This window comes from Aquabacterium sp. (assembly GCF_049274795.1).
Taxonomy (GTDB): Bacteria; Pseudomonadota; Gammaproteobacteria; order Burkholderiales; family Burkholderiaceae_C; genus Aquabacterium.
The window spans coordinates 1-91,180 of the sequence record NZ_JBASTH010000097.1 but is presented as its reverse complement, the minus strand read 5'-3'; the positions used below and the strand labels follow the sequence as shown (position 1 = coordinate 91,180).

At 65.1% G+C, this 91,180-nt stretch carries 105 protein-coding genes, 1 tRNA gene, 1 pseudogene and 1 riboswitch; of the genes and pseudogenes, 41 read left to right on the top strand and 66 right to left on the bottom strand.

From position 1 onward, the window contains the following. Nucleotides 1–265 precede the first annotated feature (265 nt). Together clpA and clpS are read right to left on the bottom strand one after the other, a co-directional pair. Entirely contained in the window at nt 266–2,587 is a 2,322-nt protein-coding gene (gene clpA, locus WAQ08_RS16445; RefSeq protein ID WP_422192997.1) for an ATP-dependent Clp protease ATP-binding subunit ClpA, read from the bottom strand. Further along, entirely contained in the window at nt 2,584–2,940 is a 357-nt protein-coding gene (gene clpS / locus WAQ08_RS16440; protein ID WP_422192995.1) for an ATP-dependent Clp protease adapter ClpS, read from the bottom strand. Before clpS ends, clpA begins: the two co-directional genes overlap by 4 nt. Nucleotides 2,941–3,274: 334 nt before the next feature. Between clpS and WAQ08_RS16435 the strand changes: the two are divergent. From WAQ08_RS16435 to WAQ08_RS16400, 8 genes and pseudogenes are all read left to right on the top strand, one after another. Continuing rightward, a pseudogene (locus WAQ08_RS16435) lies at nt 3,275–3,469 on the top strand (cold-shock protein); the annotation flags it as partial. A gap of 289 nt (nt 3,470–3,758) precedes the next feature. Further along, nucleotides 3,759–4,178 carry an HIT family protein gene (locus tag WAQ08_RS16430; protein ID WP_422192993.1) on the top strand — a complete coding sequence of 140 codons (420 nt, stop codon included), beginning with the start codon at nt 3,759–3,761 and terminating at the stop codon, nt 4,176–4,178. Between the two features lie 32 nt (nt 4,179–4,210). Then, nucleotides 4,211–7,141: a monovalent cation/H+ antiporter subunit A gene (locus WAQ08_RS16425; RefSeq protein ID WP_422192999.1), complete on the top strand. Its 2,931-nt coding sequence runs from the start codon at nt 4,211–4,213 to the stop codon at nt 7,139–7,141. Further along, entirely contained in the window at nt 7,141–7,485 is a 345-nt protein-coding gene (locus tag WAQ08_RS16420; protein WP_422192991.1) for a Na+/H+ antiporter subunit C, read from the top strand. The genes WAQ08_RS16425 and WAQ08_RS16420 overlap by 1 nt, the downstream gene beginning before the upstream one ends. Beyond that, nucleotides 7,482–9,200 carry a monovalent cation/H+ antiporter subunit D gene (locus WAQ08_RS16415; RefSeq protein ID WP_422192990.1) on the top strand — a complete coding sequence of 573 codons (1,719 nt, stop codon included), beginning with the start codon at nt 7,482–7,484 and terminating at the stop codon, nt 9,198–9,200. Before WAQ08_RS16420 ends, WAQ08_RS16415 begins: the two co-directional genes overlap by 4 nt. Further along, a complete protein-coding gene (locus WAQ08_RS16410; protein ID WP_422192989.1) occupies nt 9,197–9,715 on the top strand; it encodes a Na+/H+ antiporter subunit E in 519 nt (172 codons plus the stop codon). Before WAQ08_RS16415 ends, WAQ08_RS16410 begins: the two co-directional genes overlap by 4 nt. Further along, complete coding sequence (locus tag WAQ08_RS16405; RefSeq protein WP_422192988.1) at nt 9,712–9,990, top strand: K+/H+ antiporter subunit F; 279 nt, start codon at nt 9,712–9,714, stop codon at nt 9,988–9,990. The genes WAQ08_RS16410 and WAQ08_RS16405 overlap by 4 nt, the downstream gene beginning before the upstream one ends. Next, nucleotides 9,987–10,388, top strand: a complete 402-nt coding sequence (locus WAQ08_RS16400; protein ID WP_422192986.1) for a Na+/H+ antiporter subunit G — start codon at nt 9,987–9,989, stop codon at nt 10,386–10,388. Before WAQ08_RS16405 ends, WAQ08_RS16400 begins: the two co-directional genes overlap by 4 nt. A 21-nt stretch (nt 10,389–10,409) precedes the next feature. Here the strand turns inward: WAQ08_RS16400 and WAQ08_RS16395 are convergent, their stop codons facing one another. Beyond that, nucleotides 10,410–11,663 carry a nucleoside recognition domain-containing protein gene (locus tag WAQ08_RS16395; protein WP_422192985.1) on the bottom strand — a complete coding sequence of 418 codons (1,254 nt, stop codon included), beginning with the start codon at nt 11,661–11,663 and terminating at the stop codon, nt 10,410–10,412. Between the two features lie 54 nt (nt 11,664–11,717). Further along, complete coding sequence (locus WAQ08_RS16390; RefSeq protein WP_422192983.1) at nt 11,718–12,008, bottom strand: zf-TFIIB domain-containing protein; 291 nt, start codon at nt 12,006–12,008, stop codon at nt 11,718–11,720. Nucleotides 12,009–12,185: 177 nt separating this feature from the next. Here WAQ08_RS16390 and WAQ08_RS16385 point away from each other — a divergent pair, with 177 nt between their 5' ends. From WAQ08_RS16385 to WAQ08_RS16365, 5 genes are all read left to right on the top strand, one after another. After that, on the top strand, nt 12,186–14,159 hold the full coding sequence (locus tag WAQ08_RS16385) for an LTA synthase family protein (protein ID WP_422192981.1): 1,974 nt from the start codon (nt 12,186–12,188) through the stop codon (nt 14,157–14,159). A gap of 139 nt (nt 14,160–14,298) precedes the next feature. After that, nucleotides 14,299–14,454, top strand: coding sequence for a hypothetical protein (locus WAQ08_RS16380; RefSeq protein WP_422192980.1), 156 nt, complete (start codon nt 14,299–14,301; stop codon nt 14,452–14,454). 361 nt (nt 14,455–14,815) lie between these two features. Beyond that, on the top strand, nt 14,816–15,079 hold the full coding sequence (infA, locus tag WAQ08_RS16375; protein WP_422192978.1) for a translation initiation factor IF-1: 264 nt from the start codon (nt 14,816–14,818) through the stop codon (nt 15,077–15,079). A gap of 86 nt (nt 15,080–15,165) precedes the next feature. Continuing rightward, nucleotides 15,166–15,489, top strand: a complete 324-nt coding sequence (locus WAQ08_RS16370; RefSeq protein ID WP_422192977.1) for an RNA recognition motif domain-containing protein — start codon at nt 15,166–15,168, stop codon at nt 15,487–15,489. A 51-nt stretch (nt 15,490–15,540) separates the two neighbouring features. Continuing rightward, the gene (locus WAQ08_RS16365) at nt 15,541–15,747 is read left to right on the top strand and encodes a hypothetical protein (RefSeq protein WP_422192975.1); all 207 of its coding nucleotides are present in this window, start codon (nt 15,541–15,543) and stop codon (nt 15,745–15,747) included. Nucleotides 15,748–15,800: 53 nt separating this feature from the next. On the opposite strand, the gene icd is transcribed toward WAQ08_RS16365, so the two are convergent. From icd to hemN, 3 genes are all read right to left on the bottom strand, one after another. After that, complete coding sequence (icd, locus tag WAQ08_RS16360; protein WP_422192973.1) at nt 15,801–17,054, bottom strand: NADP-dependent isocitrate dehydrogenase; 1,254 nt, start codon at nt 17,052–17,054, stop codon at nt 15,801–15,803. Between the two features lie 172 nt (nt 17,055–17,226). Further along, nucleotides 17,227–17,946 (bottom strand): sulfite exporter TauE/SafE family protein, encoded by a 720-nt coding sequence (locus WAQ08_RS16355; protein WP_422192971.1) that lies wholly within the window; start codon nt 17,944–17,946, stop codon nt 17,227–17,229. Nucleotides 17,947–17,982: 36 nt separating this feature from the next. Then, nucleotides 17,983–19,416: an oxygen-independent coproporphyrinogen III oxidase gene (gene hemN, locus WAQ08_RS16350; protein ID WP_422192969.1), complete on the bottom strand. Its 1,434-nt coding sequence runs from the start codon at nt 19,414–19,416 to the stop codon at nt 17,983–17,985. Nucleotides 19,417–19,637: 221 nt separating this feature from the next. Here hemN and fnr point away from each other — a divergent pair, with 221 nt between their 5' ends. After that, nucleotides 19,638–20,354: a fumarate/nitrate reduction transcriptional regulator Fnr gene (gene fnr, locus WAQ08_RS16345; protein ID WP_422192967.1), complete on the top strand. Its 717-nt coding sequence runs from the start codon at nt 19,638–19,640 to the stop codon at nt 20,352–20,354. On the opposite strand, the gene WAQ08_RS16340 is transcribed toward fnr, so the two are convergent. The 9 genes from WAQ08_RS16340 to WAQ08_RS16300 form a co-directional block, all read right to left on the bottom strand. After that, nucleotides 20,335–20,595: a hypothetical protein gene (locus tag WAQ08_RS16340; protein ID WP_422192965.1), complete on the bottom strand. Its 261-nt coding sequence runs from the start codon at nt 20,593–20,595 to the stop codon at nt 20,335–20,337. The genes fnr and WAQ08_RS16340 overlap by 20 nt on opposite strands. A gap of 145 nt (nt 20,596–20,740) precedes the next feature. Beyond that, complete coding sequence (locus WAQ08_RS16335) at nt 20,741–21,010, bottom strand: nitrogen fixation protein FixH (RefSeq protein ID WP_422192963.1); 270 nt, start codon at nt 21,008–21,010, stop codon at nt 20,741–20,743. A 29-nt stretch (nt 21,011–21,039) separates the two neighbouring features. After that, entirely contained in the window at nt 21,040–22,500 is a 1,461-nt protein-coding gene (gene ccoG, locus WAQ08_RS16330) for a cytochrome c oxidase accessory protein CcoG (RefSeq protein WP_422192961.1), read from the bottom strand. 17 nt (nt 22,501–22,517) lie between these two features. After that, nucleotides 22,518–23,480 carry a cytochrome-c oxidase, cbb3-type subunit III gene (ccoP, locus tag WAQ08_RS16325; protein ID WP_422192960.1) on the bottom strand — a complete coding sequence of 321 codons (963 nt, stop codon included), beginning with the start codon at nt 23,478–23,480 and terminating at the stop codon, nt 22,518–22,520. Between the two features lie 20 nt (nt 23,481–23,500). Beyond that, on the bottom strand, nt 23,501–23,638 hold the full coding sequence (locus WAQ08_RS16320; RefSeq protein WP_422192958.1) for a cbb3-type cytochrome oxidase subunit 3: 138 nt from the start codon (nt 23,636–23,638) through the stop codon (nt 23,501–23,503). Between the two features lie 19 nt (nt 23,639–23,657). Further along, nucleotides 23,658–24,287, bottom strand: a complete 630-nt coding sequence (gene ccoO / locus WAQ08_RS16315) for a cytochrome-c oxidase, cbb3-type subunit II (protein WP_422192956.1) — start codon at nt 24,285–24,287, stop codon at nt 23,658–23,660. 15 nt (nt 24,288–24,302) lie between these two features. After that, a complete protein-coding gene (gene ccoN / locus WAQ08_RS16310; RefSeq protein ID WP_422192955.1) occupies nt 24,303–25,733 on the bottom strand; it encodes a cytochrome-c oxidase, cbb3-type subunit I in 1,431 nt (476 codons plus the stop codon). 63 nt (nt 25,734–25,796) lie between these two features. Beyond that, entirely contained in the window at nt 25,797–25,958 is a 162-nt protein-coding gene (gene ccoS / locus WAQ08_RS16305) for a cbb3-type cytochrome oxidase assembly protein CcoS (RefSeq protein WP_422192953.1), read from the bottom strand. A 56-nt stretch (nt 25,959–26,014) separates the two neighbouring features. Further along, the gene (locus WAQ08_RS16300) at nt 26,015–28,399 is read right to left on the bottom strand and encodes a heavy metal translocating P-type ATPase (protein WP_422192952.1); all 2,385 of its coding nucleotides are present in this window, start codon (nt 28,397–28,399) and stop codon (nt 26,015–26,017) included. A 56-nt stretch (nt 28,400–28,455) separates the two neighbouring features. Between WAQ08_RS16300 and WAQ08_RS16295 the strand changes: the two genes are divergently transcribed. Continuing rightward, nucleotides 28,456–28,974: a DUF192 domain-containing protein gene (locus tag WAQ08_RS16295; protein ID WP_422192951.1), complete on the top strand. Its 519-nt coding sequence runs from the start codon at nt 28,456–28,458 to the stop codon at nt 28,972–28,974. A gap of 42 nt (nt 28,975–29,016) precedes the next feature. On the opposite strand, the gene WAQ08_RS16290 is transcribed toward WAQ08_RS16295, so the two are convergent. After that, nucleotides 29,017–29,955, bottom strand: coding sequence for a patatin-like phospholipase family protein (locus WAQ08_RS16290; protein WP_422192949.1), 939 nt, complete (start codon nt 29,953–29,955; stop codon nt 29,017–29,019). A gap of 155 nt (nt 29,956–30,110) precedes the next feature. Here WAQ08_RS16290 and WAQ08_RS16285 point away from each other — a divergent pair, with 155 nt between their 5' ends. The 12 genes from WAQ08_RS16285 to WAQ08_RS16230 all read left to right on the top strand — a co-directional run bounded on the left by WAQ08_RS16285 (nt 30,111) and on the right by WAQ08_RS16230 (nt 42,214). Then, nucleotides 30,111–30,887, top strand: coding sequence for a sulfite exporter TauE/SafE family protein (locus WAQ08_RS16285; protein ID WP_422192947.1), 777 nt, complete (start codon nt 30,111–30,113; stop codon nt 30,885–30,887). Between the two features lie 96 nt (nt 30,888–30,983). Next, the gene (locus tag WAQ08_RS16280) at nt 30,984–32,693 is read left to right on the top strand and encodes a nitrite/sulfite reductase (protein WP_422192945.1); all 1,710 of its coding nucleotides are present in this window, start codon (nt 30,984–30,986) and stop codon (nt 32,691–32,693) included. A 27-nt stretch (nt 32,694–32,720) separates the two neighbouring features. Then, nucleotides 32,721–33,227: a DUF934 domain-containing protein gene (locus tag WAQ08_RS16275; protein ID WP_422192943.1), complete on the top strand. Its 507-nt coding sequence runs from the start codon at nt 32,721–32,723 to the stop codon at nt 33,225–33,227. Nucleotides 33,228–33,351: 124 nt separating this feature from the next. Next, nucleotides 33,352–34,227 carry a phosphoadenylyl-sulfate reductase gene (locus WAQ08_RS16270; protein WP_422192941.1) on the top strand — a complete coding sequence of 292 codons (876 nt, stop codon included), beginning with the start codon at nt 33,352–33,354 and terminating at the stop codon, nt 34,225–34,227. Nucleotides 34,228–34,236: 9 nt separating this feature from the next. Continuing rightward, nucleotides 34,237–35,196 (top strand): sulfate adenylyltransferase subunit CysD, encoded by a 960-nt coding sequence (gene cysD / locus WAQ08_RS16265; protein WP_422192940.1) that lies wholly within the window; start codon nt 34,237–34,239, stop codon nt 35,194–35,196. Next, entirely contained in the window at nt 35,196–36,536 is a 1,341-nt protein-coding gene (locus WAQ08_RS16260) for a sulfate adenylyltransferase subunit 1 (RefSeq protein WP_422192939.1), read from the top strand. The genes cysD and WAQ08_RS16260 overlap by 1 nt, the downstream gene beginning before the upstream one ends. A 25-nt stretch (nt 36,537–36,561) precedes the next feature. Further along, nucleotides 36,562–37,386 carry a uroporphyrinogen-III C-methyltransferase gene (gene cobA / locus WAQ08_RS16255; RefSeq protein ID WP_422192937.1) on the top strand — a complete coding sequence of 275 codons (825 nt, stop codon included), beginning with the start codon at nt 36,562–36,564 and terminating at the stop codon, nt 37,384–37,386. 63 nt (nt 37,387–37,449) lie between these two features. Further along, nucleotides 37,450–37,773: a ferredoxin FdxA gene (fdxA, locus tag WAQ08_RS16250; protein ID WP_422192935.1), complete on the top strand. Its 324-nt coding sequence runs from the start codon at nt 37,450–37,452 to the stop codon at nt 37,771–37,773. A gap of 34 nt (nt 37,774–37,807) precedes the next feature. Then, on the top strand, nt 37,808–38,923 hold the full coding sequence (locus tag WAQ08_RS16245) for an NAD(P)/FAD-dependent oxidoreductase (RefSeq protein WP_422192934.1): 1,116 nt from the start codon (nt 37,808–37,810) through the stop codon (nt 38,921–38,923). 49 nt (nt 38,924–38,972) lie between these two features. Further along, a riboswitch (TPP riboswitch) is annotated at nt 38,973–39,083 on the top strand. Nucleotides 39,084–39,199: 116 nt separating this feature from the next. Beyond that, nucleotides 39,200–41,452, top strand: coding sequence for a TonB-dependent siderophore receptor (locus tag WAQ08_RS16240; RefSeq protein ID WP_422192933.1), 2,253 nt, complete (start codon nt 39,200–39,202; stop codon nt 41,450–41,452). Between the two features lie 132 nt (nt 41,453–41,584). Continuing rightward, nucleotides 41,585–41,660 (top strand) — tRNA-Asn (locus WAQ08_RS16235). A 215-nt stretch (nt 41,661–41,875) separates the two neighbouring features. After that, the gene (locus tag WAQ08_RS16230) at nt 41,876–42,214 is read left to right on the top strand and encodes a hypothetical protein (protein ID WP_422192931.1); all 339 of its coding nucleotides are present in this window, start codon (nt 41,876–41,878) and stop codon (nt 42,212–42,214) included. Here the strand turns inward: WAQ08_RS16230 and WAQ08_RS16225 are convergent. The 47 genes from WAQ08_RS16225 to WAQ08_RS15995 all read right to left on the bottom strand — a co-directional run bounded on the left by WAQ08_RS16225 (nt 42,202) and on the right by WAQ08_RS15995 (nt 83,248). Beyond that, entirely contained in the window at nt 42,202–50,523 is an 8,322-nt protein-coding gene (locus tag WAQ08_RS16225; RefSeq protein WP_422192929.1) for an LPD38 domain-containing protein, read from the bottom strand. The two genes, WAQ08_RS16230 and WAQ08_RS16225, sit on opposite strands and share 13 nt — an antisense overlap. Then, the gene (locus WAQ08_RS16220) at nt 50,523–51,680 is read right to left on the bottom strand and encodes a hypothetical protein (RefSeq protein ID WP_422192928.1); all 1,158 of its coding nucleotides are present in this window, start codon (nt 51,678–51,680) and stop codon (nt 50,523–50,525) included. Before WAQ08_RS16220 ends, WAQ08_RS16225 begins: the two co-directional genes overlap by 1 nt. After that, nucleotides 51,677–52,807 (bottom strand): hypothetical protein, encoded by a 1,131-nt coding sequence (locus WAQ08_RS16215; RefSeq protein WP_422192926.1) that lies wholly within the window; start codon nt 52,805–52,807, stop codon nt 51,677–51,679. The genes WAQ08_RS16220 and WAQ08_RS16215 overlap by 4 nt, the downstream gene beginning before the upstream one ends. After that, on the bottom strand, nt 52,788–53,438 hold the full coding sequence (locus WAQ08_RS16210) for a GNAT family N-acetyltransferase (protein ID WP_422192924.1): 651 nt from the start codon (nt 53,436–53,438) through the stop codon (nt 52,788–52,790). The genes WAQ08_RS16215 and WAQ08_RS16210 overlap by 20 nt, the downstream gene beginning before the upstream one ends. A 52-nt stretch (nt 53,439–53,490) precedes the next feature. Then, nucleotides 53,491–54,132 carry a hypothetical protein gene (locus tag WAQ08_RS16205; RefSeq protein WP_422192923.1) on the bottom strand — a complete coding sequence of 214 codons (642 nt, stop codon included), beginning with the start codon at nt 54,130–54,132 and terminating at the stop codon, nt 53,491–53,493. Next, nucleotides 54,129–55,838, bottom strand: coding sequence for a hypothetical protein (locus WAQ08_RS16200; RefSeq protein WP_422192921.1), 1,710 nt, complete (start codon nt 55,836–55,838; stop codon nt 54,129–54,131). Before WAQ08_RS16200 ends, WAQ08_RS16205 begins: the two co-directional genes overlap by 4 nt. Further along, entirely contained in the window at nt 55,835–57,370 is a 1,536-nt protein-coding gene (locus tag WAQ08_RS16195) for a hypothetical protein (protein ID WP_422192920.1), read from the bottom strand. Before WAQ08_RS16195 ends, WAQ08_RS16200 begins: the two co-directional genes overlap by 4 nt. A gap of 151 nt (nt 57,371–57,521) precedes the next feature. Then, entirely contained in the window at nt 57,522–59,018 is a 1,497-nt protein-coding gene (locus tag WAQ08_RS16190) for an SGNH/GDSL hydrolase family protein (protein ID WP_422192918.1), read from the bottom strand. Nucleotides 59,019–59,020: 2 nt separating this feature from the next. Continuing rightward, a complete protein-coding gene (locus WAQ08_RS16185) occupies nt 59,021–59,335 on the bottom strand; it encodes a hypothetical protein (RefSeq protein WP_422192917.1) in 315 nt (104 codons plus the stop codon). Between the two features lie 14 nt (nt 59,336–59,349). After that, a complete protein-coding gene (locus WAQ08_RS16180) occupies nt 59,350–59,958 on the bottom strand; it encodes a hypothetical protein (RefSeq protein WP_422192915.1) in 609 nt (202 codons plus the stop codon). Then, nucleotides 59,955–60,734, bottom strand: coding sequence for a DUF6682 family protein (locus tag WAQ08_RS16175; protein ID WP_422192913.1), 780 nt, complete (start codon nt 60,732–60,734; stop codon nt 59,955–59,957). Before WAQ08_RS16175 ends, WAQ08_RS16180 begins: the two co-directional genes overlap by 4 nt. Continuing rightward, a complete protein-coding gene (locus WAQ08_RS16170) occupies nt 60,734–61,432 on the bottom strand; it encodes a hypothetical protein (RefSeq protein WP_422192912.1) in 699 nt (232 codons plus the stop codon). Before WAQ08_RS16170 ends, WAQ08_RS16175 begins: the two co-directional genes overlap by 1 nt. Nucleotides 61,433–61,495: 63 nt before the next feature. Beyond that, on the bottom strand, nt 61,496–61,945 hold the full coding sequence (locus WAQ08_RS16165; protein ID WP_422192910.1) for a hypothetical protein: 450 nt from the start codon (nt 61,943–61,945) through the stop codon (nt 61,496–61,498). A 57-nt stretch (nt 61,946–62,002) separates the two neighbouring features. Next, complete coding sequence (locus WAQ08_RS16160) at nt 62,003–63,304, bottom strand: DUF4043 family protein (RefSeq protein WP_422192908.1); 1,302 nt, start codon at nt 63,302–63,304, stop codon at nt 62,003–62,005. 23 nt (nt 63,305–63,327) lie between these two features. Next, nucleotides 63,328–64,440 (bottom strand): hypothetical protein, encoded by a 1,113-nt coding sequence (locus WAQ08_RS16155; RefSeq protein ID WP_422192906.1) that lies wholly within the window; start codon nt 64,438–64,440, stop codon nt 63,328–63,330. Between the two features lie 111 nt (nt 64,441–64,551). Further along, the gene (locus WAQ08_RS16150; RefSeq protein WP_422192905.1) at nt 64,552–66,621 is read right to left on the bottom strand and encodes a hypothetical protein; all 2,070 of its coding nucleotides are present in this window, start codon (nt 66,619–66,621) and stop codon (nt 64,552–64,554) included. Next, nucleotides 66,621–68,117 (bottom strand): terminase large subunit domain-containing protein, encoded by a 1,497-nt coding sequence (locus WAQ08_RS16145; RefSeq protein WP_422192904.1) that lies wholly within the window; start codon nt 68,115–68,117, stop codon nt 66,621–66,623. The genes WAQ08_RS16150 and WAQ08_RS16145 overlap by 1 nt, the downstream gene beginning before the upstream one ends. Beyond that, nucleotides 68,074–68,751, bottom strand: coding sequence for a hypothetical protein (locus WAQ08_RS16140; RefSeq protein WP_422192903.1), 678 nt, complete (start codon nt 68,749–68,751; stop codon nt 68,074–68,076). Before WAQ08_RS16140 ends, WAQ08_RS16145 begins: the two co-directional genes overlap by 44 nt. Beyond that, the gene (locus WAQ08_RS16135) at nt 68,748–68,903 is read right to left on the bottom strand and encodes a hypothetical protein (RefSeq protein ID WP_422192901.1); all 156 of its coding nucleotides are present in this window, start codon (nt 68,901–68,903) and stop codon (nt 68,748–68,750) included. Before WAQ08_RS16135 ends, WAQ08_RS16140 begins: the two co-directional genes overlap by 4 nt. Then, complete coding sequence (locus WAQ08_RS16130) at nt 68,900–69,454, bottom strand: hypothetical protein (RefSeq protein WP_422192900.1); 555 nt, start codon at nt 69,452–69,454, stop codon at nt 68,900–68,902. Before WAQ08_RS16130 ends, WAQ08_RS16135 begins: the two co-directional genes overlap by 4 nt. Further along, nucleotides 69,454–69,930: a TIGR02594 family protein gene (locus WAQ08_RS16125; RefSeq protein ID WP_422192899.1), complete on the bottom strand. Its 477-nt coding sequence runs from the start codon at nt 69,928–69,930 to the stop codon at nt 69,454–69,456. Before WAQ08_RS16125 ends, WAQ08_RS16130 begins: the two co-directional genes overlap by 1 nt. Further along, the gene (locus WAQ08_RS16120) at nt 69,927–70,292 is read right to left on the bottom strand and encodes a phage holin family protein (RefSeq protein ID WP_422192897.1); all 366 of its coding nucleotides are present in this window, start codon (nt 70,290–70,292) and stop codon (nt 69,927–69,929) included. The genes WAQ08_RS16125 and WAQ08_RS16120 overlap by 4 nt, the downstream gene beginning before the upstream one ends. A 261-nt stretch (nt 70,293–70,553) precedes the next feature. Next, nucleotides 70,554–70,766, bottom strand: a complete 213-nt coding sequence (locus WAQ08_RS16115; RefSeq protein ID WP_422192896.1) for a hypothetical protein — start codon at nt 70,764–70,766, stop codon at nt 70,554–70,556. Continuing rightward, nucleotides 70,754–71,131 (bottom strand): hypothetical protein, encoded by a 378-nt coding sequence (locus WAQ08_RS16110; protein ID WP_422192894.1) that lies wholly within the window; start codon nt 71,129–71,131, stop codon nt 70,754–70,756. Before WAQ08_RS16110 ends, WAQ08_RS16115 begins: the two co-directional genes overlap by 13 nt. Further along, on the bottom strand, nt 71,125–71,439 hold the full coding sequence (locus WAQ08_RS16105; protein ID WP_422192893.1) for a hypothetical protein: 315 nt from the start codon (nt 71,437–71,439) through the stop codon (nt 71,125–71,127). Before WAQ08_RS16105 ends, WAQ08_RS16110 begins: the two co-directional genes overlap by 7 nt. Continuing rightward, on the bottom strand, nt 71,436–71,894 hold the full coding sequence (locus WAQ08_RS16100; protein WP_422192891.1) for a crAss001_48 related protein: 459 nt from the start codon (nt 71,892–71,894) through the stop codon (nt 71,436–71,438). Before WAQ08_RS16100 ends, WAQ08_RS16105 begins: the two co-directional genes overlap by 4 nt. A 253-nt stretch (nt 71,895–72,147) precedes the next feature. Beyond that, entirely contained in the window at nt 72,148–72,735 is a 588-nt protein-coding gene (locus tag WAQ08_RS16095) for a hypothetical protein (protein WP_422192890.1), read from the bottom strand. Then, nucleotides 72,732–73,223, bottom strand: a complete 492-nt coding sequence (locus WAQ08_RS16090) for a hypothetical protein (protein WP_422192888.1) — start codon at nt 73,221–73,223, stop codon at nt 72,732–72,734. Before WAQ08_RS16090 ends, WAQ08_RS16095 begins: the two co-directional genes overlap by 4 nt. A gap of 4 nt (nt 73,224–73,227) precedes the next feature. Beyond that, on the bottom strand, nt 73,228–73,488 hold the full coding sequence (locus WAQ08_RS16085; RefSeq protein ID WP_422192886.1) for a hypothetical protein: 261 nt from the start codon (nt 73,486–73,488) through the stop codon (nt 73,228–73,230). Beyond that, complete coding sequence (locus WAQ08_RS16080) at nt 73,485–73,952, bottom strand: RusA family crossover junction endodeoxyribonuclease (protein WP_422192885.1); 468 nt, start codon at nt 73,950–73,952, stop codon at nt 73,485–73,487. Before WAQ08_RS16080 ends, WAQ08_RS16085 begins: the two co-directional genes overlap by 4 nt. Further along, a complete protein-coding gene (locus WAQ08_RS16075) occupies nt 73,952–74,173 on the bottom strand; it encodes a hypothetical protein (protein WP_422192883.1) in 222 nt (73 codons plus the stop codon). The genes WAQ08_RS16080 and WAQ08_RS16075 overlap by 1 nt, the downstream gene beginning before the upstream one ends. Continuing rightward, nucleotides 74,170–74,700, bottom strand: coding sequence for a hypothetical protein (locus tag WAQ08_RS16070; RefSeq protein ID WP_422192882.1), 531 nt, complete (start codon nt 74,698–74,700; stop codon nt 74,170–74,172). The genes WAQ08_RS16075 and WAQ08_RS16070 overlap by 4 nt, the downstream gene beginning before the upstream one ends. Beyond that, complete coding sequence (locus WAQ08_RS16065; RefSeq protein WP_422192881.1) at nt 74,666–75,739, bottom strand: YdaU family protein; 1,074 nt, start codon at nt 75,737–75,739, stop codon at nt 74,666–74,668. Before WAQ08_RS16065 ends, WAQ08_RS16070 begins: the two co-directional genes overlap by 35 nt. After that, complete coding sequence (locus WAQ08_RS16060) at nt 75,736–76,968, bottom strand: phosphoadenosine phosphosulfate reductase family protein (protein WP_422192879.1); 1,233 nt, start codon at nt 76,966–76,968, stop codon at nt 75,736–75,738. Before WAQ08_RS16060 ends, WAQ08_RS16065 begins: the two co-directional genes overlap by 4 nt. After that, a complete protein-coding gene (locus WAQ08_RS16055) occupies nt 76,965–77,711 on the bottom strand; it encodes a hypothetical protein (protein ID WP_422192877.1) in 747 nt (248 codons plus the stop codon). Before WAQ08_RS16055 ends, WAQ08_RS16060 begins: the two co-directional genes overlap by 4 nt. Next, on the bottom strand, nt 77,708–78,073 hold the full coding sequence (locus tag WAQ08_RS16050; RefSeq protein WP_422192875.1) for a hypothetical protein: 366 nt from the start codon (nt 78,071–78,073) through the stop codon (nt 77,708–77,710). Before WAQ08_RS16050 ends, WAQ08_RS16055 begins: the two co-directional genes overlap by 4 nt. Nucleotides 78,074–78,159: 86 nt before the next feature. Next, complete coding sequence (locus tag WAQ08_RS16045; protein ID WP_422192873.1) at nt 78,160–78,351, bottom strand: hypothetical protein; 192 nt, start codon at nt 78,349–78,351, stop codon at nt 78,160–78,162. Further along, the gene (locus WAQ08_RS16040) at nt 78,348–78,866 is read right to left on the bottom strand and encodes an XF1762 family protein (protein WP_422192871.1); all 519 of its coding nucleotides are present in this window, start codon (nt 78,864–78,866) and stop codon (nt 78,348–78,350) included. The genes WAQ08_RS16045 and WAQ08_RS16040 overlap by 4 nt, the downstream gene beginning before the upstream one ends. Then, nucleotides 78,863–80,296 (bottom strand): hypothetical protein, encoded by a 1,434-nt coding sequence (locus WAQ08_RS16035; protein WP_422192870.1) that lies wholly within the window; start codon nt 80,294–80,296, stop codon nt 78,863–78,865. Before WAQ08_RS16035 ends, WAQ08_RS16040 begins: the two co-directional genes overlap by 4 nt. 19 nt (nt 80,297–80,315) lie before the next feature. Then, nucleotides 80,316–80,534: a hypothetical protein gene (locus WAQ08_RS16030; protein WP_422192868.1), complete on the bottom strand. Its 219-nt coding sequence runs from the start codon at nt 80,532–80,534 to the stop codon at nt 80,316–80,318. Beyond that, complete coding sequence (locus tag WAQ08_RS16025; RefSeq protein WP_422192867.1) at nt 80,531–80,680, bottom strand: hypothetical protein; 150 nt, start codon at nt 80,678–80,680, stop codon at nt 80,531–80,533. The genes WAQ08_RS16030 and WAQ08_RS16025 overlap by 4 nt, the downstream gene beginning before the upstream one ends. Continuing rightward, entirely contained in the window at nt 80,677–81,291 is a 615-nt protein-coding gene (locus WAQ08_RS16020; protein ID WP_422192866.1) for a hypothetical protein, read from the bottom strand. The genes WAQ08_RS16025 and WAQ08_RS16020 overlap by 4 nt, the downstream gene beginning before the upstream one ends. Nucleotides 81,292–81,460: 169 nt before the next feature. Further along, the gene (locus WAQ08_RS16015; RefSeq protein ID WP_422192865.1) at nt 81,461–81,907 is read right to left on the bottom strand and encodes a hypothetical protein; all 447 of its coding nucleotides are present in this window, start codon (nt 81,905–81,907) and stop codon (nt 81,461–81,463) included. Next, nucleotides 81,904–82,413, bottom strand: a complete 510-nt coding sequence (locus tag WAQ08_RS16010) for a hypothetical protein (protein WP_422192864.1) — start codon at nt 82,411–82,413, stop codon at nt 81,904–81,906. Before WAQ08_RS16010 ends, WAQ08_RS16015 begins: the two co-directional genes overlap by 4 nt. After that, nucleotides 82,410–82,604, bottom strand: coding sequence for a hypothetical protein (locus WAQ08_RS16005; RefSeq protein WP_422192863.1), 195 nt, complete (start codon nt 82,602–82,604; stop codon nt 82,410–82,412). Before WAQ08_RS16005 ends, WAQ08_RS16010 begins: the two co-directional genes overlap by 4 nt. Continuing rightward, entirely contained in the window at nt 82,601–82,891 is a 291-nt protein-coding gene (locus WAQ08_RS16000; RefSeq protein ID WP_422192862.1) for a hypothetical protein, read from the bottom strand. The genes WAQ08_RS16005 and WAQ08_RS16000 overlap by 4 nt, the downstream gene beginning before the upstream one ends. A 9-nt stretch (nt 82,892–82,900) precedes the next feature. After that, nucleotides 82,901–83,248: a hypothetical protein gene (locus WAQ08_RS15995; protein WP_422192861.1), complete on the bottom strand. Its 348-nt coding sequence runs from the start codon at nt 83,246–83,248 to the stop codon at nt 82,901–82,903. Here WAQ08_RS15995 and WAQ08_RS15990 point away from each other — a divergent pair. Continuing rightward, on the top strand, nt 83,247–83,438 hold the full coding sequence (locus WAQ08_RS15990) for a hypothetical protein (protein ID WP_422192859.1): 192 nt from the start codon (nt 83,247–83,249) through the stop codon (nt 83,436–83,438). The two genes, WAQ08_RS15995 and WAQ08_RS15990, sit on opposite strands and share 2 nt — an antisense overlap. A 72-nt stretch (nt 83,439–83,510) precedes the next feature. Beyond that, entirely contained in the window at nt 83,511–83,858 is a 348-nt protein-coding gene (locus tag WAQ08_RS15985; RefSeq protein ID WP_422192857.1) for a hypothetical protein, read from the top strand. Between the two features lie 348 nt (nt 83,859–84,206). On the opposite strand, the gene WAQ08_RS15980 is transcribed toward WAQ08_RS15985, so the two are convergent. After that, on the bottom strand, nt 84,207–84,413 hold the full coding sequence (locus WAQ08_RS15980; protein WP_422192855.1) for a hypothetical protein: 207 nt from the start codon (nt 84,411–84,413) through the stop codon (nt 84,207–84,209). Continuing rightward, on the bottom strand, nt 84,410–84,721 hold the full coding sequence (locus WAQ08_RS15975) for a hypothetical protein (RefSeq protein WP_422192854.1): 312 nt from the start codon (nt 84,719–84,721) through the stop codon (nt 84,410–84,412). The genes WAQ08_RS15980 and WAQ08_RS15975 overlap by 4 nt, the downstream gene beginning before the upstream one ends. On the opposite strand from WAQ08_RS15975, the gene WAQ08_RS15970 reads away from it, so the two are divergent. The 12 genes from WAQ08_RS15970 to WAQ08_RS15915 all read left to right on the top strand — a co-directional run. Then, nucleotides 84,720–85,568 (top strand): S24 family peptidase, encoded by an 849-nt coding sequence (locus WAQ08_RS15970; RefSeq protein ID WP_422192852.1) that lies wholly within the window; start codon nt 84,720–84,722, stop codon nt 85,566–85,568. The two genes, WAQ08_RS15975 and WAQ08_RS15970, sit on opposite strands and share 2 nt — an antisense overlap. A gap of 568 nt (nt 85,569–86,136) precedes the next feature. After that, on the top strand, nt 86,137–86,436 hold the full coding sequence (locus WAQ08_RS15965) for a hypothetical protein (protein WP_422192851.1): 300 nt from the start codon (nt 86,137–86,139) through the stop codon (nt 86,434–86,436). A 68-nt stretch (nt 86,437–86,504) separates the two neighbouring features. Then, nucleotides 86,505–86,807 carry a hypothetical protein gene (locus WAQ08_RS15960; protein WP_422192849.1) on the top strand — a complete coding sequence of 101 codons (303 nt, stop codon included), beginning with the start codon at nt 86,505–86,507 and terminating at the stop codon, nt 86,805–86,807. Beyond that, nucleotides 86,807–87,094, top strand: a complete 288-nt coding sequence (locus WAQ08_RS15955; RefSeq protein WP_422192847.1) for a hypothetical protein — start codon at nt 86,807–86,809, stop codon at nt 87,092–87,094. The genes WAQ08_RS15960 and WAQ08_RS15955 overlap by 1 nt, the downstream gene beginning before the upstream one ends. A gap of 77 nt (nt 87,095–87,171) precedes the next feature. Beyond that, nucleotides 87,172–87,327, top strand: coding sequence for a hypothetical protein (locus WAQ08_RS15950; protein ID WP_422192846.1), 156 nt, complete (start codon nt 87,172–87,174; stop codon nt 87,325–87,327). Beyond that, a complete protein-coding gene (locus WAQ08_RS15945) occupies nt 87,324–87,554 on the top strand; it encodes a hypothetical protein (protein ID WP_422192844.1) in 231 nt (76 codons plus the stop codon). Before WAQ08_RS15950 ends, WAQ08_RS15945 begins: the two co-directional genes overlap by 4 nt. A gap of 10 nt (nt 87,555–87,564) precedes the next feature. Beyond that, a complete protein-coding gene (locus WAQ08_RS15940; RefSeq protein ID WP_422192843.1) occupies nt 87,565–87,789 on the top strand; it encodes a hypothetical protein in 225 nt (74 codons plus the stop codon). Then, on the top strand, nt 87,786–88,028 hold the full coding sequence (locus tag WAQ08_RS15935) for a hypothetical protein (protein ID WP_422192841.1): 243 nt from the start codon (nt 87,786–87,788) through the stop codon (nt 88,026–88,028). The genes WAQ08_RS15940 and WAQ08_RS15935 overlap by 4 nt, the downstream gene beginning before the upstream one ends. Beyond that, on the top strand, nt 88,025–88,840 hold the full coding sequence (locus tag WAQ08_RS15930) for a PD-(D/E)XK nuclease family protein (protein WP_422192839.1): 816 nt from the start codon (nt 88,025–88,027) through the stop codon (nt 88,838–88,840). Before WAQ08_RS15935 ends, WAQ08_RS15930 begins: the two co-directional genes overlap by 4 nt. Before the next feature lie 113 nt (nt 88,841–88,953). Beyond that, nucleotides 88,954–90,240 carry a hypothetical protein gene (locus WAQ08_RS15925; protein WP_422192838.1) on the top strand — a complete coding sequence of 429 codons (1,287 nt, stop codon included), beginning with the start codon at nt 88,954–88,956 and terminating at the stop codon, nt 90,238–90,240. Nucleotides 90,241–90,375: 135 nt separating this feature from the next. Continuing rightward, a complete protein-coding gene (locus WAQ08_RS15920; protein ID WP_422192837.1) occupies nt 90,376–90,810 on the top strand; it encodes a hypothetical protein in 435 nt (144 codons plus the stop codon). A 143-nt stretch (nt 90,811–90,953) separates the two neighbouring features. After that, on the top strand, nt 90,954–91,180 hold a 227-nt coding region (locus tag WAQ08_RS15915; RefSeq protein ID WP_422192835.1), incomplete at its 3' end, for a hypothetical protein.

Below are 91,180 nucleotides of genomic sequence, written 5' to 3'. Positions count from 1 at the left end.
GCATTGATCACTTTGTCGCCGCATACAACACCGAGTGCCAACCGTTCAGGTGGACTGCTGCCGCTCACTCAATCTTGGCTAAGCTGCACCGACTTTGCTCACGTATCAGCGGGACAGGACACTAGCCGATCTTCAAGATGGCCGGACTGGACGCTCACGGGCGACAGGGTCTAAGCGGCAAACAAAGCTGCACACAAAAAAAAGCAGGCTGTGAAGCCTGCCTTTTGCATCGCTCGGTGAGCGTCAAGCACCCGCCCGAAGACGGTCACTCCGTCGTCGCGGCCTCGGCCTTGGGCTTGTCGCTGCGGCGCGCCTGGATGTCCAGCTTGACCTCTTCCTCGCCCTTGGCATTGGTGACAACGTCCACCGTCAGGCGGCCGCCATCGACCAGATCGCCGAAGAGCAGTTCGTCGGCCAGCGCACGACGGATCGTGTCCTGGATCAGGCGCTGCATCGGGCGGGCGCCCATCAGCGGATCGAAGCCACGCTTGGCCAGGTAACGGCGCAGCGCATCGGTGAAGGTGACATCCACCTTCTTCTCGGCCAGTTGGCCTTCGAGTTGCAGCAGGAACTTGTCCACCACGCGCAGGATGACCTCTTCGTCCAGCGGCTTGAAGCCCACGATGGCGTCCAGACGGTTGCGAAACTCCGGCGTGAACATGCGCTTGATGTCGCCCATCTCGTCACCCTGCTCTCGCGAGTTGGTGAAGCCGATGGTGGACTTCTGCAGTGTTTCGGCGCCCGCGTTCGTCGTCATGATGATCATGACGTTGCGGAAGTCGGCCTTGCGCCCGTTGTTGTCCGTCAGCGTGCCGTGATCCATCACCTGCAGCAGGATGTTGAACACATCTGGGTGCGCCTTCTCGATCTCGTCGAGCAGCAGCACCGCATGCGGCTTCTTGGTGATGGCCTCCGTCAGCAGGCCACCTTGGTCGAAGCCCACATAGCCCGGAGGCGCGCCGATCAGACGGCTCACCGCATGGCGCTCCATGTACTCGGACATGTCGAAGCGGATCAGGTCGATGCCCAGCACATAGGCCAGCTGCTTGGCGACTTCGGTCTTGCCCACGCCGGTGGGGCCGCTGAACAGGAAGGCGCCGATCGGCTTGTCCGGCTTGCCCAGGCCCGAGCGGGCCATCTTGATGGCGGCCGACAGGGCGTCGATGGCGTTGTCCTGACCGAACACCACGCTCTTGAGGTCGCGGTCCAGCGTCTTGAGCTTGCTGCGATCATCACTGGACACACTGGTGGCCGGCACACGGGCGATCTTGGAGACGATGTCCTCGACCTCGGCGCGGGTGATGGTCTTCTTCTGCTTGCTCTTGGGCAGGATGCGCTGCGCGGCGCCGGCTTCATCGATCACGTCGATGGCCTTGTCGGGCAGATGGCGGTCATTGATGTACTTGGCCGACAGCTCCGCAGCCGCCTGCAGGGCGCCCAGCGCGTACTTCACGCTGTGGTGCTCTTCGAAGCGCGACTTCAGGCCCTTCAGGATCTCGATGGTCTGCTCGACGGAAGGCTCCACCACCTCGACCTTCTGGAAGCGCCGCGACAGGGCCGCATCCTTCTCGAAGATGCCGCGGTACTCGGTGAAGGTGGTCGCGCCGATGCACTTGAGCTGACCCGAGCTGAGCGCGGGCTTGAGCAGGTTGGATGCGTCGAGCGTCCCACCCGAGGCCGCACCGGCGCCGATCAGCGTGTGGATCTCGTCGATGAACAGCACGGCGTTGGGCTGCTCCTTGAGCTGCTTGATCACTGCCTTCAGGCGCTGCTCGAAATCACCGCGGTACTTGGTGCCGGCCAGCAGCGCGCCCATGTCGAGGGCGTAGACCTCGGCATCGGCCAGCACTTCGGGCACTTCGTTCTGCGTGATGCGCCAGGCCAGGCCCTCGGCGATAGCCGTCTTGCCCACGCCGGCTTCACCCACCAGCAGCGGGTTGTTCTTGCGGCGGCGGCACAGCACCTGGATCACGCGCTCGACCTCGTGCTCGCGACCGATCAGCGGATCGATCTTGCCTTCACGGGCGGCCTGGTTCAGGTTCTGGGTGTACTGCTCCAGCGGAGAGGCCTTGCTTTCGCCCTCTTCCTTGTCGGTTTCCGACTGGCTGGCATCCGACGACGCGGCCTTGCCCTGGCTTTCCGGCGGATCAACCTTGCGGATGCCGTGAGCGATGAAGTTCACCACGTCCAGGCGCGTCACGCCCTGCTGGTGCAGGTAATACACCGCGTGCGAGTCCTTCTCGCCGAAGATGGCGACCAGCACGTTCGCACCGGTGACTTCCTTCTTGCCGCTGCCGGAGGACTGCACGTGCATGATCGCGCGCTGGATCACCCGCTGGAAGCCCAGCGTGGGTTGGGTATCGACCTCATCGGTGCCACCAACCGTGGGGGTGTTATCGCGGACGAACTGGTCAAGGCTCTTGCGCAGTTCGTCGAGATTGGCTGCGCAAGCCTTCAATACTTCAGACGCAGACGGGTTGTCGATCAGCGCCAGCAGCAGATGTTCCACGGTGATGAACTCGTGGCGCTGCTGTCGGGCCTCGACAAAGGCCATGTGCAAACTCACTTCCAACTCTTGCGCGATCATGCTGTCTCCAGAATGCACTGCAGGGGGTGCCCGGCTCGCCGGGCGGCGGCAAGAACGAGTTCGACCTTGGTGGCCGCGACATCCTTGGTATAGACACCGCACACACCACGACCTTCGTGGTGGATTTTGAGCATGATCTGAGTGGCCGACTCGATGTCGTGGCGAAACAGATCCTGCAGGACGTAGACCACAAACTCCATCGGGGTGAAGTCGTCATTGAGCATCACGACCTGATAAAGCTTGGGAGGCTCGAGTTGCAGTTCCTCTTTCTCAACCACAACCGAGCCCGCGCCTTCACCGTCCGGATCCTTTGGAGGCTCCGACGAAGCATGGGTATGTAACGACCAGGTCATGAAATGATTCTAAGAGAGCATTCTGCGTCCTGCTTATCCATGTTGGAGTGACCTACCCGAAAACAAGGGGGTAAATTTCCCGGATCTGGCCGGCCTTTTCAACGCATCGACCCGTCAACCTTGGCAGGGCTCCAAAACGGCCGTGATGGGATGCCCGAAAAGCCTGATCGCGGTGCGCCTCGAAAATGGCGCAAACCCTGCCCACATGCGCCTAATTCAATCGTTTGTCACCCCCCTAGAACCGCTCATGGATTGGACAAGTTCTGTCACAACTGCGCCTTGACATGGGTGTCCGCGATGACCAGAATTGAGTCAAATTTACAGGAGGACAGGTATGGCCACAGGCACTGTCAAATGGTTCAACGACGCCAAAGGGTTTGGCTTCATCGAGCCTGATGTAGGTGGGGGCGATGTCTTCGCCCATTTCTCTGCCATCCAGATGGATGGTTTCCGAACCTTGAAGCAAGGTTCCAAGGTCAGGTACGACCTGACCGTCGGCCCGAAGGGCTCATTGGCGCAGAACATCCAGCCCATTTCGGCTGATGACACGTCCAGCGAGACTGGCGACGCCATGGAAGACCTGCACTTCAGAGATGTTCGAACCGGAGCCGGAGGCCGCTCACTGTCTCACTGACATCCATCTCACGAGCCCACTCTCCTGACCGATAGTCTCAACCCCAAGCCCGGCTTCGTCCGGGCTTTTGTGTTTGGAGGCGCCTTTTGAGTGTACTTTCCTGACCTGGATGGCCGATTGCGGCACATCCACGATTATCATCGTCCAAATCCATTCAGAACCAATACATCCATCCGCAACTGCCATGGCCTACGACAGCAACAACATCTTCGCCAAGATTCTGCGGGGTGAACTGCCCTGCATCTCTGTCTACGAGGACGATGCGACGCTGGCCTTCATGGACATCATGCCCCAGGCGGATGGCCATGTGCTCGTGATCCCCAAGGAGGGAGCCGAGACCTTGCTGGATCTGTCGCCCGAAGCCGCGGCAGCCACGGTGCGCACCACCCAGAAACTGGCCCGCGCGGTCAAGCAGGCCATGGGCGCCGAGGGGATCTTCGTGTGTCAGCTCAATGGCGCGGCGGCCGGGCAGACGGTGCCGCACTGCCATTTTCACGTCATTCCGCGTTCCGGTGGGGAAGCTATGCGCATCCACGCCAGCGCACGCGCGGATAACGACAAACTGCGCGGCTTCGCTGAAGCCATCAAGAAGGCCTTGGCCTGATCCGGGATCCATCATGACCGCCGCCCATGCCACTGCCACTGCTGACACTCGTCGCCCTGCCCTTCCTGGGTAGTCTGATCGCGGCCCTGCTGCCCGCGAACGCCCGAAATGCTGAATCGAGCCTTGCTGGCTTGATCGCTCTGGTCTGCGCCGTACAGGCCGCCCTGTACTTTCCGGAGATTGCCGCCGGCGGTGTGATCCGCCAGGACATCGAATGGCTGCCGTCCCTCGGGCTGAATTTCAGCCTGCGGATGGATGGCTTCGCGTGGATGTTCTCCATCCTGGTGCTGGGCATTGGCGCGCTGGTGATGCTCTATGCGCGCTATTACATGTCACCGGCCGATCCGGTGCCGCGCTTCTTCGCCTTCCTGCTGGCCTTCATGGGGGCCATGAGCGGGGTCGTGCTGTCGGGCAACCTGATCCAGATCGCGCTGTTCTGGGAGCTGACCAGCCTGTTCTCCTTCCTGCTGATCGGCTACTGGCATCACCGGCGCGATGCCCGCCGGGGCGCACGCATGGCCCTGACGGTGACCGGCGCGGGCGGCCTGTGCCTGCTGGCCGGGCTGCTGGTGCTGGGCCAGATCGTGGGCAGCTACGAGCTGGATACCGTGCTGGCTGCCGGCGCCAAGGTGCGCTCGCACCCGCTGTACACGACAGCGCTGGTGCTGATCCTGCTGGGCGCCCTGAGCAAGAGCGCGCAATTTCCCTTCCACTTCTGGCTGCCTCACGCCATGTCCGCGCCAACCCCGGTGTCGGCCTACCTGCACTCGGCCACCATGGTCAAGGCCGGGGTGTTCCTGCTGGCGCGGTTGTGGCCCGTGCTGTCGGGCACGGACGAGTGGTTCTGGATCGTCACCTGCACGGGGCTCATCACCCTGCTGCTGGGGGGCTTCTGCGCCATCTTCCAGAACGACCTGAAAGGGGTGCTGGCCTACTCCACCATCTCGCACCTGGGCCTGATCACCACGCTGCTGGGCCTGAACAGCCCGATGGCAGCCGTGGCGGCCGTGTTCCACATCATCAACCACGCCACGTTCAAGGCTTCCTTGTTCATGGCGGTGGGGATCGTAGACCACGAAACCGGCACGCGCGACATGCAGCGCCTGAGCGGCCTGCGACGGTACATGCCCGTCACCGCCACCTTGACGATGGTGGCCGGCGCGGCCATGGCCGGTGTGCCCCTGCTCAACGGCTTCATCTCCAAGGAGATGTTCTTCTCCGAAGCCGTGTTCGTGACGGCCGCGCCCTGGTTCGACTACCTGCTGCCGGCCGGGGCCGTGCTGGGCGGGGCGTTCAGCGTGGCGTACTCGCTGCGCTTCACGGTGGATGTGTTCTTCGGCTCGGACGCCTGCAACGATCTGCCGCGCAAACCCCATGAGCCGCCGCACTGGATGCGCGTACCCGTGGAGCTGCTGGTGCTGGCCTGCCTGCTGGTGGGCACCCTGCCGCAATGGTCGATCAGCGCCGTGCTGAACACGGCCGCCACGCCCGTGGTCGGCGGCAAGCTGCCGGTCTTCGATCTGGCCGTGTGGCACGGCTTCAATGTGCCGCTGCAAATGAGCCTGGTGGCCATGGCCGGCGGTATCGCGCTGTACTGGGTGCTTCGCAAGCCCATCGCCAGCGGGCGGATCGCCCGCACCCCGCTGCTAGGCCTTGTCAACGGCAAGCGCGTGTTCCGCGGCTTGATGGCCCTGGTCTCCTGGGGCGCGCTGCACGCGGTGCGCCTGTTCGGCACCCGCAGGCTGCAGCCGCAGATGGTGCTGCTGATGTTGGTCACGCTGCTGGCGGTCTTGCTGCCTTTCTGGCTGCGGGCGACACCGCCTGGCGCCTGGTGGGTGGGTGATCGGCAACCGCTCACCTTCTCTCCAACGTTCGCGCTGCTATGGGCGGTGGGCATTGCCGCTGCCTTCGGGGCGGCTTGGCAGGCCAAGTACCACCGGCTGACCGCGCTGGCGCTGATGAGCGTGGCCGGCCTGGTCACGGTGATCAACTTTGCCTGGTTCTCGGCCCCCGACCTGGCCTTGACGCAGTTGTCCGTGGAGGCTGTCACGACGGTGCTCTTCATGCTGGGCCTGCGCTGGCTGCCCAAACGGTTGGAAGAGCATCTGGACCGACAGAGCCTGGGCAAGCGCATCAAGGCCCGCGTGCGCCGCACGCGTGACCTGCTGATCGCCATGGCCGCTGGCGTGGGCATGACGGTGCTGTCCTACTCCGTGATGACGCGCTCGTTCCCGCACAGCATCTCGCCCTTCTTCCTGGAGCGCGCCATCCCTGAAGGCGGCGGCGCGAACGTGGTCAACGTGATACTGGTGGATTTCCGCGGCTTCGACACGCTGGGCGAGATCACCGTGCTGGGCGCCGTGGCGCTCACGGTGTACGCCCTGCTGCGGCGCTTCCGGCCCGCGCGTGAAAGCGTGAACCTGCCGCCCCAACAGCAGGCCGTGCCGGCCGACCTCAACACCGACCTGGTCAACGCGCAGACCGCCGACGACACCGCCCACGGCTACCTGCTGGTGCCTGCCGTGCTAATGCGCCTGCTGCTGCCGGTCGCGGCCGTGATCGCGGTGTATTTCTTCATGCGGGGGCACAACGAGCCTGGCGGCGGCTTCGTGGCCGGGCTGGTGCTGTCCACGGCGTTCATCATCCAGTACATCGTGTCCGGCACGCAGTGGGTGGAAGCCCATATGCACCTGGCGCCCCCCCGCTGGATCGCGGCCGGCCTGCTGATTGCCGCGAGCACCGGCCTGGGGTCGCTGTGGTTCGGCTACCCTTTCCTGACCACGCACACGGCACATCTGACGCTGCCGGTGCTCGGCGAGCTCTACGTGGCCAGTGCTCTGTTGTACGACATCGGCGTGTTCACCCTGGTGGTCGGCTCGACGCTGCTCATCCTCACCGCGCTGAGCCACCAGTCGGTGCGGGGACGCCGCAAGCCGGCCCGTGACATGGAAGGAGACCGCTGATGGAAATCGTGCTGGCCATCGCGATCGGCGCCTTGACGAGCTGCGGCGTATGGCTGCTGCTGCGCCCCCGTACCTACCAGGTGATCATGGGTCTGTCCCTGCTGAGCTATGGCGTGAACCTGTTCATCTTCAGCATGGGCCGCCTGGCTGTCGACAGCGAGCCCATCATCGTCAAGGGCGTGCCCGCCAACTTGCTGCGCTACACCGACCCGATGCCCCAGGCCCTGGTGCTCACGGCCATCGTGATCGGCTTCGCCATGACGGCGCTGTTCCTGGTGCTGCTGCTGGCCCAACGGGGCTTCTTCGGCAATGACCATGTCGATGGCGTAGGAGACGCTGAATGAACGCCACGATCCATGCGTTCACGCAGAGCCTGATGCCCCACCTGGTGGTGGTGCCCATCCTGCTGCCTCTGCTCACGGCCTGCCTGCTGCTGCTGCTGGGTGACCGGCGCCATCGTCGCAAGACGGGCCTTGCCGCGCTGGCCACCGTGACCAACCTGGTTGTGGCTTGGCTGCTGCTGCGCTGGGTGCGCCAGGGCGACCAGCCCAGCGCCTATGGGGTCTACCTGCCATCGAACTGGGAGGCGCCCTTCGGCATCGTACTGGTGCTCGATCGCCTGTCGGCGCTGATGCTGCTGGTGACGGGCGTGGTGGCCCTGGCCGCGCTGCTGTTCTCCGTGGCACGCTGGCACAAGGCCGGCGCGCACTTCTATGTGTTGATGCAGATCCAGATCATGGGCATCAACGGTGCATTCCTCACCGGGGATCTGTTCAACCTGTTCGTGTTCTTCGAGGTGATGCTGGCTGCGTCCTACGGCCTGCTGCTGCACGGCTCAGGGCCATCGCGGGTGAAATCAGGGCTGCACTACCTGACGATCAACCTGGCGGCGTCCTCGCTGTTCCTGGTAGGGGCGGCCTTGATCTACGGGGTGACGGGCACGCTGAACATGGCGGATCTGGCGGCCAAGATCCCACGGGTGGCCGCCGCCGACCGGCCGTTGCTGCATGCGGGCTGCGCCATCCTGGCCGTGGCCTTTCTGGCCAAGGCGGCGATGTGGCCGCTGAACTTCTGGCTGGTGCCGGCCTACTCCAGCGCCGGTGCACCATCAGCCGCAGTGTTCGCCCTGCTGACCAAGGTCGGGATCTACGTGTTGCTGCGCCAGTCGACCCTGCTGTTCTCTCCGGCAGCTGGGCCCTCCGCCGGGTTCGGCAGCGCCTGGCTGCTGTGGGGAGGGATGGCCACGCTGGCCTTCGGAGCCCTGGGCATGATGGCATCACAGCGACCGACCAGGCTGGTGGGTTTCGCGGTGATCGTCTCATCAGGCACGTTGATGGCGATGGTGGGCCTGAACCGCCCCGAGGTCACCGCGGGGGCGCTGTACTACCTGCCGGTGTCCACCTTCGCCGTGGCCTGCTTCTTCCTGCTGGCCGAGTTGATGGACCGCTCGCGCAACCCCGACCCGGATGCGCAAAGAGCCCCGGAGGACGAAGAAGACCACCTGCCCTTCGCACTGGCGGAGCAGGAACTGCTGGACGACGACACCAACCTGGACGAGGACGAAGAAGCACTGATCGGTCGGCCCATTCCCGCTGCCACCGCCATGCTGGGTCTGGGCTTCATCATCTGCACCTTGCTGGTGGCGGGGCTGCCCCCCCTGTCGGGCTTTATCGGCAAGTTCGCCATGCTGTCCGCCCTGCTGGGTGAGCCGTCACAGCACGTACCCTTGGCCAACTGGATCCTGATGGGCATCGTGGTGGGCTCCGGCCTGCTGGCCCTGGTGGCGCTGTCTCGCGTCGGGATACGGTTCTTCTGGACACCGGTGGAGCGCTCCGCCCCCGTGTTGCGCACCGTCGAGGCGCTGCCCATCGTCATCCTGATCACCATCTGCGTGGCCTTCACCGTGCGGGCGGAGGCCGCCATGAGCTATGCGCGCGCCACCGTGGCATCCCTGTACCAGCCCGCCGCCTACATCCGAGCCGTGCTGTCCGAGAAGCCTCTGCCCACGCCCACCAATGCCAACCGGCTCAAGCAGAGCGTCTCCAGGAGACAGCCATGAGGATGATCGTCAAGCGACTGTTCCCCGCGCCGCTGCTGTCCCTGGCCCTGGTCGGGCTGTGGCTGGTGCTCAACCGCTCCTACAGCGCCGGTGACTGGTTGATGGCCATCGTGCTGGGGCTGAGCGCACCGGCCCTGACGCGCTCGCTGCGGCCGAACACGGTGCATTTCCGCAAGCCTTGGGTGGCCCTCAAGCTGTTCTTCCGCGTCGGTGGTGATGTGGTCGGCTCCAACCTGCGTGTGCTCAAGGGCACGCTGGCCAGCGGCGAAAAACTGCCCGAAGGCACGTTCATCGTGGTGCCGCTGGATCTGAACGACCCCAATGGGCTGGCCGTGCTGGCCGCGATCATGTGCGTCATCCCCGGCACGATCTGGTCGGAGATGGCGCTGGACCGCAGCGCCCTGCTGATCCATGTATTCGACCTGGAAGACGAGCAAGCCGAAATCGCCCTGATCAAATCGCGCTACGAGCGCCCATTGATCGAGATCTTCCAATCCGGGAGGAGCGTCCCATGAGCCCCTTGCTCTTCAGTGCCATCGTGTTCACCATGGCCTGCTACATCCTGGCGATGTCCCTGGCGCTGGTGCGCATGGTGCGCGGCCCCTCGGCGCAAGACCGCGTGCTGGCCATGGACCTGATCTGGACCATCGGCATGCTGGCCCTGCTGGTGCTGGCCATCCGCTACCGCAACGCGGTGTACTTCGAAGCCGCGCTGCTGATCGCGCTGTTCGGCTTTGTCAGTTCGGCCTCGATGGCCAAGTTCCTGCTGCGCGGCGAGGTGATCGAATGAACGGCTCCGGCGTGTCCTTGTGGATCGAGATCCCGGTGGCGGTGCTGCTGATGCTCAGCGGCATCTTCACGCTGTCGGCGGCCATCGGGCTGGTGCGTTTTCGCACCTTCTTCCAACGCATGCACCCGCCGGCGCTGGCTTTCAGCTTCTCCGCCTGGTGCGTGACACTGGCCTCGATCCTGTACTTCTCGGCGCAGGATCACAAGCTCTCGCTGCACGCGTGGCTGATCATCATCTTCCTGTCGATCACGGTGCCCGTCACGACCATCCTGCTGGCGCGCACCGAGTTGTTCCGCAAGCGCACGGGCGGGCAACGCGACCTGGTGCCACCAGCCTTGAGTCGCCAGATGGAAGCCCGTCGCAACGCTGCGCCAGCACAGGCCAACACGCCCGATTGAGCCCGAGCGGGCACGGCCCCTTCAGCGCAACATGGCGTAGCCGATGGCGATCGCCGTGACCAGCCCGGCCGTGTCGGCCAGCAACGCACAGGCCAGCGCATGGCGCGCATGCTTGATGCCCACGCTGCCGAAGTACACGGCCATCACGTAGAAGGTGGTCTCGGAAGAACCTTGCATGATGGCGGCGAGACGCCCGGCGAAGGATTCCACCCCATGGGTCTGCATGACATCGATCATGAGCCCCCGGGCGCCAGCACCCGACAGGATCCGCATCAAGCCCACAGGTAGGGCCGGCAGGAAGGCTGTGTCCAGCCCCACGGCCGACACCACCGAGCCGATGCCCGCCATCAGCGCGTCCATGCACCCGGCCGCGCGGAACACGCCGATGGCCACCAGGATGGCGATCAGGTACGGCACGATGTGGATGGCCACGCCGAAGCCTTCTTTCGCCCCATCGATGAAGGCGTCGTACACATTGATGCGCTTGAACGCCCCCGCCAGCAGGAACAGCATCACGATGCCCAGGATCACCATGGCGCCTGTGGCACCGGCGATGCGCGACGCCTGCTCAGCCGGCAGCCGCGCCAGTGCCGTCACGATGGCGACCAGCACGCCCGCCACGGCCAGCATTGGCAAGGCAAAGCGTGCGCGCCACAGCGGCAGGCGCTGGCAAACAGCCACAGCCATCACGCCCACCAGCAGCGACACGAAGGTGACGAGCAAGGTCGGCAGGAAGATGTCGGCCGCGTTGAAGCTTGCGCCCAGGCCCTGCTTGACGGCAATGCTCTGACGGATGGCGATCACCGAGGTGGGGATCAGGGTCAGGCCCGCAGTGTTCATCACCACGAACATGATCTGGGCGTTGCTGGCCGTGTCGGGCTGGCGTGTGTTGAGCGTCTGCAGCTCGCGCATGGCCGTGAGGCCCAGCGGCGTGGCGGCGTTGTCCAGGCCCAGCATGTTGGCCGAGATGTTCATGGTCATGGCGCCCTGCGCAGGGTGACCATTGGGCACCTCGGGGAACAGCCGGCGCAGCAGCGGCGCGGCCAAGCGCGCCAGGGTTTCGACCATGCCGGCACGCTCTCCCACCCGCATCAGGCCCAGCCACAGCGCCATCACGCCGGCCAGGCCCAGGGAGATCTCGAAGCCCGAGCGGGCCCCGTCGAACAGGGCCGTGAGCAGCCCTTGGAACACACCCTCGTCACCCATCAGGGTGCGCACGAGGGCCGTGGCACCTGCCACGGTGAAAAATCCGATCCAGACCCAGTTCAACGCCATGGACAGCGATGGTAGTGGGTCAGGCGCCCGATTTTCAGGCGCCTCAGACGCTCATCAATCGAAGATGTCGCTCAGCCAGGACTTGCGGCGGTAGTTGCCGTACTGCTTCTTGCCGTAGTCGGAGTCTTCGAATTGAGGGCGGCCACGGTAATCCGGCGGAGGGGCGCGGTGCTGTGCCGGTGCCGCTGCGGCGGCTGGCGCCTCGGAGCGCGCACTCAGCTGGATCAGCTTGTCGAGTTCGCCACGGTCAAGCCAGACGCCGCGGCAACTGGGGCAGTAGTCGATCTCGACCCCCTGTCGGTCTGACATCAGGAGCATGGCGTCGGGGCAAACGGGGCATTTCATGGGGTGATCTCCGGATCATTTTCTGAATTAAATATGAATACAAGAGTGCCTGCAAAGTTCCCTCCGCGCAAGTGATTCACCCCCGTTCAGGTCACAGCAAGCCCCCGGAAGCACTGCGTCAACCACCACCAGAAAGCCGGCGTTAGACCTCCAACTTCGAAGTTCTCTGCACCATTCATGCACACCTCTGCCTCCGGTCTGGGCGCGGCACGCCTTCCCCTGTTCATCGCCCTGCTGTGGATCGCGGTGTTCACGCTCCTGCGGGCTGGCCTGCTGGCGCTTGTCGGCCCGCAGTCGGTCCCACCGGCCTTGTGGCCAGGCATCTTCCTCAAAGGCTGGATGTTCGACCTGGCGGTGGTAAGCATCACCTGCGTGCCCGTGCTGCTGTACGAAGCCTTGCTGCCCAACCGCTGGCGGCAGCATGGCCTGCACCGCGGCCTGCGCTGGATCTGGGTGTGGTTCTCGGTGCTGGTGATGCTGTTCGGCGCGGGCTCTGAGATCACCTTCTGGCTGGAGTTCGCCACACGCTTCAACTTCATCGCGGTCGACTACCTGATCTACACGCAGGAGGTGATCGGCAACATCCGCCAGTCCTACCCTGTACCGGCGATCGTGGCCGCCTTGAGCGCCCTGGCGGCCTTGTTGACCGTACTGTTGAGGCGGCATGTTCAGTGGGCCAATGCCTTGACGCTGTCCGGGCTGCAACGCCTGGCACTGGCACTGGCGGCCGTAGCACTGCCGGCCCTGAGCCTCACGCTGACCAATGTCGACCAGATGCAAGGCTCGGGCAACGCCTACGCGGAGGAGTTGAGCGGCAACGGCCTGTACTCGCTGGCCGCGGCCATGCGCCGCAATGAGCTGGACTACGACAAGTTCTACCGCACCCTGCCACAGGCGCAGGCCGACGCCATCCTCAAGGGGCTGGATGTGGAGCGGCAACCCTTGAGCCAGGCCGTCAAGACGGACGATGAGGATCCCGCCTCCGCCCCCCTGCCCTTCAAGCGCCGTCCCCGCAACGTGGTGCTGATCTCGGTGGAGAGCCTGTCGGCCTCCTTCATGGACACCTTCGGCGGCACCAAGCACCTGATGCCCCGGCTGGACGCCCTGGCGCATGAAGGCCTGCTGTTCAAGCACATGTACGCCACCGGCACCCGCACGGTGCGCGGTCTGGAATCCCTGTCGCTGGGCACGCCGCCCGCGCCTGGGCAGGCCATCGTCCGGCGCCCCAACAATGAGCATCTTGCCACGCTGGGCGAGATCCTCAAGCCGCAAGGGGTGGAGAGCTTCTTCTTCTACGGCGGCTACGGCTACTTCGACAACATGAACGCCTACTTCGATGCGAATGGCTACCAGGTCATCGATCGGACGGACATTCCCAAACAGGACGTGATCTTCGAGAACGTCTGGGGTGTAGCCGACGAGGTGATGTTCCAGCACGTCATCAAGACGCTGGGCACCGAGGCTGACAAGGACAGACCGTTCTTCGCACACGTGATGACCACGTCCAACCACCGCCCTTACACCTACCCGCAGGGGCGCATCGACATCCCCTCGCCGGGCGGGCGTGATGGCGCTGTGAAGTACACCGACTACGCCATCGGCAAGTTCATCGACGACGCGAAGCAGCAGCCCTGGTTCAAGGACACCCTGTTCATCATCATCGCGGACCACTGCGCCTCGGTGGCGGGCAAGACGAAACTTCCGGTGGATGGCTACCACATCCCACTGATCCTGTACGCGCCGGACCTTGTGCAGCCCGGCGTCTTCGAGCCCGTGGTGAGCCAGCTGGATCTGGCACCCACCATCGTGGAGCTGATGGGCAAGAACGGCGTCAACCTCTTCTTCGGCCGCCCCTTCTTCGAGCCCGGCCCGCCCCTGCAGCGCGCATTCATCAGCAACTACCAGGAGCTGGGTTACCTGCGCAACAACGTGTTGACGGTGCTGCTGCCCAAGCAGCGGGTAGAGGCCTACAAGGTCGATCCGCTCACCCTGGAGACCACCCCGACGGCCGTGGACGAGACCCTGGCCAACGAAGCCATCGCCTATTACCAGACCGCCTCGCGGGCGTTCAAGCAAGGGGCCTTGCGCATCGACACGCAGGGTGCCTGGCTGCACAACGTGCGGCGCGGGCCAAGCCAGTCCGCCAGGTAAATCAACACGCCAGGTTTGCTGGACGAACGAACTGCTTCATTGCACTCAGAGACCATCGGATCAACAGTCCGCTGCTCTACGCACACGTGCACAGCGATGAAGATGGTAAGGTGAGCCATCTTCATTCGGAAAGCACGCCATGGCCAAACCCAACTATCAGTTCGAGAAGCGCCAGCGTGAGCTGCAGAAGAAGCAGAAGAAGGTTGAAAAAGCTCAGCGCAAGGCACAGGCAGAGTCGACAGAGCCCTCCAGGCCCGCAGACTTGCCCATCGACAACGAGACACCACCCGCGTGACATAGGCTTGCCGCCAACGTTTTCACAGGCGAAGCCGTAACGGCGTGAATCCGGCATGGCTTGAAACGCCGAGCACTGTTATAGTGTGGTCAACTGCTGCAGCTTTGCTTACCTCCGCAGCATTTGTCGACATGCCCGTCGCCCCAGTGACCGGCATCTATCCTCAGGGGTGGCTTTGTGAAGCCCCCCGCTTCCAGGCAAGCGTTGTCTGGCTCTGCGAACGCCCAAGTTCGCCCCTCCCCACCGCATCAAGCTGGTCGCTGCAGGCCTTGCCCTTCCGTGTCCATCGCGACCGCGGGCTCGATAGCGTGTGGCCCGTCCGGCTGCTTGTCGGCCTTCTCACTCCAAACAGATCGGCTTCATGGCCAAAGAAGAACTCATCGAAATGCGCGGCGAAGTCGCCGAAGTGCTGCCTGACTCACGTTTCCGCGTGACGCTGGACAACGGTCATTCACTGATTGCCTACACCGGCGGGAAGATGCGAAAACACCGCATCAGGATCCTGGCAGGAGACAAGGTGTCGCTGGAGCTGTCGCCCTACGACCTGAACAAGGGGCGCATCACCTTCCGCCATCTCGAACCACGCAGTGGCGGAGCACCGGCGGCCCCCCGGCGCAAGTTCTGACACACCGCCCGCAGCGCCACAGCCTTATAGTTTTCTCAACGCCGCGACCATGCGTCTTCAAGCGGCATCTCTCGAAAGGGTCCTCCATGGACAACAAACTCTACGTCGGTAACCTGTCCTACGCTACGCGCGACGAAGACCTCCAGCAGCAGTTCTCGCAATACGGCCAAGTGGCCTCCGCCAAGGTCATGATGGACCGCGACAGCGGCCGCTCCAAGGGCTTCGGCTTCGTTGAAATGGTGTCGGCCAGCGACGCCCAGAACGCCATTCAAGGCGCCAACGGCCAAACCGTCGATGGTCGCGCCCTGGTGGTCAACATCGCCCGTCCCCGTGAAGAGCGTCCCGGCGGCTTCGGCGGTAGCGGCGGCGGTTACCGCAGCGGCAACGGCGGCGGCCGCGGTCGCTACTGATCGCTCCGGAGCCTTCTCCCCGCTTCGGCGGGCAACCCATCCAGCAGTGCGATGAAAACTCAGAACAGTCTTTCAGATCTGCGTGAATCGCTTCAAGCCACGGCAGATGCGCTGTACAAGCGCCGGGCCTGTGACGTCCCGGAAAGCTACATCGAGGACTACGTGGCGCTGGATTGGTTGAAATGGGACGGTGGCGGACTGAAACTCACCGTCACCGGCCAGAACATCTGCCGACAGGCGACAAAAAACCCCAGGTGAATCAACACGCTGGGGTTGCTTGATGGATGACCGGCAGCGAGCCGGCCAATGCATCACATGTTGTCGATCATGACCTGACCGAAGCCCGAGCACGACACTTGGGTGGCACCGTCCATCAGACGGGCGAAGTCGTACGTGACTTTCTTGCTCTGGATGGCCTTGTCCATCGAGCTGATGATCAGATCGGCGGCTTCCAGCCAGCCCATGTGGCGCAGCATCATTTCGGCCGACAGGATCTCGGAACCGGGGTTCACATAGTCCTTGCCAGCGTACTTGGGCGCGGTGCCGTGGGTGGCTTCGAACATGGCGATCGAATCCGACAGGTTCGCGCCGGGGGCGATGCCGATGCCGCCGACCTGGGCAGCCAAGGCGTCAGACACGTAGTCGCCGTTGAGGTTCAGCGTGGCGATCACGCTGTACTCGGCCGGGCGCAGCAGGATCTGCTGCAGGAAGGCGTCGGCGATGGAGTCCTTGACGATGATGTCCTTGCCGGTGCGCGGGTTCTTGAACTTGGCCCACGGACCGCCGTCGATCAGTTCGGCGCCGAACTCCTTCTGAGCCAGGGCATAGGCCCAGTCACGGAAGCCACCTTCGGTGTACTTCATGATGTTGCCCTTGTGCACGATGGTCACGCTGGGCTTGTCATTGTCGATGGCGTACTGGATGGCCTTGCGCACCAGGCGCTCGGTGCCTTCGCGCGACACGGGCTTGATGCCGATGCCGGAGGTGGCGGGGAAGCGGATCTTCTTGACGCCGAACTCGTTCTGCAGGAAGGCGATCAGCTTCTTGGCCTTGTCGCTTTCGGCTTCGAACTCGATGCCGGCGTAGATATCTTCCGAGTTCTCGCGGAAGATGACCATGTCGGTCTTTTCCGGTTCCTTCACGGGCGAAGGCACGCCCTTGAAGTAACGCACGGGGCGCAGGCAGACGTAGAGGTCCAACTCCTGGCGCAGGGCCACGTTCAGCGAACGGATGCCGCCGCCGACGGGCGTGGTCAGGGGGCCCTTGATGGAGACAACATAGTCCTTCAGGACAGTCAGGGTCTCTTCGGGCAGCCAGACGTCAGGGCCGTAAACGCGGGTGGACTTTTCACCGGCGTAGATTTCCATCCAGTGGATCTTGCGCTGACCGCCGTAAGCCTTTGCCACCGCAGCATCGACCACCTTGATCATCACGGGAGTGATGTCGAAACCGGTGCCGTCGCCTTCAATGTACGGAATGATGGGGTTGTGAGGAACATTGAGCGAGAAGTCCGGGTTGACCGAAATCTTCTGCCCACCTTCGGGCACTTTGATGTGCTGATACATGGTTGTGGTCTCCGCGTTTGGCGATTCCGTGAACAACATGGCCATGGTGTCGGCCGTGCTTCCCTATTCTATGCGACCCCCTCTGTCCATCACATGAGTGAAGGGCGCAAATGCATCTTAATTGGGCGGACACAAGGCCTGCATGCCACACAGGCCTACCCTGCCCTGGGGTTCATGCGCACCAGGCAAGCCATTGCTCATGCAGGCGGTGTGCCAGGCCCCACGCGGCGGCCGCACTGAGCAGGCCACCGGCCAGGCGCACGGCCCAGCGAGGGTCGGCCAGCCAGGGCCAGCGGGCGGACAGGCTGGCGGGCCAGCGCCACCCCTTGAGCCGGGCAGGCAGCCACCACAGCACCACGGTGCCCGGCAGGGAGAAGACGGCCATCACCAGGGCGCCCTGGGCGGGTGTGGGCGCCAGGGCGGCCGTCATCACGGCGCCGTAGAGCAGGCCGCAGGGCAAGGCGGCCCAGGCCATGCCCAAGGCCACTGGCCGCCAGGTTTGGCGCCCCGAGGCATGCCCCCCTGAGGGCCCGGTGGGAACGCCCCAGCCCCAGGCCTGCACGCGCCGGTACAGCGCCGTTCCATGCGCCTGCACGGCGGTTGGCATCGCACCGCTGGCGACCATAAACAGGCCCAGCAGGAAGGCAGCGGCCAGCACCATCACCCAGATCGGCTGCAAGGCGGTGGCCCAGCGCGACCAGGCCGCTACCAGGCTCATGGCCCCCGCGGCCACGCCGCCCAGAACGGCATAGCCCAGCGTGCGCCCCAGCACGGCGCGTCCGGAAACACCATGAGGCATCACGACGGCGCAGGGTGCAGCGCACATGGTCACGCAGTGAGGCAGGCCGGCCAGCCCCATCAGGAAAGCAGTGATCAGAAGGCTGTAGAGCATGGGCGGGCGCGCTGGGCCTTCACGACCCAGGCGACATCAGATGATGCGGGAGAAGCGCTCCATCGCCTGGTCGGCCTGGAGGTGGCGATCAAACACCATCGCGATCGCCCGCACGAAATACCACCCCATGGGTGTGACGCGGACACCGTCGGGCTCCATCTCGACCAGCCCCTTCTCGACGAGCGGGCCCAGCTGTTCGATCTCACGACAGAAATACTGCCTGAAATCAATCAGATAGGCCAGTTCGATGGACTCGATGTCCACCCTGCCCTGGCACATGATGGCCATGATCACGGCCCTGCGCACCAGGTCGTCACGGCTGAGGGTAAGGCCGCGCACCACGGGGAATTCGCCGCTGCCGAGAGCGTCGTAGTACTCCTCCAGCGTCTTGGCGTTCTGGCTGTAATGCGCCCCCACCCGGCCGATGGCCGACACCCCCAGGCCGATGAGGTCGCTGTCCGGGTGCGTGCTGTAGCCCTGGAAGTTGCGGTGCAGGCGCCCCTGGCGGCGCGCCACGGCCAGCGGATCGGTCGGCAGCGCGAAGTGGTCCATGCCGATGTAGTCATAACCGGCCGCGCGGAACTGGCGGATGGCCCGCGAGAGCATGGCCACCTTGTCGGCACCGGCCGGCAGCAACTTGGCATCGATGCGGCGTTGCGGCTTGAAGCGCTGCGGCAGGTGGGCGTAGGCATAGAGGGCCACGCGGTCGGGCTTGAGCGCGCTGACCTGCACCAGCGTGCGGTCGAAGCCCTGCGGTGTCTGCTTGGGCAGGCCGTAGATCAGGTCCATGTTGATGGACTCGAAGCCCGACGCCCGGGCCGCCTGCATCAGGCGCGCCACCGACTCGAAGGACTGCACCCGGTGCACGGCCTGCTGCACCTCGGGGTCGAAATCCTGGATGCCTAGGCTGAGCCGGTTGAAGCCCATGGACGCCAGGCGTGCAATGCGGGCCTCGTCCACCGTGCGGGGGTCGACCTCGATGCCGTATTCACCGCCCGGCACGAAACGGAAGGCCTCGCGCAACCAGCCCAGCAGTTGCTCGATCTGCTCGTCGCTCAGGAAGGTGGGCGTGCCGCCGCCCAGGTGCAACTGGGACACCGCCTGCCCCCGGCCCAACTGGGCCACGTGCAGTTCGATCTCCAGGCGCAGCGCATCAAGGTAATCCAGCGCCTTTTCATGGTGGCGGGTGACGACCTTGTTGCAGGCGCAGTAGTAGCACACCGATTCGCAGAACGGGATGTGCACGTAAATGGACAAGGGGGCGATGCCACCGCCCACGGCCCCAGCCCCTTCGGCGCGCTGCGTGAGCGCCAGCCGGTACTGTTCGGGCCCGAAGGCCTCCACGAATCGGTCGGCCGTGGGGTAGGAGGTGTAACGAGGCCCGTTCACGTTCAATTGCCCGAGCACCTCCTGGTCCACCAGGGGTAAGGGCTGAAGAAATCCGGACGGAGCGAAGGCAAGCGCGTTCATGCGACCGAATGTGCCAAACCATTGGCGCGCGTCTTTGATCTGGCGCAAGCCGCCTGCGCGCGCAGCCGCAACAATGCGCAAAGACTTGATCCAATCCCCTTCCTTTGTCCAAGGCCCCCACCATGACCACCTCGGAGTGCACTGCTACCATGCCGGAACAGGGCGTTGCCACACGTGTGCAGCCCGTTCATGCCGTCAAGGACACAGGACATTCCAGACCCATGAAATACGACACATTCAAGGTTGCCTGCTCCAGTTGCAATTTGCGCGAACTCTGCCTGCCCGTGGGCTTGAACCAGCCCCAGTTGATCCAGCTGGATGAACTGGTCGCCAGCCGCAAATCGGTCAAGCGCGGTGAAGCGCTCTTCCATGCCGGTGAGCCGTTCAAGGCGGTGTATGCCGTGCGCACAGGTTTCTTCAAGACCTGCGTGTCTTCTGAAGATGGCCGCGATCAGGTCACGGGCTTCCAGATGGCAGGTGAGCTGCTGGGCCTCGATGGCATCAGCACCGACCACCATGCCTGCGATGCCGTGGCGCTGGAGGATTCGCAGGTCTGCGTGATTCCCTATTCGCAGCTGGAAGAGCTGTCGCGCGAGTTCAGCGACCTGCAGCACCAGTTCCACAAGATCATGAGCCGCGAGATCGTGCGCGACCACGGTGTGATGCTGCTGTTGGGCAGCATGCGCGCCGAAGAGCGTCTGGCGGCCTTCCTGCTGAACCTCACGCAGCGCCTGCATGCGCGGGGTTTCTCGTCATCGGCGCTGGTGCTGCGCATGACGCGTGAAGAGATCGGCAGCTACCTGGGCCTCAAGCTCGAGACCGTGAGCCGCACCTTCTCGAAGTTCCAGGATGAAGGGCTGCTGGAAGTGAAGCAGCGCGACATCCGCATCCTGGATGCCGAAGGCCTGCGCGCGCTGGTCAATACCTCGCGCTGCTGACCTGGCGGGCGGGTACCTGGGAAGGTGTCCGCGACAACCACAGGCTGATGGCCGATGCCGCAGCCACCATGCCCCAAAACACCATGAAGGCCATGGTGTAGGTGGCCATGGGTGACGGCTCCCAGCCGCTCATCTGCAAGGCGCTGGGATCCACCCAGGCGAACACCACCATCTCGATCAGACCGGCCACCAGAAAGGCCGGCCACAGGATCTGGGCGGCGTGAAGTGCGCGTGGTGTCATGGCTGTCATCTCCTTAAACAAGGCTCAGCACAGCATGCATGTTCAACGCTTTGGGCGCGTTGCGCGCTAGTGAGAACCCTTGGCGATGCGAGGTTTCCGCAGTTTCATGCAGAAGCCCGCCAGCTCAGGGCGGCGGTTCGCCATTTCAATGCTCAGCCGGCTGCATGGCCGTGTCGGCGGCGCGGTTGCGCCCCTGCACTGCTGGTGCGTGGCCCGGCTTGCTCGCGTCCTTGGCCATCTGCGTGGTGTCCAGCACCGGATCGACGTTGCGCACGGCAATGGCGACCATGTTGAGCGAGGCCACCACAACAATCAGCGGCCCGCCCACCACCAGCCAGACGATGGGAAACTTCCACCAGGGGGCACCGGCGCCGGGCTTGTTGTCGGTGAGCTTGGGCTGTGTCAGCGTGTTCATGGCTGCTCCTTGAAGAAGGTGCCAGCGCTTCAGCGCGGCACCATGAAAGTGGTTTTTTCACGCACGGCCACTTCGGGCTCGTGCGGCTGGCGTTGGCGGGTTACCACCATCTCGGTGCGTTGCGCGCCCGGGCCCAGCGTCTGGGCCACCTCGGGCGGGATGCGCACCGCCACGGCCACCCAGCGGGCCTCGGCCGGGCCGACGATGATCTCTTGCTGCACCTGCATCTGCACGTGAGACAGGTGGTCCATGAAGATGCTGTAGCGCTGCTCGGCCTCCGTGGCGTTCATGATCTGCACGCGGTAGACGTTCTCGATGTAGCCGTCATCAACGATGCGCGCCAGGGTGCCGCGGTCACGCACCACGTCCACCTTGAAAGGCGTGCGCAGGTACAGGCTGGCCACGAAGGCGGCCAGCACCAGCAGCAAGACGGCCGAATAGATCAGCACACGCGGCCGTGCGATGCGCTTCCACATCTGGGCACGGCTCCAGCCGGCGTCCATGCCGTTCTGGGTGGCGTAGCGGATCAGGCCGCGCGGCGAGCCCATCTTGTCCATCACCGTGTCGCACACGTCGATGCAGGCGGCACAGCCGATGCACTCGTACTGCAGACCGTTGCGGATGTCGATGCCGGTGGGGCACACCTGCACGCACAGGGTGCAGTTGATGCAGTCGCCCAGGCCACGCTCGGCGGCCACGGTGCCACGAGGGCGTGAGCCGCGCGGCTCGCCACGCTTTTCGTCGTAGCTGATGACCAGGGTGTCGCGGTCGAACATCGCGCTCTGGAAGCGCGCATAGGGGCACATGTACTTGCAGACCTGTTCTCGCATGAAGCCCGCGTTGCCATACGTGGCCAGGCCATAGAAGGCCGTCCAGAACACTTCCCACGGGCCCATGCCCAGGGTGAGCATCTCGTTCCACAGCACGCGGATCGGCGTGAAGTAGCCCACGAAGGTGAAGCCCGTCCAGAACGACAGCAACAGCCATGAGGCCTGCTTGCCGCTCTTGCGCCAGAGCTTCTCGAAGCTCCAGCCCGAGCGGTCAAGCTTCATGCGCTTGCCACGGTCGCCCTCCCACTGCTGCTCTATCCACAGGAACAGCTCGGTGTAGACCGTCTGCGGGCAGGCATAGCCGCACCACAAGCGCCCGGCCACCGCTGTGAACAGGAACAGACCGTAGGCCGAGATGATCAGCAGCACGGTCAGGTAGATGAAGTCCTGCGGGTACAGGACCAGGTCGAACAGGTAGAAGCGGCGCGCGCCCAGGTCGAACAGCATGGCCGGGCGGCCATTCCAGTTCAGCCAGGGCAGGCCGTAGAACACCAGTTGGGTGAGCGCCACCAGCACCCAGCGCCAACGGGTGAACCAGCCGGAGACCTCACGCGGGTAGATCTTGGGCTGCTTCTCGTACAGGAAGACCATCTCTTCCCGAGCGCCGTCTGCACCCGCTGCGACCGGCTTGATGGGGATGATGGTCTTGGGCTTGTCCATCGCGTGGGCCTGTCAACTCACTGGGTGCTGGCACCCGCTGGTCGGTTGGAATCGTCCTGGGCGGTCTGTGTGGGGTTCGACAAGCCCCACACGTAAGAGGCCAGCACCTTGATCTGGTCGGCGGTGAGGCGATCCTTCTGCGCCGGCATGATGTTGGTCTTGCCCTTGGTGACGATGTCCACAATGGCGGCCTCGCCCCAGCCGTGCAGCCAGATCTTGTCGGTCAGGTTGGGTGCGCCCAGGGCATGGTTGCCCTTGCCGTCCGCGCCGTGGCAGGCCGCACAGGCCTTGAACTTGTCGCGGCCCAGCTCGGCCATCAACGAGTTGTGCGCACTGCCTGACAGGCTCAGCACGTAGTTCGCCAGTTGGCGCACTTCCTCGCTGGTGCCCACGGCGGCGGCCATGGGCGGCATCATGCCGTGGCGGCCCTGGGTGATCGTTTCGATGATCTTCTCGGGGGTGCCACCGTGCAGCCAGTCCTTGTCGGTCAGGTTGGGGTAGCTCTTGCCGCCGCGCGCATCCGAGCCGTGGCAGGCCGCGCAGTTGTTGAGGAACAGGCGCTCACCGATGGCCAGGGCCTGCGGGTTGCGGGCCATGGTCTCGACCGGCTGGTCCTTGAACCCGGCATACACCTGGGCCTCGGTGGCCTTGGCCTTGATCACCTCATCCTGATAGGCCTTGGCGGACGACCAGCCCAGCTTGCCTTCATGGGCCCCCAGGCCGGGGTACAGCGCCAGGTAGCCCACCGAGAACACGATGGTCAGCACGAACAGGCCCACCCACCAGCGCGGCAGCGGGTTGTTGAGTTCACGCAGGTCACCATCCCACACATGGCCGGTTGTCTGGTCGATGTTGCCCTGGGCATCGCGGATCACCTTGTGACGCGCGGATACCAGCAGGACGAACACACAGAACAGCAACCCGCCGATCACGATGCCGGCCACGTACAGGTGCCAGCCATTCGACACGAAGTCGCTCATGAAGAGCCTCCAATCATCATTCAATCGTCAGACAGGGGCAGCCGGGCAGCCTCGTCGAAGTGGGACTTGTTGCGGCGGGCATAAGCCCACCAGACAATGCCCACGAACATCACCAGGGACACCAGGGTCACCAGGCTTCTGAGCGTGCCGAGTTCCATGACCGGCTCCTTTCGTTGCTTACTTGACGGCCGTGCCCATGATCTGCAGGTAGGCCACCAGGGCGTCGAGCTCGGTCTTGCCCTTGAGCTCTTCGGGCGCGGCCTTGATCTCATCGTCGGTGTAGGGCACACCGACCACACGCAGGGCCGCCATGTTCTTGCCGATGTGGTCCGGCTTGAGCGGGGCCGTCTCCAGCCACGGGTAGGCCGGCATGTTCGATTCGGGCACCACGGTGCGCGGATCGATCAGGTGGGCACGGTGCCATTCGTCGCTGTACTTGCCGCCCACGCGGTGCAGGTCGGGGCCGGTACGCTTGGAGCCCCACTGGAAGGGGTGGTCGTACACGAACTCGCCAGCCATCGAGTAGTGGCCGTAGCGCAGCGTCTCGGCACGGAAGGGGCGGATCATCTGCGAATGGCAGCCGAAGCAGCCTTCGCGCAGGTAGATGTCGCGTCCGGCCAGTTGCAGCGGTGTGTAGGGCTTGAGGCCCTGCACCGCTTCGGTCGTGCTGCGCTGGAAGAACAGCGGCACGATCTCGACCAGGCCGCCGAACAGGATGACCACCAGGGTCAGCGCGATCAGCAGGAAGTTGTTGGTTTCGATCTTCTCGTGCGAGAAGCCGGGGGCGGGGGTGTGGTTCTCAGCCATGTGTGTCTCCCGTCATCAAGCGGCAGCCGGCTGGGGCACGGCCACGGTGTTGGCGCGGCCTGCCGTGACCGTCATGACGGTGTTCCAGAGCATCAAGATCATGCCGCCGAGGTACAGCAGGCCACCGGCCACGCGCAGCACGTAGAAGGGGTAGCTGGCCTTGACGCTTTCGACGAAGGTATAGACCAGGGTGCCATCGGGGTTGACGGCGCGCCACATCAGGCCCTGCATCACACCGGCGATCCACATCGCGGCGATGTACAGCACGATGCCGATGGTGGCTGTCCAGAAGTGCAGCGAGATCGCGGGCACGCTGTACATGGTGGTGCGGCCGAACAGGCGCGGGATCAGGTAGTACAGCGATCCCATCGAGATCAGGCCCACCCAGCCCAGGGCGCCAGCGTGCACGTGGCCCACCGTCCAGTCGGTGTAGTGCGACAGGGCGTTCACCGTCTTGATCGACATCATCGGGCCCTCGAAGGTGGACATGCCGTAGAACGACAGGGACACGATCAGGAACTTGAGGATGGCGTCGTCACGCAGCTTGTGCCAGGCACCCGACAGGGTCATGATGCCGTTGATCATGCCGCCCCAACTGGGCGCCAGCAGGATCAGCGAGAACAGCATGCCCACCGATTGCGCCCAGTCAGGCAGCGCGGTGTAGTGCAGGTGGTGGGGGCCGGCCCACATGTACGTGAAGATCAGCGCCCAGAAGTGCACGATCGACAAGCGGTAGCTGTAGATCGGCATGTTGGCCTGCTTGGGGATGAAGTAGTACATCATCCCCAGGAAGCCCGCCGTCAGGAAGAAGCCCACGGCATTGTGGCCGTACCACCATTGCACCATGGCGTCCTGCACGCCGGCGTAGGCCGAGTAGCTCTTGCCCATGTCAACCGGCACGGCGGCGCTGTTGACGATGTGCAGCAAGGCCACTGCCAGGATGAAGGCACCGTAGAACCAGTTGGCCACGTAGATGTGGCGGATCTTGCGGATGCCGAGCGTGCCGAAGAACACCACCGCATAGGCCACCCAGACCAGGGCGATCAGGATGTCGATGGGCCATTCGAGCTCGGCGTATTCCTTGCCCTGGGTCCAGCCCAGCGGCAGGGTGATCACCGCGGCCACGATCACGGCCTGCCAGCCCCAGAAGGTGAAGGCGGCCAGCTTGTCGGAGATCAGCCGCACGTGGCAGGTGCGCTGCACCACGTAGTACGAGGTGGCGAACAAGGCGCAGCCCCCGAAAGCGAAGATCACCGCGTTGGTGTGCAGGGGCCGCAGCCGCCCGTAGGACAGCCAGGGTATGCCGAAGTTGAGTTCGGGCCAGGCCAGTTGCGAGGCGATCAACACCCCTACCGCCATGCCCACCACCCCCCAGACCACGGCGGCCAGGGCGAACTGCCGGACCACGGTGTCGTTGTAGGTGGCAGAACGGTTGTTTGCCATCATGCGTTCTCCTGTTTCATCACCTCCGATTCTGGTGGGGGGCACATGAAACAGCCTTGCGCAGGATCAAGGGGGACCAGAAGACTTTTCTTGATCTTCGTCAAGGATGCGAACACCCTCCTGATCGAGATTGTCGAACTGCCCGCGATAGACGGACCAGCCCAACACGCCCAGGATGAGCAGCACGAGCACGACAGACAGGGGAAGGAGCAGGTAGAGGATGTCCACCCGTGTATCTTGCTGAAAAGCCCGTGGCGCGTACAGGGGGCAGATCAAGGAAAGTGTCAGGCCCTTGATGCAGGAACCTTGTGTTTTTCGGCGCCCAGGCGCAGTGCGTTCAGCACCACGGCCAGCGAGCTCAAGGCCATGCCCAGGCCAGCCAGCCACGGCGGCAGCCACCCGCTCAGGGCCAGCGGAATGCACACCGCGTTGTAGCTCGCCGACCAGACCAGGTTCTGCCGCACGATGCGCATGGCACGCCGGCTGATGTCCACCGCCTGCGAAACACCTGTGAGCCGTCCACCCAGCACGATGAAGTCGGCTTGCGATTGGGCCAGCGCAGCGCCCTGATCCAGCGCGAAGGACACGGAGGCGCTGGCCAGCACGGGCGCATCATTGATGCCGTCACCCACCATGGCGACAACCTGGCCGCCCTCCTGGCGTGATCGCAGCAGTTCGAGCTTGCGCTCCGGCGAGACCGCCGCGCCCAGCACGCTCAGCACCCGTGGGCTGCCCAGTTGCGAGATGAACTGCTGAACCCGTTCGGGTTGATCGCCTGAGAGCACTGCGGCATCGACGCCTTGTGCCCGCAGTTCAGCCAATGCGGCGGCGGCTTCTGCACGCGGTTGCTCGTCCAGCGCGAAGCCCAGCACCTCATCAGAACCGCCATCCAAGGGGGCCAGCCAGACGCGCGCATCGGCCCAAGGGGATGTGGCCAGATCGGCCTGCCCCGCCAAAGCCCAATCGGCCGCGCCAAGCCGCCAGATGCGCCCATCAGGCGCCTGGGCTTCTAGCCCTTGCCCCGCCAGCTCCTTCACCTCGTGCCAAGACTGAGCCCCATCCCGCTGCAGACTGGCCAGAGCCTGGGCGGCCGGGTGTTGCGACTGCGCCGCCAGGGCGCCCGCTGTCGACAACAAGGCCGCCGGCACCTCAACCCCTGTACCCACCCGCCCCTGCCACCACACGGCTTGCACGCGCAGGCGGGCATCGCTGAGCGTGCCCGTCTTGTCGAACAACACCGTGCGCACGGAGGCCAGGGTGTCGATCGCATCCAGGTGCCGCACCAGCACGCCGCGCCGGGCCAGCGCGCCAGCGGCCGACAGCAAGGCCGAAGGCGCCGCCAGCGAGAACGCGCACGGGCAGGTCACCACCAGCACCGACACCACCACCCACACGATGCGACTGGGATCGATCCACCACCAGGCCAGTCCGCCCAGCAAGGCCAGCAGCAGCACGCCCCACAGAAAGTAGCCGGCAAAGCGATCGGCCATGCGCATCCATCCTGGTTTTTCGGTCATGGCCTGGTGCACCAGGTTCACGATCTGCTGGTAGCGCGTGTCCGGGCCCAGGCGCTCGATGCGGCACCACACGGGGGCTGACAGGTTCAGGCTGCCGGCCACCACCACCTGCCCCGGGGTGCGGGGCACGGGACGCGATTCGCCTGTCAGCATGGACTCGTCCACCTCGGTCTCGCCACGCACGACCTGGCCATCGCCCGGAAAGGCCTGGCCCACCGCCACCCGGACGTGATCGCCCAGGCGCAAGGCCGACAAGGGCACGCGCTCCGCAGCATCCAGATCCTGGCCCACGGCACGCTCCACGGCCTCCGGCAGGCGCGCGCTGAGCGATTCGAGTGATTGCGTGACCTTCTCGCGCGCCCGGCTTTCGAGCCAGCGCCCGGTGAGCAAAAAGCTCACGAACATGGTCAGCGAATCGAAGTACACATCGGGGCCCAGCCAGGCGGCGTGCCCGAAGGTCACGCCGGTGCTCACCCCGAACATGGCCGCGATGCCCAGCGCCACCGGCGCATCCATTGAGATGCGGCCATGCTTGATCGCCGCCCAAGCCCCGCTGAAGAAGGGCCCGCACGAGAACAGCATCACCGGCAGGCTGAGCACCCAGGCCGACCAGTTCATGAGCTGCCAGATGTCTGGCGAGATATCCTGCGCGCCGCCCACGTACTGGGCCGTGGAGACCATCATCACCTGCATCATGCAGAACCAGGCCACCAGCAGGCGCCACAGCAGCTTGCGCTGATCCTGCAGGCGGACACCGAGTTGTCGCGCCCCGGCATCGGGCCAGGCGCGGTAGCCCACGCCCTGCACCGCCCGCACCAGTTGCGACAGGCGCACGCGCGCCGGATCAATGACCAGGCGCGCCCGCTGCGTGGCGCCCTGCACCTGCACATCCCGCACGCCCGGCACGCGCTGCAGTGCGGATTCGATGGTCAAGGCACAGGCCGCGCAGTACATGCCGGACAGGCCCAGCCCGATAGGCAAGCCCCCATCGGGCGCCTTGGGGCCGACCTGGCACTGCTGCAGCACGGCTGGATCGTCCACACCCGCCGCCTGTGCGTCGGTCAAAGCCGCATTCAGGCCGGGGTCAGCCTGCTCACGGCTGTCGGCGGCACCGGATCCCGGCACGTTAGGAGTGGACAATGGCGAAGACATGGGCCACCCTACTCTATCCCCATCAGGCAGGGCCTGACCCCGACCAGGATCAAGAAATGACTCAGTTTGTCTCTCACGCGCAGGGCATGCGCACCACCTTTGGCAAGGGCAAGGCGCTCGGCATGGCCTTGTCCTTGGCTGCCTGCCTCGCCATGAGCCCATCGGCGGCTCATGCGCAGGCCCAGGATGGCCAGCCCCAGCGCCTGTCCACCATCACGCTAGGCGCCGGCATGTACAACATCAAGGTCGAGGTGGCCCAGACCCAGCAGGAACACGCCACCGGCCTGATGTGGCGCACCACCATGCCCACCAACGAAGGCATGCTCTTCATCTTCCCGCGTGCCGGTCAGCAGTGCTTCTGGATGAAGAACACCCTGCTGCCCCTGTCCATCGCCTTCATCGACGACAACGGCCGCATCGTCAACCTGGACGAGATGCAGCCCAAGACCGAAAACTCGCACTGCTCCGCCCAGCCCGTGCGCTTCGTGCTGGAGATGAACGAGGGGTGGTTCAAGAAGCACGGCTTCAAGCCCGGTGACCAGCTCAAGGGCGCGCCCTTCGGCACGCCCCGCTGAGGTCATCCACGCCTTCAGGCCGCTGGGGCCTGCAAGGCTGGCTCAGCGGTTGCGTGCTGCCGCCAGCCGCTGGCGCAAGGTGTCCAGCACGGCGTAGGTCGCCTCGCGCCCGGCCAGCACCGACAGGCGCCGGTTGCTGAAATCCGCCCCGCCGATACCCGACAGCTTCGGGCGAACCACCACATCCGCATCCTTCAGCTCATGCTGGCTGATGCTGTGCCCCATGATGTTGAAGGTCTGCAGCAAGATCTGCATCGAGCTTTGCGTGGGCTGGCCCTGCGGGATCGCAGAGATGTCCACGGCGATCACCACGTCTGCCCCCATCTGCTGGGCATAGCGCACCGGGATCGGTGACACCAACCCGCCGTCCACGTACTCCCGCCCGCCGATCTTGACCGGCTGGAACACGGCCGGCACCGCGCTGGATGCCCGCACGGCCACGCCCGGATCACCCCGGCGGAACAGGATGGATTCGCCCGAATTCAAATCCGCCGCCACGATGCCCAAGGGGATGCGCATCTGCTCGATGCTTTTGCCGCCTGTCTTGTCGCGAACGAACTTGGCCAGGGCCTCGCCTTTCATCAACGAACGACCCGGGAACACCCAATCGGTGATGGAGGATTCGTCCAGCGTCATCGCCATCTGCTCCATCTCGGTAGGCGTGCGGCCCGAGGCGTACAGCGCGGCCACCATGGAGCCGGCAGACGTGCCCACCACGATGTCCGGCTTGATGCCCTGCTCTTCCAGCACCTGCAGTACGCCGATGTGGGCAAAACCGCGCGCCGCACCACCGCCGAAGGCCACCGCCACCTTGATCTGGCGCGGAGGCTTCGGGATGGGCGCAGGCGTCACCACGGCCGGTGTGTCCACCACGGGCGCCTGGCTGACGGGGGGCTGGGCATCCCGCCCGCCCAGCAAACTGCCACATCCACTCAGGGCCAGCGCCGCCACCAAGGCCGCCGCCCCCAGACGTGGCCGCATCAACGACGGTCTTGTTTTATATATCCAAAATGAATTAACAACTTCCAAGAATGTTCTTCGCATTTATATAGAACCTTTTTACAGTTCAGCCTCGTTCAAACTGCCTGGCATGGTGCCCGGCATCCTCAGCGCTCAGCGCAGCAAGTTCTTTAAAGATGTTCGATTGGACTGCGATTGCCGCGGGTGCCGGCGTGGGCCTCATTGTGGGACTGACCGGCGTCGGTGGTGGTTCCCTGATGACGCCCTTGCTGATTTCGGTCTTCCACCTCGACAAGGCGGTGGCCATCGGCACCGACCTGTGGTTCGCGGGCCTCACCAAGGTGTCCGGCTCGGTGGCCCACCACCGCGAAGGCCATGTGGACTACCACATCACGAAAAAACTACTGCTCGGCAGCATCCCGGCCAGCATCGCCACCATGGTGTTCATGCACATGGAAGGCATCAGCAAGAGCCGCGACAGCACCCTGGCCTATGCCCTAGGCATCGCCCTGCTGCTGACCGCCATCACCGTGGCCTTTCGCCCGGTGTGGCACCGCGTAGGCATGTGGCTGGAGCGCTGGATCACGCGCGAGCGTCGCCCGGCCATCACGGTGCTGTGCGGCGCCACCCTGGGCGTGCTGGTCTCGCTCAGCTCGATCGGGGCCGGTGCCCTGGGCGCCACCATGATCCTGCTGCTGTATCCGCGCCTGGACATGAAACGCCTGGTCGGCACCGACATCGCGCACGCCGTCCCCCTGACCATCGTGGCCGGCATCGGCCATGCCTCTCTGGGCAACGTGGAATGGGTTCTTCTGATCGAATTGTTGGCAGGTTCCATCCCCGGGATCTGGGTGGGCGCCAAGCTGACAAAGCAATTGCCTGAGACAATCACACGTTTTGCGCTGTGCATCTGCCTGGTCATCGCCGCCCGCAAGATTTTGCTGACGGCCTGAGGCGAGCCCCACCGCCCCGACCAGCCCCACGACAAGACACAGCCGCAAGCATCCTTTTTGACACATTGACGCCCGGTCGCCCGCCGGATTGATGCCATGTATCAGTACACCGAATTCGACAAGCACTTCGTCCGCCAGCGCGCGGCCCAGTTCCGCGACCAGCTCGAACGCAACCTGGCCGGCAAGCTGGGTGACGACGAGTTCCGCCCCCTGCGCCTGCAGAACGGCTGGTACGTGCAGCGCCACGCCCCCATGCTGCGCGTGGCCGTGCCCTATGGCGAACTCTCGTCCAAGCAGGTTCGCCAGTTGGCCCGCATCGCCCGCGAGTACGACCGCGGCTATGCCCACTTCACCACGCGCCAGAACGTCCAGTACAACTGGATCCCGCTGGTCAAGTCCGCCGATGTGATGGACCTGCTGGCCGAAGTGCACATGCACGGCATCCAGACCTCCGGCAACTGCATCCGCAACATCACGGCCGACGCCATGGTGGGTGTGGCCGAAGACGAGATCATCGACGCGCGCCCCTACTGCGAGGTGATCCGCCAGTGGTCCACCCTGCACCCCGAGTTCGCCTTCCTGCCGCGCAAGTTCAAGATCGCCGTCAGCGGCGCCACGGAAGACCGCGCCGCCACCTACTGGCATGACATCGGCCTGCACCTGGTCAAGAACGACGCGGGTGAGGTCGGCTTCAAGGTGCTGGTCGGCGGCGGCATGGGCCGCACGCCCGTGGTTGGCACCGAGATCAACGCCTTCGTGCCCTGGCAGCAGATCCTGGTCTACATCGAGGCCATCGTGCGCGTGTACAACCGCTACGGCCGCCGCGACAACATGTACAAGGCCCGGATCAAGATCCTGGTCAAGGCCGAAGGCCAGAAGTTCTTCGACCAGGTCAACGAAGAGTTCGACAACATCCTGACGCGCGACGTCGATGGCGCAGCCCACCTGATCCCGCAGGCCGAGTTCGACCGCGTGAACGCCGGGTTCAGCAACCCCGCCTCGGTGCAGGCCCACACGCCCACGGGCAACGGCCTGCCGGCTGATGCGAGCGACACCGACAAGGTTCAGTTCGGCAAGTGGATCGAGCGCAACGTGCGCGGCCACAAGGTGCAGGGCTACAAGAACGTCACGCTGTCCGTGAAGCGCCCGGGCCAAGCCCCTGGTGATGCCACCGACACGCAGATGGACGCCATCGCCGACATCGCCGACAAGTTCAGCGCCAGTGAAGTGCGCGTCACGCACGACCAGAACGTGCTGCTGCCCTGGGTGCGTGAAGAAGACCTGTTCGCCGTGTGGCAAGCCGCCAAGGCTGCCAGCTTCGCCGCGCCCAACATCGGCCTGCTGAGCGACATGATCGCCTGCCCCGGTGGTGACTTCTGCGCGCTGGCCAACGCCCGCTCCATCCCCATCGCCAACGAGCTGATCGAGCGCTACCAGGATCTGGACGAGCTCTACGACATCGGCGAGATCGACCTGCACATCTCCGGCTGCATCAACTCCTGCGGCCACCACCACAGCGGCCACATCGGCATCCTGGGCGTCGACAAAGACGGCACCGAGTGGTACCAGATCACCCTGGGTGGCTCCGATGGTTCCGACCACGCGCCCACCAGCGTGGCCGGCAAGGTGATCGGCCCCTCCTTCTCGGCCGATGAAGTGACCGACGTGATCGAGGCCGTGGTCGAGACCTACCGCAGCCAGCGCACTACCGCCGAAAAGTTCGTCGACACCGTCAAGCGCATCGGCCTGGACCCGTTCAAGACCGCCGCCAATGCCGTGCGCCGCACCACGGCCAAGGCCGCCTGATCCCGGTATCGAAGAAGGACACACACCATGAAATTCATCGACACCCATCACGACCAATGGCACACCGTGGGCGGCGAAGACGGCCCGATGGCCCACCCGCCCTGCAAGTCCTACAGCCTGCTGACCTTGGCGCAGTGGCACGCCGTGCGCGAATCGTGGCCCTTGCAGGGCACGCCTGACTACAAGCCTGTCGGCGTGATCGTGCCCAACGACGAAGACATCGAAGTGATCGAGGCTGATGTAAGCCGCCTGTCGCTGGTGGTGCTGCAGTTCCCCAAGTGGGTGGACGGCCGCGCCTACACGCAAGGCCACATCCTGCGCTCGCGCTACCGCTTTGGCGGCGAGATCCGCGCCACCGGCGAGGTGCTGGTCGACATGATGCCCCTGCTGGCCCGCACCGGTTTCGATGCCGTGGCCTTGCGCCATGACCAGGACCGTGCCGCCGCCGAGCGCGCACTGGGCTTCTTCGCGGCACGTGGCCACTACCAGGGTGACGTGCAAGTGACCAAGCCGGTGTTCGGGCGCGTGGCTTGATCGGCGTCCCCACGCTGATCGCCCTGCCCCGACCTTGATGCCCGTACGTTCCGCCCCGATCTGATCACGGTCAGCCTTTTCCACCGATAGCACTGACCGCGCAGACTGCCCCGAGGGATTCCCCATGAGCGACACCTCATCCCTGATCTCGACATTACCCTTGCCTGATGACACCGAAGGTGCCGTCTCGTCCATCGGCGGCCCGCCCCCCGCGGCCGGCTCGGCCATCAAGCTGTACGCCCGCGCCAGCGCCGATTTCGAGGCCAAGCTGGCCGACACCATCGCGCTGCTCAAGGCTGCGGCTGAAGAGCACCCCGGCCAGGTCGTGCAAGCCACCAGCCTGGGCGTGGAAGACATGATCCTGACGGACCTGATCGCCAAGCATCGGTTGCCCATCGCCATCGGCACGCTGGAAACCGGCATGCTGCACGCGGAAACGTCGGCCCTGATCCCGACCATCGAATCGCACTACGCGGCAGAAGGCCTAAAGGTCGAGGCCTACCACCCGCAGGCCGAGGCCGTGATCGAGTTCGTGCGCACCAACGGCGACAAGGCGATGTACAAGAGCATCGACCTGCGCAAGGGCTGCTGCGGCATCCGCAAGATCGAGCCCCTGGGCCGCATGCTCGCCAAGCGCACCGGCTGGATCACCGGCCTGCGCCGCGAGCAATCGAACAACCGCGGCGGCATGCTGGCCCGCGAGCAGGACGACAAGGGCCGCGCCAAGTTCAACCCGCTGATCGAGTGGACCTGGGGCGACGTGTGGCATTACGTGCAAGCCCACAAAGTGCCCTACAACCCGCTGCACGACCAGTTCATGCCCAGCATCGGCTGCGCGCCCTGCACCCGCGCCATCGCCGTGGGCGAGGACTTTCGCGCCGGCCGCTGGTGGTGGGAAGACGAATCCGCCAAGGAATGCGGCCTGCACGTGCACCAGCCCGATGAACCCGTGGCCGAAGAGCTGCCGCCGCTGGTCTCCAGCATCGAATCGAAGAACTGAAGCAACGCTATGAATGCCCCTGTGAACGTGAACCAATTGCTGGCGGATGTCGACCACCGCCACCTGGACGCGCTGGAAGAAGAAGCCATCTTCATCCTGCGTGAAGTGGCCGCCACCTTCGAGCGCCCGGGCCTGCTGTTCTCCAGCGGCAAGGACTCGTGCGTGGTGCTGCAACTGGCCGAGAAGGCCTTCAAGATGAAGAACGCCGCCGGCAAGCTCGAAGGCAAGCTGCCCTTCCCGCTGGTGCACGTCGACACAGGCCACAACTTCCCTGAAGTGATCGAGTTCCGCGAACAGCGCGTGAAAGAGATCGGCGAGCGCCTGATCGTCGCGCACATGGAAGACTCCATCAAGAAAGGCACCGTGCGCCTGGCCCACCCGCTGGAATCGCGCAACGGCCACCAGACGGTGACCCTGCTCGAAGCCATCGAAGACAACCGCTTCGACTGCCTGATCGGCGGCGCCCGTCGCGATGAAGAAAAGGCCCGCGCCAAGGAACGCATCTTCAGCCACCGCGACAGCTTCGGCCAATGGCAGCCCAAGGAGCAGCGCCCCGAGCTGTGGAACCTGTTCAACACCCGCATCAAGCCGGGCGAGCACTTCCGCGCCTTCCCCATCAGCAACTGGACCGAACTCGACGTGTGGCTCTACATCGCCCGCGAGAACATCCCGCTGCCCAACATCTACTACAAGCACGCCCGCCAGGTGATCCGCCGCAAAGGCCTGCTGGTGCCGCTGACCGAGGTCACGCCCGCACTCGAAGGCGAAACCGTCGAGACGGTCGATGTGCGCTTCCGCACCGTGGGTGACATGACCTGCACCTGCCCGGTGGAAAGTGAAGCCGCCAGCCCGGCCGACATCGTCGCCGAAACCCTGCACGTGACCGTGAGCGAGCGTGGCGCCACCCGCATGGACGACCGCACGTCCGAGGCCTCGATGGAGCGCCGCAAGAAGGAAGGTTATTTCTGATGTCTGCACAACAAGTTCAATGCCACGCCGACGAAGAAGTCGCGCACAAGGCCCTTCGCTTCCTGACCGCCGGCAGCGTCGATGACGGCAAGAGCACCCTGATCGGCCGCCTGCTGTTCGACAGCCGCGCCATCCTGGCCGACCAGCTCGACGCGCTGGAAAAGCGCGCCGCCGGCGCCCCCATCGACCTCTCGCTGCTGACCGACGGCCTGGAAGCCGAGCGCGAGCAGGGCATCACCATCGACGTGGCCTACCGCTACTTCGCGACCAAGACGCGCAAGTTCATCATCGCCGACGCCCCCGGCCACGAGCAGTACACCCGCAACATGGTGACGGCCGCCGCCGGCTCTGACGCCGCCGTGGTGCTGGTGGACATCACCAAGATCGACTGGAAGGCAAAAACGGAAACGACAGCCGTACCCCTGCTGGCACAGACCCGCCGCCACAGCCTGCTGGCCCAGCTGCTGCGCGTGCCTTCCATCGTGTTCGCCGTGAACAAGCTGGACGCCATCGAGCAGGACACTGAAACCGCGTTCAAGAACGTGGAAGCCTCGCTGCGTGCCTTCGCAGAACAGGCAGGCATCGAGGTGAAGGGCGTGATCCCCGTGTCGGCCCTGCGCGGCGACAACGTGACCACCCCCAGCGCCAACTGGCCCTGGTTCCAGGGCCCCACGCTGCTGCAGGTGCTGGAGCAACTGCCCGCCAGCGACGAGCGCCACGACGGCGCCCTGCTGCACCCCGTGCAGTACGTGACGCGTGACAGCGTGGGCGAAGGCGATGCCTCCGCTTCCGGCACCGGCCACCAGTACCGCGCCTTCTGGGGCCGCATCGCCCACGGTTCTGTCAAGGCCGGTGATGACGTGCAGATCTTCCCGAGCGGCCAGAGCGCCATCGTGGTTGAAGTGCGCCACGCCGCCGAGGTGGTCGACCGCTGCGAAGCAGGCCAATCCGCCGGCATCGTGCTGGACCGCCAGGTCGACATCTCGCGCGGCGACTGGATCGCCACGCCCGGCAGCATCAAGCCCACCGACCAGTTCACGGCCACGCTGGCCTGGCTGGACACCGAGCCCGCCGTGGTCGGCCGCAAGTACTGGGTGCGCCACGGCAACCGCTGGGTGCAAGCCCGCATCACCGCCATCGACAGCCGCCTGGACATCCACACGCTGGAAGACAACGACGCCGAGCAGATCGCCGTCAACGAGATCGGCCGCGTGCAGATCCAGACGCAGCAGCCCCTGCCGGTCGAGGCCTACCTGGACAACCGCGTCAGCGGTGCGCTGATCGTGGTGGATCCGACCACCAACCGCACCAGCGGCGCGCTGCTGGTCAAGGCCGCTTAAGGCTCGTCAAACACCGCCAACGCCCATGGACAGCAAGCCCTGCTCGCTCACCACCGCGAAGGTCGTCTTCATCGGGGCAGGCCCCGGTGAGGCCGACCTGATCACGGTGCGCGGTAGCCGCCTGCTGGCCCAGGCCCAGGTGGTGCTGTTCGATGCCCTGGCCGATCCGGCCCTGCGCGATCTGGCCCCCGATGCCGACTGGATCGACGTGGGCAAGCGCGGCTTCTCCGGCCAGCCGGGCAGCGATTTCAACGGCCAGACGCGGATCAACCAGTTGCTGGTCGAGCAATCGCTGGCCGTGGGCGCCATCCATGGCGAACGCGGCCTGGTCGCTCGCCTCAAGGGTGGTGACCCGAGCCTGTTCGGCCGCCTGGAAGAAGAGCTGCACGTGCTGCGTGAAGCCGGCATCGATTGCGAGATCGTGCCCGGCGTGACCTCGGCCCTGGCCGCCGCGGCTGGCACACAACGCCCGCTCACGCGGCGCGGCACCGGCCGTAGCGTCAGCTTCACCACGGCCATGACGCGCACGGGTGAGCTGCAATACGGCATGGGCCCGGGCCAGCGCGCCGACACCGAAGTCTTCTACATGGCGGGACGCCAGCTGGCGCCCCTGTCGAAGGGCTTGCTCGACGCAGGCTGGCCTGGCGACACCACCGTGAGTGTGGTTTCGCGCGCCGGCTGGCCCGACATGCTGCACACCGTCCACACTGTGGCCAGCCTGGACGATGCCAGCGAACATCACGCTGGCCGCCCTACCCTGGTCATCGTCGGCGCAGGCGCCACGGCCCTGCCCGACGAGCCTTTGCGCCACATCCCCCTACCCGCGGAAGGCGGTGGCCGCGCACCGTGAGGCGCAGCCCCGTAAAATCCCCCTTCTGTCGTTCACCAAACCCGTTTTCCAAGAGACCTTGTCATGACCCACGTCGTCACCGAAGCCTGCATCCAGTGCAAATACACGGACTGTGTGGATGTGTGTCCCGTGGACTGCTTCCGCGAGGGCCCGAACTTCCTGGTCATCGATCCTGATGAGTGCATTGACTGCGCCGTCTGCATCCCCGAGTGCCCCGTGAACGCCATCCTTCCTGAGGAAGACGTGCCCGGCGACCAGCAGCAGTACATCCAGATCAACGCCGAACTGGCCAAGGGCTGGCCCAGCATCACCAAGCGCAAGGCCGCCATGGCCACCGCCGACGAGTTCAAGGACAAGACCGGCAAGCTGGACCTGCTGATCCGCTAAAACGGAAATCCGAAAGCCAAGGCCTCACGCCCGCATGATCGAAACCGACGTTGTCGTCATCGGCGCGGGCCCGGTAGGCCTGTTCCAGGTCTTCCAGCTTGGCCTGCTGGGCCTGCGCTGCGAAGTGATCGATGTGCTGCCGGAAGCCGGCGGCCAATGCGTGGCGCTGTACCCGGACAAGCCCATCTACGACATCCCCGGTGTGCCCGTGTACACCGGGCGCGAACTGGCCGCGCAACTGCTCATGCAGGCGCGGCCTTTTTTGCCTGTCGATCCCGCCACAGGCAAGGCTGCTCATCTGCACCTTGGTCAGCAAGTGCTGTCTCTGGTTCAAGACGAGCAGGCCCAAGCACCTCATCGCTTCACGCTGCAGACCACCGCAGGGCAGACCTTCAAGGCCCGTGCCGTGGTGATCTCTGCCGGCGCAGGCGCATTCGTGCCCAAGGCTCTGTCCTTGCCGGGCCTGCCCGCTGAGGCTCCACCGCCCGCCAACGTGCATCACCATCTCCCTGTCGATGGCCAATGCGCGCCATGGGCTGGCCAGCACGTGGTGGTGGCCGGTGGTGGTGAAGAAGCCCTGCAAACCGTGCTGGACCTGGCTCAGGCAGCTGAAGCGGTACGCCCATCACACATCACCCTCCTGCATCGCCGTGACCAGTTCCAGGCCGATGCCGCATTGGAAGAGCCCGTACGAGCCCTGATCGCCCAAGGCCGCGTCGAACTCGCCCTGGGTGTACCGCAGGGCATCGAATTGGCCTGGTCGGATGCTGGCGTGAATGCGCCGCCTGCGCTCACGGCCATCACACTGCTGGGCCCCGACAGCCAGCCACGCACCTTGCCGCTGGATCACCTGCTCGTGCGCCTGGGCCTGAGCCCCAAGCTGGGCCCCCTGGCCGATTGGGGCCTGCCGCTGGAGCGCAAGCAGATCCCCGTGGACACGGCCAGCTACGCCAGCCCCATCGATGGCATCCACGCGGTGGGCGACATCAACACCTACCCAGGCAAAAAGCGCCTGCTGCTGTGCGGCTTCCACGAAGCCACACTGGCCGCGCATGCCCTGCTCGCACGCCTGTACCCCGATGCGCCGCAGCATCTGCAGTACACCACCACGAGTGCCCTGCTGCACCAGCGCCTCGGCGTGTCGCACTGAGCCCTGAGCGCTCTGCCCGCACGGCGCCGCACTTCACACTAAAATACACAACGTTTGCTAGGGGTGCCGCGCCCTTGCCCCAGGGTGATTGCGTGGCTGAGAGAGTCCCTTCGAACCTGAACGAGGTCATCCTCGCGTAGGGAAGCACGGTCATCCGCACGCCACGACACCGCCGCCCGCCATGGGCCACGCGCGCACTCGTGGGCCGCACGGCACGCCCGCATCCCCGGGCGATGAGGCCTCACCACCTGCATCCTGTGCTGGAGTTGTTGCCTCATGGCCCCTACGCGCCGCCTTCGTTCGTGCACCACCGTGTCGTGCACGCCTTCCCTGTCGTCCTGCCCCGCGCAGCGCCTGAGCGCGCCTGCCTGGGCCGCCTCGCTGCTGATCGGGCTGATGTCGGCCCAGGCCATGGCACAGACCCAAGCAGCGGCCCAAGCCAAGGCCACGGACGATGCCGCCACCACGCTGCCCACGGTGACCGTGGTGGCCCCCGCCGCGCGCGAAGCACGGGCCGGCATCAGCGGCCTGGCTGACACACCCGCCTGGAATGCCCCTGTGCAGGCCGTGCGCCTCACGCAGGATGTGCTCAAGGACCAGCAGGTGCAGCGCCTGGCCGATCTGGTCAAGCTCGACGCCAGCGTCAGCGATGCCTACAACACCACCGGCTACTGGGATTACCTCAGCATGCGCGGCTTCACGCTGGACAACGCCTACAACTACCGCCGCGAAGGCCTGCCGATCAACGCAGAGACACGCATCGCCCTGGACAACAAGGCCGCCGTGGAACTGCTCAAGGGCACCAGCGGCATCCAGGCCGGCGTGAGCGCCCCGGGTGGCTTGGTGAACCTGATCGTCAAGCGCCCTGAAGGCCGTGTGCGCACGGCAGAGATCGGCTTCACCGGCGGCAGCAGCGTGATGGCCGCTGTCGACATCGGTGATCGCTTCGGCACCGACCAGCGCTTCGGCCTGCGCGTCAATGCAGCCGCCGAAAGACTCGATCCGAACATCGACAACACCAAGGGGCACCGCCGCCTGCTGGCCCTGGCCGCGGACTGGGTCATCGCGCCGGGCAGCGTCATCGAGGCCGAGATCGAGCACAGCCTGTACCGCCAGCCCAGCGTGCCGGGCGCCAGCCTGCTGGGCAGCGCCTTGCCCTCGGCCAGCAGCTTCGATCCTTCGCGCAACCTCAACAACCAGCCCTGGGCCTTGCCCGTGCAGATGGCCGGCAACACCGGCACCCTGCGCTGGAAGCAGGATTGGGGCACGAACTGGCAATCGGTGCTGACCTATGGTGAGCAGCATCTGCGATCTGATGACCGGGCTGCGTTTCCCTCTGGATGCAGCAAGGACGGCTTATTCGGTGTGTATGACCGCTACTGTGGCGACAGCACCTTCGATCTGTACGACTACCGCTCCGAAGGCGAGCGTCGCACTACACGCGCACTGAACGCCCAACTCTCGGGCGAACTGAGCACCGGCACGATCAAGCACGCGCTGCGCATCGGACTGCTTCGCAGCATCCACACCACCGACCTCAACACGGCGGCCTTCACCTATGCCGGCGAAGGCAACATCAATGGCAGCTACGGCGCCTACCCAGCGACCGCAAAGCCCGACTTCGCCAACACCGATCGCCACGAGCGCAGCACAGAGCTCAGCATCAGCGACTCGATCACCTTCTCGGAACAATGGAGCGCCTGGGCAGGCCTGCGCCATACCTGGCTCAAGCGCCGCGTGGCACTCACGGAACCAGGCATCGCCGATCCAGCCTCGCTGGATCAGCAGGTCACCACGCCCTGGCTGGCCGTGGGCTACACGCTGGCGCCCCGCACACAGCTCTACGCCAGCTGGGGTGAAGGCTTCGAAGCCCGCACCGCCATGAGCACGCCTTCGGTGCCCTACGCCAACGCGCCGCAAGCCTTGCCCGTGCACAAGAGCCGCCAGATCGAGATGGGCATCAAGGCCCAGCGCGATCATCTGCAATGGGGCGCCAACCTGTTCCGCATCGAGCGCCCTGAGGCCGGCCCTGTCAGCAACGTCGGCGGCGGTACTGACTATGTGTTCGATGGCCACTCGCTGCACCAGGGGGCCGAGGGCTTCGTGCAGACGCAGCTCGGCGCATGGGGCTTCACCGGCAGCGCCATGGTGATCGACGCCAAGCGCCGCGACACGCAAAGCGGCCTCGATGGTAAGCGCCCTGTGAACGTGCCCGAACACACGCTCAAGCTGTCTGGCAGCTACCGCTGGGCCGCACCCCTGCCGATCACGGCACAGGCCGATCTGGTGCACGAAGGCCGCCGCTGGGTGGACCCGGACAACACCGTGCGCCTGCCCTCATGGACCCGAGTGGACGTGGGCCTGAAAGCCCAGCAGCGCGTGGACGGCAGCAACCTGACCTGGCGCCTGGGCGTGGCCAACCTGTTCGACAAGCGCGCCTGGCGCGAAGCGCCCACGCTCACCGGCCACATCTACCTGTTCCCGCTGGCCGAGCGCACCGTGACAGGATCATTGCAGGTGGACTTCTAAACCGTGTTGTCGCACACGGCACACAGGTGGTGCCAATCAGGGCCCACCTTGCGTGGCCTGCGAAAACCATGCTATAGTTTCGTTCTCGGTTGATCGCTGCAACACACCGAAGCAGCTAGCAAACAACCCTGATCCCCGATAGCTCAGTCGGTAGAGCGCCGGACTGTTAATCCGTAGGTCCCTGGTTCGAGCCCAGGTCGGGGAGCCAAAATAAGCTAATGAAAACAAGGCCTTGCAGAAACGCAAGGCCTTTTTTCTTTGTGCGCTCGCAACACGATATGAGAGCCGATAAGAGAGGTGTCTCTTATCCAGTGGTCCTTGCGCAACAAAATCAAAGCCCACGAGACGCCAATTTGTAGGCTTCAAAACGTCCGGGCATTTGCCCAGAAGGCCCTGACTCAGAAGCCCGGCATACTGGCAGCCATGTCGCCTACACCCCAGCCCATCGACTGGCATAGAGCATTCATCTGGTGTTTGAAGGCCGGCGCCGTGGGCGTGCTGCTGGTGATCATCGGCCGCGTGGCCGATGTCCCATCGCTCATCAGCCTCGGGGGCTGGATGCTGGCGCCCACCCTGGTGGTGGCCGGTGGGGCTTGCCTGCTGGTGGTGATGGGCGCCCCTGCATTCCCCATCTCCTGGCTGCTCGAGCGAGCGCCCAAGGAACTGGCATGGCTGTGGATCGCCCTGTCGGCCGTCGTGATGCTGGCCTGGTGGACTCTCTGGCTGGGCTTCATCTGGGCCCAGATCCGTCACGGAGCCTGATCCGCCTCCAGCGTCTGGTTCACCGCGCGGTTCACCCCGTCGTACACATCCCGTCGCTCGCGCTCCCAACCACGCAGGCTGGCGTTCTTGGCGGCGCTGCTCATGTCATCGTCCTCGATCACGCGGATCTCTTCCTTGCGGATCTTGGTCAGGCGCTGGCGGGCTGTCTGGGCGGTCTTGCCCAGATCGGCCAGTGGCCCGGCTGCATCGCGGATGGCCTTGGCCGCCCGCTCATCCCCTGCCTTCTCCGCCCGCTTGAGGGGTTCTGCCACCTGCTCGATCTGTGACAGCCGGTCATAGGCCAGAGCCTGGGCCTGCTGCGTGTCGACTTCACCGTACAGCTGGCGCACGAAGGGAGCGCGCCACCACTCGAAGCTGTCCCGGTTCACGCCCTGCGTGACGAGGGTGTCGGCTAGGCTGGACAGGAATGTTGTCACGCCGCCGCCGTAACCGCGCGCCACGTTCTCGATGGCGGCCGGCGTGACCGAGATGGCCCCCTCGTGGTAGAGGCTGCCCCCGGTCTTTTCGTTGAGCCAGCGCGCCACGCTGTGCTTCCAGGTGCCCTTCTGGGCGCCCCAGACTTTCTCCGAGTCGGGCAGCTTGTCCTGCCCCATGCCCTCTGGGTAGAGCTGCCCACCGAACGAGTTCACATTGAGCACGGCTTCCATCACGGGATCGAGCGCATCCGGCACCGCGATCATGGCGGAGGCCTTCGGGTTGTCGAAGGACGGCGCCACGTCACTGACCGGCACCCACGCGCCCACGAAGGCCTTCAGGATCCGCAGGGCACCCTTCCCAGGGGAGACACCACGCACCGGGTCGGATGTGTTGCGCAGCATGTCGGCCGAGGTCGTGGCCATGGCTGCGAACGCGTTGAAGCCATAGGGCAACGGGATCTTGATGTAGCGGCCATGCTCGGTGCCGGGCACCGTCTCGCCACGGTCCACCCCAGGCGGCAGCATGATCACCAGGTTGCGCTCCTTCACCTCGGGCGGCACCTTGTCCCAGTAGGCCATGCCATCGCCCTCGTCATCCCCGCCGACCATCGCGTTGGCCAGGGCCAGGCCGAAGACCCCCGCCATCCCTGTGCCGATGGTGGCGAGCACTTCCTTGCTGCGCATGGCCTCGACCATCCGGGTGCTGCCCTGGATGGCCGGATTAAAGAACAGGAACCAGGCGCTCAGCACCGGCCCCATGGAGCCCCTGCGGTTGAAGTTCACCGTGATGTTCTTGGCGATGCTGGAGGCCTGCGCCACGGACTTGCCCGACTCCCGGGCCGCTTTGAACGCTGCGAAGCGCGTGGCGTTCTCCACCGCGCCGTTGTAGCTCTCGATCGCGTCCAGCACCCGGCGCACGGATCCGCGCGATCGGCGCCAGACGGCCTTCGTTTTGGCCCAGCCACCTGGCGTGGCCACCGCCGTACGCCATTTCTCCGACTCGGCCGCGACCTGTGCCAACTCCTGGGCGTACCCTTCAATGTCCTTGAAGTCCATGAAGCCAGTCTTGCCACCAGTGCTCCGGTACTCGTCGTAAGCCTTGGAGGGCTTACCACGGACCTCGGCCATGAACGCCTCACGGTAGGCGTTGGGAAGGTTGCCCAACAGCTTGCCAGCGCCTGAATACCCGGCCACGCCCACCATGTTGATGGCGCCGGCTGTCACGTCACGCGCGCCGTTGAGCACCGTGAATACCGGGTTCAGCGAGGTGTACATGCGCGAGAGCAGACGGTTTGCCCACTGGAGCCCGCCGATCACGAACGGCAGGCTGGCCTCGTCCTGCAGGTTCTTGAGCTGCGTGAGCAGCGCTTGATCCTTGACCGTGATGTAGATGGTCTCGCCTGCGTCCTTCAAGGCCACCGTGTTTTCGGGCGCCTTGTTGATCGCTTCGTGCTCCACCACCTCTTCACCGCTCGGCGTGCGATGGATGCCCCGGCGGCGCTCCACCGCATTGATCTCCCAGAGACTGGGGTCCGGGTTGTCAAGCACGAACTGCCCAAAGCGACGCAGCACGTCATTCTTGCCAGCACGGATGTGTACGCGGGCCCGATCCTGCAGGATGTGCTCCACGATGTTGCCGGCCAGCGACTTGCGGCCCATGGCCCGGATGGACTCCTTCCCCCGGATGTCGAAGCCACCACCTGTGCCGCGCCGGCTGCCGTCGTCGTTGATGTAGCCCCGCAGCGGCACATAGTTCTTGTAGGCGTCCGTCCACTGGTTGAACTCGGCCTGGCTGATCAGCCCCGCGTCCAGCAGCGCTTTGCGGGTGGCTGCCGTCCACGTGCGCAAGGTCGCTGCATGCTTCTCCAGCGCAGGCCGTAGACCAGACTGGGCGGCATCGTCCAGGATGGCCTGGGCCTGATCGTTCGTCATGCCCGAGCCGCCGTCCTCGAACTTCGGATTGATCTTGGCGATTTGGGCGTTGCGCTCGGGCGCGTGCTGCGCGTAGGCATAAAGGGCCACGTCCGACAGCTCCAGACCGTCCTTCTTCACGGCCTTGACGAAGTCCTGCACCTCGCCCTTGAAGTCGTCGAGCTGGGCGCCGACGATCCCCCAGTAGCGCTCCTCGGCCTGGTAGAAGTCGTTGGCATCGGTGACGGTGCCGCCCTGCTGGCGGACAGCGTCTACGGCCTGCTTCCAGCGGTTGTAGCGATTCTGGATGGCCTCGATCACCTTGCCCGTGCGGCCAAACTCAGGCAGCGCGAAACCGGCCTTCACGCTGAAAGCGATGTCTGGGTCTTCAGGGTCGAAGGTGCCTCGGTTCCCCGTGGCACTTTTGATCTGCTCTGGACCGGTCGCCATCCACACGGTCTTCCCGCCAGCGCCGCTGAAGTTATCGGCGTGGATGCCATCGAAGCCAGCAGACCGCAGGTTTTCAAGCACTGCGGCGTTGAACTCTCGCGGTTGCTCTGATGGATCGAATTTTCGACCGGCCTCGCGGCGAGCCGAGGCGAAGTCCTGCATCGTGCCAGGCTTCTTGATCGAAAGGTAGACCGGCATGGTAGTGGTGCCGAACGCACCGGCGCTCTGCGGGTCCGTGGTGAACCACGAGCCGGGTGTGCCGCCACGAGCAGCGTCGAAGGTGGAGATGTCGGCCGACGTCCCGTGGAACACCACCAACGGAGCCCCGTCAACGCCTACAACCTTGCTGTCGCCGAACCACCGGCGGAACGCCGGGCTGTCGGTTACCGGGCCTTGGCCAGGATCTGCTTCGCCCGGGCGCTGTCGGCCTTCGCTTCCTGCCGCAGTGATTCGATCTCGGACTGCGTCAGGCGATTTGTGGCGGGCGAGGTAGCGGGCTTCGCTTTCGGTGAGCGAGTCGAAGCCCCGGCCGGTTGCGGCGCGGAAGGCGGGTTCGACTTCAGAGTAGAGCTCACGGACTTGCTTCAGGAGGGTGGGGTCGAGCGTCAGTTTGGCACTGTAGCCCTTGCCGGTCAACGCGACGACGGCAGCGACACGGCCACCATTCTGCCGGATGTGGCTGGCCAGGGATGCAAAGGTGCCCCCTTGGGTGAGCGTGTCATCGACCAGCACGTAAGCCGCGCCCGGCACCACGTGCCCATCGAATTCGGGCGAGGCGAAGATTCGGCCCAGGCCATCCATGGCGGTGCGGAACGCTCGGGTGGATTGCACGATGTCCTGGCCGGCCGTGGCGCCGTCGCCCAACTCGGCGGCCAGCACCTCGGCTCCGCCGCGTGGGATCTTGTTGCGGCCGGTGGCCTCCACCGCATCGACCGGCTGCACGATCACCGGACCAGATGCCTGGGCGCGCACCTGGGCCACCAGGTCAGGCGTCACCAGGTCGCGCGCCAGCCGTATGCCGGCATCGAGGTCGCCAGCCTTGGCCGCCTCGTAGTCGGCATGCTTGGTGGCCGCAGACAGCGGGTGCACCACGATGGCATCCGGCACGGCTACCGGCTCGTCGGCACGCTGCGAGAACGCCGGCACGGTGCCGCCCTGGGCGGTGCGACGCACAAAGCGGATCTCCTGCCCAGCCGGAGTGACACCGGTCTCGATCGAGGAACGTGCATCGCGCAGCAGGGCCAGCACGTCCCACTCGGTGGCCGACCGTTCGACCAAGTCTGCCAGGCGCGTGAGCCCCCACTCCCTGGCCAGAGCCACCACCGAAGCCTTCAGGTCCGACAGATAGGCCTTGAAGCGGGTCAGCGCGCTGGTGTCGTTGCGCTGGGCCAGAAAGGCCAGCATCTCGTCCATGATCAGGGCTTGCCGCTGGACGTCGGGCAAGGCCTCGCTGCCCCGGATGTAGGGCTGCAGTCGGTCCCACACCGAGGTGCCATCGCCCATGTCGTGCTTGGCTGTCAGCTTGCGCACGCCAGGCAGCCCGCCCAGCTCCTGCCAGGTCTTACTCAGAAGATCCACATCACGTTTGCCGCCGTTGAGCATGTAGGTGCCCAGGTGCCCCAGCACCTCGTGGAACAGCACAGCTTCTGCCTGGGCCTGCGACCGGATGTTTGGGCGCAGCAGGTAGACTTTGCTGCGATGAAGAACCCCTTCCGTCTGGTCAAGCTGCAGGCCCTTCTCACGCGCCGACCGCACAACCTCAGAGGGGAAGTCGTCTACGTGTTCTGCGATGACGAACTGCTTGACGCTCAGGGCCTTCCATCGGCTGACCAAGCTCTCGACCACACCACCGAGTTCTTCTCGACTGATGGCCGGCATTTGGGTCGGCGGGTCGATGGCAATGCTGAAGGCTGAATCCCCCGCGTCCTCGCGCGCCTTGATCGCTTTCGAGAAGGCTTCGGCCATCGCGGTGGGCGCCTCCAGCTCAGCAGCCCGGGACAGGCCTGCAGCCTCATCGGCCTGCTGGGCCTGCGCATCGATGACGATCGCATCCTGCTCATCCTGCTTCTGGGCGTCACGGGCCTGCCACGCGGCATCCTCCTCCGCAGCCTTGGCCTCAGCAGCCTGGGCCTGTCGAGTCGGCTCGCCCAGCGACTCGATCACCTGGCTGGACACGGTGCGGCCGTACGTCACCCCACGTGTGCCAGAGATGCCACGCACGCCCGGAAGCGCCTTCTTGATCGCGCCAGAGTTGCCCAGCACAGTGATCGTCCCGTCAGGCCGCGTCTCGACCTCGAAACTGCCAACCCGTCGCGTGGTGGAATCTTGGGCATTGGCCTGCTGCACACGCGCGGCGCGGGGCTTCGCGGGCGCTGCGGCCGACCCGCCCGCCCGTTCGAATGCTTCCTGCATGGCAGTCGGCGCGCCGCTGTCGGCTGCGCGGCCTGAGGCCACGGCGGCAGTGGCCTGCTCGTCGCGGGCCTGGTCGAGGATTGCCTGCTCCTGCGCACCACGGTCACCGGCGCGCTGCCGGTACATGGCATCCGTCTCCCGGCGCTTAACCTCTGTCGCAGCCGCCCGGCGCATGTCCTCGCTGGCCGCGCTGGTGGTCTTAGACAAACGCAGCAACTGCCCGGTCTGCATGCCGGCCACACGATCTTGGCGGGCGGTTTCGCGCCGCTGCAACTCGCCCTGCGCGGCATTGCGGATCTCCGGCCGGGCGGACTCCATCTCGCTGAACTGGCGCAGCTGCCAGGCCGGCATGGCCTTGATGGGCTTGCCAAGCACCGAGGTCAGTGCCGTACCATCTCCGCCTCCGGCATTTCGAACAGGTGCACCGTCTGGCACAGCGGCCACAGGGGCTCGGGCAGCACCACCCACTCCTGGCTGCTGAGCAGCACCTGATCCTGAATCAGCCACGCCTGTGCCAGCGTCAGCGCTCCCCCGAGTACTGCGTCCTGCAGGTAGCCCATCAGGGGCAGTTCCGTTGCCACGTGCGATCTCCTGTTGCTTGGGCGCCAGGTCGCCCAGAGGCTCCTTGAGGCGCCCGGACTTCGCCCAGGCCTTGAACGCCGCCAGCGGCAGGCGCGTGATCGCGCCCTCGCCCTGCCAGTTGGCGTCGTAGTTGCTCCGGTAGAGCGCCGAGGCCTCGGCCTCGTCACGCGCGCCCATCACCACCTTGTGTTCGTCCAGCTTGCCGGTCTTGGGGTCGATCTGGTCGACCACGAACACAGGCCCCTTCCAGTCCTCTGGCGTGCCAGGCTTCACGAACACGTCGAGCGCATCGCCATCCGCGGCTTCGGTACCAGGGAAGTAGCCGTAGTGCGACTGCATCTCCGTTTCCCAGGGGGTGCCATCCGGGGCCACGCCGCGGCGCTTGGAGCCCTGGGGGTTCTCAATGCGGATGTCCATGCCCGCCACACGAGCGCGCCCAACCTTGTAGTTGCCGGCTTCCTTCTGGGCCTGGGTGGGTTCAGCGCGGGCGTTCGTCGGGCTGGTGGCGGCCTGGTGCGCGCCGATGTCCACCGGAGATGTGAGCGCTGCGGTAGCAGCCTTGGCCAAGCTGCCCTGCTGGATCTGCGGCACGCTCGCAGCTACGTCCTCTGCCAGCCCTGTAACGGTTGCAGGATCCTCGGTTCTATCTGACTGCTCGACAGTTTCGGGAGGCACGGGCGCCGGCGGCTGGGCAGATGGCTTTGGAGCCGGCGCGGCCGCGGGTGCAGTTGCCACCGGCTCAGGCGGCGGCTCCATCGGGCCATCGAACACGCCCAGCACGTCCGGGTCAACCTCCGAGCCGAACATGCCCCGGGCCTGGAAGGCAGCAGCGGCGCGGCGGAGGAATGGGCCGAGGTCTTCCAGCGGGCGGCCATCAGCTGCCTTGATCGTGGCGTCGATGGCCTTGGACGAGAGGCCGAACTTGGCACCTAGGTCGCGGAACATCTCCGCTGTCTTGCTGCGGCTGACGCCCGGCTTGTCCGTGGTGAGCGGCGGATCGACATGGAAGCCCTTCGCGCGGGCGATGTCCCAGGCCGTGGCCTGGGGCGCCTGATACGGCAGGCCCAGCGGCCGGGCCACGGACGCTTCGATCTCGGCTGCCATCTGGCGCGCCGGGTCGGCTGCTCGGGCCTCGGCAAGGTTGCTGCGCACTTCCAGCGGGCCGGTGGCAGCTTCACCGAGACCTTCCAGCAGGATGTCGGCCGGCTTGAAGTCGCCAGTCAGGGCCTGGCCAACAGCCTCGCCACCGGCACCTCCGGCCACCTGCATGCCGAGTTCCTTGGCCCAGGCGCCCACGGTGGCTCGGCGCGCAGCATCTCCAGACAGCTTGCCCGCCTGGATCTGCCGCAGGGCTGGCTGCAGGAACTTGCCGGCCAGGCCCGCCGTCAGGGCGTCGATTGCCCCGATAGCCAGGCCCCGCTTCGTAGCGTTCGCCTTGATCTGCTCGACCGTGGCCGGATCGTTCAGCGCCCGAGTCACCTCGGCGGCGTTGACCATGTCCACGCCCTTGTCGGCCAGCGCATCGGCCATGGCACCGCCAAACTCTATGGCGCCAGAATTCCCGCCCATGACAGCAGCCAGGCCCGCAGCTGGCAGGCGGGCACCGGTGGCGGCCAAGGCCGGCGCGGTGAGCAGCACCGATTCCGCCAGCAGCGTGAACGTGGCGGCTGGGTTGCTGGCCAGCGCAACAGCGGCATCGCCAAATGTCTTGGACTGACCGATCTGCTGCAGGCCTTCCTGGATCCGCTGGCCGGGCATGGCGGCCTGGATCTTGCGCTCATCCTGAGCGATCAGCGGCGCCGCATCGTCCGCGTCGAACACGCCCGTGTTGAGCATGGCGCCTGTGACGATCTGTCCACCACGAGCCTTGACCCGTCGCACCAGATTGCCGGCCCCCTCGGCCATGCCCGGCTCGGTGCCACGCATCGCTGGCACACCGCTGCGGCTTACTGCGTTGTCGCTCGGCGGCTGGGCCGCCAGACCCGGCTGGGCGCGGAAGTACTCGCTGCCGCGTTGCTGCCCGCGGGCGGCGATGTCCTGCTGGGTGATGCCCAGCCGGCGAAACCCATCGAACACCTGCGCCTTATCAGCACCTTCCTCCAGGAGGTTGACGGCATCGTCCAGCGCCTCCATGCGCGAGGCGTACGGCTTGGCGACCTTCGGTGCAGGCGCCGACGGATCCACGACTGGAGGGTTGATCTTCCCCCGCCCGGCCCCGTGGCCAGGATCGAATCCACGCCCACCGAGAACAGCCGGTCGAGCTGCATCACGGGCCACCGCTGCCTGTGTCCACTGCGAGGGGTCAGCGAGCGCCCCAAGGGCACGCCGGCCGCGCTCGAGCATGCCGGGTGCAGGGGCGGGTGCAGGAGCAGCAGCGTCGCGCTGCTCGGTCACAAGGTCGTCATACGCTCCGTACCCGCCCGAGCCAGGTGCAGGAGCCTGTGCTGGTGCGGCGCCATCATCATCGTCCTCGGTCTCGCCGGCGAGGTCGGCATACGCACCCAGGTCTCCGCTCATCAGAAGTCCTTGCCCGTGCGGGCCTTGAAGCGTTCCTTGATCGCCGATGCCGCGCCAGGGTTGGCCTTGATCGCTGCGGCTGCCTGCGCGCGTTCATTCAGCACCCGGTTCGCCGCACTGGGGTTTGCTGCGGGCCCGCCGAGCGTGCGCCCCCCCCCCTTGGCCACGGTGGACGCACCGCCCTTGCCGTCGGGCTTGACCAGGGTGGCATCGGCTCCGAGCACCACTGGCTTGAGGTCGTTAGTCTGCCGATCCTGTGAGCTACGCGCAGCAATCTCCCCTAGCGACAGACGACTTTTTTGTCGGTTAGTCTCACGCTCAGCCTCTTGCTTTCCCTGCGATTCCCGGATGCCCTGATCGGCCTTGTAGCGCTCCAGCATCTGACGCGCTTCGTACTGCATGACCATCTTCGGGTCAGCCACCGACATCCGGAATTTGTTGAAGCCTTCGGCGTCCATGACGGTCGCCTGCTCTTCGCCCGTGGCTGGGTCGCGGCGCACGAACTGCCAGCCCTGCTTGCCATCGACGCCCTTCGTGGGGCTGGCAGACACAAATTCCATCCCGTCATCAATGAGCGGGTAGACGGCCTTGGCCCACTCGGAGGGATCAGAGTTCATGGCGAAGCGCTGGTTGGCCTGGTCCAGTCGCTCAGTGCGCACCTGCGCGCGCATGTTGGCTTCCTTGCCCCAGTCGTCCATCCAGTACTTCGCGTCGATGCCCGAACCCATCAGCGCCTTGCGACGGGCTGACAGCGCCTGCAGGATACCCTCACGCTCGTCGGCCTTCGGCTGCGTGGTGCGAGTCTCGGTACCGCCCACGGGCTGGGCACCACCCAATGTCAGCGACTGGGCCAGCCCGCCGGGCTGGGCCTGCTGCTCAAAGGAGACCGGCCCAGAAGACTGATCCAGTCCTTTGCCGAAGCCTGGCGCTGCGGCCACATCCGCGCTGCTCAGCGTGGCCCGTGTCTCGGTCTGTGGGGCCTGGTCCTTCTGCCACTGACGCAAGCTCTCCTGGCCGGCCTTGTTCGCCTCGTCCATGGCCTTTCGAAGGCGCTCCTCGTCTGCCATCGCGGCGTTGTTGCGAGCCATCCGCTGGCCGCGCTCCAGCCCATCGACAAACCCATTGGCAGCCGCTCCCAAACTTCCCAGAATGCTCATGTGGCCTCCGCAAGTAACCGACGGCGGGGCGCGCCGCTTCCTCCACCGATCGCGTCGAGCTTGCGCACGACGCCCTGCACTGCCGCGCGCAGCGTGCCAAGCTCGGTGGCCACGTCCAGCGTCTTGCCATTACCCAGCCCGTTGGCTTCCGCCACGGCCTCGGCCATGGGGCCGAGTCGAACTTGGTCGTCGCCCAGATAACGCCAGGCCTTCACGGGCGTGCGCACTACAGCGTCAAGCGCCGCATCCGGATCGACATCGCCGCCCACCTCCTTGAAGTCCTGGCTGGACAGCAATCCACCGCTGGCCATCATGCTGCCAAGGATCGAGTTCGAGCTGCTGCCCAGCAGAGTGCCACCTAGTGATGCCAGACTTGACCAGCCAGCGTTCGACTGTGCGTTCGCTGCCAGTTGAGTGTTGGCGGCCCCCAGCGCGAGATTGCCCGCCGAGGACGTGGCGCCCGTAGCACCGCTATAAAAGCCCTGTGACGGCGCCAACGAACTGCTGATGGCGGACTGCTGCTGGCCCACAGTGTTTCCTGCCTGGTTGCCCGCTTGCATGGCCAACTGAGCGGTCTGAATGCCGGTGCTGGGCATGTTGCGACCAAAGCGCGCCGCGTTGTCTACGAGCGAGATGCCGGTCTGCTCGACCTGCTTTCGTGCGTTGTTCTCTGCAGAGGCCGTGGCCTTCGCCTCATCCATGCGATTGCCTGCCAGCAAGGCCAACCCCTTGCCAGATCCGACTGTCACATTGGCACGGCCGAGGTCACGATCCAGCGCCTGCCGCTTCAGGTCGAACTGCTGCGCCATCCCGGCGCCTGCAGCCTGCGCCTCTTGTGCACGACGCTCCGGCGTGTCGTAGTTCATGGCCGTGGTGGCCAGCTTCTCCTCGGCAGGCTTGAACAGATCCTGGTAGGTCTTCCACTGATCAGCGCTCTGAGCGGCGGCCGTAGTCTGCTGGTCCAGGCTCGACTGGATCAACTGCTTGAACAGCGGGTCGTACTCGGCGGCACGGGACTTGGCGTCAGCGTACTGCTCGCGAGCAAGCCCAAGCTGCTCGCGTCCGATCTCCGCGTTCTGTTGCGCTGCGGCGTTTACGCCGCTCATGTCAGGGCTGTCCGAGCACATGGCTGGGCTCCTTTCGGGGGAAGACTTTCACAAAGCGCGTGGCGAACTCGCGATAACCCAGACGCCGCATCAGCACGTCAGCCCGGTTCACCAGCTTCGAGTCGGCGCGGATCTCGCGCACACCGAGCTGGCCCACCAGCACGGCTTCGGCGTAGCGCAGCAACTTGATGGACAGCCAGCTCCCGCGGTGGTCCGGGTGAATGAAGAGCGTGTCCTCGTCGGACGTGGGCTGAGGCTCACCGAAGGGGGTGCTGCTGTGCATGGACATGCCCACGTACATCCGCAGGTTACCCACCAGCACGCCATCGCGGCGGACCGTGAACTGCACCAGACGGCCCTGGCGCTCCAGAAGCTTCATCTGACCGTAATCCGGGCACAGCGGCAGGCCATGCCGATGCTTCTCCGTCTCCTGCCAGTGCAGTTCATGCAGGCCGTGCAACTCGTCCAGAATGTCCCGCAGTCGCTCGACCTGTATGGTGAATCCGTCTACATCGAGGGGAGCGAACTGCTCGGGGGGGCGGCACAGATCCTCCCCGCCCATCGCGATGAACTCAATGCGCGCCGCCACGGTCGGTGTCAGCTCCTGGCCAACAAAGTGACCCAGGGCAGCGCGGAGCAAGTGCAGGTTCATGCTCCGATGATCTGGGGGGCGCCGCAATATTTGGGCGCCACCGCGTGCGCCATCAATCAGGCGCCGTGGGGATGTAGGTCCACATGATTGCCTGCATAGCTGCTAGGCCGGCAACGAGGTCAGTCTCAGCCAGGGCATACACGGCGTTGCTCTCGTTCATCATCCTCAGGATCTCGGTGTCGACAGCCTTGGAGTGCGCTGTCATTGCCGCCTGCATCGCCAGTGCCTGCTCGCGTGTTACGGCCCGAGGCCAGTCATCGGCATATACGTTCGCGGCGTAAGGGTCGCCCGGGGCTGTCTGGAGAGCCAGCAGCGCTGCGTCGCGCACTCGATTGGAGTTGCGCTCGTCGCATCGAACGCGGCGCCAGTCCGAATCGATTTCAAAGTAGAACCCGCGAGCGTAGAAATACTCGGACTCGGCCATGGCGAGATTGCCCCTGGCCTCGCCTGCAGCGTAGATGTTGGTCACCCAGCTCAGGCTCAGCGGCTCCCAAACATGGTCATCGCTGGGCTGCGCAGGCAGGGGTTGGAACTCCGTACCGTCAAAGTACAGCGGCATCTCCAGCTCGTCGTTCAGGAGGAGTGCCGATTGGTTCCCGGGGTCAGGCAGCGGGAAGGCCCCGAGGTCCGGGCCGGTCAGCACCTGAGAGACGATGAACGTCTCATTGCTGAAGTAGGCAACGCGAACTGTCATCGTTTGGCCCCAAGGCATGCCAGGGTGGCGTTGGTAAGCGTGGAGTTTTGTCCATTAATGACCCCGCCTATTTGGTAGCTGTGGACCCCGGGACCGGGGTAGTCCACGAACGCGTAGCAGAGTGCGCCCTGGCCCGCCACGGGGACGAGGGGGCCGCCCGACAGTGCCCGTATCTGAGCCCCATTGCGGAAAATGTTCATGCGGACCTGGCCGGCGTTACCGCCCCCGCCCCCACGAAGCATGATGGCTCCAATGATGATCACGGCGCCGCCAGCGAAGTCGCCTCCGGGCGTCCCCGCCACCCAGGTGTTTGTGTTCCCGGCAGCGGTCCCGGACCACTCTACGCCGACAGGAACAGTCACGGCATTTCCCGCGATGTTCACTGTGTTCACGGCGTTAACCGCTGTGGCGGTCATCGTTCCAGAGAACGTCCCGGTGGCGCTGTCCAGGTGCTTCGCGGTGATGTTCCCTCGGGCCGTCAGGTTGTAAATTTCAACGCTGCCGTCAAATTTGATTTGGATACCTGAAACGCCAGCCACGAAGTTACTGGATTCGATGCTGATCGTGGTGATCTTGAGCCCGCCGATTTGGCCGGTGCCGTCGGCGCGCAGCGCGAAGCCGGCTGTGTTCAAGACGTAGTTGACCGACCGGATCAGGTCCAGGTCCATGTAAATGCCACCGATCCACCCCGTGCCATCGTTGTTCCATCGCCAGCCCGTCGAGCCGCTGACCCAGTTGGTGGACATGATGTAGTTGGAGCCGATGAAGCTGCCACCGATGGCACCAGCCGAGGCGAAAACGGTGCCACGCACCACGGTGTTGTTGCGCTCGCTGTAGCCATCAGAGCGATCGATCCAGCCACTGACGCCTGCAACATAGTTCGTCGACTGAATGTGGGCCCCAACAGCCAGGCTGCCGCCGATCAGCTTGGCCACGCTCAGGTTGGCGATCTGCGCGTTGTCCACCACCAGGTTCTCCATGAGGCCGCTGGTGGCCAGGAGATATCGGGTGACGGTGTAACCCACGGCGAGCGCCCCGAAGGCTCCATCCGACTTCACAGAGCCAGACTGCAGGTCCACAGCACCCTCAGCAAGCTGTGCTGCCTGCACCGCCAGTGCAGCGAGCTGCGCGTTGCCGATCTTGCCAGTGGTTGCCTGCACGCCGTGGAGCCCACCCTTGATCGGGCCCTCGACGCCATCGCGTGACTCCCACCGGATCCAGATGCACCACCTGGTGTTCGGGTTCGTGGGGTGGGCATAGATCGTCAGCGCCCCGCCAGCGGAGCCGATCCGCGAAGCATCGGCAAAGATCGGCTCTGTGGCACCATCAGGCCACTGCGCTCCATAGATATTCGTCTGGCCGTGCCCGTGGCCAGCCAGGTAGATCGGGGTTTCCCACTCCACGAGCAGCGATGTCACGGCCGCTGTGACCGTAAGCGTGGTAGACACAGGAGGCGGCGTCAGGTCTGGCTCGTACTCGCTGCCCCCATCACCATCGCCGCTACCGGTGCCACCCGATCCGCCCGTCGAGTTCCCCCGGCCGTCCAGGTAGCCCCAGGCTTGCATGTCGGACACGCGAGCAGCGCGATCAGCACCGCGGGTGCCGATGATCTTTTGGAGGGCCTCGCGCCACTGGTCCAGCACAGCCTTGAGCTGCGGATCGAGGTTCGTGGGCAGCGCGGGGATGTCGCGCAGCTTCTGGCTCACGAGATTTCCTCGGGGCTCTCACCCAGCAGCACTGTGAGCACGGGCTTAATGGCCTCCACGTGGATCTGCCACAGCCTCGACTCGTAGCCATCAGGCAGGCCCACGACCCCCCCGTCCTCAACCACCACCACGGCTCGCTCCACCATCGGCACGTCCATCCGGTCGGGGTCCTCCTCGGCTTCGGTGTCCTCGCTGAACAGGCGCACAGTAACGGGCCAGGCGTTGCCCATGACCCGCAAGTAGCCGAAATTGGTGCTGGGCGTCGTGAACACCTTGGACACGAACTTGGCCGTCATGAAGGCGGCGCCTGCGTCCCACTTCTTGATAGAGCCGCCATCGAGCACGAACAGCGCTCCGGTGTAGGGATCGTGGTACGCCGCAGGAAAGCCGACATCCAGCCAATACATCCCCGTCGGGTTGAGCGGGTCGATCAGGAATCCCTTCCAGCCCGCTCCGGCGTTGTAGAAGCCCACGTACAGGCCGCGCCATTGGCAGCCCACCAGGCTCGGCGGGTTTATTGCAAGCCAGTCGTCCGGGGTCAGCAACCCCATGGTGAGCACGCGGGCGCCTGTCGTACCCACATAGGCCAGGCCATCGGGCGTGGCCCAGGCTGCGCCCTGGGGCAGGCTCACGGCAGATGCTGGCGACACGCACGATCCGACGAACGGCAGGCTGTCCAGGGGTTGCTCGCTCATGGAGGCCGGATCCTGACCCGTGATGATGCTCGGCGTGCTGGTCGTCAAGACCAGCAGGTTCTGCTGCCACGTGGCCAGGGCCTGCGGTGTGAAGCCAAGCAGGATCTCGAAGGACAAGGGCCAGGCGTACAGTCGACCACCGGCCACCGAGAACCGCACGGACTTGCCAACGATGGCTGCGGCCATGCCGTTCCACAGGGTAGTGAGCCAGGTCAGGTTGTCAGGCGGCGGCACCCAGGCGCCCAGGATGCCTTCGCCCTGTGTGACCAGCACCTCGCCTAGTTCTCCTGCATCGTCCTCGATCGTGGCCTGGCCAATCGGCGCCTCGCTGACCAACTGGAAGTCTGACGCACCCTCCTGGCTGGTGGCAGTCCGGTAGAGGCGCCGCTTCGTGATGCCGTAGTTCCCGGCCGGTGGCGCCTCGAAACTGGACGCCTCGATGATGGCGCCGCCGTTGCAGGCGATCTTGGTGAATGGCGATGGCGCCGATTCCCACCCCAGGTCGTTGGCAATGGTTGTCAGGTAGTAGCGGGTTTCGGCCGAGCCTGCTCCGTCCGTGGTGATGGTCAGCGTAGGCGGGCTGGTCGGTGCAGGCACTGCCAGCTCACGGGTGGCGTTCGGTGCGGGAGCCGGCAGCACCATCGTGTTGTCGGTCCACTTCGGCGAACCCGACCCGCTGAAGTAGATGCGCCCCGTGGGGTCCTCTGGATCGAAGCCACGGATGACGTGCACAAGCGTTGTCCACGACAGCCATGCCCCGCCCCCGCCTCCCGGCCCTTCACCCATGAGGAAGATGGACTTGCGCTGAGGCGCCAGCGGCACTGAAGCGATTGCCAAGGGTATGCGCCACGGTCGAAGATCGCCCCGGCTGGGGTTCTGGTTGACGCTATCTGAACCAACCGTATCAGCCAGTAGACGTGGATTCGGCCCCTTCGCTGCTCCAGCGAAGCCCGTAACCTGGATTGGTGCCATAGGTACTGCTACATGGTCAAGCCCAAGGGCTCGGTGGCTTCTGCGCGGGCGTGATGGGCCGAAGTTGAGGTAAAGAGACGATCCAGCGCACCGGCCCCGCCGCAGGCTCGTCCGCGAACCCGCGCAGATAGAGACTCTGCTCGACCTTTTGCGGGGCGTTGGCTTTTACCTGAAAGGTCGGTGTCGCCGTGATGCCCGAGAAGGCGCTTTCAACGCCGCGGTCATCTGCGCTGTTGACGAGCGCCTGACGGCTGTTGATCGCCCCCCCGTCTGCGACCGCGTCGGTGACGTTGAGGACGTGCTCCGGGCAGCGGACCTTGTGGGCCGCGGTCATTCCTTCCGCCAGCAGTCCAGGCGCTGCGCCAGGCAGACCCACGCGAACGCGGGCAACTCCACAGATGTTCTCCCCACCGACGAACTGGCCGGCCGAGTCCTTGAACACCAGCAAGGCGAACGCCGACAGGTTGCTGGTGTAGGTCACATCGATCTGGACTGCTTTGCCGTTCCCCTCTGGGTCATCGATCAGGGTGGCCGTGCCGCCGGATGTCCCGCCGCCAAAAGCAACCTGCGCGCCCAGCACGCTGTTCGCCAAGTCGCCAGCGTTGTACAGCACGTTCCCCTGCAAGAGCGGGTTCACCTGGTACTGTCCTACGGCAGAGCCGGTGGTGATGTTGGCAGCCGAACCCCGAATCAGCAGAGTCGACTCACAGAGCTCCGGGCCGATCTCCTTAAAAACCGTCAAGGCCATGCGGTAGGCCCCTGCGTTGTTCAGGTGCACTGCCTTCCCCGTCAAGGGATCGTTGTGGAGACCGGGATAAGAGCGCCCTGTGAGCGGGTTCAGGAATGCTGCGAAGGCGTCGGGGACGCGTAGGTTGTTGGGGTACTCGGCGCGCAAGGCCTTGAGGCCTTCGTTCCATGCTGCCAGCGCGACACGCTCTGTCGCTGTGAAAGGTGTCCCAAGCGGCCCCTCAGGCGGTTCGGTCGGCCAAACAACAATGGTGCCCAGGCGCCGCGCCTCATTCAAGATCAGCCGCGCATCGCGCAACGAATCCTCCAGGGACACATTGTTGAGCACATTGTTGATGCCCAAGGACAAAAAGAACCAGTTCGGTCGATAGGGCGTCCAGCCGGCCAACTCGTTGCGCCCGAACAGGGAGCCCCCGAGGGGGTTGTGTTGGCGCGCCACGAACTGGCTGGTTCGATCACCGCCGCGCCCGCAGGCCTGCACAAGCTGAAGCGGCTGACCTGCCAGCAGCATCAACCAGGCCGGCCAATTGCGCGACGTCATTGCCGCGACATACATGTTGTTGATCAACTGGTCGGTGGTGTCCGCGAAGCCCTGCGCCCCTCGCGAGTCACCACCATGGGCGTAGCGTTTCCCTGAGACAGCAAGCGCCATGCTGGCACGCAACAGTTGCAAGCTGTCCAGCATTGCCGAAGACGCGCCACGCATGTCGACCGCAGGAAGCCGGACCGCCTTGCGGGAAGCCTTGGGGTAGATGGTGACGCTCATGGTCAGGCCCCCACGCAGGCTGTGGCACTGCGAAGAGCGCCAGCGTTCGACGCCAGCTCCGCGCGCACGAAGAACCAGCCTTGATCCTCGGTCGCGAAGGTCGTGCCATCGGCCGGCGTCGTGAGGCTGAGCGTGACCGTCGCGATCTTGGTGCCGATGCCATGGCCTGCGTTGGAACCATAGAAGTCGACCACGGCTGAGGTGGCGCCATCCACCAGACACGCGTCAACTGAGCGGATGAATCCCTCCGTGGGTCTCCAATCACCCTTGGAAGGGACGTTGGCATTCTGGAGCAGGGTCGGATTGGTGCGCGGCACGGTGTTCTCCTGGGTTAAGCGGGGTTGACCCGCAGGCGGTGGGCGACCACGACCTGGTTCAGGCCGATCTGGGTGGCCAGCTCGTCGGCCTTGGTTTGGAACTCGGACAGATGCCAGGCCGCCTTGGCGTCATTGACGTAGGTCGTGCCTGGCTCGGCGAGCAGGCGAGCAAGGGCGCCATGCTTCAGGGCCTCCCGGTGGGCTAGCCACAGGAAGTCGGGAAACTCGGTGGCATCCGGCGTCGGGGCAAACGCCACGAAGAGCCGCACCGGCAGAGGCGGGCTTGGTTCTGGCAGGATCTTGAGCGATGTGTTCAGATCCTGGTCGTGCAGCAACACAGGCCGCATCACGCTCGCGCGTTCGAGGTCTGCCGAGTTGCGATGCAACACCGTGGCGTCGCGGCCATCGACCTTGGCGTCGAGCAGCTGAACCACCTGCGTAGCATCAGCGCCCGTGGTATCGAAGGTGAGCGCATTGCTCTGCCTCTCCACCCAGTTCGAAAGGATCCTGGTTCGGGTGCAGAACTCGATCACGGCGAAGCGCAGTGCCTCAACAGCCTCGGGCACGGAGCAGCCCGGTACGCCCAGCATCACCTTGGGAGCTGCTTCGGCGAACTTCATCATGAAGCACCTCCCGGCACCTCTGGCGCGAACGGCAGCGTCTTCAGGTTCGGGTTCTGGCCAGTCAGTTGCTCCATCGTTGTGTTGATGGCGCCGGTGAAGGCCTGGGCGTGCACCATGGCCCGGGCCAGCGAGGCTTGCCCCTTATCCGACAGCAGCCGGTAGGCCACGATGTAGTTCCACAGCTCGTCGCTGTAAAGCTCATCCAGACCCACGTCGGCGTCGTTGCCGCCGTCCCACTTGTAGATCTCCGCGCCCGGCTCGCCACCGGCCACGATGGTAGGAGGCAGTACGGCCCAGGTCATGTCGACCCAGACATCACCCATCACCCCCGGGTAGACGTAGGCATAGCGCGGCTGCTGCGGGTTGTATGCGTAGTGCAGGACAGCCGGCCCTGTGCTGGCATGCCAGTCAGGTTCGAAGGTGTCGAGGCGCTGCCGATCAACCAGCGTAATGGCTCGCCCAACTGCCACGCCGTCTGATCCCCGGTTGCGAGGGATGTCCAGCAACTGGACACACCACATGTCGCGAGCGTCGGATCCATCACCAGGCTTCACTCGGGCGGCCGGCACCAGGTCGATGCGCTGCTGGGTGCCCGGGTCAAGCTTGACCGCGTCGGTGCGGGCGCACACGTGGGGCATGTACTTGCACAGCGCTCGCACGCCGTTGCGAGCAGCCAGCACCATGTCGATTTCGCTGTGGCGGCCGAACTGGGGCTTCGTGTCCGACAGCGTCGAGCTGCAGCGGCGCAGCAGCTCGCGGACCAGGAGCTTTGCCATCAGGCTGCAGCCTTGCCTGCGCCTTTCGGCTTGCCCCGCCCGGCTGCAGCCTTGCCTGCGCCCTTGTCGGGCGCTGCCGAGTCATCAGGCGCAGGCGTTCCGGCTGGCTTCTGCTGCTCGGGGGAGGGCGGGGGCGGCGGATCCATCGGCTTCAGCGACTGCAAGCTGGCCGCGAACTTCGCGCGCGCTTCGACAGCATCTTGACGGTCCGCCCGATACTGCAGGTAGTCATCGACATAGGCTGTGCGCCCATCGGCGCTCAGAGCATTCCAGTCGGCCGGCGATAAGCCGGTGCCGCGGAAGGTGTGCGTGATCGCGTCGTCGCGCTGCACCTCGATGCCCGGAGCAATGTTGAACACACTGTCCGGATGGTTCGACCCGGCCAGGAGCACGAACACGACCTTCTCGGCTTCGCGCTGCGTGGTGGCTTCTGGGACCGTGGCGGTGGAGCGAACGGATTCCGTGGCGACCTCTGCGGCGGCGGCCACGATCGATTGCTGCGCGGCGCTCGGCGCTGGCGGAGTCAGGTCCGCATCGTCAGCCACAGCCCACACAGCCGGATGCTCCAGGATCTTGGCTAGTGCGGTCACGGGCACACGCTGGATGTCGCCGTAGCCCCGCCACACGATCCCTGTGCCGGCTACGTTGTCTTGCTTGAAGGGCTTGCGCCCGAGGTACACCACATTCACGGTCGTCATCGCGATCTCCAAATAAAAAAGCGGGCCGCAAGGGCCCGCTGGTGGTTGGTAGAGGTAGCTGGATCAGGCGACGCCAACGACGCGGCCGCTCGCGATCGCCCAGATGGCAGTGGCAGCCGGCAAGCCGACGGCCGGTGCCGTGGGCTTGAGCACGATCTGCACGTTCTCCTGGAAGGTGATGGGCTCGAAGGCCAGGTCAACCCAGCCGTTCTGCGCAGCCTGGAAGGCGGCAGAGGCGTTCAGGAAGTAGCTGGGTGCGGCCGCCACGCGCTGCTCAGGGTGCGTGGAGCGGTAGCCCAGGTTGGCCACCAGGGTGGCGCCGGAATCCAGGTCGCCGGCCCGGTACTTGAGGCCCGTCAAGCGGGTGCCCGCCGGGATTTCCATCAGGATGACCTCATCGGCGGCGACCAGCGCTGCCGTGATGTCGATCTTGTTGTCGTCATTCCAGGCGTTGCCATAAGAAGACGTGCTCAGCTTGGGTGTGTAGGCCTGTTGGCCACGGTAAACAGTCATGATGTTCTCCTGTGATAGGTGCACGAGCGGGCGAGGCCAGGCCCCGCCCTGCCCGCCTTACTGGCCCACGGCCTTCACGGCCCCGTCGATGACGAGGATCCCGTGGTCGGTGGGCTCCAGGATGCCGTCGGCGTTCTTGAACGAGAACCGCAGCTTGGCTTCGGCACCCATCCACTCACCCATGGCCTCGTGCTTGGAGCCGTAGTCGTAGACACGCTCCTTGAAGGCCGCGGTGAAACCGCTGCTCGAGTTCTTGCCCAGCAGCGAGGCGAAGGCCTGCGCGCCCATCAGCACAGAGCGAGTCACGCGGAAGCCGTTGCCCAGGCCGCCATTGACCTGCACGTCGGTTTCTGTGGCCGTGTAGCGGTTGGCCGAGCTGATGTGCTTGACCGTGTCGCCAGGGTTGAAGCAGATGCTGTGCTCCATGCTGCGGATCAAGATCTTGTTCCACATCAGGATATCGCCACGGAACAGCGGGTGGCGCTGGCCCATCTGGTTGGCCCGCTCGATGGCGGCAGACTGCCACGCGCGAATGTTGTTGCCAGCCGTAGCCTCCGTGACCAGCTGGGCATACGCCTGCGGGTCCAGGAACAGCACACCACGGATGGGCGAGTCGCTGGCAGCAGGGTCGCCCGGCACGCGCAGCGGCTGCAGCTTGAACTCCAGCGAGTCCAGGTACTCAGCGATCGCGTCGATGTGACCGAGCTTCCAACCGTCGGTCGAATCGATGTTCGCCAGCTGCTGGCCGCCCTGCACGACGTTGGCGCCGTCGATCACCAGGTGGCGATTGTAGGTCGGTGCCAACACCGGGTTGATCATGACCTTGCTGAAGTTCTGCGCCGACTGCAGCGGGATGTGCCAGGACTTGCCGCGCTGCGCACCACGGGCGCCAGCAATGTGCACCAGCGCGCGGTTCCACATCAGGCGCGGGAAGTAGCCCATCAGCTGGGCCATGGCCATGCCGCGCAGATTGATCTTGGTGCGCTGGTCGATCATCGTGCCGGGCACGGCGTTGATGACCTTGGATGCCAGATCAATCTTGGCTTCCATGGACGCGATGTCCACGTTCTCGCCACGGCCCTCGCGCATCTCGTCGCCCATGATGGGCTCGCCGCCCAGCACATCGTAGGCCTCGATGGTGACCATCGTGCCCGACTTGGCGGCGGACAGGTCCTTGACGATGATGCCCGGCAGCCCGGGGTTCGATTGCTGCTTGACGATCTGCTCGGCCTCGCCCTGCTTGGGCGCAGCACCGCACAGGCGGCTCAGATCGGTGGGGGCCTTGATGGCTGCAGCAGTCAGGGCAACCGACTGCTGCTTGAGCGCGAAGGCCGACTTGTCGGTAACTTGCGTGGTCATTGCGGGTTCCTTTCAGGACCAGGTCAGAACGACACGCCTGCCAGCTGCATAAGCTGCTCTTCCGACATATCCATCGCCTTGTTCATGGCGGCGGAGTCGGAGAGGTCTGCCCAGGTGTCAGTCTTGGGCGGAGCGCCGCCGATGTCCGACAAGGTCGGCAGTGCGGCGGACTGGACGGCAGGCGTGGCTGCGGGTTGGGCGGGTGCTGCTGCAGGGGCACCAGGCAACGCTGCGGCGGGCACAGCGCCCGCCGCGGGCTTTTGTTGGTTGGGGTTGGCGATCCCGAACTCGGCACAGACCATGGCCTGCACCTTCGAGAAGCGAGTGGCGTAGTCCGCGTTCTCAGGGTCCTTGGCCAGGACCGCATCGAGAGCCACAGCGCGTTGCCATTGCTTGCTGTCTTTGTTCCCCATCCACTCGCCGATCAGGCTGTTGGCCGCGATCGCGCGATCAAAGGCTTCGTCATCCGACTCGGCAGTTGCCGGAGCGGGCGCGGGGGCATGAGCAGGAGCCGGGGCCGGGGCTTGCGCCTGGGCGGCTTGGATCTGCTTGAGCACCTTGGCCTGCTCCTGCATGACCTTGAGCGGTGCGGCGAGCTGTGGGAAGTCAGACTCGATCAGAGCGATCTGCTCGGGCGTGAGCGAAGCCGGGTCGGCCTGCGCTGCGGCCAATGCCTCTTGCGAGGTGCTGGCAGCCTTGCGGGCTTCATCGAGTTCGCGCTCGAGCTGGACATTGCGGTTCACGCTGTCCCGGAGCTGATCCCTTGTGCTCTTGAGCACCGTGTACGGGATGACGGACTTGCCGTCGGCAGTCAGCACACCAGCGACATAGCCGTCTTGAGCAGGTCCAGCGGTGGGCGCAGCGCTGGGATCCACTGCGGGGGCCGGCGCAGGAGCAGCTGCAGCAGGTGCGGTAGCGGCCGGCGCAGGGGCTGGGGCAGCGGGTGCAGAGGCAGCAGTGGCATGAGCAGCGGCGGGCGCAGCGGTATCGCCCGGGGCCGACTGGTTGGATGCAGCGGCACCACCGTCCGCAGGGTCAGCATCAGGGATGAGGTTGGCCCAGGTTGCGGGGTCGGTGAAGTCCACCTTATCGGGATCCAGATCGGCGATCCTGTCTTCGAGGCTTTGTTTCGTCATTGCTTTCCTCGTGTCGGTGAGGTCCGAAAAGAAAAAACCCGCACGAGGCGGGTTCGGGGTTGCCGGCGAATACACCTGCGCAGGGGGCCGGCGCCCTGCGAGGCGAACTGGTCAGGCTAAGGCGGCCTCGTTCAGGGCGTCAGCGATCGCCTGGTCCTCTGGGGCTGGGGCCGGCAGAGCGGGCGGGGCCAGAGCGGCCTGCGCCTTGGCCGATTCGCTGGCGGTCTTGGCCAGGGTCAGCTGCACGTCTGCTTCCTTCTTATTGACGTCGGCCGTAGCAGCGCGCAGCTGCAACTGCTGGGTGACCTCTGCGAGCTGCGCCTGCATGGCTTCCATCTGTTCTTCCATGGCCTCGCGCTGGTCGTCGGCCTCTCCTGGCTCTGGCACGCCGTTCTTCTTGCGCATCCAGTTGGCGTACAGGTCCCGGTTCTCCAGGTCGGTGCTTTCGATGAAGGCCGGCACCAGCACGGCGCGAGCGATCGGGTCGTTGCCCACACCCTGGATGGCCGTTGACAGTTGCTGCTGTTGCTGCTGGCGGTGTGACGGCGTGGACGGCGTGTCCTGTAGGGCGATGCGCACCGGCGCGTCTTCCACGTGGTTGACCGGCATGCCCTCGGGGCTGAAGGTGTTGAGCACCACGACACGGGCCTTCTTGCCGGTGCCGGTGCTTACCTTCATATTGGGCGCGGCCATGTCCTCGAGGATCAGCTCGGACAGGCACTCGCCCACGGCGCGCCGCGACATCCGGTAGTTGTCGTTAACCTCGCCGAGGCTCACCAATGACTGCTCGACCAGCGAGTTGATAGCCAGGCCAGATGTCACCCCGCTGGGCGCGTTGCCAAGCATGGTCGAGTAGATGCCCGGCACGTCCTGGATCAACTGCTTGGCGTCCTGCATCACGTCGACCTGCTCGCGGGCCAGTTCGGTGTTGCGGTTGATCTTCAGGCCGTCGGTGTTCTTGCGCGAGGCCTTGAGCACGAACACGCTGTCCGGCCGCATCACCTCCAGGGCCAGCTGCTTGAATGTGTTGTACTTCTCGTCAAGCGCGTCGCTATCGACGAACACCTGCACCGCCTTGAGCAACCAGCGCAGGCGCGAACGACGCTCGTTGTACTCGTCCTGCGGGTCGATCATCCCGTGCACCAGGCCGTAAGGCGTGCCGTACTCGTCGTCGCGGTAGCACCACCATGGTATCAACGGGAAGTTGCGGTACCGGGTGGGCACATCGAACAGGCGGAAAGGGCCGCAGAAAAGTGCCCGGCGGATGATGTAGCTCGGCCCCTTGATCAGCTTGGCCATACCCCGCTGCACCATCGCCACGTGCACCGGGTTCTGCGGGTTGAAGCGCACGCGGCGCGTACCCACCACCATCGCCACCAGGATCTGGGGCTGCTTGTAGTAGACGTCGTAGAACCGCACCCGGCGCCTGTTGCTGTTGTCCAGCCACTCTTCCTGCTGCCGGTTGAACGACATGCGGGTCTGGTGCAGGGACTCGAACTTATCGCTGGTCAGCACCGAGGCGGCCATCGCGTCCGACAGCGGGCCCGCGTGCAGGCCCAGGCGGATGGTGTCCGCGAACTGGGGCAGCGCGGTGACCGCTTCGTCCTCGTCGATCCATCGCTGGCGGCACACCCACTTCCCGTCCGTCAGCAGGCGCGAGCGGGCGCGGAAATCCCACCAGACTTCATTGCGGTGGATCTCCTGCACCCGGTAGGGGTAGCCCAGCGGGTCCGGGTTGCGCGAGACCTCGACCCAGCCTATGCCGGCGCGCAACTGGCTGGAGTACGCGTCGGACATGGCCATGTCTGCCCACGACTCGCGCTGCGCCTCATGCAGCTGCTCATTGAGCACCTGGGCCAGGTCGCCGAACGCGTTGGTGTCGGCGGTGGCCATCCAGTCCAGCCGGGCCCGGGCTTCCTGACCGAGGGCGCCGTTAACCGTGCGCTGGATCAGATTGACGATGGTCTTGGGCTCCCCCGTTTCCTCCATGCGTGCGATCTGATCGCCGCTGAGCTGCTTGCCGTCGAAGTACTGGCAGCACTTGTCCGCGCTGGCCCGCCACTCCGGCTGCTGGGCAATGTCGGAGAGCATGCGCTCCAGCGCATACAGCGACATGCCATCGCCCGTGGCCAGGTCCCGGTCGGGCCGGTGGCCATCCTGCTGATCGGAGGTGTAGAGCATCAGTTGTAGCGGGTGCGGGCGCGGAACTCGGCGGCCGACTGGCTCAGATTGACCGTGGCCACGTCGATGCCCGACACGACCAGATAGCGGGTGGCGTCCATGGCGTGGTCCTTTTGCTTGACGATGTGGCCCTTCTCGTCGCGCCGGTAGATCCGGTACTCGGCGAGCCAGGGCCGCAGTGACTTGAAAACCTTCAGGCGCCCCGTGGCCAGGCGCTGGTGGACCTCGAAGAGGCCCGATTCGCGGCTGTTGTCCGCTTCCGTGACGTCCAGTCCCAGCTCCTGGTAGATCTCCAGCAGCTGTTCGCCGTCTTTCTGACTGCGGCCCCTGGAGGCTGGGTCGATGACACCGGGGATCCACTCCCCCCGGCCGCGGATGCCCGCAACGTGCGTGCTTGGCTCCTGCTGGCCCTGGTAGTGAAGGCTGTAGAGGTACAGCACATCCGCGTCGCGATCGAGCGCGCCGAACACCGCGGCCGTACAGTTCCAGCCCACGTCCAGACCGTAGGCGCGGGGCCAGTGCGGCGGGATCTCGAAGTCCTCGCACGTGATCTGGTCTTCGGGCACCGGGTAGATCGCCCCGCTGCCGATGTTCGGGATGCCCTTGGAGCGGCTCTCGCGCAGGTGGACTTCGGCCTCGGCCAGCATCCGGCGCTTCTGGTCAGCAGACAGGTGGGGCACGTCGTCCCAGCCAGCCATGACGATGCCGCGATCCTCGTTGTAGCCAATGCGCCCCTCTGGTGTCTGCGCGTCCTCACCCAAATACTTCAGGACGATGGGGGTCAGGCCCCGCAACGGCGTAAAGGTCTCGATCAACAAGCCGCCGGTGGTCATCAGGCGCATCACGCACTCGGCGCGCACACCCTCGTTGGCCTCCTCGTCCAGCCAGACCAGATCCTTCTCGGTGCCCTGGAAAGCCTCGCGGCCCTGGTCGTACGACTTGAAGGCCAAGCGGGACACGCCGCCAGATGGCAGATGGCGCACCTCGATGTAGTCCAGCGCACCGTTCCCGTTTTGGCGCTTGACGATCTTCAGGATGTCGTCGCCCGGTACCAGGCCGGTGCCGTAGGCGCTCTCAGGCCCGACCAGCTTGGTCTGGATGATGTCGCGCACCGTTTCCTTGGTGTCGCCAGCAGCCCAGGCATTGATGGGACGCGTGAAGCGGCGGCCAGTCCACCACCACGGGTAGCGCCCAGTCAGGTGCAGAACCGTCTCGTACCCGCCGCCACCCTCGGTCTTGCCGACCCGGTTGGCAGCCATGAAGCACCTGGTGGACACCCTGGCGCCCATCTCGAAGAAGGCCATGTGCTGCGGGTACAACTCGCGGCGCAGTGGCCCATCGTCTGGGAAGTATGCGAACAGCTTGCGCCGGCTATCGCGGCGCTCTTTCTCCTTGATGAGGGCGAGCAGCTCGACCCGGGCGTCCCGGCTCAGCTGGTCGAGTGCTGGAAGTTCAGCCGGCAGCCGCTGGGGCTGGACCGGTACCAGGTCGGCCAAGGTAGGCGTTGAGCTTCGTGTTCAACTCGTCGTCGGACATGTCCTCGAAGCCCTTGGGCTTGTCGGGGCCGATGCCGATGCCGTAGGCCTCGCGCTCCATGGTCACGAGCGATTCCATGGTGGCGGCCAAATCCTTCATGGCCTTGATCTGGCCCGGCGTGCTGATGACCGAGCGATAGATGTCGTTCAGCCGGTCGCGCCCACGGTCATCCTCCTGGCGCATGAGGTCGGCCAGTTCCTCAAGCACAGGCATGTTGTCCGTCTCGCCCTGCAGACGGGCCAGCAGCTGCATGCTCAGGGTGCGCGCCGTGGCGATGTCCCGGCGGTGCGATAGCCGAACATCAGCGATCGCTCGGGCATTGGCCTCGACCACCGCACCCTCGTTCACCTTGGCGGCGGCCCGCTCCTCTTCTCGCAGCGCCTGGCGCCGGACCAGCTCATCGGCCTTGTGGTCGATCTTGGCCTTGAGGTCCCGTGTCCAGCCTTCTTTGTCGGCCCGCCGCTTGATCTGCACGTGGCTGACCGCGTTGTCATGCTTCTTCGCGATCTCGCGCAGGGAGAGCACGCCGGCCTCGAAGTCGATACGGATGGCCTCCCAATCCGACTGGGCGCTTGCTGGCTTCGGCTCGGTCACAGCTCTTGCTTGTTGGCTTGGCGGTGCTGGTGCACCTGAGCGGCCTGCTGGGCCCGCACGCGCGGCGCCGTGGCGATGATCCAGGCGAATGGATTGCCATCGCGCTGTGGATCGTGGCGAGGCACGGGCGGCAAGCGCAGCAGCGTGCTCAAGGTTGGGTCTCCACCTGCACGGGCACGTTCAGGGCTTCGGCGGCGCGGTGCTCGGCTTCGCAGCGCTTGCCTGCCCGGAGGCTTCGCGCAAGATCTGCTGCCAGCGAGCGCTGTTCGCTGTCGCACGCTGCAAGGGCGGCACCGAGGGCTCGGACTGTCGGGCCTGATCGCTCAGGGGCTGCACCCGGCTGCACTCCAGCACCACAGGCGGTGGCGACGGCTGCGTCGATATCGACCCGCAGCCCTGCACCAGCAGCGTCAGCGACGCCAGCAGCGGCAACGTCAGCCGCGAACGTCTTGTCGTATGCATCAGCGGCTCCTGCCCGTTGCTTGAAGGATTGGCCCTCGGCAGCGCGGAATGCCTGCGAGCCATCGAGCGCGACGGTCAGGCGCTGGCCCGTCGTCGTGGCCGTGCTGGCCTGGCACTCGGTGTCCCGCACGTCATAGCCGTACTGGTAGAGGGCGCGGGCGCCCAGGACCAGACCTGCGCCCACCACCACGGCGAGCAGGCCCCAGCCCCAGGGCGGCACACGAGCAAGCAGGCTCAGCATCAGGCCTCCGAGGTGCTGGCGGCCACGCCGGCCAGGAGCGGCAGGCGGCTCTGTGGGATGGGCTCACCCATGGGGTAGCGATAGCCCTCGACGCGGTCACGCGCGAAAGCGGCGATGCTCACCTGGTTGCCCTGGTTTCCGCCCAGCACCATCAGGTTGCCCTTGGCGTCCAGGCCCACTACAAAGCCCATGTGCCAGCCACCCGGGCGGCGAAAGACCACGATGCAGCCATAGACCGGGCTGGGCAATGCCACACCCCAGCCGAGCCAGTTCTTCGCACCATCGGTGCGGGGCGAGCGGATGCCTGCCTCCTCCATCACCGCGCAGGCGAATCCCGAGCACCACGGGATTTCGTCGTTCTTGATGCCGGCCAGCTTGGCCAGCCTCCAGAAGCCCAGGATGATCGGGTTGTGGGTCGGGCCGGGGATTTCCTTGACGCCGATGTACTTGCGAGCGTTGTCGATCCAGCGTGTCATTGACTGCCTCCGTTGACGCCCATCCAGGCCTTGATCCGGCTCTCGCCCAACCGCTCGAGCAGTTGGATGCCGCGCGTGCCCATATGTCCGCTTATGCCTACCACCGAGGCTGTGAGCAGGGGCGGGAAGCCGGTCCACTCGCACAGGTAGAAGGCCAGCAGGCCAGCAAAGGCAGACGTGGCCACCTCGCCGATCAGCGCGTTGATGCTCCAAAGCTCGGCCTTGCCGGCGCGCACGCGGGCATACCAGCTGACCAGCCCGCCCAGGATCGACATGCCCAGCATGAAGCCGTACTGGCCCAGGCTGTAACTCAAGGGATCCTTGACGCTCAGTGCCTGCGCCGAGGCCACGAGCGGCTGCATAAGCAACCCGCAAATGGCCAGGTGGATGAGGATTTCGCGCATTGATTGGGCCCAGAAATGCATAAAGCCCCGGGCGGCATGCGCTGCGGGGCTTTGGTCTGGCGGGGTGTACAGGCGTGCTGATCCATCGCAGAGGGATCAGCTTCATGTTTTGCCGGGTATGTCTGTCCGGCTTTGTTTGCTGGCCCGATTACAGCACGGCGTTACGGATTGTTGGGCGCAGTGACAGTACGCAAGGACGCACACCAGCGGACCAGGTTGTCACGGCCGGCGCCGCTCTTTCGGCACCGGCTGGTACTTGGCCAAGTACTCCGCCTCGGCCCGGGCGATGTTCTCCCGCGTCAGGCGCATGGTGATGTTCCACGGCCGCGCTGGGTCATCGCGCCAGGCGCGCAGTTGGCGGGCTGGCAGATAGATGACCAGCAGCCAGAGCAGCACGCCCATCACCAGGGGCCAGAGCATCAGCAGGCCCATGTCTGTCCTTCAGCAGCTTGAGTGCGTTTGGCCGCCTCATTCATCACCTCAGCGGCCACGGTCTCCCACAGCTGTTGCTGCCACGCGTACAGGCGATCCCATGGGGTAGAAATCTTGCGATAGCAGGCCTCGTGCGCCTCGAAGGCGATCTGGCCCGGGGTCCTGGTTGCGATGACCTGTCGACGATCATCACGCGGCTCGGCCGTCGGGATCATGTTGAAGCGCAAGGGCTTTGCGCCACGGGAATAGAAGCGCCTGAGCTCTTCTGGTGACCATCGCTCAGCCGCAGTGCGACGGCGTCGCATGGCCTCGCGTCGCATGGCCTCTCTGTGCTTGCGCCCGTGGCGCAGGGATCCTGTCAGCATGATCCGCCCTCCTGTCCAGCAGGATACCGCGACGCGTGGGCCAGGCCCAGGTCGTACCACCGTGCATCGCTCGGGCTCGCCCACCCGTCGCAGGCCCGACAGGTCAGCTTGGCGTTGATGGGGACGATGCCCGCCGGCCGCACGAAGTCGTGGCGCCGGCAGGCCTGCAGCTTGGCGTGGTTGGCTTTTACCTCGGCCCACAGCGCGTCCATGTCGGCCCGCGGCCGATTGGTCAGGTCGGCCATGACGCCCAGGCCATCGACCGTGCCGTCGGCGTTGCGGTGCTTGTCAATGAGGCCGCCGCTCACCGGAACCTCTCGATCCGCTGGCCCAGCACGCGGCTGTAGAGCTGCATGACGCCGTGCTGCAGGGTGAGCAGCTGCTGGTCGAGCTCTGGAACATCCTGGAACGCTGTCGACGCGAGAAATGTTCCAAGGCGCCCAACCATCCCATCCAGTTCCGTCTTCTCAGCCTGGACGCGTAGCTCGTGTGGGCGCAATGCCGGCCCTTGCGGGAGACCGGGCACGGAGGCTGTGACGACATCATCGGCGCCAGGAAGTCCAGCGCGAATCTGCGCCACCTTTCTCAGGCCCTGGGCCAGGAGGTCTAGCTTGTCAGCGACCTCTTCCGGCGTCGCGTCACACTGGAAAACCTGCCCAACTCTGGCCAGCTGATGTGGGATCCCGTTGTCATGTGCGATGCCCAGGCCGTAGGCACAGCCGAAGTCCCTGCTCTCAAGGACCATGCGCAGATTGAATTTCATCGGATCAGCCTTTCGCATTGGATGAGGAAGTCGGTGCAGAACGCAGCGCTGTTGCTGTTGACGGTGATGTGCACCCACTGGTGCAACCAGCCGCACCCTCCGCGCGTGACCCTGACGTGCACCGAGAACCACCGAGGTGGGCGCGTCGTGAGAATCGCCTCCTCCAGTGCCCTGATGCGCCTCTCAGCAGCGCGCCAGCGCGGGACACGGAGGATCGTGGCCCTGTGGTGGAAATCGTTGCGCGCGGGCTGTGTCATAGGTCAAGTACTCCGGAGTCGGCCAGCCGCCTGGCCATGTCGCCCGTCACCTGAACCACCAGGCGATCCAGCTCGTCGGCCAGGTACTGGGCATGGCGCTCGAAGGAGCCGGGCACGACTTTGGCCAAGGGCCGCTTGCCGGTGCCGAAGCACGCGCTGCAGGCCTTCGTGCTGAGCGCCTGCGCCCCGCCCTCTTCGCCATCGGCGCGCGGCACCAGCTCGAACATCCGGCCGTCGCAGAACTCGCAGACGGGCTTGAGCCACCACTGGAGGGTGCTGAGCACCAGGGCCTGGCGTGAGGCCGGGGGCATGGGCTTACGGCCCTTGCGAGAGCAGTAGTCCTTGAGCCAGCCGTCCATGGCGTTGGCCGCATCGTGCAGGCCCTGCATGTCGCCGGTCTGACCCATGCGGTAGAGCTTGAGGGCGAGGCTCTTGCGGGGGTCGCCCTGGGTGGCGTAGCCGGCGGCCAGCAGCTTATCGGCGTCGCAGCGCGTGTCTGTGTGAGCCGTCAGGTCGGTGGTGCCGGTGGCTCTGGCATAGCGTTCGGCCGTGGTGAGCCGGTCGTCCTTGCCGATTTTGATCATGTTGTTACCTGGGGTGTTACAGCGGGGGTGTTACAGGCAGGTTGTGTTTCACCGTCCTGTTCCAGGGTGAGGTGGTCGTAGCCCTCGCCGCAGGAGATGCACAGGGCCATGGCCACCCGTACAGCCTGGATGGCGTCCGCCCCTTGGTACATCGCGCCCATGGCGAACTCGCGGCCGCTGCCGATGGCAACCCTGGTCTGTTCCAGCCTGATTGGCCTGGGGCTACGCTCGTAGGTAAGCACCTCGCCGGTGGGCGTAATGACGAGCAAGGTGCCGCAGATCTCTTCGACGGCGACCTTCGGGAAATCAGCGGCCACCGCACCGCTCTCGAACCAGGTGAGCACGTTCTGCATGCGGTCTAGGTCACCGGAAAAGCCGACTAGGTGACCACGCACGCGATGGATCTTCGTGACGCGGTGGCGCGACTCGCCGTAGACGGCTAGCTTGTCTGCGGCCAGGGTGTGGCCATCCCATGCAACGACGGTCAAGGTGCTATCTCCTGGGGGTTGCGGAGCTGGACAGGGCCTGGAAGGCGGCGACGGCTTCGCGGCCGGTAACGATGACGGTGCTCAGGCCCTGCTCAGCGCGGAGAGCGCGGATCTCGTCGCGCATGGCGGCTACTTCGTCGGCGAGGCGGTCAAGGGGATCACGTTCAACCGGTACGCCCAACTTGAACCACGGAGGAGCCGCGTCATCCAGCGCCTGCTGCATCGACCCGAAGGGCAAGTGGCGAAGGTTGTTGGACTGGCTCATACGAACTCCAGGGGCTCGATTTCGACCTCGACGCGGGGCGTATCGCTGTAGCGCTTGTGCTTGACCACATCAACCACCTGAACGTCGTCCTTCCACACGACCTCGTTGAGGCCGTCGCAGATGGCTTTCTCGACGTTGTCCAGGTCCGGCTTCACCTTCGGGTAGATCTTCCCCGCAGCGGCCTCGGCGCGCCTCTTCTTGGACCAGCTCTCGGGGATTGGCATGTGCACGGACATGACCAGCACCACGGCGCCGAGGATGAGGGGGCGGCCGGCCATGGCGCGCTCGCCAGCGTCCTTGATCGTCTTCTCGTAGGCGATGGTCTTCTCCGGAGTGATGGTTGCCTGGTAGGCGACCAACTGGCCACTGCTCGGGTCTCGGCGTTTGCGCTGGACATGCCGGGGGCGGCCCTTGCCCTGTGGCACGCCGGGCACGGTGAAGGTGATGGCTGTGGTGGTGGTCATCAGGTGGTGGGTGTGAAGGCGCTGCAGTGCTGCAGCAGGTGGGCGTTGTGGGGCACGTACAGGCGGCACTTGAACCGCCGGTGGCAATCGCGGCAGGCGACCATGCGGTCGTGGCCGTCGTAGGGCTCGATGCGGATGCGCGCTGAGGGGATGACCCGCTTGGCCCACGGGCAGCTGCTGCGCTCGTGGTGCGGGGATCCGCAGAGGGCGCAGCCTTTCACCGCGGTTGCTCCTGCGCTGAGCGTTCGGCAGCGATCTCGCGGGCCAGCGCTTTGCGCCAGTACTCCTTCTGGCTGAGGCTCAGGCGCTCCCCTTCCCCTTCGCGGCGACGCAGGTCGCGGGCCCGGGCCAGCGGATCTGCCGGCATGCGCTGTTCAGCGCGGGCGCGGGCCACCTGCTGCTGAGCGGCAGCGATGCGGGCCGGGTCGTGCTTGGGCTCCCAGGACAGGCATGCGGGCCGGGGCTCGGGGCACTCGGACGCGATCTGCCGAAACTCGCTGGCCGTGGGGGGCTTGGCCGGCAGGTGGGCCAGCGCGTAGCGCACGGCGCGCGGGTTGCGCTCGAGCCCTTCGAGCACGCGCCGCCAGTCGGCCTTGACGGCGGGCAGCTTGAGCCCTTCCCAGCGGGAAAGGAAGTAGGCCTGGCCGTAGCGCAGGATGCAGGCGGAGAACACGGCATCGACGAGCTGCGCGATGGTCTGCGCAGCGTCGCTGTCAGCGGTCGTCTGTGAGGGCTGGGTTGTGGACACGGATCACCTCGTCGTCATCGATGGAGAGCTGCCCGGACGTGCCGGGTGCAGGTACTGCGATGTGGTGGGCATAGACCCCTGCGGCTTCGGCCACGCGCTCGCGGGCGTGGCGAGCCCTTGGGGTCTCCTGGGGTGGTGGGGCCGCCATGGCCCCACCTGGCACCGTGGCAGCGGTGCGGGCTGCATCGCGTCTTCGGCCCTTGACCGTGCCCAGCACGTAGGCGAAGTTGGGCTTCTCGACCTTGCGGGCGTGCTGCGCTGCCGTGATGAACTCGCCCACGGGCACCTCCAACGCGATCAGCGCGAGCAGGTCCGGGTGGTCAGGCGAGACATCGGCGATCCCCTCGGCCTTGATCGCCATGCAGATGGCCCCTGCGGGTGTGACCTGGCGCGGCGGCTCCTCGTCTGGCGGTGGCGCTGGGGGTGGGGGCGTGGGTGCCGTTGCAGGTGGCCCATCGTTGGAAAGTCCCCGCCCTTTCTCTTGTATTGGGTACTGGGTATTGGGGAGTGGTGTCTGGGTAGCCGTTGCAGGCGTTGCAGTTGCCGTTGCAGGTTGCGTTGCTGAAAGCGTTGCAGGATCAGGCGGTTTCGGCGGCTTCGGGTTCTGGATGCGCTTGGCCATAGCCCGCAGATCTGCGATGCCGATGTTCCAGGCAGCGTGCTCGCCGGCATCCGTGATGACCTTGAACAGGTCGGCGCGCTCCTTGCGGTGCTTGCTGAGCCTGTTCGCTTCGTTCGCCTTCTTGATCTCGCGCTCGGGCTCGCCATCCTGGAAGGCCTGGATGACGGCATCACATGTCTCGTTGTGCCAACCGTCATCCCGCAGCTCGAAGAACTCGTCCAGCACGGCCTGCACGGCGTCGCGCTGGGCCTTGGTGACGGCACGCACTTGGCGGCACGCCTCCCTCACGTCAGCGGGGATGGGCTGTTCCTTGCGGTAGTACCACCGCAGCAGCCTCGAATAGGCCAGATCCTCCTCCCACGACAGGTGCGCTGTGGCCGTGTCGTAGTCGCGGATGTGGTGCTCGTAGTAGTTCAACCGACCTCCTCCGCGCTGAACAGCAGGGGCTGCACGACGCCGTTCTGGTAGACGGTCTCCATGACGGTGTCGCCGGTCGGCTCATCGCCTTCCCAGCCATCCGGCCAGGTCTCGGCTGCGATCAGTGCACGGATGCGCGCCTCCTCCTCGAGGTTGATCAGTGAGATCCGGGGGCGCCCGAGGGCGTCAGCCGCCTCGTTGCACTCTGCCTGGATGGACAGCACGCGTTCCAGCGCGCTCAGGCGGGCTTCCAGGGTGATGGGGCCCATGCGCTGAGGGTTCTTGGCGATGCTGCCGTCCTTGAGCCGTTCCAGGCCTGCCTTCTTCAGGCGCAGCTGTGGCTCGCGCAGTTCACGCCACAGCGGCTTGATGCCGCGCAGCGGGGCGAGGTAGGCCCACCGAGGTGACAGTAGCACCGTTTCCAGCGCCTTTTCCTCGCTGGCCAGGGGACACCCGACGCAGCCCGTCCGGGCGTTGATCTCCTCGGCCTCGTCGCCGCCATAGGCGTCCGCGATCGCCGCTGTGGACCAGTCGCCGAACTCGATGGTGGGGGCCCAGTGCTTGAGCCATTCCCACACGTGGCAAACGCGCCAATGCAGTACAGGCGCCAGGGTCGCGATGCGGCCGCGGAGGCCGCGTGCGTTCGGCAGCACCTTCTGGTACCAGCCCTGGCCGCACTCGGCCCCGTCCTTGCCGCAGCTCATCTCGATGCGCTGATCACGGATGGCACTTTCACCCTGGCGAACCCCGGTGATCATGAGGATGTTGCCCTGGAGGGTGTCCAGGCGCTGGCGCAGCGCCTCCTCCATGGGATCGATCTTGATCTGCCTGGTGCACCAGCGCAGGGTGTTGTTGTTGGGAGGTGGCACGCCTCGACCCAGGATGTACACCATGAAGCGCTTGTCCAGGGGGGCACAGACCACATCCACCTGGATGCCACGCTCACGCAGCTCGTCAATGATCAGCTGGGCGGCGATGGCCAGCGGCGGCAGTTCCTGGCGTGTGTCGGCATAGAAGACCGTGAGGGTCTTGGGCGGCTTGATTCGGCCTGTCTGGAGCAGGTAGATCACCAGCGTCAGGACCGTGGTGGAATCCTTGCCACCTGACCAGGCGATGCCCCAGTGGTCGTGGTCGGGCCCGTAGGCCTGCAGCGAGTGCACCGTGAGCTCGATGCTCTCGGTCATCTGCAGACGGCGGCCACCATCGAAGAAGGAAGCCTGAACGGTCATGCCGCGTCTTCCTCCGGCCGGATCCGGTCGAGGTAGCGCAGCAGCTTGCGGGCGTTCTCGACCTTGATATCGATGCTCTGGTCGTCCTGCTCGATGCGCAGCACGCCGTTGGCGGACAGGGCGCAGTCGAAGTGGAAGGAGCAGGCTGCAAGTACTCCGCCGCCTGTCCTCGCTGAGCTGTGCACAAGAACAGCCTGGACCTCTTTGTCTGACAGCGTGCGGACTGGCTCGTGATCGATCACGGCCACGCCAAGGGAGGCAGGATTGACGTCGGCCAGGGGCGGAATGGCATCCAGCGCGGCCTGGTCGCTGTCGGGGAGCGCAGGCTTGCCGGCGAGACTGGCATCGGCGTTGCCGGCCGGGGCTGCTGGAGCCGGCGCCTCTTTGGCCTTTGCCACGGGTAGCTGTTTCTCCTGCTTGGCTGTGGCCACCGGGGGCTTCCGAGCCGCGGCCTGGGTCATCCGCTGCATGGGCGACAGCCCAGGCTTCTCGGCGGCATCGGGCTGCTCAGCGAGCACTGCCACACCTTCGGCGGTCGCGCGCCACACCCAGCCGCCGGCCTTCAGCTCACGCACGACGTAGCCCATCGTGACGGACAGGGTCATGACCGTGGGCAGTTCGTCAAAGTCGGGCTGGCCGATGGCTTCGAGCAGGCCGCCCTCGGTGACATGCTCGGGGTAGATGAGCGCCAGGGCGGCCAGCGCGTTGGCCGGGATCGTGCCCGGCTGCAGGACTTCGTTCATCGTGGGGCTCCTCGCCAGACGAAATCGCCCTTGTCCTCTCGGATCGCGGGCTCGGAATCTACACAGGGGCACTCGTAGCCGGACAAGTTGTCGGCCACGTAGCGCCAGAAGTGGCGGACCTTGCCGCTGGGCACGTGGTTGTCTTCGAGTGCATCGGTCAGGCCGAACTGGCCCAGGGTCCACAGCGCGTCGGCACTGCTGCAGCGCTCACCAAAGGCCGACACGCTCAGGTGGAAGGCCGGGCCCAGCACGGGCAGGCCGGCGCCTTCGCTGGCCACCTCCACCGCGCTGATGACGCCCAGGCCGCTGTCGTCGTGGGCCCAGACCTCATAGGGGAAGCCTGGCCCGGCCAGGGACGGCACCAGAATGGCTTGGAACCCGTCAGGTCGTGCAACTCGACGGAGGAAAGAAATTCGGATTGGCGCTCTAAGACTTCCATGGCGGATCCTCATTTGCGCGCCTTGGTGACTGTCGGGCGGCGCACGCCCTTGATGGCGCCCTTGGCCTCGGCCAGGACGTTTTCATAGGCCATCTCGATGGCTTCGTCCTCTTCGCCGTAGCGGATCGACACCTCGTCATCGGCCAGTTCTTGAGCCCAGTAAGCCCGGGCCGCTTGTTCAAGCAGTTCGCGGTCGCTCATGGCTGCCCTCCATCTGGCTGGGTGGCGGCCAGTGGCTGGTCGGTCCAGCGCCATTTGCCACCGAAGAGATCGTCACCAACGGGGGCAACAGTCCGCCCAGGTCGGTTCTGCCATAAGCGCGCCGGTCCGCCCGCATCGGTCTTGTCTAGGTGGAAACCAGCCGCACGTAGACTGGCGCCGCCTTCGGTTGGAAGCGTGTAGGTGTAGACCGGTCCGAGCCCCATGGCGCGAGCTGCTCGACGGGCGGCGGCGTACAGCATCGAGCAGGCGTTTGCCGTGCCGTCCGTGCACAAGCGGGTGATCTCGGCTGCACGGCCATCATCAAGTTTCGGTGACACCGGGCGGCCCACGATGGCGACGCCGCACAGAACCCACTCAGGACCATCCAACAGGCGCGTCTGGGCTTCGCAACCGACAGCGAAGCGATAACCTGTCACCGGCTTGTTATGGCGGTGGAGACGCGCCACAAAGGCATTTGCTTGGTCAAGGGTGACCGGCGCGATTCGAAGGCTCATACTGTCGCGCCTCCCTCATCCTGATGGGATGCTGGGATGCCGTGGTGGGCTTCGACGTCGCGCACGGCCTGCTCGAAGATGTCCACGTTCTCCTTGATCAAGCTGTCCAGCGGGAAGTGCTTGGTCATCAGGTCATCGACCTGCTGGCGCGTCATCTGCGTGCGCCCCTGTGTCTCCGAGGGCTCGGGCATCGCCTTGAGCAGGCTGGCGCCTTCTTCCTGCACTTCGGCCTCGGCCAGGTACAGGCCGTAACCGCTGTGGCCATGGCCAGTCAGCATCCGGATGGGTGTGGCGTCGTCTTCGGTGCCGAGCGTGTCACGCAGGAATCCAGCCTCTTCTTCAGTCAGCGTGACGTCGAAGCGCGGCGCGTCCTCGGGTTGTGCCTCCGAGGGCTGTGGGGTGGCGGCCATGTGCGGGTTTTCGAGCCCAGCACCGAACTTGACCGACGATCCGACCTCACGCAACAGCGAGTTGCACGCGGATTGCACCGTCTCGGCGTAGGCGCCACCGATGCCCGTTGCCTTCTCGTAACTGTTCACCGCCGACATCAGGGACCGCAGCTTGCGTTCGACGGTTGCGCTCAAGGGCTCCACCACCCCGCCCGCTGGCAGGGAGGCCGACAGCATCTCAGGTGGGCGACCAGCGAGCCAATCGTCCACACGATCAAGCAGTGGATACTCGCCACGCTCAGGCATGCCTCCTGGGCTCCAGTGCGCGTGCAGGTCATTGACCAGCTTGCGCATATCCGCGAGCATGGGCGCGCACTCGTTCAGCAGGGTCGTGAGGTGCCCATTCGCTGCTTCGAGGCCTGCAGTCGTCGCCTGTTGCGATGACTGGTAGGCGCGGGCGACTTCCAAGGCCGTCCAGAGTTCCTGTTCGACCTTGTTGGCTTCATCGCATGCGGACGCATCGATGTCTCCCCCGCGAACACCCGACCATGCACCAATGGCTCGGATGGCTGCTTTGCGCACAGCCTGCAAGGCCTCATCCCGCCCCTGCAGCGCCACCGGAGATGGGGCGGGATACGGGAGCTTCCAATCGCTGATGAACCCGTCCACGGTGCGAAGTTCGCTCCGCTTCTTGGCGACTTCAGCAGCGTGCAAGACGTCATTCACGCCGTCCGCCCCGAGGGCTACAGCACGTTCATGCCAGCCGTGCATAACGCGGCGAAGATCTGTCAGTGCGTGTCTATCTGCGTTGGCCTGCGCCACCGGCTCGGGGGTGGGCTGGGCGGCAAGGATCGCTCGGGCATGCTCTACCGCTGCTTGCGACTTGCTTGCAGCTTGGCCTGCGCTTTCGGGCAGGGTGATCTGCGTCACTCCTGCCGCACGCATCATCTCGCCCGTCGCAGCCATGTTGGCGTCGTAGGCATCAACGCATGCTTGCAATGCATCGCGCAAGGCGGCCTGGGTGTTGCTATGGTTGGTCATAGAACCTCGTGTTTGTGGTTTAGGCGTCTACCGTGTACTTGACGCTCAGCTCGCGGTAGGTGCGAGGCCCCATAGGGCGTGCTTCGCAGTCGTCGGCAATCCTCTGCATCACTGCTGCGTAGGCGCGCAACTGAGCCGGTTGTAGGTCCGCCATGTCGCCAGGCAGGCCATCAATGGATGCCAGCGGCTTGCCGTCGTGGGTGCGGCAGTGCTTGACCTTCAAAACCTTGGCGGTCATGCGCTGGGCTCCTTGGTGGTGGCAGTCTTGCGGCTGGTGCGTGCATCCTGACTCTTGTCCTTCAGGATCTCGGTATAGAGTTTGATGCTCAGACTAAGAACGCCGAGGTTCAGCACCAGGATGAGTAGGTTTGCAACGATGCTCATTGCTCTGCCCCCTCTGCCTTATGCGGGGGTGGGGAGGAGCCATCGTCCGGATCGAACGTGCAAGGCGGCAAGCCGTAGCCCACGAAGGAGAGCAGATGCTGCGCGGCGCCCTTGATCGTTTCCTCGTCCCGCTCGTCCAATGCGCGCGATCCTGACAGGTGCTCATGGCCAATCGACACGATGCTCTCGCCATCGACGGTCACATCCACGCTCCAGTACTGAGGCATGCTGATCGAATCGCGGCCCAGCACCTTCTCTGCCTGCTGCGCGGGAGGGTGGGGTGCGGCGGTGAGCATGGCCTCGTATGCCTCGCCGTAGATGCCTTCCTCGATCTCCAGTACCTTTGCAGTCACGTTCTTGTAGACGGCATCACCATTGGCGAACTTGACGGCGGCCGCGCACATCTCTTGCGTGGCCTCGGCGGGCACAAGGCGCCACCCCTCCGGCACCCGCCCCTCGCTGGCGCGGAGGAGGGCTGCATAGAGTTGCTGCCACTCGGCGGTGGGCACGCTGATTCGAGCATTCGGGGCCGCACTGTTGGCCGACGTGAAGTGGCGGTTGAACTCGGCGGCGAGTGAGGCCAGCTCTGCGGCCTTGGTGGGGGTGGTCATTGCGGTTGGTCCTCGTCTGGCACTGAGTTGCAGTTGTGGTCACAGGTGCGGCATGGTTCGTCCTTGTCGCTTCCGTGCCGGTGAATGCACCAGCAGCAGGGAGCCGCAAGGCCGCCGGATTCTTCGGCCTCGAACTTGTCGCGACGGACTGCATAGATGTCGATGGGCATCACCACTCCTTCGCGGCCTCGATGGCTGCGTCGATGACGGAATCGATTGAGGCCTTGCCGTCCTCGATGTAGCCGCTTGGAATGCCGAACTCAAGAAAGACCGGCAATTTGGTTTGGCCGAAGCGCTCAACCAGCCACCGATACCGACCTGCATCCCTCTGCGCCGCTTCAAGGGCGGAGAGAAGGCCCATGACGATGGCGCGCACTTCCTTGTGTGTGCGACAGCCATCAATGCCGCCGCCGGGCATGGCCTGGATTTCCGGGATGCCATCAAGGCTGTGGTGGTAATGCCCGTGCCAGTCATGGCTCCGAATCAGTCGGGCGCGCATGTCGTCCGGATCCATGGATGCAACCTGCAGCACCCATTGCTGATCGACGTGTGGGCAGCGTGACGCGAGTTCTTGAAGGCGCGCCACGGTGCCCAGGTAGGCTTGTTCTGCGCTCACTTGCTGCTCCTTGATTCGCGGTGGGCGGCGAGGGCTTGGCGGGCTTGATCGAACTCGTCGGTCTTGCGGTCGGCCACGCGGATGACAGCCTCCAGAGCAGCAGCCAACCCATCCGCCACTTCCCGCTCTTTGGTGAGGGCGGCGAGGTGGTCGGACTGGCGGACCAGTGGGTCAGATGCCCAGCCGTTGGCGCGCTCGCTTGTCGATATGCCGACGCCAAAGTCCAGCGCGCGCAGTGCAGGCTTCTTGCGTGCGTACTTCAATGCACCAACCACCTCCACCCCACCCGCAGAGGCGAGAGAGTCCAGAAGCGCAGCGACCGTCTTGAGTCCGGCTGCAAGGCTCAGTTCCTCGTTGTATGCGGCCTCAACCTCTGGTTCAGTGCCGTCCCATCGGTCGCCGATGGTGTGAGCTAACCTAAGGTCATGGGCACTTTGTTCAAGTACCTCGGCTGCTCGGAGAGCAATGGCAGGCAGCGCCTTAGGGGTGGTGGTCAATGCGTTCATCGACGGCGCCCCCGCATGGCATCGGTCGCGCCGAGGTGCCACTTTCCGCAGGTCTCGCAGCGGTAGGCCTGGCGCTTCTGCTGGCGGCGGCCCCGGGCCCGATCGCGGCAGACGCGGGCGGCCAGGCTGTAGCTGTCGAACGAGGCCTTGCCCTCGCAATAGCCACCCGGTGAGTGCAGTTGCGACGTCATGCGGCCACCTCGATCGGCAGCATGGGCGGCGTGTTTTCCACCGGCGGTGCACACTTGCCGGCAGCCACCATGCGGCGCTGGTGGCCACGGGTGCAGTCGGCGCAGTAGTCGGGCACCTGGCCACGGCGCAGGCGTGCACGCAGGACTTCATCGTCCTGGGCTTCGTCGCGCACGCTCTGCAGGTAGTTGGCCCAGGCCTCGGGCGTGTAGCAGGCAGGTACCTGCGTGGCCATGGGCGTGAGCCACACGGGATCGGTCTTGTTCAGGGCGCCAAAGGTGCGTGACATGCCCTGCCCTCACCCTTTTGCCCGGACATCCGCCGGGATGGGGTTGGCGGCAACGATCCCGCTGCGCGACAGGTGCTGCGTGACCATACTGGCAACACCAGATTCGCCGTAGCAATCGAGGGCCATCAGATGCCGCAACCGAGCACCAGCGCTCGGGGCGCCCTTCTCTCGGGCAGCGCGGCAGAAAGCCTGAAGAAGATCGCCCTGCACACGGAAATCGAAGTCCGTGTCGCACTTGCCGATGATCTTGTCGAGGATGGAGAACGAAGCGTCAGCGTGGGCCTGGTCTTCGATGTCAATTTCAAGCACGCCCGTGCTGGGCGGCAGGAGCAGTGACGCAGTGCGTTTGCGGTCCATGAACTTCAACCCCTATAGCGAGCACCTCAAGGTCTGTGCCTCGGTGCGCGATGTGATCAATCAAGCGCTGCTCGGGGCAGCGCTGCAGATGGAGCGGGAGGCGCGCGGTCTTCGGCGCCGCGTTGTTCTGGATGGGTCGGATCGCGAGCGCGCGGCAATGCCGGAGCGATGCGCCCAGGGACGCTCGTGATGGAGTGGTGGCAGTCCACCACCGTGGCAGGATTGGGATTCCACAACCTCTCCCACCACGATGGGGACCACCATGAACGACGACCTGCTGAAACAGGTGCTGGAAGCCCAGGCCGGGTTAGCGAAGGAGCTTGCTGCAACGCGCGACTTGCTGTTCCTGCTCATGAACTACCTCCGAGCAGCCATGCCAAGCACCTTCGGGGAGCTGACACGAGACCTGCAAGCCACGCTGAAGCGCGAGGAGCTGGATATCGACCCGGTGTTTGCGGCGCATGCACGCGAGCTACTGGCGGCAATGGCTCCGCCGTTCGAGGGGCTGCCGATTCGTTCCGTGCAGCTTCCTCACCCCAGGCCTGCAGATCCGACCAGCGCACGGGCTGCCTTCCGTCTGATCCCGGGAGGCCTTGCAGGCGACGCATAGCCTCCCGCATGCCTTCGAGCATCTCATGCATTTCAGGCGAGATGGAGACCTCGAAGTCACTTGTCTCGGGTGCTGCTTCGATGAGCGGCGTGCCATCTGGATTGCTCGGATTGGCACGCAGCCAGGCCAGCACCGCTCGCCTGCGCACACGGGCGATCGTCACGCCCTTCCCTGCGCGAGGTTTCGGGTTGCGGCGAGGGCAGGCAGGGTCGAACCGTCCGCGGCAATACGCGAGGTCATTCATGGATGACCTCCGGGGCAGTGGTGGCCCGGTCCAGCGGCTTACGATGGCGGCTCTGACCCCAACCATCACCGAAGGACCGGACCATGAAACCGAACTGGACTTGGTTAGGCATTGCCGCCCTTCTCGCCCTTGCTGGCCTGGCCACGATTCCGGCGTTCAAGTACCCCGGCATGGCTTTGGTTGCGTGCGGCGTCTTCGTTGCGCTTCGCTCGCTGGACCCGCCACGTCGATAGGACTCGCAGCACGAGGTCCGCGGCTACGCCGAGAGCTACTGCCGCCAGCAGCGCCCATCCGTATTCCTGGAGCGTCATTGGCTGACCTCCTCGGCCAGCTGCTCAGCTTCGGCCAGGAGCGGGTCGATCAATGGCTTGCCTTCGGGGTGCCACGGCCACTCTCGGTCGGGCATGCGGCGCCAAGGCAAGCTGCTATTCAGCTCTTCGCAGGTGCAGGCCCCCTTGGTCGCACGCTCAACGGCGGCGGCATGCTCGTAACCAGGGCGGCGCCCAAACGCTGGGTTTCGCCACTGGTTGATTTGGGCCACGTGCTTGATGCCGGCGGCCGTTGCAAGCTCCGCGACAGTCATAGCACCCGGCGATTTGAAGTAGGTAGCCAAGTCCATGGAGCATGATTCTGTAGCATCCGCTCCAGCTTTGCAAGGAGCAATTGCTCTTGAAGCGGTTGCTACAGTCCAACGCATGGACTCGGCATCTATCCAAGCTTTCCGCAAGCACCGCCTACGCGAAGCCATCGATCAATTCTTCGATGGCAAGAACGTCGTTTTGGCGCGACTGATGCGGAACAAAGACGGGCAGCCGCTCAAGGATGGCAGCTACGTGGGGCAACTGCTGAAGGACGCAAGCGAGCGTGGCTCCCGCCCCATTGATGAGGACAGGGTGCGAGAGATTGAAGGGCTACGGGCCGAGTTGAAGGGCTGGTTCGATGCCAACCGGCAGGCTCTAGCTCAGGAAGCTCGTACTGCGCCGCCCTCTAAAGGGTCAAAAGAGCTGTCTTTTCCCGCTTTATCCAAATCCACTCCGCGTGATACAAATCACGGAATAACAGTTCCAGCCGTGAGTTGGGGCCAGGGAGTAGATATGGAGCAGTACCGAGGAAGCCGTTTTGACGCCTTAACGTTACCAGACGACGTTGGGCATAGAGCGAGAAGATTAACGTGGCCGGATAATTCGATGGCCCCTGAATTAAATCAAGGGGACATTGTTGTGGTTGAATATGAGACTTCGCCACTGCCGAACGATATAGTTATATGCAGAGCCAAACGGATAGACCTTGAATTTCCAGGGCGCTACATACAGTCGATGGCTGGGGGCTCATACATCGAAGTAAATCAACCTGGCTTCGATTCCAAGGTAGACACGTCCGATGTCGATATTTTGGCCGTGGTCATGTATCAACTTATCGGCCGTCGCGGTCGCATGCCTTCTCATTCGGAATCAATGAGGCGATAGCCCGCGATCTGGGAATGCATCATCACAGGCTTGGACGGCGACGCGCACACCAGTTGCCGTAGTTCTTTTCGACGCGTCCCACGTGCACTGGGCGTAGGTCCAAGGGTGCCCAATCCAATAGCCGGCAACGGCAACTAGCGCGCACGCCGCGCTACACGCGATTGCCACACCATATCTGGCTCGCAGAATCCGCCGCAGGCCCCGCCGCCTATTTCGCATAAGTGGCGCTGCGACGGCCTTTGGTCGGGCGGCGCGAATCATCGGAGTCTCGATGCGGGGCGCAGGAGATTGTTGTGGTAGTGCTTTGAGTCTTGCATGCTCATTTAAAGCCCAAGACAAAAGACTGAACCTAGTCCTGGGAACCGCGAAATACAATGAAGGCGCCAAGTAAAGAAGTGCCCCGAACCATGACAGACCCCAACTGTCTGCCGCGATGAAATACCCTCCAAGGACAAGAGGTGCCGCGGACCCAAACACAGCCCCCGCAATAAGGGCGCCAGTTGCTCCACCGACACCGAACTGGTGTACCAGGCCATAGATAGAGCTGGGAACAAAAACGACGACATAGATGAACGCAGCGGCCCAAGCCGCGAATGGGGCGATCGATTGGCCGATGCGCGCGATCCAGCGTAGCCCGGCGAGCGGGTCGATCTTCGGAGCTTCTGGGTCCCTCCACGACACAGCAGCAGCCCCCACGAAGAAGCAAACCAGCACGATCCCGATCGATCCAATCACCCACACGATCAAAGGCGCTTCAACCATTCATCCCCCATCTGTTTTCAGCAATTGTCAGCAGCGTAGGGGAGGTTTGATCTTGCTGGAAGCCCCCTACAAGCCCCTCATCTCCTGGCGCCGCAAAAAACTGTAGCGTTTGCTCTTGCATAAATCTGGAGCGTCCGCTACAGTTCATCCGTCTACTCAAACGACGGGTGAAAAATGGACCACGACAAGCAGGCCTTCTCCGGCATCCCGCCGGTGCTGGCACAGGCCCTGGGGGGCATCGCGAACGCACCGGCGCAAGCACGCGCCGGCATGGTGGAGGCCTACAAGAAGGCCCTCGCCGGGCACGACTGGGCCTTCGCGCACGCTGATGACGGCAACGCCTACCGCCGTGGTCGCGACAACTTCGCACAGATCACGGCCGCACGCCGCGAGCTGGACCCCACCGGCGAGATCTGGAACCAGCACGCCCCCGAGGGCCACAAGTTCACGCCCAAGGCGGCGCCGGTGGTGGCCTGATGGAACAGCTCAACACGTTCCGCAGCTTCGTAGGCGAGGCCCCGGCCCTGGTCGAGTGGATGCTGATCGACAGCAAGCCCACCGTCACGGCCGTGGTGATCCAGACGCCTCGTCCCAGCTCCTTCAACATCACCCGCGACGTGAGCGCGGAAGCGTTGGAGCGCTTCACCGTGCTTGCCCGCGAGAGCCACAAGGCCTCCTGCCAGCGCGCTGACGCTGAGCGCATCGCATCGCTGCGCCTGGACCTGAGCACCGGTGACATCGGCACGGCCGGGGGTGCTGCATGAGCAGGTCCATCCAACAGCGACACGTCATCTCGGCCAAGTTGGCGCGCGTGAGCCTATTGAACGTCCAGATCGTTGCTATGCAGGCACGCATCGTTGCCGCCGACATCTCGCAGGCCGAGATGACGCGCCTCTGTGAGGCCATCGTCGCCAAGGCAAACAAGATCACCATCCTGCTGGAGCAAATCCGCGACCTCAACGGCAAGTCGGTGTCGGGCGGAGGTCTGCCGCAATGAGCGCCCTCGCACACCGCAGCCTGCAGGCGGCCGACGCCGTCACGAACCGCGCTCTGATCCAGTTCGCCAAGCAGCACCACGTGCACGCCGAGTTGCGCGAGGAAGAAGGCGACGTGGCCGTGTTCGGCGACGTGTCTGTCCTGCGTGACGACGGCACCCGCACGCTCGAAACCGAGATTGCCGTGGTGCGCACGATGGACCAGCTGCGCTTTTGGCTCGGCTACTGAGGCGCCCGCCATGAAGCGCACCAGCAGCACCACCCCCACCACCATCCGCTTCGCTCCTGGCGAGGTGGAGCACTTCGTGCGCGAGACGAAGGCCTTCGTCTTCTGGATCAAGGTCATCGCCGCGCTGTGGTCCGCCGTCACGGTGGGCACCATCGTCCTGCTCCTCGCAGACATGCACCGCGCCGCGGGCGGCTGGTCGGGCGTGTGGGACTTCTTTAAGGGAGCCCTGCAATGAAACAGCAGCATCACCACGTCGCCGCCCAAGAGGCCGTGCACTTCCTGGCAGGCCTGGCCAAGCGCACCGGCCAACAACGCTGGCGCATCTGCATCACCCGCCCCGACGGCACCAGCGAGACCTTCGAACGCGTCGGCGGCTCGACCATCGACCACAGCGCCGATGGCATGGATCGCGCCGGCCTGGGTGGCCGCGTCCGTGTCATGCCACTCGACCAGCTGGAGGGCGAGGCAGCATGATGGCCAACCAGCCATTCACCGTGCGCGCCAGCTCGTGGGGCAGCCTCTTCGACTGCGCCCATGCGTGGGAGGGCGTGCACATCATGAAGCTGCGCAAGCCATCTGGCCTGCGCGCTCAGCTGGGCACCGCGATCCACGCAGGCACCGCAGCATTCGACATCGGCCGCCTGCCGGGCAACACCCCAATCACCCCCGACGATGCTGCCGGCGTCTTCGTGGATGCGCTTCGCTCGCCTGACGCAGAGGTCGACCTCGGCGTGGATGACCTCACGGTCAAGGAAGCAGAGAGCATCGGCCTGAAGCTCACCACGTCCTACTGCTTCGACATCGCTCCGCAGTTCACCTTCGTTGACGTGGAAGCGAAGCTCAAGCCGCTGGAGATCGTCTGCGGCAACGGGATCCTTGTCCGCCTCACGGGCAGCATGGACCGTGCCCGCGTGGCGATGTGCGGCAGTGGCCACGTCATCACCGACGTGAAGACCGGCGCGCGTGCCATCGAGGACGGCCAGGTCAAAACCACCCCCCACCTTCCCCAGCTGGGCACCTATCAGGTGATGTACGAGCAGGACCGGCAGATCAACACCGCCGGCTCCCAGATCCTCGGCATGAAGACATCGGGCAAGCCCGTCATCGACATCTCGCCTGTCGTGGACGCCAAGAGCGTGATGGTCGGCGACGAGGACTCGCCCGGCCTGATCCAGTACGCCGCCGCGATGTTCCGCACCGGCCTGTTCCCGCCAAACACGAAATCGATCCTGTGCTCCGACAGGTACTGCGCGCGCTGGCAGATCTGTCGGTTTCGCGGTCGATGACCCACCAGCACCTTCACCTTCTACGGGGCCAACCCCGCTGGCAGCCAGCAGTACCGGCAAAGCAGTAGCCACCGGCAACTAACCCCACCACCTTCAACCACAAGCCGACCATCATGAACGCACTGACCACCGTCTCCGAACTGCGCAAACCGCCGCAGCAAGCACAGGCCCCAGACCAGGCCATCGACATGTTCACCGAGCGCGGCTTCGTGCTCGCGCAGCGTATCGCCTCCGCCTACGCAAGCGCAGATGCAGTGCCAGCAGCATTCCGTCTGCAGGTCCTCAAGAAGAGCCGCGATGGCGACGTGTGGGTCGAGAACCCATCAGCCATCGGGAACTGCCTGGTGGCCATTGAAACAGCTCGCGCAGTGGGCATGAGCATCACTGCCGTGATGCAGAACGCCAACGTGATCGAAGGGCGTCTGTCGTGGTCGGCTCAGTTCGTCATTGCAGCCATCAACGCCAGCGGTCGATTTCATCCTCTGCGCTTCGACATCAAGAAGCGTGGCCCCATCACAGCGAAATACCGCGAGAAGCAGGGTTGGAATAAGGCCAAAGGCGGCTTCGACTTCGTGGATGTGGAGGTGAACATCGAAGACGAGGTCTGCATCGCTTGGACGCTGCCCAAGGGAGCCCCTATCCCGGCATCGATCTACACCCTGGACCAGGCTCGCGCCGCAAATCTGCCCGTCATCGAATCGGCTCCAGTGTCGTTGAAGCTAGCAGTGGAAGAGGGCTGGTATGGCAAATCCGGCTCCAAGTGGCAGACCGAAATGAAGGCTTTGATGCTCCAGTACCGGGCCGGCGCCTTCTTCGGCCGCATCCACGCTCCAGACATCGTGATGGGCATGGGCCGCACCAGCGAAGAATTGGCCGACGTGGTCGACGTGCGATCCGATGGCACCTACACCGTGACCACTGAGACCCTGCGCGACGGCATGCGCCATGTCGACAGCGATGGCGTCCTCACGCACTCGCCATCCACCACGCTTTCTCAGGCGGGCCTGTCCACGGGCCAAGAGCAACGCGAGTACTCCACTGTCGGAGCTGGCCAGGCGCCCAGCGAGCCAGCTGCCGGACAGGCTGGACAGGCAAAGCCCGCTCAGACCAATCAGCAGGCTACGCCCGCGTTCGACCTCGACGCCTTCGCGGAGCGCCTGGAGAAGTGCACCAGCGAGGACACCCTCGATGTCATGGCCGATGAGATCTCCGGCCTGCAGCGCGACCAGGTGATCAGCGATGACGCGGCGGCCACCCTGCTCAACATCTTCCGCCGCCGCAAAGGCGAACTGCAGTCCGGCGCGAGCCAGCAGCAAGCCAATTCCCCGGCTGGCGCACCCGCTGGCGGCGGGCGCCGCCGCAGCGCCGCGGCCAGCAACCCTCAGCAGTCCCTGGACTGACCAGTTTTCGCGGTCGTGGGCCGTCCACGTGAAGCGCAATCCCCCTCCCTGAGTCGTCAACACCGTTCCGCGCCATAGCCGGAGTCACGCCCGGCGCCGCTTTTCCCTTCCCTCCACCACCAACTGACCATCACCATGAACGCCACTCTCAAAAGCATCCTTCCCCCTGAACTCGTCAAGCTACTGGACAGCGCCGAGGCCGCAGGCGCGTCCGTCAGCTTCCACCACATCAGCTCAGAGAACACCGTCTCGCCCGCCGGCAAGCTGCTGAAGGCACTTGGCCTCGACCCAGAGAAGGAAGCGGCTCGCGCCACGGAAGCGCGGCGCCAACTGGCCTCCGAGCTGATCCCTGTCGTGCGCCAGAAGATCTACGAGGCCGATGTGCAGATTGCAGACCTGACTCGTCGCGAGGTGCCTTTCACCAGTGAAGAATCCCTCGTGGTCATGCACCGCTGGAGCTCCGCCAAGGAACTGCTGCGGGTCCTTCTCGAAGAGACCAAGCCGGAGCCGTCAACCGACGCGAAGGCAACGCCGGCCACCGAACAGGCCACCGAAGCCTCCCAGGGCTGAGGTCGTTTCGCGCCGCCACCCGGCGGCCCACCGAGTTCCCCGCCCTGGCCACCACGGCCGACGCTGTCATCGATCTCCGGGCGGGTGATCGCCTTGCCGGCTGGCCAGAAATGCCGGCACCTATTCAACCCACCGGAGCAACCATGCAGACCATTCCCCTGATCGAGCAGATCAAGGTATCTCGCGAGATCCGCCGCAAGGCCTTGGAAAGCCTGGAATCCCTCACCGACTCCGAACTGGCGCTGGCCCTGAAGGACTCGATCGCCAGCGCCGCCACCGTGGACCGTGTGCTCAGCATCGCCAGCGCCGCCACCGTGGACCGTGTGCTCAGCATCGCCAGCGCCGCCACCGTGGACCGTGTGCTCAGCAT

Bases quoted from the DNA above. Each gene is read 5' to 3' on its own strand.
- clpA (WP_422192997.1), bottom strand. From the start codon at position 2,587: ATGATCGCGCAAGAGTTGGAAGTGAGTTTGCACATGGCCTTTGTCGAG.
- clpS (WP_422192995.1), bottom strand. From the start codon at position 2,940: ATGACCTGGTCGTTACATACCCATGCTTCGTCGGAGCCTCCAAAGGAT.
- WAQ08_RS16430 (WP_422192993.1), top strand. From the start codon at position 3,759: ATGGCCTACGACAGCAACAACATCTTCGCCAAGATTCTGCGGGGTGAA.
- WAQ08_RS16420 (WP_422192991.1), top strand. From the start codon at position 7,141: ATGGAAATCGTGCTGGCCATCGCGATCGGCGCCTTGACGAGCTGCGGC.
- WAQ08_RS16415 (WP_422192990.1), top strand. From the start codon at position 7,482: ATGAACGCCACGATCCATGCGTTCACGCAGAGCCTGATGCCCCACCTG.
- WAQ08_RS16410 (WP_422192989.1), top strand. From the start codon at position 9,197: ATGAGGATGATCGTCAAGCGACTGTTCCCCGCGCCGCTGCTGTCCCTG.
- WAQ08_RS16405 (WP_422192988.1), top strand. From the start codon at position 9,712: ATGAGCCCCTTGCTCTTCAGTGCCATCGTGTTCACCATGGCCTGCTAC.
- WAQ08_RS16400 (WP_422192986.1), top strand. From the start codon at position 9,987: ATGAACGGCTCCGGCGTGTCCTTGTGGATCGAGATCCCGGTGGCGGTG.
- WAQ08_RS16395 (WP_422192985.1), bottom strand. From the start codon at position 11,663: ATGGCGTTGAACTGGGTCTGGATCGGATTTTTCACCGTGGCAGGTGCC.
- WAQ08_RS16390 (WP_422192983.1), bottom strand. From the start codon at position 12,008: ATGAAATGCCCCGTTTGCCCCGACGCCATGCTCCTGATGTCAGACCGA.
- WAQ08_RS16385 (WP_422192981.1), top strand. From the start codon at position 12,186: ATGCACACCTCTGCCTCCGGTCTGGGCGCGGCACGCCTTCCCCTGTTC.
- WAQ08_RS16380 (WP_422192980.1), top strand. From the start codon at position 14,299: ATGGCCAAACCCAACTATCAGTTCGAGAAGCGCCAGCGTGAGCTGCAG.
- infA (WP_422192978.1), top strand. From the start codon at position 14,816: ATGGCCAAAGAAGAACTCATCGAAATGCGCGGCGAAGTCGCCGAAGTG.
- WAQ08_RS16370 (WP_422192977.1), top strand. From the start codon at position 15,166: ATGGACAACAAACTCTACGTCGGTAACCTGTCCTACGCTACGCGCGAC.
- WAQ08_RS16365 (WP_422192975.1), top strand. From the start codon at position 15,541: ATGAAAACTCAGAACAGTCTTTCAGATCTGCGTGAATCGCTTCAAGCC.
- icd (WP_422192973.1), bottom strand. From the start codon at position 17,054: ATGTATCAGCACATCAAAGTGCCCGAAGGTGGGCAGAAGATTTCGGTC.
- WAQ08_RS16355 (WP_422192971.1), bottom strand. From the start codon at position 17,946: ATGCTCTACAGCCTTCTGATCACTGCTTTCCTGATGGGGCTGGCCGGC.
- hemN (WP_422192969.1), bottom strand. From the start codon at position 19,416: ATGAACGCGCTTGCCTTCGCTCCGTCCGGATTTCTTCAGCCCTTACCC.
- fnr (WP_422192967.1), top strand. From the start codon at position 19,638: ATGAAATACGACACATTCAAGGTTGCCTGCTCCAGTTGCAATTTGCGC.
- WAQ08_RS16340 (WP_422192965.1), bottom strand. From the start codon at position 20,595: ATGACACCACGCGCACTTCACGCCGCCCAGATCCTGTGGCCGGCCTTT.
- WAQ08_RS16335 (WP_422192963.1), bottom strand. From the start codon at position 21,010: ATGAACACGCTGACACAGCCCAAGCTCACCGACAACAAGCCCGGCGCC.
- ccoG (WP_422192961.1), bottom strand. From the start codon at position 22,500: ATGGACAAGCCCAAGACCATCATCCCCATCAAGCCGGTCGCAGCGGGT.
- ccoP (WP_422192960.1), bottom strand. From the start codon at position 23,480: ATGAGCGACTTCGTGTCGAATGGCTGGCACCTGTACGTGGCCGGCATC.
- WAQ08_RS16320 (WP_422192958.1), bottom strand. From the start codon at position 23,638: ATGGAACTCGGCACGCTCAGAAGCCTGGTGACCCTGGTGTCCCTGGTG.
- ccoO (WP_422192956.1), bottom strand. From the start codon at position 24,287: ATGGCTGAGAACCACACCCCCGCCCCCGGCTTCTCGCACGAGAAGATC.
- ccoN (WP_422192955.1), bottom strand. From the start codon at position 25,733: ATGATGGCAAACAACCGTTCTGCCACCTACAACGACACCGTGGTCCGG.
- WAQ08_RS16300 (WP_422192952.1), bottom strand. From the start codon at position 28,399: ATGTCTTCGCCATTGTCCACTCCTAACGTGCCGGGATCCGGTGCCGCC.
- WAQ08_RS16295 (WP_422192951.1), top strand. From the start codon at position 28,456: ATGACTCAGTTTGTCTCTCACGCGCAGGGCATGCGCACCACCTTTGGC.
- WAQ08_RS16290 (WP_422192949.1), bottom strand. From the start codon at position 29,955: ATGCGGCCACGTCTGGGGGCGGCGGCCTTGGTGGCGGCGCTGGCCCTG.
- WAQ08_RS16285 (WP_422192947.1), top strand. From the start codon at position 30,111: ATGTTCGATTGGACTGCGATTGCCGCGGGTGCCGGCGTGGGCCTCATT.
- WAQ08_RS16280 (WP_422192945.1), top strand. From the start codon at position 30,984: ATGTATCAGTACACCGAATTCGACAAGCACTTCGTCCGCCAGCGCGCG.
- WAQ08_RS16275 (WP_422192943.1), top strand. From the start codon at position 32,721: ATGAAATTCATCGACACCCATCACGACCAATGGCACACCGTGGGCGGC.
- WAQ08_RS16270 (WP_422192941.1), top strand. From the start codon at position 33,352: ATGAGCGACACCTCATCCCTGATCTCGACATTACCCTTGCCTGATGAC.
- cysD (WP_422192940.1), top strand. From the start codon at position 34,237: ATGAATGCCCCTGTGAACGTGAACCAATTGCTGGCGGATGTCGACCAC.
- WAQ08_RS16260 (WP_422192939.1), top strand. From the start codon at position 35,196: ATGTCTGCACAACAAGTTCAATGCCACGCCGACGAAGAAGTCGCGCAC.
- cobA (WP_422192937.1), top strand. From the start codon at position 36,562: ATGGACAGCAAGCCCTGCTCGCTCACCACCGCGAAGGTCGTCTTCATC.
- fdxA (WP_422192935.1), top strand. From the start codon at position 37,450: ATGACCCACGTCGTCACCGAAGCCTGCATCCAGTGCAAATACACGGAC.
- WAQ08_RS16245 (WP_422192934.1), top strand. From the start codon at position 37,808: ATGATCGAAACCGACGTTGTCGTCATCGGCGCGGGCCCGGTAGGCCTG.
- WAQ08_RS16240 (WP_422192933.1), top strand. From the start codon at position 39,200: ATGGCCCCTACGCGCCGCCTTCGTTCGTGCACCACCGTGTCGTGCACG.
- WAQ08_RS16230 (WP_422192931.1), top strand. From the start codon at position 41,876: ATGTCGCCTACACCCCAGCCCATCGACTGGCATAGAGCATTCATCTGG.
- WAQ08_RS16225 (WP_422192929.1), bottom strand. From the start codon at position 50,523: ATGAGCGGAGACCTGGGTGCGTATGCCGACCTCGCCGGCGAGACCGAG.
- WAQ08_RS16220 (WP_422192928.1), bottom strand. From the start codon at position 51,680: ATGAGCATTCTGGGAAGTTTGGGAGCGGCTGCCAATGGGTTTGTCGAT.
- WAQ08_RS16215 (WP_422192926.1), bottom strand. From the start codon at position 52,807: ATGTGCTCGGACAGCCCTGACATGAGCGGCGTAAACGCCGCAGCGCAA.
- WAQ08_RS16210 (WP_422192924.1), bottom strand. From the start codon at position 53,438: ATGAACCTGCACTTGCTCCGCGCTGCCCTGGGTCACTTTGTTGGCCAG.
- WAQ08_RS16205 (WP_422192923.1), bottom strand. From the start codon at position 54,132: ATGACAGTTCGCGTTGCCTACTTCAGCAATGAGACGTTCATCGTCTCT.
- WAQ08_RS16190 (WP_422192918.1), bottom strand. From the start codon at position 59,018: ATGAGCGTCACCATCTACCCCAAGGCTTCCCGCAAGGCGGTCCGGCTT.
- WAQ08_RS16180 (WP_422192915.1), bottom strand. From the start codon at position 59,958: ATGATGAAGTTCGCCGAAGCAGCTCCCAAGGTGATGCTGGGCGTACCG.
- WAQ08_RS16175 (WP_422192913.1), bottom strand. From the start codon at position 60,734: ATGGCAAAGCTCCTGGTCCGCGAGCTGCTGCGCCGCTGCAGCTCGACG.
- WAQ08_RS16170 (WP_422192912.1), bottom strand. From the start codon at position 61,432: ATGACGACCGTGAATGTGGTGTACCTCGGGCGCAAGCCCTTCAAGCAA.
- WAQ08_RS16165 (WP_422192910.1), bottom strand. From the start codon at position 61,945: ATGACTGTTTACCGTGGCCAACAGGCCTACACACCCAAGCTGAGCACG.
- WAQ08_RS16160 (WP_422192908.1), bottom strand. From the start codon at position 63,304: ATGACCACGCAAGTTACCGACAAGTCGGCCTTCGCGCTCAAGCAGCAG.
- WAQ08_RS16155 (WP_422192906.1), bottom strand. From the start codon at position 64,440: ATGACGAAACAAAGCCTCGAAGACAGGATCGCCGATCTGGATCCCGAT.
- WAQ08_RS16150 (WP_422192905.1), bottom strand. From the start codon at position 66,621: ATGCTCTACACCTCCGATCAGCAGGATGGCCACCGGCCCGACCGGGAC.
- WAQ08_RS16130 (WP_422192900.1), bottom strand. From the start codon at position 69,454: ATGCTGAGCCTGCTTGCTCGTGTGCCGCCCTGGGGCTGGGGCCTGCTC.
- WAQ08_RS16125 (WP_422192899.1), bottom strand. From the start codon at position 69,930: ATGACACGCTGGATCGACAACGCTCGCAAGTACATCGGCGTCAAGGAA.
- WAQ08_RS16120 (WP_422192897.1), bottom strand. From the start codon at position 70,292: ATGCAGCCGCTCGTGGCCTCGGCGCAGGCACTGAGCGTCAAGGATCCC.
- WAQ08_RS16115 (WP_422192896.1), bottom strand. From the start codon at position 70,766: ATGGGCCTGCTGATGCTCTGGCCCCTGGTGATGGGCGTGCTGCTCTGG.
- WAQ08_RS16110 (WP_422192894.1), bottom strand. From the start codon at position 71,131: ATGCTGACAGGATCCCTGCGCCACGGGCGCAAGCACAGAGAGGCCATG.
- WAQ08_RS16100 (WP_422192891.1), bottom strand. From the start codon at position 71,894: ATGAAATTCAATCTGCGCATGGTCCTTGAGAGCAGGGACTTCGGCTGT.
- WAQ08_RS16095 (WP_422192890.1), bottom strand. From the start codon at position 72,735: ATGATCAAAATCGGCAAGGACGACCGGCTCACCACGGCCGAACGCTAT.
- WAQ08_RS16085 (WP_422192886.1), bottom strand. From the start codon at position 73,488: ATGAGCCAGTCCAACAACCTTCGCCACTTGCCCTTCGGGTCGATGCAG.
- WAQ08_RS16080 (WP_422192885.1), bottom strand. From the start codon at position 73,952: ATGACCACCACCACAGCCATCACCTTCACCGTGCCCGGCGTGCCACAG.
- WAQ08_RS16060 (WP_422192879.1), bottom strand. From the start codon at position 76,968: ATGACCGTTCAGGCTTCCTTCTTCGATGGTGGCCGCCGTCTGCAGATG.
- WAQ08_RS16055 (WP_422192877.1), bottom strand. From the start codon at position 77,711: ATGAACGAAGTCCTGCAGCCGGGCACGATCCCGGCCAACGCGCTGGCC.
- WAQ08_RS16045 (WP_422192873.1), bottom strand. From the start codon at position 78,351: ATGAGCGACCGCGAACTGCTTGAACAAGCGGCCCGGGCTTACTGGGCT.
- WAQ08_RS16040 (WP_422192871.1), bottom strand. From the start codon at position 78,866: ATGAGCCTTCGAATCGCGCCGGTCACCCTTGACCAAGCAAATGCCTTT.
- WAQ08_RS16035 (WP_422192870.1), bottom strand. From the start codon at position 80,296: ATGACCAACCATAGCAACACCCAGGCCGCCTTGCGCGATGCATTGCAA.
- WAQ08_RS16030 (WP_422192868.1), bottom strand. From the start codon at position 80,534: ATGACCGCCAAGGTTTTGAAGGTCAAGCACTGCCGCACCCACGACGGC.
- WAQ08_RS16025 (WP_422192867.1), bottom strand. From the start codon at position 80,680: ATGAGCATCGTTGCAAACCTACTCATCCTGGTGCTGAACCTCGGCGTT.
- WAQ08_RS16020 (WP_422192866.1), bottom strand. From the start codon at position 81,291: ATGACCACCCCCACCAAGGCCGCAGAGCTGGCCTCACTCGCCGCCGAG.
- WAQ08_RS16010 (WP_422192864.1), bottom strand. From the start codon at position 82,413: ATGAACGCATTGACCACCACCCCTAAGGCGCTGCCTGCCATTGCTCTC.
- WAQ08_RS16005 (WP_422192863.1), bottom strand. From the start codon at position 82,604: ATGACGTCGCAACTGCACTCACCGGGTGGCTATTGCGAGGGCAAGGCC.
- WAQ08_RS16000 (WP_422192862.1), bottom strand. From the start codon at position 82,891: ATGTCACGCACCTTTGGCGCCCTGAACAAGACCGATCCCGTGTGGCTC.
- WAQ08_RS15990 (WP_422192859.1), top strand. From the start codon at position 83,247: ATGAACTTCAACCCCTATAGCGAGCACCTCAAGGTCTGTGCCTCGGTG.
- WAQ08_RS15995 (WP_422192861.1), bottom strand. From the start codon at position 83,248: ATGGACCGCAAACGCACTGCGTCACTGCTCCTGCCGCCCAGCACGGGC.
- WAQ08_RS15985 (WP_422192857.1), top strand. From the start codon at position 83,511: ATGAACGACGACCTGCTGAAACAGGTGCTGGAAGCCCAGGCCGGGTTA.
- WAQ08_RS15980 (WP_422192855.1), bottom strand. From the start codon at position 84,413: ATGACGCTCCAGGAATACGGATGGGCGCTGCTGGCGGCAGTAGCTCTC.
- WAQ08_RS15970 (WP_422192852.1), top strand. From the start codon at position 84,720: ATGGAGCATGATTCTGTAGCATCCGCTCCAGCTTTGCAAGGAGCAATT.
- WAQ08_RS15975 (WP_422192854.1), bottom strand. From the start codon at position 84,721: ATGGACTTGGCTACCTACTTCAAATCGCCGGGTGCTATGACTGTCGCG.
- WAQ08_RS15965 (WP_422192851.1), top strand. From the start codon at position 86,137: ATGAACGCAGCGGCCCAAGCCGCGAATGGGGCGATCGATTGGCCGATG.
- WAQ08_RS15960 (WP_422192849.1), top strand. From the start codon at position 86,505: ATGGACCACGACAAGCAGGCCTTCTCCGGCATCCCGCCGGTGCTGGCA.
- WAQ08_RS15955 (WP_422192847.1), top strand. From the start codon at position 86,807: ATGGAACAGCTCAACACGTTCCGCAGCTTCGTAGGCGAGGCCCCGGCC.
- WAQ08_RS15950 (WP_422192846.1), top strand. From the start codon at position 87,172: ATGCAGGCACGCATCGTTGCCGCCGACATCTCGCAGGCCGAGATGACG.
- WAQ08_RS15945 (WP_422192844.1), top strand. From the start codon at position 87,324: ATGAGCGCCCTCGCACACCGCAGCCTGCAGGCGGCCGACGCCGTCACG.
- WAQ08_RS15940 (WP_422192843.1), top strand. From the start codon at position 87,565: ATGAAGCGCACCAGCAGCACCACCCCCACCACCATCCGCTTCGCTCCT.
- WAQ08_RS15935 (WP_422192841.1), top strand. From the start codon at position 87,786: ATGAAACAGCAGCATCACCACGTCGCCGCCCAAGAGGCCGTGCACTTC.
- WAQ08_RS15930 (WP_422192839.1), top strand. From the start codon at position 88,025: ATGATGGCCAACCAGCCATTCACCGTGCGCGCCAGCTCGTGGGGCAGC.
- WAQ08_RS15925 (WP_422192838.1), top strand. From the start codon at position 88,954: ATGAACGCACTGACCACCGTCTCCGAACTGCGCAAACCGCCGCAGCAA.
- WAQ08_RS15920 (WP_422192837.1), top strand. From the start codon at position 90,376: ATGAACGCCACTCTCAAAAGCATCCTTCCCCCTGAACTCGTCAAGCTA.